The organism is Bacillus sp. z26, assembly GCF_058313635.1.
In genome coordinates, this window is record NZ_JBZFQM010000002.1 from 131137 (window position 1) to 246479 (window position 115343).

Sequence of the window (115343 nt, forward strand, 5' to 3'; positions counted from 1 at the left end):
TTCTCTTGCCCACTGAAGAGAACGAGTTGGACAATACCCTTTTATTCGTTCTGTTAATTCCTCTTCATCCGTCTTTAGAATCTTCTCCGACGTTGGATATTCTCTTAATATCGATAAAGATACTTTCGAAAATAGATCTCCAAATACCTTTCGGTAATCAGGAAAAACCTGATCCAAAATCGTATGAAACTGCAATTTTGCCTCTACATACATTTTCGTCACGATTTCCTGTTGTCTAGATAGATTACGAAGGTTCAACAGCTGAATTCCCCTCATTTTATAAGGTTCAAAGTCCTCTTTGTAATAAAGGGTACATAACTGATACGCATCAAAAGCATCTGTTTTTACTTTTCTTAAACTTGATTTCTTTGCTTGATGAGAAATGAGTGGATTTAACAGAATATAAGGCAACGCGTTTTCTTCTAAGCATTGAATAATAGGAGTATGATAATGTCCCGTTGATTCTAATATGACTACTGGTATCTTACCTGTCATTGTTTTAATTTCGCTCAAGAAACTTACAAGCCGATCCAATTCATCACGATTATGCTTAATTGAAAAGTTCTTTCCATATGGCTTTCCTTTATCTAAAAAAGCCTGAATTTCACTCTCTCCTTTAGCTACATCTATACCCACAACTGGGTTCATTCTTTTTCCTCCTCTTACGTATTCACCAGTAACCCCTATTTCCTCCAAAGTAGTATTATAGCTTCGCTTGTTATACGAGATCTCAGTCCCAACCAGCCGCAAACATATTTCTACTAGTAGGGGGTGAACAGTTTAGCCGACGGGATCAATGTCCCACGCCCCCGTACGTTCTACCCTGGCTACTGATAGAATAAACCATAAAATAAAAGTTCAACCAGAAAGTTCTGGCTGAACTCTATAATACGAAACGCCCCCGATAGTTTAAGTGAGTTGATTCACAAACTTAAATGTTTTATATACTAAAACCTAATTGTTTAAAGGAAGGTTACTCCGTTTTAAAAAAAGAAAAACTGCCATTATGACAGCTTTGAACAGATTTATTTAATATATCTTTGTTTCCTACCAACAAGATAATATAACAAATAGCCCACTACATTAAATAAAACAAAGCCTACGCCCCAACCAATGTTTAAACGTTTATGATGATAGGCATTAATGATTGCCCAAATAGAAAATAACGTCCAATAGATTGCTAAACCACCAAATAAGATAGCAATCATTAACGTGCCGAAACTTCTTTCTTCCATACCAACATACCATTGATCATCACCATTTCCGTAAGAAAGGAAATCTGGTTTTAACCATTCAGGAGCCCAAACTGTTTGCTTGTATTCAAAGTCTGGTTCAGTTTGTGCCACATAATCAAATACATTTCCGTAACCTTCATAATTTTCACTCTTCTGAATATCATTCACATAGAATATTCTTAGGGCTGAAATAAAACTTGTACTTTTAAATGATTCTTCTATATCTACTTTCATTTCAGGTGTAATGCTGCTTTTGTTTTCTAAAATATCTGCTATATCCGTAGCAACAAGAGATATTTGATGTGATTGTGATTCTTCACTTTGCCAAAGCCAACCAAAAATAGATAAGAATAAAGCTAGAAAGCCTAAAGCCAGATAAAGAACCCATTTCGCAAATGTTTGTTGGGTTTTAAACAGTTGTCCAATAATGGAACGCATTTCTTTTTCCCCACCAAATCGTTCAATTGCAATTTCTATCGCTTCTTGTTCAGACTTTCCTTCTGTTTTCAATTCGTGAACTGCCTCTAGTAAATGGCTTTTCATTTCTGCTTTTAATTCTTTTATTTCTTTTTTATTTCCACCTACATTTTGATAAACCGAATCAACAAATGCTTCAATTTGCTTCATATTTTTCTCCTCCCTCCAAAAAAGAATCAATGATTTTCTTTATAAATTCCCATTCCAGACGCTTCTTTTCAAAACCTTCTTTACCTAATGGCGTGAGTTTATAGTATTTTCTTCTTCCACCTGGACCTTTTTCATCTCCCCAGTAGGATTTAATCCATTTATTTTGTTCAAGTCGCTTTAAAGACAAATATAGCGTACCTTCTTTTAATTCAAATTGTTCATCGGTTCTTTCCCGTACCAATTTAGCTAACTCATAACCATACATATCTCTTTTATGTAAAAGCGACAGGATTATGGTATCAATATGGCCTTTCAAAACCTCTTTGTTTATTTCCATTTTTCACCATCCTTACAATTATTTATAAATGAGATTACCTAATAATGCAAGGTATTTATTTTTTATGTATCTAATATTTAACAAAAAATAACACAGCTAAAAACTGTGTTATTAAAGAGAGATTTTTATTATATTTTACTTTTGCATTAGCAATCCTGACAAATCTATATGGATCTCTTTTTAATTAACTTATTGAGCTAACCTGCCCCTTTACTTCCATTGATAAAAACAATGGAATATTTAAAAACGAATAATATAAAAAGGATTTTATCATCTTGAAAAATGTATAATAAAGGAAAGGAGTGGGATGAATAAACGAAAAAATTATTGTCACCTTTTATGTTTTTAGCCCTTATTTATTTATATACTTTTCATTCTAAAGATATTAGTTTATTGCATAAACCTCTTGTCTCTATCTTTTTATATGTTACAGCGATAATAGTCTGTGCTTTAATGTTAGTAAATGTAAAGAAAGAGAGTACGGATGAGCAACAGTAGTAATTAATTATTTGAATAAATAGTCTCCTCTTTTTTGCAGGAAACTAGAAAGTTTGTAAAAAAATGTACTTAAACTAACCCGCCCCGTTTATTCCATAAGAAATTCAACACAAAAAGGCATTAATCCTTCTTCCAGGATCAATGCCCCATTAGTTTAAGTCATTCTTTCACAGTTTTCTTATCTTTTTTGATAATAAGAAAGTTTTCTTAGAGTTATTTTTCCTTTTACTCATCAAAATATTTTCTAGTTCTTTTTTTGTATCAGGATGTAGTATTATCCTATCAGTAAGTTCTAAAGTCGCTGGTCTCACTCTCCTGCCCCATTTTCTCGAAAAAGAACGCCAATCACAAACCATTTCAAGTAAATATTTTTTGGGCATTGGTAAGGCTAGTTTCTTGTTCGGATCAACAACCCAATATTCCCAATGATGTTTATTTTTATGTTGATGATTCAGCCACGCAAATCTCCATCTTAATTCATCATCTTCACTTAATTGTTTACTCGAGAAAAATTTCTTAGCATATGGAGAAAACTCTTTTGGGGATAATTTTGATAAATCGTGGGTAATTCCTTGGAAGTATAAACCTTCTTTTCAGCATTCAACAAGTACATTAATTTTATGGTTAAGTATGTATAAAACATTCTTCCAATATGCCCTCAACATATAAATTCCCCCTTAAGGCATTGTTTTTAATCCATATGTGTATGAAATTCGGCTTTAAATGAGCTAAATCCTTCTTCAACTAACCTGCCACTTTACTTCCATAAGAGTTCAACATAAAGGGACATTAATCCTGCTTAGATCAACGTCCCTTACTTGAATTAGATATTATATTTTCAATTTTGCTTTGACCTAATATACTCTATTCTCACTATATTTTGAACAATAATACGTGCAATCTCAGGTTTAGATAATGTCCCATCTACAATGAGGTCAGAATTCGGTTTTGTCGTATTTAACATATTCAGATACCCCCGCCTTCCTCTAAGAATGTAGTTATCTAGATCCAGCATTATATCCTCGGTAGAACCATTTTTAAAGTCTCGAATTATTCTCCGTGCCATTGCAATATCCAATGGAGTATCAATAAACACTGCAAAATCAATAAATTCTCTTGTTTTAGTATGTAGGTAAGCAAATGGAAAATCTAAAATGATGTAATCCAATGGTTCATTACCTAACTTCTTTATATCTCTAATAAGTGGCGATAAGTCCCATTCATCAGGATTACAACCATTATCAATCCATTCTATAATGTTATCAGGGCCATCAAAATCGTAATCATCAAAAGATATTGTTTTACTATTTTGCAACTGCCCTTTTAGGTAAGAGGTTACTGTTGTTTTACCCCCACCCGAAACCGCAGCAATCGAAATCACAAATGGAGATTGCCTTTTCATAAAATCCTCCAACTTTTCGAATGTCTTCTTCCGCTAACCTGCCCCGTTAACCTAATTAGAACTGTTTTCTACCAAATTAATTATGGTGCTACCAGTTCTACCTTAATTCTATCTGGATCTTCAAAATAAACTGCGTAATGGTTATCACTACCTGCTAAGGGATGTCTATTTTTATAGAGGATTTTCACCCCTTTAGATACCAATGTCCTGGTTATTTCATCAACGTGATTCCGTGACTCTGCATAAAATGCCAAGTGGTTAAGCCCTACTCGGCAACGATGATATGGAATATCGAGGAACCGTTTCTCTGCTTGCACAAATACAATATACGTATCACCAAGAATCCAACTTTGCCCGTCGCCCCATTGTTGAAACCGGGTGTACCCAAATTCTTGTAAGAGCCACCCCCAAAATTCCGATGTCCTTTCTAAATCAGATACGTACAACTCAATATGATGCAACAGCCCTTTAGACAATATCATTCCTCCTAATGTTTAAACTTCAACTAAAACCAAAAGCCTTTTGTAAATTCTCCTTCTTTCACTAAACTGCCCCGATAGTTTAAGAACAATTTCCTACAAATTATTTGAGACTTATGTTAATTAAGTTTTTCTAATCAAAAAACTCCATATGCAGTTTGTCTTCTTTATAATAGTCTAGTCTATCTTGTAAAGTCCCTGAATGGAATTCAAACTTATGACCATCTGGGTCTATAAATAGATAGACATTTTGTCTTTTTCATCTCTTGGTCGCCCTGTTAGGATTTTTACATTTAAACTCACTAGTTTGTGATACATCGTATCTAATTCAGCTTCGTCTATCGAAAATGCTATATGTGTATATGATTGGCTAATTTCATTACGAGATATGTCTTTTTCTTCATTGAGTGCAAGCCATATGCCATTTAAATCAAAATACGCTGTGCATCTGCCTTTAACTAATAACTTCGCATCAAAGACATTTTGATAAAATTTTATCGAATCATTTAAGTTGGAAACTGAAAATAACAAATGATTTAGACCTTTAATTGACACCAAATTCCCCCTGAAAATAATTCTATATTAGGCCTGGGTCGTTATAAAGCTACCCTGCACCGTTTCTACAATAAGGATTTTAACAGAAAAGGGCCTTAATCCTTCCCTAGATCAATGCCCCTTTAGCTTTATAACACTCCATAATTCTGTCTTTGAATACCAAGTACCATCAAATTATTTTATTTTATACGATTTCCATAATGAACGTGCCAATGCAGATGTTTATTACTTTGATACTCACCTATATTAGTTGATACTGTACAGGCACCGTACTTGTCGTTCACCTGTTTTGATACTTGCTGTATCACTGAAAATAAATCGTTTAGTGCATCTTTATCTTCTGGTTTAACATCTATTAGTGAAGTAATGTGTTTCTTGGGGATAACCACAATATGTACTTCATAAAAAGGTCGAGTATGATAATAGGCAAGAGTATTTTCAGTTTCACAAACTTTTTCAACTCGTGTCTTACCATTTAATACTTCATCACAATAAAAATCTTCAATACCATTAGCTATAAGGAACCTCTCCCAAATCATTTGATATACAGATACTTATTCGAGAAATTTTACCTATTTCCTCTTATTCTTATTGAACTAACCTGCCCCGTTTCTACAATAAAGAATTCAATAGAAAAGGGCATTAATCTTTCTTGGATCACTGCCCCTAGTGCAATAAGGAAGACTATTTAATGATGGTAATATCCCTAAAAAACCTAGAGAGGTTTAAAATTTTCATCTTTCTTGTATCCTCTAAGGCTTGCTTCTACAACACAGTCCTTATACATTTCCTCACTTGCTCCGTAAATTTTAAAATTCCTTTGTGCTTGTCTCAAAGATAATACATTAGCTCCGCCTTCAAGGTCTGGGTCCTCATTCTGTACGGGATCATCTTCCCAATAACAAATCTTACATATATTATAACCGCCTGGCGATTCATCTAATGTTTTGTAGCCGCAACACGAACAGGTATATTTCATAAAATCGCCTACTTTCACAAGAATTTCAACATAAAAGGACATTAATCCTTCTTAGATCAATGACCCCGATAGTATAAGTGTATTTATTCGCATAGAACTATCAAAATAGTTCTCTATATGCAATTTCTAATAATCTAACTGCTTTAAACTCAATAATAAACCGTCATCTGTAATCTTTTTAATTTTGTATAAATTTAACTTTCTGTCAATTATTTTATCTGTTTTATCTTCTTTACTGAATGAAATCCTTACTGCATTTATTGCATAAATAAGAATTGATAACACACCTGCACTTCCTAAGGCCACTCCTATACTTTCGTTCTCTGGAGGATGAGTATCCATAATCTTTCTTATGTCTTTATAATAGTCTCCTATAATAAGGATATATTCAGATTTCACCTCTAAACCTGCTAATAACTCAGTTCGATTATGTGCTTCATAAGCTTCTATACCGTTCTCTATGTACATAAAAAACCCACCTTTCAAGTGTAATAATAATTATATGAATAAAAATAAACTAAAGGTTCGATTTTTTCTAATTTTATTTATTCGACTAAACTACACCTTTACTTCCATAAGGAATTCAACAGAAAGAGGCATTAATCCTTCTTAGATCAATGCCCCCGTTTGTTTAAGTATATTCATTCACAATATTTGTTATATTAATTGGTAATTACTTGAATATTTGTTAATATTATTTTAACTGCCAGATAATTTAAGTTGAATCAAAAGGGTTTTTTAATGGGAGCTAAAATTTTTAACGGCAGATATATAGCGAACAGCAATGATGAAGAATTTGTAAAAGGGATACGAGGTGTTTAACGATGTTGAAAAATCAATTAACAAAACTTTTGAAAATTAAATATCCGATTATACAAGCTCCTATGGCTGGAGGAATAACAACCTCAGGATTGGTCGCTGCTGTATCAAATTCTGGGGGCCTAGGAATGATTGGAGCAGGTTATATGAACCCTGTTCAAATTCGGAAACAAATTGAGGAAATAAAACAGTTAACTTCAAAACCGTTTGGTATCAATCTATTTGTTCCTAACGAATTTAAAGTTAGAGAGGATGAAATTAAATCGGCTAATCAGTTCATCATAAATTAAATTTACACCAAAAAGATGACCTTGAAATTCCTGATTTTAATAAGGTTGTCGAACATTTTATTGAACAAGTTAAAGTTATAATGGAAGAAAAGATCCCCATTTGTTCCTTTACGTTCGGTATTCCTCCTAAAGAAGTGATGGCTGAATTAAAACAATCGAATATTATTTTGATGGGGACCGCTACGACCGTAAGAGAAGCAGTTGAAAATGAAAAAGCTGGAATGGATATTGTTGTGGTTCAAGGTAGCGAAGCTGGTGGGCATCGGGGGGAGCTTTATCGATAGTAATCACGAGAGTTTAATTGGTTTAATGTCACTGACCCCGCAGGTTGTTGACACCGTTAGTATTCCTGTTATTGCTGCTGGCGGAATTATGGATGGTCGAGGGCTTTCTGCTTCTCTTTGCCTAGGTGCAAAGGGTGTACAAATGGGGACGGCTTTCTTGACTTGTGTTGAAAGCGGTGCACATCTAGTTCATAAAGAGGCAATCCTAAATGCTACCGAGGATAACACTGTATTAACTCGTTCATTTTCTGGTAAATGGGCTAGAGGAATAAAAAATAAATTTATAAAAGAAATGCAAAGGAACGAAAAGTTTTTACCTGATTTCCCAGTTCTAAACACACTAACCTAGGAGATAAGGAAGACTGCTAGTGCACAAAATAATCCAGACTTCTTATCGCTCTGGTCGGGTCAAAGCCCAAGATTAGCCAAAAATCAAACAGTTGAGTCATTAATAAATAATATTATTACAGAAGTAATTAAATTATATTCTGTGAAGCAAGGTAAATACTAATACATTAAAAACCTAGCATAAAAGCTAGATTTTCGTGTATATCTTATAGAGCTAACCTGCCCCTTTACTTCAATAAGGAGTTCAATAGAAAGGAGCATTAATCCTTCCTGGATCAACGCCCCCATTAGTTTAAGTACATTCTTTCACAAAGATAATTTTTCTTATAAAACGGCTATATTATCTTCCATTTTTAGAAGTTCCCTTTTTTTGATTCCATTGAAGCCCCCGTGTGTTGAAGGATTCGAAAGATTTATCGCTTTAAAAACTTACAGATACACACCTCAGTTTTATAATGGAAAGTTATTCTTTCATTTTGTTGATATTTTGAAAATAGGTGATGAAGTTCTGCTACAAATTCTTCATAACTACTATCTAATTTTGATGGAGTGTAGGATAACGATAGGGCACCTCCTACAAAACCTTCCTCCGTTAATGTGTGCCAATTATCATAATATAGCTTGGTATAATCTTGCCCAAAAAAATTAAGCTTTTCTTTGTCTGGGTCAAAGTCGGAAATTCCAGTATTTGTTTTAACTTTATAACGATGTAGAACACTCGTATATTCTTTCGCTAATTGACTATCTGGTTGCATTTCATTAAATAAAATAATTACATATCCATCTTCCTTTAAAATTCGTTGGAATTCTTTCTTACATAATTGCTTATCAAACCAGTGAAACGCCTGTGCAATTGTAATAAGATCAATACTATTTTCTTTCAATGTAGTTTCTTCAGCTGAGGTATTAATGAATTCGATATTTTTATTACTAGAGCAATACTTTTTACACTCTTGAAGCATATACTCGTTTGGTTCAATTGCTAGCACGTTGCAATCCAATTCGCCTAACAACTTTGTAAGGAGTCCAGTCCCTGCTCCAATATCTGCGATTGAGGATTGTTCATTAATTCCTAGCTCTCTGATTGTTTTCAATACTTCTGTTGGATAAGAAGGTCTTCCTATTGCATATTCTTTTGTTTTATTATTGAATTCATCTTTCATAGTAGGTCTCCAATTCTCCATAGATTTTGTACCTCAAAAGCATTATCAAGATAAGTTTCATTTTGTTCCATTAACCTGCCCCGTTACTTCCATAAGAAATTCAACATAAATGGACATTAATCCTTCTTAGATCAATGCCTTCGATAGTTCAATAGAAATTATAAAAGACTTTATTATAAGTTATACTACTTTGTTATCGCTGAATATTTATATTTGAGTTTTGCTTTCTTAACTGGCAAACAAACTCTATTTTGTTTTTTGGTGAAATCGAAATCGTATTAAATTTTGCATAATTAATTTCTATTTTATCCATAGACAAAGCAGGGGCTGTAAATGGGTTTCTGGTTTCTCTAATGCTGGCAATTTCATCAATCTTGATTTTCCATTTAAGAGGACCGTATTGTATTTTAAGAAAATTGTCTTTAATTGTATATCCAGTCTTAAACCAAATCCACATTAAGCAAAAACCGATGGGAGATAGAATAACAATTTTCATCCATTGTTTATCTAAGAAATTTGGTGTCATCCAAACTCCTAAGTCTGGGAAGAAAACAGGTAGAACAATAAAAAACAATGAGAACAACCAAAATATAATTGACATCCACAAGTCTTTTTTTGACGAAAAATACATTTCATCACCGTTCTTTCATTACCATTTATGTGTTCTTCGCTTCATATTAAGCATCGACTTCTTGTTCAAATAATTGGGTTATTATTGTAATTCTCTAATCAAATTATAAATTCCTTCTTATGCTAACCTGCCCGTTTCTACGATAAAGAATTCAACACAAAAAGGCATTAATCCTTCTTCTTGGATCAACGCCCTCGTTAGCACAATATGAAAGAAATCACTCAACCTCACTTAAGATTTTTTTCAATTCGGTCAAGACGTTGTTTAATCTCTTGTATATCTGTTTCTTCCATTTTTAATTTTTTTTCGGCTATTTTTGTGTTTGCCAGATGACATTTAACTATCTTAACGATATATACAATAGCGACAATAATTACACCGATTATTGTCAAAAGAACAATTGGTAAAACTGCTGTAATGACCTCTACCCAACCCGATGTCTCTACTTCTGGATGAATGATTTCCCCCACTTTTGCATCGCTCCTTTGAATAGTACCTTTTAATAAATCCTCTAAGTATCAATTAATAATTCTACATTGTTATAGAATTAACCTGCCCCGATAGCTGCATAACAAAAGAAAGCTTATCTCTGCTTTCTGATGATAGTAAAGCAACCTCCTTATTACATATGTGCAACGCCATAGAGTATCACGATTGTTATAAAGCCAGCAAATAATAAACCATATAGGCTTAAAACAATTGTTTTCACGCGTCCTTTTTCACTAAATATCACTAATAAAATAGATACTCCAACACCTATCAATAATAACCTTGTTCCTTGTGCACCAGAAACTTTTCCTATCAAAAAAACTTCTGTATAAAGAATAGTGACAATAAAAACAAAAATCGATACAACCCCTAAATATTTCCTTATTTTCATCCCACACCCCACTCTATAAAAACCAAAAAATACTAAACATACTTTATCTAACTATATGTAAACGCATTTCATATATTTTTTCTTTTTCTAATTAAACTAACCTGCCCCGTTTCTACCATAAGGAATTCAACACAAAAAGGCGTTATCCTCCTTTGGATCAACGCCACTGTTAGTATTATAAGGTTGACCAAGTTATTGGTTGACCTTTTTCCTGCCAATAATGAAACTATCGCTTTTTGGACACTATTTGCCAACGCAATCACCCACTTTACCATATTTAACATTTTTCTGTCTTTTGCCGTTTAAGGAATCCATTCGATTTTCGTCTCGCTGATCTGAAGTGGATAGGATTCTCGCACCGCTCCTCTGTATTCCACTCGCACCCGATCCCCTACCTGGAGTGTACGGTCTTCCCTCTTGGATAAGTGAACCCGTACGCGATTGCCTGAACGAAGGATCACTCCTTCTTCTATGTCAATCAGGGCACTCTCTCCATTGATTTGGAGTATGGTGCCAGAAAACGAACTGGGTTCTGGATCAGGATACAGGAAAGCATAAACGACCATAAACCCGACCAGGAATAAGGCAGCTAGGATCCACATTTTCCGTTTCATGTTCTTCTCCCTTCTCGCTCGTCAAATCGAATACACGCGTCCGAAAACGTCCGCTAGACAAAAGTTTATCCCCAAAAGGGTATTTTTCTTTTCAATCCTTCTTCTGCTAACCTGCCCCGTTTGTTCCATAAGAAATTCAACACAAAAAGGCATTAATCCTTCTAATATCAATGCCCCCGTTAGCTCTATAAAGGTCAATTTCAATAACCTATTATATTTAGCCATTGTCCATCAGGACCTATTGTTATGTGAGGAACATTGTTAGTTTCAAATATTTTATACATATCAATATTATTTTTGTTTATATTATTTAAATGTTGAGATACATCTAACTCAGAGAAAATTTAAAAGTCCATAGTTGTAGACCTTAAATAAAACTCGTAAATATATTGTTTTTTACTATCCTTCACAAATCCTACAAACTCTGTAGTTCTTGGGAAAATCCGCATTAAAGGAAATTTAACCTTATTTAATATAATGAAATCATTTGACAGTTGGTTTAACAAATCTTTTTCCCAGTCAGGAATAATTGCATATATATAACAGTCTTGCTTATAAACATCATTAATATATCAACAAATTCCTGTTCATCTATTTCCTCGTCAAGCAATATTTCAGTTACCTTTTGAATGCCGTCCACCCGAACCACCTCAGTTAAAATTATACAGTTAGACTAGAAAGTTTTCTCTCTTCCGCTAACCTGCCCCGTTACTTAAATAAGGACTTTATTTACATTCGTATTCCATTTCAAGAAATTCAAATGTGCTGCCATTTGTATTTTGCTTAAAAGTCTCCCTATCTAAAAATCCAACTTTTCTATATGCTTTAATTGCCCTTTGATTAAATGTTGCTACTGACAAGGTGATTTTTTCAGATTTAAATTCCGATTGAATAAATTTCATACCTTCCCTTAAAAATTCTATCCCCTTTCCTTTTCCAGTTAAATCAGGTCTCATCCCTAATCCAACATCAAAAGATCTATCTGTAATTTTGCTAACACTAAAGAAACCAACAAATTCATCTCCTTTTGTAACAGCATATATTGAATTTCCTCGTTTTTTTGGATTTAAGAATTCAGCCAAATCTTCTTCATCAGCGTCCATATCATAAAATGAATATTCACCATCATAATGCCAGTTATATGCAATATTTTCTGCTTGTTCTTGTGTCATAATATTAAATTCATAAGTCATTATATGTCCCCTAATTTCTTTGTTTTTTTTACTCCTTCTTCTGCTAACCTGCCCCTTTTCTACAATAAGAAACTCAATAAAGATACTCCCCAAGCTAAAATACGCCTTCTTTCTAACCTCTACTCTCCATACCGATAAAATAGTATATTTAAAAAGATGAAACTTTTTACCATATAGTCTCCTCTAATGAGTAAAAGGAGGTAAAAGAGTTGGATGAGCTAATATTAATCAGAAAAGCAATTCAGGGAGATTCCGAGGCATTTGGAGATTTACTAAGTATACATAGTGATCGTTTATATAGAACGGCATACCTGTATGTCGGTAATCGAGATGATGCTCTAGATGTCATACAAGAGAGCGCTTATAAGGCATTCTCCTCTATAAGGCAATTAAGGAATGAGGAATATTTCTTAACTTGGATAACAAAGATTCTCATTCACTGTGCGTATGATGTCCAAAGGAAAAGAAAAAATGTGGTTACTTTGGCAGAACAATTAACCTTACCGAGAGAAAGAAATGATGAAAAGATTGACCTTGCAGAAGCAATAGGTAAATTACCAGAGAAGCATCGGACGACTATTATCCTTTTCTATTATTACGATATGAGTTTAAAAGAAATATCCAAAATCTTAGGAATACCAGAAAACACCATAAAAACATATTTAAGCCGTGGAAAGAAACTGTTACGAAAGTTATTGGGAGGGAGTTACTTTGATGGACAAAAACACATTCTCTAATAAAGTTAACGATATTGATGTACCAAAAGAAGAGGTTTTACAATCAATAAAATTAGGGATTGGTCGTGCTGAAAAAGAACAACGACCTAAGAAAAGGAAACCTATTTTAAAGACTTGGATTATGACAGTAGCTGCTGCGGGAATCCTGATGTCTTCTAGCTTTATCGTCCCCTCTTTTTCAAGAGTTTTGGCGGATGCACCTATAATAGGAGGTTTGTATGCAAACTTTAACGATATGGTTGGAAGGAGCTTAGAAAAGCAAAATCTAGTTAAGGAGCTCAATCAGACCTATACAAGCAACGGTGTGGATATTGCGTTAACAAGTGCTTACTATGACGGATATCTAATTGGCATTACCTTTGACGTGAAAGGGAATCTCCAGGAGAAAGATGGATATTATTATGCATTATATGAATTGTTTAAAGGTGATCCGCTAGCTGATGAAACAAAGGAACTGACCACTCTGACGAAAACGAAAGATGGCTATACAGGACATATCCAACTTGTTTATCCATATAAAGATTTACCCAAGAATGATACCATTCCTGTTTCCTTTGAAAAAATAGGAACGAAAAAAGGCAATTGGCAATTTGATGTACCTGTGCAACAAAACCCAATCGAGAAATACTTGTTTAACAACAAGGAAAGCTCGAATCCTGAGGGCGATATAGTATTTAAAGTTAAATCTGTCATAACTGGTAAAGCTTCTACTGCTCTCATTTATAGTGTCACTTATCCAAAGGGAAAATTAGATTCCTCCTTTAGAATGCTGAATATAAACAATAATGGTCCATTAACAAGGGGGGGAATGAGTGATGGGAAAATCGATCAAATAAAAAATGGCGATAAGTCCACCATTATTAGAAGACTCGTTATTCCAGTCTTGTTAGAAAATACAACCTTGACGGTATGGCCGTCATATGATGAAACTCATTCACCTGTGGAACCAATAAAAATAGATCTTCCATAAATAAAAGGCGTGCATAGAATAATCTCGCACGCTTTTTGATTTTCATCTTCCGCTAACCTGCCTCTTTAGTGAAATAAGAATTAAAACTGTATTTCTCCTGTTATGATTCCTATAAAGATAAACGCAATAAAAAATGCTAATATAGAAAGTGAAACCTTGCTAAATACAGGAATAGCTTTTAGACATTTTTTTAATTTATCAAAAAGAGTTAAAGCAAGAATTAGTATAGTGAGTTCAATAAGCATTGCCATTAAGTCCGTGTATGTAAATGGCTTACCAATATACCTTCCTAGGTAGAAATTAGTTAGGATAATTACACCAATTAGTGTACATTGTATACTAAAATATTTAACAAGATTCATATCTCAAACTCTCTTTCCTTATTTTCCCTTTATACTTTATCTATATTATAACTATAAAAAACAATCTGGGAAATGATAAATATTGTGAAAAATTGTACTTAAGCTAAACTGCCCCGTTTCTACAATAAGGAATTCAGCAAAAAAGAGCATAAATCCTCCTTGGTCAACACCTCATTAATATTATAAGAAAACTGGATTTTTCCTAAGTTTCATTGAACGGGTACCCATATTTCCATCTCATATTCTTCGCTTTCCTCTCTTCCAACCATATCAACTTTCACAATTTCTATTTCAGGCATTCCTTCTGTTATCATATATCCTTCCTCATCGAAAATTCTCCATAACTTCCAATAAGTATTTGGAATTTTATTGGAGGGACCAATATGTTTAAATACGACATATTTTTGCTCAGGAAAGGTATGTAAGGTCATTCCTTTCTCAATTTTAAAATAATCAACAGATTCAATTTCAATCCCACAAGTATAAAAGTAATGATCACTTCTTGGAGGTAGACATACCCCAACTATTTCATTGATATTGTTGTCTAGAAATCTAGTAGCCTCATCCCATAATTGGGGAATTGGGTAGACAATATCACCATTCCACTTCCCTGCTGAACTATACCCTACTATTACAAATGAATCTTTTATAACTTCTCTAAATTTCATTTGAATCCCCCAATTATAATTTATAATGTACTGAACTAACCTGCCCTGTTTGTTGAATAGTGAAACCTAATAAGAGGATGTCATTATTCATTAAACCTTCCCATTATTACAGTGTTGTAATAATTTCCATCTGATAGCAACTTATCTTTCCTTAACAATCCTTCTTCTACAAAACCATATTTTTTATATAGCATTATGGCTTTTTCATTGGTTTCGAGCACATTTAAAGTTAGTTTCTTAATACGGTTTGTATCAGCCCATCTTATTGTTTCTTTTAACAAGTTAGTACCTATGCTGTATCCCCAGAAATCCTTTAGTACACAAATACCGAACTCAACTTTATGTGACATTCTTTTCAATGGATTCCCCTGACACCTTGAAAAGCCAACAACCCTGCCATTTGTTTCGCAAACTAAGAACAGATTATGGGCAGTTTCTGTATCTTCTTTGATTAGTTGTTTAAAACCTAATTCATCTATGTATGCTTCACCTTTTTCTCTATCCATATTTTCTGTTTCCCCATCTATTTGTACCCTTACTTCAGACAAAGTTTTCGCATCATTCTCGTTTGCTGACCTTATGATATAACGCAAATCACGAACATAAAATTCCTTCCCATTAGCCCTCAATAAAAATTCCTTCTTTCATTTATCTTCTTAAACAATGCTGCCCCTTTACTTCCATAAAAAATTCAACACAAAAAGGCATTAATCCTTCTTGGATCAATGTCCCCGTAAGTTGAAGAAGGATAATGTTTTGCAGTTCCAATGCTTTTACTATCTCCTTTACCTCGCCAGTCCTTTTTCTGCAATTCTTTAGCAATTAGCATATTAAAAAATCCGTGACCAACTAAAGCCACCGATTTATATTCATAAGCATAATCAATTAACCGTTGCGATGCTTTACTTGCTCTTATTTTTGCTTGAGCTAAAGACTCACATTCATCCGAATAACCACTAAGGGGTCACCTCAAATCCTTCTTGTATCAATGCCTTTTTAGTACAGATATTCATAATTATTAGCTGTTTATTTTAATAAGAAATTGAGTCGAATTAAAAAAGGTTTTTATTAATGTGTGTTGAATATTTATCATAACAATAAAAATAGGAGGAATAAAATGGTGAATCAGGTTTGTGTTATAAGCATTTACGTTCCAGATTTAAACACTGCAATTGACTTTTATACCAATACATTAGGTTTTGAATTAAATAAGCAGTATGGTCCTAATATTGCATCACTTGTACACGGAGAGTTACCAATTATTCTAGAGGAGAACGTTAATACACCATATAATCAAGATAATAAAATTACAGGAGTTGTATTAGGATTACGAACTGAAGATATTTATGAAACGGTTAAATTCTTAAAAGAAAAAGACGTAGATTTTATTGTAGATGAACCAACTAATTGTCCTCCAGGAAAATATATTAGTTTTAGAGACCCCTTCGGAAATATTTTAGAATATCTCCAACTTGAAAATAAGTAACAAACATTAAAAGTTCAATATATATTGTTGAATTTTTTTAACTTCTTATTGAACTAAACTACCTCATTAGTTGAACAAGGAATTATGTTGAAGCACTTTCTTTATGTAGTTAATAAGAAAATCTCTATCCTCGGGAAAGGTTAATTCTAAAGTCTGTATTTCGTCTAAGGTTTTCCAAGCAATATCATAAATAAGATTATCAGGATCTTGAAAATTTCTTTTCCCGCCTACAATCTTTGCTAAGAAATAATGGACTTCAGCAGTCATATTGAGATGTTCATAAGTCCTTTTCTTAACCTTAATTTCTTCAACAATTTCGACTGAATATCCCGTTTCTTCTTTCATTTCTCTAATACAACATTCTTCGAATGTTTCTTCCTGTTCTTTTCCTCCCGATGGAATAGACCACATTTTTTTCTCTTCAAGTTTTCCTTGCAAGACCATTAACAATTGACCATTTTCATTAATACATACACCTGAAGAACCAAGCCATCTTTGCACTTTAGATTACCCCCATTTTTTAACTGTATAATTAATAGGTTTCTACCCATTCATTGTAGAGCCTTCTTCCGCTAACAGCCTAAATAGATTTATAGGAGATAAAATTAATTCACCTTCTTAAATCGATGCCAAGTTAGTTGAATTAAGCAACGTTATTTACTGTGTGATTCTTTTCTTGCTTTTTCGATAACTGTTTTTATAAATGGTTCTTTTTTCTTTGTATAAGTAGGTCTATCGAAGCGATATTTAGAGGCAAGTTCTTTTTTTAATAAAGCGTATTCTTCTGCTGCTTCGGGATTTAACCTTAGATAATCACGAAATAATAACTTTTCTATCCATTCACTGTTATTAATTTCACAGATATGAAGATGGCAAGTGCCCTGTCCCGATAATCCTTTCCTAAAAAATAATCTATTTTTAAACTCAGGTTTAGGAACATATTCATATTCAATCTTACTTAAAGGACTAACGAAGTTAGATGCTTCATTTAAATCTTGTACACCTAAAATAATATCAATTATTGGCTTTGCTCCTAGCCCCTTTATTGAAGTGCTTCCAATATGTTCAATTCCAACAACCTTAGCACCTAAAACCTCAAGAATTCTATTTTTCTCATATTCAAATTGCCTTTCCCAATTCGGATTATACTCATTAAGATTAACAACTGATTTCTGCACATTTATCCCCCTATAAAACAGTGTTTCTTCATTTAGTTCTATAAAGTTAAATAAAAACCTTCTTCCGCTAACCTCCCCGTTTGTTCCATAAGAAATTCAACACAAAAAGGCATTAATCCTTCTTGATCAACGCCCTCGAAAGTTAAATACGTTTCTTCACAAAATTAGTTGCTCTTTACATAAAATCAGTTCATTCACTAAGGGAATGTTTCCCTGTCAGATACACTGCTTTTTAGCTATCCATAACATTCTTAATTAACGTTACAACATCTTTCAAGTATGAATCTGAGTGCGGTACAAAATCCTTTTTTGTAACTCTTTGGGTAATTTCCAATTTCTCACCATACGTGTTAATAATGTATCCATTTACAGTAATTTCATTTCTCTTATCAAAAACAAAATCATAAAAATTTTTGAAATTGGACCTTAGAATGCCAGATACTTCTTCTTCTTGAAGTTTGTATACAGGCTCTTCAATTACTCTATACATATATACATTGCCAAATTCTTTATCAATAAAATTTTCAGTAGTGATACAATCCTTTATATTCCCGATTAAAACTAAATCTTCCATTGATACATCAATACCTAATTCTTCTTTTATTTCTCTAATACCCTCTCCAACAGTTTCATCGGCCAAGATATGACCAGCAGCTGTAATATCTAATAAATTGGGAAAGTCATTTTTAACTTTACTACGTAATTGAAAATATATATAATCTGTATTACTTTCATTTTTTAAAAACCAACAATGGAAAGTATTGTGCCAGTAACCTTTTTGATGAACAATATCACGACTAGTTATGCCTAATGGATTTTTTTGTTCATCGTAAATTTTTATCATTTCAATACTCATAAACTATCCCCTTATAAACTCAATAATCTTTTTGTTTCACTTATAAATGCAGTATAAATTAATATTTGAAACTAAAAATTCTTTGTTGAACTAACCTGACCCGTTTCTACAATAAGGAGTTCAACATAAAAATGCGTTAATCTGTCCAGGGAATTATGCACTCTTAATCGAACAATTAATTAATATAGCTCCACCTTAAAAAACAATAGCTCCGTATTAACCCCACCACATAGCAGTAACAAATAAAGACCAACAAGAAACTGGGAACCCAATTATAAAAATCATATATGTATTATGTATTCTTTTTTTTATTTGTACGAAGTTCTATCCCAAAATAAACACAGGCAATTATAAACAGAACATTGGAAAGAAATAAGGCTATTCCATTCCACTCTCCTTCGAATAAAGCCAAATTTACTAGGGTTATTGAATGCATTATAGCAACAAGAATAAATAAGATAGAATAAGTTTGCAAGAAACACACCTCCATTAACATTTCAACATAAATATCCATATCCTTATTCAACTAACCTGCCCCGTTTCTACTATAAGGAGTTCCACAGAAAAGGACATTAATCCTTCTTCGGATTAATGCCCCTGTTTATATTAATTTATTTTTTGTTGGAAGCAATCTTCGCATATGAATTTACCTTCGTTTTTTAAATACGCTTTTATTTCAGTTATCCCTTTTCGCTTTGGATATCGTATTTTTATAAAAACAACCTCGTTACCCTCAATTTCTTTATCACATTTAGTACACTTAGGCTTTTCTCCAAACATTTCTATCCCCCTATAATCAATATAGCCATTAGATTAATTCCTTATTTCACTAACCTGCCCCGATAGTAAAAAAAGCGACTGCACTATTTCACAATCACTACATTTTTATCCAATAATTTGATTTACTGTTCCCTAACTTCAGGACAACACATTCCCAATTGATGTTCCCTAATTATGAAACGTCATACATATAAAATAGCACTCCATAAAGAGGCAGAATCAATTTATTTTTTGGGCAAAGAATTATAAATGTTAGTTATGCATTGATCGAATTTGTTTCCTTGCTCGTTCGATCGCCTTTAACCTTATCAGCCAGTTGGTTTTGTCGTTTGCATTTTTCATCAAGATAGCAATATTCTGAGGTCTCCTTTTTATAAAATCCATTATTTATTCCCCCTTCGTTCTATATTTTCGACGAAAAGGTATTATTTTCCTTTAATGAAATAATACCTCTTTGGCTAACCTGCCCCTTTACTTCCATATGCAATTCAACACAAAAAGGATTAACCCTACTTGGATCAACACCCCTATAGTTTAAGTGCATAATATTACAAATTTTATATATTTTCCGAATGAACGATGTATTTAGGTGTAAAATTACAAGCATTACACCGTTATCAGTTTTAATTAAATGTTGATTAAACTGATAACTTTTCAAGACCATCAACTTCTTTTTCAAGAGGTAATATATCTCCAATTTTTCCATAATGTAAAATCCGTAAATATTCACCAAAAACTCTAGCTCTTCCTATTCCGGTTTCCATCCAATCGTACCTTGATACCCTACATCCTTTAAAATTGGCATCAAATCCAAAGGGAACATACCTTGAAATATTTGGAATGTGTTGTGCCAATGTACGAAATTGTCTTCCTGCGGCGTGATTTTTGCAAACAAACAACAAACTTTCTATCGAAGAAAAATTAAAAACCTCTTTCGCAAAGAGTACGTTTTCCAAAGTATTTTGGGACCTATTTTCAAAAACAATGGCTTCTTGCTTTACACCTTTTTCTAACAGTTTAGAAATTATAAATTCAGCCTCTGGTTGATTTTCATCTTTCCAATCTGGATGTTTAACACCAGTTGGACTAACTCCCCCTGTGACAATTATCTTTTGAGAATAACCCTTTTTATACGCTTCTATCGTTTTTTCCCAATGACCTGGATGAGTGCCTGCAAACACAAAAATCGCATCACAAGATGGAACTTCAATTTCTGGTAGAAATACTATATTTGTTAATTCATCTATCTGACGAGAGTTTAAATCAGGGACTTGAACTTCTTTTGGAATTATTGGTTTCATTTTTTCTCCTCTTAAACTACATAGCATAAGCTATATATTAATGCCTGTGCATTTTTATATAAGTATAAGGTAGAACAAAGTTTAATTATTAAGCTAAATGCCCCTTTGTCCAATAAAAAATACAACAAAAAAGGGCGTTAATCCTTCTGAACTGCCCCCGTAAGTTCAATATGTTTCAATCTTTGAAGTAGCGGTTGTACAGTCTAAATAAAGAGTTTCTTTTTTTGTTATTTGGTTCTTTATAATGATCAATAAAACCATTATTAAAAGACATACTGCAAAATTCTTTTTTTACACCAAAAGTAAATCTTTCTGAAACAAATGGGTACTCTTCTACTTCCCATTCTGCTTCTTTATTATTTCGTAAAACTACTTCTCCAAAGTAAATTGCCATTATTTTTTCGAATTCGTTTCTATCTAATCCTAATTTACTGAATTCTTTCTTTTCATATAATTCAAAGTACCATTTTTCTAACCTTTTTAAGCTTTCCACCTTATAGTCAGCTGTGAAAATGTTAGATTCTTGGCTTACTACTTCTAATTGTATTAGTAACTCTTCTTTAAATTTCAAGAAAAACATCTCCGCTGCCCTTATATCTTCAAATTTAAGAAGTTGCTCACCATACTGGATTGCCATTTTTATACTCTCTTTTGACACCATAATTCAACTCCTTTTATTATAATAGGTTGAATTTTAAATTCGACAGGTAAAATAGATAATCCTTCCCCTTTACTTCCATAAGGAATTCAACACAAAAGGCATTAACCCTTCTTACACCATGCTCCCGTTAATTCAATAGCTATTAATGCCTATTCATTACTTGGTTTTGTGACATCACTTGTTAAATTAACGTCCCAAGAAACAATTGTTGTACTGTCTCTGACATTATTTTTTTTGATGGTTTGCAACAACTCCGTTATACCATCGTTAATTTGATGCTTTTTCATTACATTATAAATTTCTTTAGGGTTAGAGAAGGGGACATTCGGACATTCGACTAACCCATCAGTTGTTAAAAAAATACGATTTATTCCATTTCTTAATTCTCTTATTCCACTGCTATAACAAGGTACCGTTTGTTCAAAGGTGTTGACTTGACCAACCCATTCATAAAATTGTCGTTGGTTTATTTGATACTGGCCAAGTTTAGCAAATTCCGAGTGGAATATATAAGAGAGGCAATCCCCTATTGAAAACCACCGTATATACTTTTCTTTTCTCAGAACAATTAGACAAGCCGTTTCCCCCTTAACTTTTCGACAATCAGAAACAAACTGTTCTTCTTGAAACAAGTTTAGTATGGTTCTTTCAAATTTTTTAAAAGTATTCTTGATTGGTAAAGATAATAGTTTGAGAATATCTGTTTTTCTTTTTAAAAGCTGATTTATTACCAATTCAGCACTTTCTGCTGAATTGTGGGCGTCTAAAATAACAACAAACTCCCAATTTTCCTTTTCATTTACCCAAATCAGGCAGCCATCTTCATTTTTATACTGTCCTGCGACTGAATTCCCGCCGAACCGACCAATTGATAATTGGTTAATATTATTGATGTCGATTATATCTACAAAATTTGTTTGGCTGCCAATCCAGCTAAATTCACTAATAGAGTTTGTCATATTATTGATTATTCTCCAAATATGCTTTTATTCGATTACACAGTTTTACAACCTCATTGTTATCCCCCATAGGTGCCTCTTTCCAATCATATACATCGTTTGGTCCCCAGTATTCTCTTGGAGTATTCGGATATCTAGCAACCAAGTGCATATGAAGATGCGGAACGGAATTCCCAGAAACAAGGGCATAGATATGTTCCGCCTTTTCTGACTCCTTTAGAGCTTTACTGACCTTCGCCATAATGACTCCAAAGTCTTTCGCTTCTTCCACTGTCATATCCGCAAGTGTTGGAGCGTGTCTTTTAAGATCAATCATAATATGACCTAGATAGTTTGACTTACCGTTCCTATCAATGTGTCCTACATAAACATAATCATCTTCATAAATCATCACTCCTGAAGTTTCAATTTCCCCAGCGTGTTTACTACAAATAAAACAACTTTCACTCATTAGCAAACTCCCCCTTATAAATTCTTATATTTCAAAACAAAAAAATCCTACTGTCTCATAAAGAGACGATAGGATTTTTATCGTGGTACCACTCTTCTTGTTTCATTTACTCAAATGAAACTTCTCAGGACTTGTTTACGGAAGTTACCCGTATAGATTTACATATCAATCTATCCACTCCTAGGTGAGTTGGGGAGGTTACAGACTGTCTTGCACCTGCCGACAGCTCTCTATACAATAACTTTTCCTTAATACTCCTAATCAAAGCGTTTAATTTATATATTTTTAAATATTCTATATTTTACCATTTCGCTTGTCAATATTTATTTTTCATCCTTTCTTATTCAACTAACCTACCCCTTTAGCTGCATAAGGAAAACCATCAGATTGACAGCCTTGATTGTCTGCTATTGTCCCTGTTGAATAAGACAGGCTCTTTCTCAACTATTTTATATTTTTTGTCTTTTTAGCATTTCTAATTGTGAACTTGCAATCGGTAATTTATTATTCACTACAAAGTCACGGTATTTTATAAATCCTTTTCGAATAGCTTTTTCAAATATCTCTTTTTCAATTGGTTTACTTTCTATTGTGAATTTTGCACTATGTGTCAATCTATTCTCGTCATTAAATGTACAGTCAGCCTTTGTATATTTAAGTCGATATCCATCTGGTGTTTCCATAATAAAAAGATCTCGTACGCTGTCCAGAAAAATAATCTTTACAGTACCGTTATTCATTAACTTTCTGAAACATACGAGATCGAGCCATAAACCTGACAAGTCAGTTGTATCTCCTTCGAAGAATAGCTCCCCGTCTATAAAAAAGCTTACTAGACCATCAAAGTAATCATTATCTGCCTGATACAAGATATTTTGCATCGCAGAGTTTAACACGTTTTTGGCATCCAATGAAAGATAATCTCCAAAATGTGCTATTTCAGTTTCTTCATCATATTCTACATCTAAAATTTTTGTTTCAATTCGCATATATCCTCCTAAAATAATATAAATATAATGATAGGTGAAAATATTTCTTGATTAACCTGCCCCGTTTGCTCCATAAGAAATTCAACACAAAAAGGCATTAATCCTTCTTCTTGATCAACGCCCCGTTTGTTTAAGTATATTTTTCACAAATGTAAACCATATTTTTAATTAAGACAGAAATTCTGCCCCGTACTTTCTAAGAATCTATTCTCTTTTTCTCTTGTTCAAAAAGGTGGTTATACATATCTAATTTCTCTTCGTGTTTTAAAAATTCCGCGAAATATTTTGCTTTGTAATATTTGTCATACCCATTAATGTCATAACCTTCATTAAGTTGATTCTCGATATTAATAAAAGCTGTTTCTAAGTCAGTGTTATTTATATACCAGTTTAGTCCCTTTTCTACAAAAGATTTACCGATATCTTTTATCACCTCATCAATATTAGACCCATCTGGCTCAACCCACCAAATGTCAGTTCGAGTTCTATCAGCTGGGTTATCTAAATGACGAGTGTAATTGGAATGGTCAAGATTACAATTTAGTTCTTCTCTAAGATGACATTGGTAGTCTTTAGGAAGCAATTCACCGTTGGTACCTTTTTTTATTTCCTCTATACTTGGTATAAAGACATAATATATACCAAGTTCTACGTGAATAGACATAGGGGGCCAACCTGAAACCTCAGAAAAATAGTTTCCAACAGCACTGATTTTTAATACCCAAATGCACTGGCCAATCCAACGCCAGTTATTCCTTGTATTCACCTTATTGAAGCCATTTTCTTTTAATATAGGGGACAGTGATTTTCGAATTATTTTATTAATTTCAAGAGAACCAATCATACTTATCTACACCCCTTATTTCCACTATTTTATATCCATCTCTCTTGAGCTAACCTGCCCCCGTTTCTACAATAAGGAATTCAACAAAAAAGAGCATTAATCCTCCTTGGATCAACACCCCTGATGCCGAAGAAGATAATCATCATTCATCATTAAACCAATTGGGATAATTACTCTTGAATTTGGTTTAATATCAGTTTCAGTACATCATCTTGCGACATATCATTAGTCAATATCATTTCTCCATCCAAACCAAGATAATCTTTTGGATTCCACCAAGTACGTAGCGAGTCTTCATTGAATTCCATCTTTTTGGAACGGTTGTTGTGGCGTATTACCGTTTCCTCAAAAGATAAATCAAAATAACAAGTATATGCCTTTTGGTTATAGAAGTTGATTAAGTTACTTAGCATTTCACCATAACGATTTTTATACAAAATTCCTTCTACTATAACAAATTCGCATTTGTCTTTACCGTATTCTGCGATTTGGCGAATCAAATCAATTGAAAGGTTCCCTTCTCTATCGCGGACCTTCAACATATCACGACGAACCACATCCTGAGAAACCAAGAGTGTTCCGTCCCCTAATTGATTTTGAAGACTTTTCGCAGTTGTCGTTTTTCCACTCCCTGAGTTACCTCTTATGATAATTAACTTAGATTCCATATTCTCTCCTACTCTAATTGTCTTCTGCCTATATTATTAACTTTTTATATATTCAAGATAGAAATTAATTTTTCCTACTTCCGCTAAACTGCCCCGTTAGCAGCATAAGAACATCCTAACAAGGTATTGATACTTCTTGAATCAATACCCTGTTAGCGAACTTAACTCTACTTAGTTCTATACAATCAAAACATTTAAAATATAAATCTCAATAGCCGAAATCGCTCCGAAAACTACAAAGAAAATTGGTACACTCAAAACCTTATTTCCATACCCTCTAGTTAACCAAACCACCGATTTATACAGGAATGGCGTTGCAACCACAGATACAATTACACCAATGATTACTACCGTTAATGCAGCTTGAGAATCAGTTATTTTTGAATAAATATAATTAACAAACATACAAGCTAAATTGATTAATATTAAAGTAGCAACTGTATAACTTTGCTTAGGATCTCGCTTGGTCTTCATTTTCTTCACCTCAATCCAATTGTGGTATTTTGTAAAAACATATTGAATCCTATTGAGTTAACCCGCCCCGTTTGTTCCATAAGAAATTCAATACAAAAAGGCATAAATCCTGCTTCTTGGATTAACGCCCCCATAGTTAAGTACATCCTTTCACATATGTATCTAAATAGAGAAATTTAACTTTAAATTTATTTAAATAAATCTCTTTAAATATTCGCCAAATATTCTATTCATCACTTTTGGTGTATTTTCTAAATAAATATTAATTTGTTCTATGTTTGATTCGAATTTATCAGAATTTCTTTCATCTGATGGAAAATCAGATATTCCTTTAATGATAATACATTCAACATCATTCTTTTTACAGATATAAGCAATTGCACCCGCTTCTGTATCGGCTATTGTTATTTCGTTTTCTTTTAGTTCTAAATAGTCCTCCCACATAACGACTGCTTTATCAGCAGTGGCAATGGTTCCAGTATAAAAATCATCCCCATATTTTGATAGATCCATATCGACGATGAAGGATTGTTTAATAAGAGGCTCAATTTCTTTTACTGTACAATCATATTGAACGGCTTTATCGGGTATAAAAATATCCAAATTACTAAATTTATCATCTATTCCTGCACACGTTCCAGCAACGATTACTTTCGTTAAATTAAATTTAGAAATCATATACTGATTACCACCAACACCATTTACTTTTCTCACACCTGTACTATAAAAAATAAGTTCAGTATCATTAATTGTTCTTATGAAATACTCGCCATAAGGATAACCAAAACGTTCGTTATCTTTTATACCAAAGTGTTCCAGTGTTGCTTTATATTCCCACTTTGTTGCAATACTTATTCCTATCATCAACTTATCCACCCTACACCTATAATTTGTCACTATTGAACTTTATACACGATCTGAATCTTCTTTACTGTGTTCATCAGCAATTCGTTATCACTATGTAAATATCCTTTTTTACCCAACTATCCCTTTACTTCTAAAAGGGTTTCTTAGTGCTTGTAAAATCAACATTTCAGATATTGCAATGACAGCTTCAAAATCAACAAATGAATAAGATAGGTGAATTAGAATGACTTAACAAACATTTCAAATTTACAATATTCTTTAAATCCAATCCGACGTAGAATGGGTTCAGATGTACCAAGACGAGCTTGTATCGTTAGAAGTTGACACCCCTCTTCTTTAGACTTATTGATCCTATATTGCAACAAGGAATGATAAACCCCTCTATTCCGATATTCTGGTAAAACAGCAGAACCTATAAGATACATAGTTTGACCATCAGAGCTTATTCGATATGTGCCGTTTCCGATTGGCAATCCTTTATTATTATAGGCTACGATATACCCACCACGTCGCCCAGGCAAGGATACATAGGACATTTTTTCTCTTAGTGATGCTTCAACCGATGCTGAATCCATTCCCCATACCTCAGCATTAATAGATACGTGATTACGCAATTCAGGTTCTGTAAGAGCTTCCTTTACAGTCCAATCAGATTTTTTAAAAGTAGGTGCCTGTTGAACGGGGATAGCTAACCCTAAATATACATCGTCTAAAGTAAATCCTTTCGATTTTAAACGTAAGGATAAGTCTTCAGGTTGGGATTTGGGGCCAACCCACCAAGAAAAGTTTTTTCTATTTGTTCCATAAAAATCTATTATTTTACTAATTTTATCGTCTGCATCGGTCGTTAAAACTGAGCGTATAACCTTATTGGAAAAAACGCTAGAAGATTCCTCAGATAATCGTAAAATGATTTCTTCATTTTGAAACTCCTTTAATCCAGGAATACGAAGTGTAGGTTCATAATCGTATTGCTCGGCTTCAATTGCCAAAATAATCTGCTCTATATTCAATGCTTCACCAACTCTCAATACTTTACAGATTTAATATTTATGTTAATTCTCCTATCTTTTCAGATATTCCTTCTTGAACGAACCTGACCCTTTAGTAGTAAAAGTGAACAACGAAGAACAAGATGGAAACAATTATCATCGAGCTTATAAGCGTTGAAATATATTGTTTTGATGCCTTTAGATACTTCCATTCCAATATAACTTGTAAACACGTTGTTGCTGTTAAAAATAGGATCATATACCACTTTAAAAGGAAATCCGATTCCTTTTCAAGGGCAAACAAATAGATAAACACAAAAAGTATACTTATTATCACTCTTCCCCAATGTTCAATTGATTTGCCAGGAGTTTCAGAAATGTCTATTTTCTTTACGCCAAGAAATTTCCCCACTATTTTCTCCACTAAAAATGCTGCTAAAAGAAAAACAACAAGAATCATCAACAGCTTCATATTCACCCTTCTCTCTATTAGCCACGACTTCCAATATTACAATTAAATAATTCGATAAAAATGATAGCGAATCCTTCTTACGCTAACCTACCCCTTAGCTGCATAAGAAAAGACCCTCAATTTGAAGGCCCTGATCTTCACTAATTGCCCCCTTAGTTCAATAAGACTTTAAGAATAATATCAATCAATATCTTTACTAAGTATTAAGAAATTCGTTTATCTTGATTATAATAGCCTTTAAAATTTCAATGGATTGAAGGGGATTATCTTGGTGATCAAGGGAGTGTATTGCACCAGAAATTACTTTTGTAGCAAGATGAGGATTTGTTTTTAACATATCAATACTTTCTTTTTTATAAAGCCGATCCACATCTCCAATTAAGCATAAACCCTCATTTTTACTTTCTAACATTGTTTCATACACTACATCAAGATTTATTAAAGGTGTTAACCAAATGGCTTTAGTTTTCTTAAAGTTAAAACGCTTCATTTCTGTACTCATTGCAATTGTCCCTAATGACTTTCCTATAAATAAATAATTTTCGTAGGAATTTGTTTTCAATACGGCATCAATTATTTGTTTAGAATCCCATTTAACAGCTTCGTGTAATTCTGAGGTGGAAAAATCATTATAAGCTTCATTGGTATACTGATAATTCACCTCTAATATATGTTTTGATTTTTGAAAACATATATCCGCTGAATAGTGAAAAACTGGACTGTTTACGGTATATCCTGCTCCCGGAAGTAAAATGACCAAGCCATTTGATTCTTCCTCTTTCCCATATAAAGTAAATGGGACATTTATCCCTTTATATCCTTCAACACTACTACTTAGATATTTCACAATTGTCACCTCTATTAAGTTTAAGGATATATATTCTATTTATATATGATAGAATCCTCCTTCAGCTAACCTGCCCTTTTAGCTGCATAACAAAAAAAGAGCTGATCACACAGCCCTTGATATTGGAGTAATGCCCCTATTTAGTTGAATAAGAAAAGACGCCTGTTCATATACTTTTGAGCTAGAAATTCTTTTATTCATAATTAGATTAACAACTAAAAAGATTATACTGCCTTTAAATTTATAGGTGCCAACTGATATTAATGAATTCCCTGAAACGTACTGCTTAAAAGATTGGATAAAAAAAGTATATAGAATGGGCTCTATATACTAGCCTAAAATGATAGTTGTTAAACGGTTTACCGCCGTATGCAAAGTTTCTTTCCCCTCTACACATGCCATGGCAACCCCATAAATGCCCCAACTCCAAAATGTAGCAAGTAAATAATGTTCTTCCTTCACACCATGTTCTTTATCTAATAAGGCTTGCAGAGTCTCCGTCAATCGTTGTTTAATTTCATTGTCCATTTTCGTTTTAAATTCTTCAAGAGCATGTTGACATTGTAGGGATAAATTTATTTGAGAACTTATAATAGCTTGTAGAAACATAATAATCGTTTGTTCATTGATGACTTCTTGTAATGCTACTTCTTTAAAAATTTCTTTCGTAAGAACTTCTCTTTGAATCTCATCGATTAAATCGTATTTGTCCATAAAATGATAGTAAAACGTTGAACGGTTAATCTCTGCTTCTTGTGTAATATCAGTAATGGTAATATCACTAAATTCTTTTTGTTTAATCAGTTTCATAAACCCATTCATGATATTTTGTCTTGTCCGTTGGTTTCGTGGATCTTGTTTTTTCATTCGTACCCACATTCTCAAAACACTATTATTTCTAACACTTGTTGGATTAAATGTATGATCAATTATAACAAAAAAATGCTCAAAAAATAAAAATAAGCAATTCGTGGTCCATTTGGTATAGACCACGAAATGCCATATAAAGATAATAAACGATCAGAAGTTTAGTGCTAAATGCTTTGCACGCTCAATGCCTGATGCTTTAATTTCCTCAGCTTTATTTGGCGTTGCATCATGACCTTCAATAAATAAACATTCAAATTCTGAAATACCCATGATGGCCATCATTTGTTTTAAATAGCGATTGCCTAGCTCTAAATCGGCAAAAGGATGACCTTCTGAATAAAAATCACCACGAGCTTGAATGTGAAGCACTTTCTTACCTTGAAGTAAGCCAACAGAACCTTTTTCTGTATATTTAAACGTTTTACCAGGTACAGCTACGGCATCTATGTATGCTTTCAGAACTGCTGGGAATAAGTAGTTCCATAGCGGCGTTACGAATATCATTTTATCTGCTGTAATAAATTGATCGAGAATATCGTTTAGGCGACTAACTTTCGCAAATTCCTCCGTTGAAAGAGTGTCCATTTGCTGTCCTGAACGAAGTTTTCCCCAACCACTGAAAACATCTGCATCTAAATTTGGAATTTCTTCCTTAAATAAATCCACGGTCTCGATTTCATCCGTTGGGTTTGTTTCTTTATATGTTTCAATAAATGCTTTTCCTGCTGCCATACTAGCCGAACGATTTTCATCATTTGGATTTGCTGTAATAAATAACACCTTAGCCATAACAATTACCTCTAATTCTTTAAAATTTACAACAACTGTTGTTAAACTTAGTATAAAATGATTGATCAACTAAACAAACCATCAATTTTATCGAATTGTTGTAAATCCAACATTAAGCTGATTTTGACTAAAAAATGAATAATCAAAATAATGTTCAATTTGATGTCCTATCATAAAAATTCGGATAAGAGAAGAGCCCTGACACGCAGGCCTGTTTCATATATTCTAATTACTGCTGGTTCCGAATAGACAGCACATCTTTTTGTGATTTCATGTTTTCTCAAATTTTCTGTCTTCATTCAAATACAGGGTCTTGAAATCCTTGATGTACAAGTATTTGAATGTTCGATTCTAAAAATTTAATTAAGTAATAAAACATTCCGAAATTTCCAAAAGAAATCATATTTAGAGCCGATTACTGTTAATTGAATTCCTAAAGGAGGATTGGTCAAATCATTTTTGAAGGCTCTAAAACAATCCATCTCCTTGAGTTAAACTGCCCCTTTACTTCCATAAGGAGAATTATAAACTTCAATGTATAGTCCAGTATCTTGGATCTTTTTACGAGAGTTAGGACAATCCTTAAACGCTCCAATGTACATATAGTAATCATATCCAAAATGAACATAAAACTCTTTTTTGCAACTTAATTTACACCAAATAACGTTTCGTAACGTTAACTTTGCTAGCTCTCTAATTTCTTGTACAGTGAGAGCTTTCCCTACCCACATTTTCCTTAAAAAATTGGAAGCATCTACGCTTAGAGCTTCATCAGACCATAGCTCTAATTCTTTTAAATAAAGTCTATTTAAATCTATCTCATCCATAAAAGTAGTGACAGTATTTATATAATCAGATTCTGTTCTTAAATAATCTTCTTCACTTACGTTAGTTCCCACCTCAGAAAAACTAGTCCATTCTTTGTCATCAAGATAGCAACCTTTTTCATCTCTATTATTAGGGTTATATTTAGTTATCCTCCAAGAAAACAATGGTTAGACACCTACTTTTTTATCTATATTATAAGGATCTTGAATTTCTATTGTACAATTTCCACTTCCACTAACCTGCCCCGTTTCTACCATAGGGAGTTCAACATAAAAGTACGTTAATCTTTCCAAGGAATTATGCACTCTTAAGCGAACAATTAATTAATACAACTCCACCTACAAAGGATTAGCTCCGTATTAACCCCACCACATAGCAGTAACAAATAAAGACCAACAAGAAACTGGGAACCCAATTATGAAAATTATAGACGCAATTTCTAATCTGTATTTTATTTTTTTAATAAAAATGAAAAGCATCGAGCTTGTGTATAGAAACATACTTATTACTGTTAAAGCAGTTAAATAATAAATTGGATAGGATTTAATGAAATTCTCAGTTAAAAAGTACGCTATACCTTGCCCAAAAACTCCAAATAGGGTTGCTATTATTAGGCTTACATAAATAATCTTATCTATTATTTTCACTTATTTTGCACCTCATTTATATTTGAAATATCAATAATTACATTCTTATTCTCTTCTTGGTATTCATCACTATTTTAGCTTTAATGATTACCATTCCTTCTTCCGCTATACTGCCTCGTTTCTACAATAAGGAATTCAACAAAAAAGAGCATTAATCCTCCTTGGATCAACGCCCCCATTTGTTTTAAAGTATATTACTTCACAAATATTATAAATAGAACCTCATTTAACTATACCATCTAACAAAAAATAAGGTAACAGCTCAACATCGAGCCGTTACCTATTTTTCACTTCAAAGATCTATAAAACTTCATCTTCTTTTCTTTCTATTTTGTTCTTTAAATCTCCTGAAATTTTTCTTGCCGCCTATGCTACTAAACATTTCATTTGCCTTTTCTTTTTCAATCATTTTAGAATTCAAACCTTGATACTTAGTCTCTTTTTTTAGTTTCCAATAGCTTTCTAGCCTCTCAATTGGCAAAAATCCATCTTTCATTGCTTTTTGTACTGCACAGTTTGGCTCATTTTGGTGTGTACAATCATTAAATTTACAATCATTAGCAAGGTCTTCAGTATCAGAAAAAGACTTGGTTAAATCTGCGCTTATAATTCCAAGCTCTCTCATACCAGGAGTGTCTATCACAACACCTAAACTTTGCAACATAATTAATTCACGGCTTGTGGTAGTATGTTTGCCTTTATCATCATTTCTTATTTCATTTGTATCTAATAAGTTTTGACCGATAAGGCAATTAATTAAGGTTGATTTCCCAACTCCAGATGAACCTATAAACGCTACTGACTTCCCATTTGAAAGATACTTTTTTAAAGATTGGCATCCTTCATCAGAAGTATTTGTTGTAACAATCACATCTATACCAATTGCAATAGAATATATTTCATTAAGCCTTGATGCTATGTCATCACATAAATCTGACTTTGTAAGTACAACAACCGGGGTTGCACCACTGTCCCAGGCTATAGAAAGATAACGCTCTAGTCTACGCAGATTATAATCATTGTTCAGTGACATGCAAAGAAAAACCGTATCAATATTTGCAGCGACAATCTGAATATTTTTTTTGGTCCCTACCATTTTACGTCCAAATACGCTTTTTCGTGAAAGTATATGATGAATAATTCCGTTCCCCTTTGAATTATTCGTTCTGTCGATCATAACAAAATCTCCAACAGCAGGATATTCAGAAGTTCCTGTTACATTATAGTGATACTTACCAGATATCTCAGCAACAACTTCACCATTTTCTGTGATCACCTTATATAAATTTTTAGATTGTGATGAAACTCGACCAATAAAAAGATCTTTATATATTGTAGACTCCTGTATGAATTCTTCAGTAAGTCCTAAATTTTTCATATCAATATTATTCAATTTCATTTCCTCCTAAAGTTTAGATAATAACTTTTGGGAGGTTTTATGCATTAGATTATTTTGTGCATACCTCCCTATTTGTTACAATCTCCACATTTCGCTTGCTATACATAAACACAGCAGCTCCTTTCATTACTTATAAATTTTATATTAGTACAATCCAACTCTAATGTTCAACACAAATTAAACAATGTTCTTCCACTAAACTGCCCCTTTAGTTCTATAAGGATTTCATAGAAAGGACATTTATTCTTCTAGGATTAGTTATTCAACCAATTTAACGGAAAGGGTATCAATTTGAGAGGGAGACGATTCCTTAATTCCCCCGTAATAACCAACTTCTATTTCATCCCCAACTTGGAACGTTACTGCACGGTTTACTGAAAGGTCAACAAAGGTTCTACCCCTTTCCCAATCAACAATAGCCGTATCACCATTAATTTCAATAATGGTTCCTCTAAATGTAGATTTTCCGATAGTAAAGACGAAAAACAAACTGCTTATCAAAACTACTATTAATAATCCAATGATTTTCTTTTTCAATATTCATCCCCATTTCTTATTGTGCTAACCTGCCTACTTCCATAAGAAATTAAACACAAAAAGGCATTAATCCTTCTAAGATCAATGCCCCCGTTAGTTTAAGTGTAAAGGCACTTAAACTTGGATACTCATCACAGGAATACTGTCCCTATATTAAGCTAAGGGGTTCTTATTGTTGGCAATAGAATTTACTTGATATAATATTCTTTAATGGTCTTCATTTCGCTTCAATTTAAAGGTAGTTAAAATGAATTTATTGGAATTTCTAGAAGTATAAACTATAATTTATATTACAATATAAATATTTTAAAATGGAGATGATTAAATGCAATCAATAATTTTAAAAATAATAATTGGATCTATTCTTGGTCTAAGTAGCTCGGCATATGTGATGTTGGTTCCTTACCCTAACTATATAACAGTTGTCTTCCCTTGCTTGATTGGTGCTATTTTAGTTGGATGGGCAGTTGCTGATATTATCCAGAATAAAACTGTTTTGACAAAGAGTTAAATGGAACAATCTAAAATAAACGATTAAATAGTGAATTTCTATTCAATATCAGACAATATAGAAGGTTAATTAGTCATCTATTCGTATACATACTTACACATTTATCTTCGCTTTGCTTTGTTTGTTCTGTATTTATTGTTGTTACTCCGTCCACTAAATCATCCTTTTCACAAAATTGCTTTATCAATTTACCTTTTTTCTTAATACCATAATAATATGTCAAATTAGGCTCATCTTTAAAAGTCACCATATAACGGGCGTGATAAAAATCCTTGTTAATAATGTCCTTCGGTTCAACCGCAAGTTGCTCAATAATACCTTCATCACTGTGCCCTCTTTGTTCCAGATAAGGTGGCAAACTTTTATTCAGAATATAGTGTGTATAAGGATTGCCATTATTTATAATATAAATGACCCCGAAAGGAATAAGAAATACAGACACTACAAATAATGTAAAAAGAATTTTGGTTACCACTATTGAGCGATTTACATTCTTTTTCATATGTAAACTTCCTTATAATAAGATTACAATTCATTTAATTCTACTTATATTTAGTACAATGCCCCGTAGAATTGGCTCAGTTACTTTTTAGTTAATCTTACCAAAATTATAAAAGTTCGAGGGAGAAATTCACTCCATAATCACAACCAATGTTGAATAACCTCTAAAGATTAGGAAAGATAATATGTGATAATAACCTTTCTTTGCTTCTTCCGCTAAACTGCCCCTTTACTTCAATAAGAAATTCAACATAAATAGGCTTTAATCCTCCTCAGATCAAAGCCTTCATTGATACATAAAGTTATTTAACACTTTATTTAGGATATACTTTTTTAAACCGTTCACATACTACTAACATATTTGGCGTAAATTCTATATTAAATTCTTTTAATGCTTGGGTAAAAAATCTTTCGTGGGCGTCCCACCAAAAACAATAATCTCCTTCACCTTCAGCTAAAGCGAATTCCTCTGTAACCTCATTCATCGGTACTACTTCAACAGATTGAGTTTGAATGACTGCGACTGGCTTATCCTGCCCATCTAAAACAATAGAGTATTCACTAGCCTGCGGTATAGGTTCCTTTTCTAACTCATAAAATATAAAACCCGAAGTTGTCGCTGTCTTCTTTCCTTCAACAACTAAGTCAGCTAGCCAATCAGCGGAAACACCAAATTGAAAAGCATCTTTATATTCGATCCCTTCCATATGATTTGCTACACAAAAGTCCTTCCATAATTGCTGTATCTTGTTCATAAGTTATCGTCCTTAAATTTTGTATTTTTTTTATAACTATGAACCTTACTATAAGAAGTTCGGCAGAAAGGGACAAATTCCTTTTTGATATAAAACCCAATTCTTCAACTAAACTGCCCCTTGTTAAAAAGCGACTGCTCTTATTTTGCAATCGCACCCGTAGCTTTTATAATAACAAGCTAAATATTGAGCTTGTTATTAGTTAGCAGTTTATGTAATAGCAATGCCACATATCAACTACACAATTAATTTAGTAAACCAAGCAATATATTCTGCTCCAGGAATAAAGAATAATTGTGCTAAGATAGTTCCTAATAATCGAGAAGTAATCATCATAAGTGATACACTTTTTAATTTAAGATAACTCCCTTTTTGATTTATTACATCATCTGCGAGAATAGAAACCTTTGGATCAATAAAAATAATTAGTAAGATTGTAGCTATCCCATTAACTAGACCCGAAGCCATTACAGCAGTTGTTGCTCTTTCAGGTACAATTAAAGCAGCATATAAAGCAGATAATACGCCAATTGTATAGATTGCTGTTATTATCGTATTGATTAAGAATAACTTTATTGGAATGTCTCGCCAGTTAATTTCCTGCAAATAAGACCATCTTGGTAAATGAATGTGTTTTACTCCACGCTTTATATATTCGAAAGTTAATCCTTTTTTAATTAAAGAAGGTATAGAACCTCTTTCTTCAGATAAATGAATGATTGCCCTTGAAAATAAAGCAATAAAAGTTGGAAGCAAAACCATTCCTACTATTGTTCCAATAGTTGCAGAACCAATGATTACCCTGTATTGACTTTCTACAAACTCCAAAGTATTTTCATTAGGTGCATTGTCAATTAGACTCCCAGTAAAGGGTTGTTGCATCATATTTGCTAATCTGGAAACCATAACCATTATATTAAATAAGGATAAGGCTGAAGCTAATAACCTTACTCTGGCACCAGATAGCCTGACTGCATATGCAAGTGTTTCTATAGAATGAATGATAAGTATAAATAATGATATTAGTAGTAATTGTTCCGTGAAAAGATCCATAACTAACCTGCCCCTTTACTTCCATAAGAAGTCCAACATAAAAGTAGATTTCTTCAATAACTTGATTAATCTTCAAATTACTATTCTTTGTGGGACTACTGTTGTCTATCAGTATCAAATAATGAGGATTACTTGGAATATGACTCTTATCTATTCATTTTAATCGGCAATACTAAAGCCCATTATATGGTCCGTGTAAAGTGCATAGGATTCTAGTTCAATGACTTTATCTGGTGATGCAAATGGTATAATTTTAACATTTCTGAGTAAGATCATTCCATATAGATTTGTTGTATTGCCTTCATTAATGATGGTGAATAAACTATCTTCTGATTCTAGTATCGCTTGTTCCAATAAAGTCAACTCATCCTTAATAGGTTCTTTAGTATTGATCTTATCAGCAATAATTAAGCAATGAGAAGTGGTTATCTGGATTTTTTTATCCCTTTCTTTATTCAGCTCATCTAGGGTAGCCTGGGTTAATACTAAGGTTAATTTTTTTGCATCATAACCAGTATTCAACTCGTGACCTGAAACAGTATGCATTATATTTCCCCCTTAATTCGACTTAACGTTTTTCATTAATAATATCTTTCAATCAGATATTCTATACTAATTTCAAGAATTCCTTCTTTCGCTCCCCTGCCCCTTTAGCCGCATAAGTAAAGACCCTCAATTTGACAGCCGTGAACTTCCGCTTATGTCTTCGTTTGTTAAAAATCAAGATAATTCATTGCTGGCTCTACGTTATACATACCACTTTCTTCGAGAAATTGGGAAACTAAATGTATGTGGGCTGCTCCTATTATTAAAATGATTCTGTCTGAAGAAGAATGTGTTATCTTTGTCAAGTTAGAGTAAATTATTAAATTTCTTTGGTACCACCATCTTAGCCAGTCAATTCCTACATAGTCATCTCCTTTCCCGATACGTGCTACTGCCATATACATTTCGTGCTCTTTTTTTACTCCAACTTCTTCATTTAGTTCTCTCATCAACTCAACTAGGCTTTTATCGCCAATATTATAGTCTTTTTCTGAATGATACTTTTCGTGTATGTGGTTATATAGGTCTGGCTGTTCACTTTTTGCCCAATCATATACCTGACCAATTCCTCGGTTCCCGACGGTTTTCATCCAATCAACTGCATATACCTTTTTATGACCTGATTCAGAAGCAATTCTAAAACCATATTGATGAACTTCATCAATGGTTAACTCAAACTCATTTTTTAAATATAGACTATAATCTTGATTTAATTCTTCTTCCTTTTCTTTAACTACTTCAAATGCTAATTTGGTTGGATTAAACCTTTTTATTTTATCTACAACTTCTCTTATTTCCTTTTGCCTTCTATCATTTAGCAAATGATCAACTTCATATTTATATAAATCTGGTGTATACCGCATATGAAATGTGCCTACTACCATTATTTTAGGCTTTTGCTTTTCCAAAGTTGCTCCCTCCCAAAAATCATCTAACTTACTTTATTCGTCATAGTTTTCATATTATCCTTCTTCCGCTAACCTCTTAGCTGCATAAAAAAAGAGCTGATCGCAGCCCTTGATATTGGAGTAATGACCCGTTTGTTTAAGTGAAAAACGTCACAACCAGAGTATTATTTCGTTTAACCATACTCTCATTTTATTATTTGAAGCAAAGTCAATGAGTTTAAATCTATCCAATTTACAACAATTAATCCAATAACAATTATATTTTTAAGAATATTCACCAACAACCTGTTAAATTTGATATTTACATCTTTATCTTCACTTAAAAATATAAGTAAATTAATGTTTTCATCAAACTTTTCTATGAATGTAAATCCACCCCAAACTATGACTCCTATTAGAGGTAACGCCATAAATTTCTTTACGTCATCGCCTCCTAAAACACTCCATTTATAGAACACTTGTATGAAGCCCAGAGCAAGAATTAATAGTGATAAATTATTCATAATAATTTCTAAAGGCATTTTCTTTGAAGGTGACATTTTTATCCCCCTTACAATTCCCAGCATTTGCTGTTCTTTAATCCTTCTTAAAACTACAACAGATGATTAAAAGATATTAATGAATTCTTGAATTCGAAACTCATTTATTCCATTTTATGAAGTTGTCGGATAGATTAATCACATTAAGAATGGCAATAGGATAACCAAAAATCCAGCCACTAGTATGATAGTACCAAAAATCCGAGATAGTAATTTTTCGTCTCCTGAAACCCCATTCCACAAAACAATATTCACTAAGAAGAGAGCTTTTTCTTGAGTACCAAAAACCCTATAAATATTAAAAAAAGCCCATTTAAGATATGATTATGGTTTCTATTATCCATCACCTCCAAGATTGTGATCATCCTAAAAACCTTACTATAACTTTAACATAATTATCCAATTAATTTCGGAATTCACATAGAGTATATTGCTTAACCTTTCATTTTTCACCTGCTGTTCTTCTGCCGTTAACCTGCCCCTTTTCTTCAATAAGGAATTCAACACAAAAAGGCATTAAACCTTCTAAGGGTCAATGCCTCTGTTTGTTGAAGTGTAATCTTTTTCAATCTCTTCTACCTTAATATAGCTCCAATCCCTAGCTGATAATGACGATTGTGTTATCTTTGTAAAGTCATATCGACGTGAGGAATGTTATCTTCTAAATATGTTTCGGATATAGGTTGAAAACCAAAGGATGTATAGAAATTTCTTAAATAATCTTGGGCTTGAATTTTAACCTTTGTTTCTTTTAATTCATTTTGGATAAAATCTAGACCTTTCTTTAAAAGTTCCCCTGCTATTCCTTGTTCTCTGTATTCTTTCTTTACAAAGACTCTACCTATAGAAGTTTCTTGATAAGTAACACCTGCGGGTACAATTCTTAAATATGCAACGATTTCTCCATTGTCTTCTTTAAAAAGATGATATGAAAAAGGATCTTTACCATCAACTTCAAGATAAGGACAATTTTGTTCCACTACAAAAACTAAAGTTCTTTCTTTTAAAAGATTATATAGTTCAATATTTGTTAACTCATCAAATTTTTTGAGTTTCCAACTCATAAAATTTCACCTCTTATTTTTTGTTTCAAATGCATTGAAATACATATATTAAACTTAATGTAACTTTGCCGTAGTTGCAACAAAACACCTATCTCTCTATAAAATCATCTCAATCCATTTTAGATCCTTACTCCGGTAAATGTTCCCATTATAGAACACAAGTTAAATACCACTCTTCCGCCAACCTACCGCTTTACTTCATCTAAGAAGTTAAAAAAAAGGCTTTAATCATTCATGGATCAAAGTCCCTGCTAGATTTTTTTATTGTGGGACTGCTTCCTCATTAGCCTCTAATATTGTGGACTACTCGGACTAATACCTCACCTATACATTTTAATTATCGATACTAAAGCCCATTATATGGTCAGTATAAAGTCCATAGGATTCTAGTAAATGACTTTATCTCGTGATGCAAAGGGTATTATCTTTACATATCTCTTAACCGCCCATGGGAAAGAAGATTGGCCCACCAGACAAAAAACAAGAATCTATTCATATTCTTAAAAGACTAAAAGCCTCTAACCCTAATGGATAAAGAGGCTTTTATGATTAATAAATCGGAGTACTCCTTATTGAATACGATCCCAGTGGCGATGCTTGCCAACTGCTTCAATAAATTGTTCTACCCCCGTCTTGATTGGCTCATCTGATGCAGATGTGATGATGCCTGCAGCTCCATTGGATGTTCGAATAAATGGAGCAACTAAATCGGCCGCTTCTTTAGGAGCACCAATAGCTTTAAAATGGTTGAACGTATCCATGATAAATTCATTCACTTTGTTTACTTTTTTAAGTGCATCAACACTTTGTTGGCCTGATGCAAGATAAATAGCATCATATAGAACTGAATCTGTTGTTAAAAATGTCTGGTCTACCTTTAGCTCAGCTCCATTTGCACTTTTAATCTTCCCTTGGTGCTCAGAAACAATTTCTACTGTTAAGCCAGCTTCGTCCAAGGCTAATAATGCCTGTTTAAGATCTTGCCCATCAAATCCATTATGAACAAGTACAGCAATTTTTCTTGTCGCGACTCCCATTGTTGTGTTCAATTGACTGATTGCCGGTGATGAATCGGTTACTCTCGATTCTTCAACTTCACTTGAGGCCGGAACTTGAAGACCTAAGCCAATGGCAATTTGTTCAGCCAGATCATGATCCACATTGGCGAACATATTCACGACCTGTTGTTGAATATTCTCATTTAGGCATTTACCAAGCTCAAATCGGAATGCATCAATGATATGTTGTTTTTCTACAGTAGACATACTGTTCCAAAACAATTTAGCCTGGCTGTAGTGATCTTTGAAACTATCACTTCTCTTTCGGACCTTGTATCCATCTACTTTTTCCTGATAATGTTCAAATCCGCCTTCTTCAGGTGAGGCAGGTGATGGAGAATTATTGGCTAACCCATTTTTATGGTAGCTTACTTGTCCCTGATCAATTCGCATTTGATGGAATCCATCACGCTGGTGATTATTTACGGGTGAAATTGGACGATTAATCGGAATTTGCTGGAAGTTCGGGCCACCCAATCTAAGTAGTTGTGTATCTGTATAAGAGAATAAACGTCCCTGTAATAACGGATCATTGGTAAAATCAATTCCGGGAACAACATGGCCAATATGAAATGCTGCCTGTTCTGTCTCAGCAAATACATTATCCACATTTTTATTCAGCGTCATTTTACCTATTTTTTGGACTGGTATCAGTTCTTCTGGCCATAACTTAGTAGGATCCAGAATATCGAAATCAAACTCAAATTCATCTTCTTCCTTAATTACCTGAATACCGAATTCATATTCAGGATAATTCCCCATCTCAATTGCTTCATATAAATCACGGCGATGAAAATCAGGGTCTTTACCCGCAATTTTTTGAGCTTCATCCCAGACAAGAGAATGAACTCCAAGCACTGGTTTCCAGTGGAATTTAACAAAGTGCGACTCTCCTTGTTCATTTACAAGTCTAAAAGTATGCACACCAAATCCTTCCATCATTCGGTAACTTCGAGGTATTCCTCTATCAGAATTTGTCCACATCACCATATGTGCTGATTCGGGATTATTTACGACAAAATCATAAAACGTATCATGAGCTGTTGCTGCCTGTGGCATCTCATTATGCGGCTCAGGTTTAAATGAATGTACTAAATCCGGAAACTTAATCGCATCCTGGATGAAAAATACCGGTATATTATTCCCTACAAGATCAAAGTTCCCTTCATCTGTATAAAATTTTGTTGCAAACCCACGCGCATCCCTAACTGTATCAGCAGAACCCTTTGAGCCTGCTACAGTAGAAAAACGGACAAAAACAGGTGTCTTTTTAGTTGGATCCTGTAGAAAGCCTGCTTTAGTCAGCTTTGTCATTGGTTCATACACCTGGAAATAACCATGTACGCCAAATCCACGCGCATGAACAATTCTTTCTGGAATTCTCTCATGGTCAAAGTGGGTCATTTTTTCCCTAAAATGAAAATCTTCCATTAAAGTCGGACCGCGGTCACCCGCTTTTAAAGAATGCTCATCTTCTGATATACGCACCCCATGATTAGTCGTTAATTTTTTATTGCTATTATCCACTCTAAAATCATCTAATTGTTTATCTTTCTCATTTTGATTATTGGTATTAGCCACCTATTCTACCTCATCTCTTAATCATTTGATTTGATTATTAAATATTTATCAAAATCTACCTATCTATACTCTTATAAAAATTACCACTTACGTACTCTTTTCAAACCACAACTAATAGGCAATATTCTTTAAATGTTGATTTCACGTCAAACCATAGATAATCACTTTTATAAAAAAGCATTTGGGTTGAAAAGATTTTCGTCTATTTTTAAACAAATACTGCGAAGATTGTTAATGTATATAGTGGAAATCGATTTGATGAGAAAAAGGTAATTGATTCATTTGCATGGGCCGAAGCGGAGATAAAGCGTTATTATGAAAATTCGATGAGGATAGGAGAGCTATTATACCAATTAATAAGGCTTGTCATCTTATACAACGACAAGCCTTTAAAATTATTTTTTTATTAGTTCACTAAGCATAAATGGTAATGATTGGATAGAATTGTTCAGCATTTCGAGCTTGCCTTCTATTCGATATAAAAGATATACGGTAACCACAACTGGAAAACCTACATCTTTAATTAACAAAATTAAATCCTCCACGAAATAACCCCCTCACTCTATTCTTTTTAAAAAGGCTAATCCAACTTATTTGGATTAGCCCCCTGCTTATTATACAAATGTGTAGTCTGTTTTCGCTGTTTCCACTAACTGTGCTTCTTTTTTGCTATTGTAGAAACCAGTTTTAGTTAAAAATACTTTCGATTCAATGATACGATCCATAGCCTGACTAACCGCTTCTTGATCAACTGGCATAATTGGATTACTGATTGATAGTTTGGCTGTCTTACCTTCTTCTGTCAGAAAATAAAGTTCAAGTACGTTTTCCATCTGTAAATCCTCCCTTCTATTAAATTTTCCCTGTTATTGATACTAGATTTCCCACGTGTCCAAACGCTTAACTCCAGCTACATTATGTTTTTGAAGGGATATAATCGCATCTGCACATTTTTTTAGTGCTGCACCATCCACACCATTATTAATATTGGACAGTGTTCTTTTTTGGATAATGTCTTCTCCTTTTGCATCCGTTCCAACGATAAATTCTATTTGTAGCTTTGTTAACTCTAAAAATTGATTTTCCATGTTCTCACCTCCTTTTCACCTCTTATATATAAATCCAGAGGGCAAAAAGGAGCATCTAAAAATAACTTTTTCAATAATAGTTTTGATGATGTTAACACTCATGTTTACTAACTATCTTTTTCCATGGCTCCTTATCAATAATCCCGTAGCTGATACTACGTGACCAATTCTCTGTCATAATCTACTTTCCAAAGCGTTGTGTATGCATAACCTTCTTAATAATGAGAACAGGTGTTTTTACATGATTCTCTTACTATCGTAACTTCAAACTTTTTATTTATTCCATTAAATTGACATAAAAACATATATTACCAACCCTTTCGATAATTCTGAATAATGATAAAATTAAGGTATAAACATGTAATTTCCATACTAATTTGGAAGATAACAAAGAGTGTTATTTCGGAGGTTACATTGCACTATTCCCATCGATTTGTTTCCCATAACTGCAGGAGTTGCAGACGAATCGTACAGTCACGTCATCCGAAGAAACCTGAATAAGAATTCAATGAAGGAGGACAGAGAAGAGATGAACAATGTAATTGAAATAAATCAATTGTGTAAATACTTCGGTAAGGTTAAAGCAGTACAGAATTTGAGCTTTCGTGTAAAAGAAGGGGAATTGTTCGCCTTTTTAGGACTCAATGGCGCTGGCAAAAGTACAACCATTTCTATTATTTGCGGACAGCTTGAAAAAGACGCAGGCAAAGTGATAATCGATGGGGCTGATTTGGATCGAAATGTTGACAAAATTAAAAAAGATATAGGTGTAGTCTTCCAAAATTCCGTATTAGATAAGGACTTGTCGGTTAAAGATAACCTTGAAAGCCGTGCGGCACTATACGGTATTACCGGCAATACATTTAAAACTCGACTTTCTGAGCTGTCCAACCTTCTTGACTTTAGCGAACTTCTAAAACGTCCCGTCGGCAAACTCTCCGGCGGACAGCGGCGACGAATTGACATTGCTCGTGCACTGCTCCATAAACCTAAGATTCTCATTCTTGACGAACCAACCACTGGCCTTGATCCCCAGACGAGAAAGATCCTTTGGAATGTCATGACCAAACTGCGACAAGAACAGAATATGACGATTTTTCTTACTACACATTATATGGAAGAAGCAGCAGATGCCGATTATGTTATTATTCTCGACAATGGGGTGATTACCGCTGAAGGGACACCACATCAACTTAAAAATACATATACTCGAGATTATATTACCCTCTATGGGTTAAACGAGCAGCAGATAAAAATTTTAAATAAACCCTATGAGTCTATAAAAGATGCTTTTCGCATCGACATACCTAATACAACTGTCGCAACTGAACTTATCCTTAAACACCCTGAAATATTCACTGATTATGAGATTACCAAAGGCAAGATGGATGATGTTTTCCTTGCCGTAACAGGCAAAACATTACTTGGAGGTGGAGAAAAATGACTGCCTTGAACGCTCTTGTAAAACGTAATAGCAAAATATTTTTCAAGGATAAAGGGATGTTCTTTACGTCACTCATCACACCAATAATCCTGTTAGTGCTTTATATGACCTTCCTTGCAAATGTCTATCATGACAGTTTCCTATCGGCAATCCCTAAAGGTTTTAAAGTGTCTGATGATTTACTAAACGGATTGGTGGGCGGTCAGCTTTTTTCTTCCCTCTTAGCAGTATCCTGCGTAACCGTAGCCTTCTGTTCGAATATGTTGATGGTACAGGATAAGGTGACAGGGGCAAGAAATGATTTAACCATTACACCGGTAAAACCGTCCAAATTAGCAATAGGGTACTATATTTCCACCGCACTAACTACACTTTTAATATCTCTTGTTGCTATGTGTGCCTGCTTTCTCTATCTATCCTGGGTAGGATGGTATTTATCGGTATCAGATGTCCTATTTATTTTTCTGGATATCTTTCTGCTTGTGATATTTGGTACTGCCCTTTCTTCCATTATCAATTTCTTTTTGTCCTCTCAAGGACAAATGTCTGCGGTTGGAACCATCATTAGTGCAGGTTACGGCTTCATCTGTGGAGCATATATGCCTATTTCTCAGTTCAGCGACGGTCTGCAAAAGGTCATTTCCTTTTTGCCAGGCACATATGGCACCTCACTTCTACGTAACCATTCCCTCGATGGTGTGTTTCGGGAGATGGAATCTCAAGGCTTCCCTGCGGAAGTCGTGGAGGCATTCAAAGATACGGTTGACTGTAATTTATACTTCTTCGGAGATAAAGTGGAGCTTTTAACTATGTACTTCATTCTTAGCGGAAGTACTGCTGTGCTGATTGTCATTTATATCCTGATGAATATGCGAATAAGACGAAAAAGAAAATAGCTGACAAAAAAGGAGAGCAACAGCAATGAAATCCGTTGCTCTCCTTTTAAATTGTATTTAAGTCGTGAATTGGCTCTCATATAGCCCGTAATAAAAACCTTTATTACGAATAAGCTCTTGATGATTCCCGTGTTCAACTATTAATCCATCATTTATCACATATATACAATCAGCATTCTCTATTGTTTTCAATCGGTGGGCAATCACAAATGTAGTCCGGCCTTTAGTTAAGTTTTTCAACCCATTTTGGATGGCTATTTCTGTCCGTGTATCTATACTTGAAGTAGCTTCATCTAATATTAAAATATCTGAATCTGCTAAAACTACCCTCGCAATTGAGATTAGCTGTCTTTGTCCCTGACTTAAATTGATTCCACCCGAAGTAATAACTGTCTGGTATTGATTTGGTAAATGTTTAATAAACTGATGGGCAGCTGCGATCTTTGCAGCTCGAATAACTTCTTCATCCGTAGCATCCAGCTTCCCATAACGGATGTTCTCCATGATTGTCCCAGAAAACAAATACGTCTCCTGAAGGACAATTCCTATCCTTTTTCTTAAATCTTCTATTAAATAATCTTCTATTAGTCTCCCGTCAATTCGAATTTCACCGCTTAATCGATCATAGAACCTGGATAATAGATTAATAATAGTCGTTTTTCCTGAACCGGTTGGACCTACCAAAGCAATTGTTTGCCCCCTTTTTGCTTCCATCGATATGCCCTTAATGATTTCCTTCTCTTTTTCATATCCAAATCGAACATCTTTAAATTGGATGTATCCTTTAATAGAAGTGGCAGGCAAAGCCCCGTGATTATTCTGTAAATCAGGTATTTCATCCATAATTTCAAATACACGTTCTGCCCCAGCAATAGCAGATTGTATCGTATTCATTAAATTGGATAATTGATTAATCGGCCTGAAAAACAATCTTGAATATGTGACAAAAGCAGCGATTACACCGATTGTTGTTAGTTCATGAACTGATAATATGGCCCCGGTTCCAATAATCAAACTGAGACCCAGATTATTGATGAAATTATTGACCGGACCCAGGAATCCACCATATGTATCAGCAAGTATGGCTGATTCACGCAACTCTTCATTGATCTTTTTAAACTCTTTGATGGTCTCCTGTTCCTGTCCGAAGAGAGTAACGACTTCTTTACCACCAATTACTTCTTCCACATAACCATTCAGATTACCTAAGTTTCTCTGCCTCTTGGCGTAATTACTACTGCTTACCTGGATGATTTTTTTAGATGTCAGGATCATAATCGGAATCACAAGAAATGAGACAATTGCCAGCATCCAGTTTAAGGTAAACATAGCAATAGAAACCCCAATTATAGTCAGTAACGAAGATAAAATCTGGACTACACTTTGGCTTAATGCACTATTTAAATTGTCAATATCATTTGTTACCCTGCTCATTAAATCACCTGACGACCGTTTATCAAAGAATCGCAGGCTAAGTGTATGTAATGTAGAGAATAACTCCTCGCGAATGGTACGAATTGTTTTTAAGGAAATATGAATCATCAAGTTTTGCTGCAGCCAAGTGATGACAGCACCTGCTATATAGATACCCGCTAACAGCACAGCCATTCGAATGGAACCATCAACATCTTTAACAAGTACATATTCATCAATTGTGATACCGATATAATAGGGACCCAGTAAACTGAGTACTGTCGAAAAGAGTACGCAAACGATGGTTGCAAGCAGGCTGAATTTCCTCCTTTTTAGGTAGGACCATATTCTAAGGATCGTTTCTTTTTGATGTGTTGCTTTGCTTTTAGGTCCAAAAGAATGTATGTGACCTGGTCTCATATTCAGTTGTTTCTGATTTTTAGTATGCTGGCTCATCAATAGCTCACCTCCTGCTCACCCTGTATGCCACATAATTCACGATAAAGTTCGTTGGTATGGTACAGCTCATTATGGCTGCCAAGCCCCGTCACTTTTCCATCTTCCAAAACCAAAATTTGATCTGCGTATTTTATAGATGAAAGCTTAGAAGAAATAATGATTTTTGTTGAATCAGGATACTCATTCAGTAGTACTTTTCGTATACGACTTTCCGATATCGCATCCACCGCTGAAGTAGAATCATCCAATATCATGATTGAAGGCTTTCGAATGAATGCACGTGCCAGTGAAAGTCTTTGCCTTTGACCTCCCGATAAATTAGTTGCTCCTTGCATGAGCTCATATGCAAATTCTGGATCCAACTGATTTACAAACTGAAGAGCCTCAGCATTTCTTAAAGCTTCTATCATGTCTTCCATCGTTGCATCCGGTTTACCATGGCTTAAATTACGTTTAATCGTACCGGAAAATAACAATGCTTTTTGAGGAACAAATCCGATCGATTGACGTAACTTCTCTATATCGATCTGTTTTATATTTATTCCATTCATTAGGATTTCGCCTTCATCTACGTCATAAAGTCTTGGCAATAATTTAACTAACGTAGTCTTTCCGCTTCCCGTGCCTCCAATTATTCCAAGAGTTTGCCCGCTTGACACATGAAAGGATACATTAGAAAGTACCCTCTCCCCATTTTTACTGTAACTAAAGCTCACATTTTTAAACTCCAGAGTTCCTTTTTCCAGTATGGGAACAAGCGGATGTTCAGGTTGTTTAATGTCTTGTTCTGTATTTAATACATCTACAATTCGCCCAGCCGATGGAAATGCTCGTGTAATTTGCATGAGAACATTACTGCTGGTCATTAGGGAGTTCATAATGATCGTTAAATAATTAATAAACGCTACGATTACTCCCACATTCAAGCTCCCATTATCGACCTTAATGGCACCCATCCAGATGGCAGCTACAATTCCCATATTAACGATAAACAACAAAATCGGCATTAAACCCATAATGAGTTGGTCAGCGCGGATATTCACTGCCGTTAACTCTTTATTTACTTTTTGAAATTGCTTCATTTCATGATCCTGTGTTCCGAATGCTTTGATCACGCGAATTCCTGCTAGGTTTTCCTGCAATTTAGTATTGACTCGGTCTATTGCTTTCTGTACGAAATGGAAGAGTTTCCCTGCCTTTACTGTAAATAAAACGATCAAAATGGTCAGTAGAGGCACAACCAACAATAGAATGGGAAATAACTCTCTTGCTGTGAAAAATACAATAATAATACTGCCAAAAAACATGATAGGGCCACGTACAAAGATTCGTAATGTCATCATAACCGCTTGTTGTACAGCGGTAATATCGTTTGTCATAATCGTGATCAGTTTACCAGTACCGAATTTATCCGTGTTTTCACCGGAAAAGTAATTAATTTGTTCAAAGACATCCCTGCGGAGATCAGTTGAAAAATGAATAGCTGACCGTGTACTGAAAATCGTACTGCCCATTCCCCCAAACAGGCCTATAATCGCAGAAAGCAGCATAAGTATGCTCATGCTTACTACATATCGGCTATCACTGGTAGCTATTCCTTTATCAATAATGGTTTGCATGATGGTCGGCTGAAGCAAATCCATGGTTACTTCCACAACCATACATAGGGGGCCAAGCCATACAATTAATTTGTATGGTTTCAAGTAATTCACTAATGCTAAAAATGAATTCATTTAAATACCTACCTTCACTTTTGCTGTCAAACATTCGGTATCTTTCTATATCGTGCAATAGATAGAATGTTTAATAGGATATCTTTGGTTTATGCTTTCTTAATTCTTTCTAATTTTGCAAGATTCAATCTATTGATTTTGAAGTTTAACCTTATTTAAAAATCACCCTTCTTACCTCACGCTATTTAGCCATAAATAAACACCCCAAAAGTCAGAATTTAAATCCGACATTTGGAGTGCATAAACCGCAGATGGTGGCAGTCCTTTTAAAACATTAGTCTGAAAGCTGGCCACTTTTTACTTTAATATGAAACAGATGTCCATTTTATCATCTAACCAGCTAAAAACACTTGGGATCCTGCAAATGAAAATCCAAATGTACAAACGATAGCAGTTTTGAATTGCGATCCTTATTTTTTCAATTTCTTAATTTTCTTTTTTCTAACTCGAATCGTTCTTGTTTTTTTGATGCGAAATTTAGGTGTTTTCCCTTTAATATATCTCGCAACGATAAAGAAAATATAAATAGCAATAGCTACATAGAAAAATTCAGGAACACTCTTAAATCCTGATTTCGCAATAAGGTAAAACATATACAATAGGAATAAAGTTATAATGACCGTATAATAGTTAAGTTTCACTTTTTTGAAGCTCGGAATTTTAATCGTACTGACCATCAAGATCGCCAAACCAAAGAAAATAATAATAAAAATGCTGACATGAATCCAGTTCTCCAATAACACTAAAAATGCAACAAGTCCCCCGGCAAATGTAATAGGGATTCCTTTAAAATGCTTTAATGATTCCTCAGCAGGCGTAATATTAAATCTCGCAAGTCGATAGCATCCAAAAAGAGGGAATAATCCAGCAATCAATAGTCCATATGGATCAAAATCGATTAAATATGTATAAGAAGCCAAAAAGGCTGGAGCCACCCCAAAGGATACAATATCAGCCAATGAATCGAGCTGCTTGCCCATATCATCAGCTACCCCTAAAATTCTTGCCATTCTCCCATCCAGCGCATCAAGCATCAACGCAATAAAAATGAGTATCGTCGCATTTCGTACATCGCCGCTGATTATATAAGAAATGGAAAGATAACCACAATATAAGTTTCCTAAAGTCATGAGATTTGGTATTTGTTTCTTCATTCTTCACATCCTCAATTTGTATATGTACTTTATTTAAATCTTTTCCTTTTAGAACAATGGTTACTTTATCTTAAACTATTATTTAAATTTTATCAAAAGCATCCAGTAAATGTGAACTCTTCTTCTAAAATCCACAAAATTATTCTACCTATTCTTGTTCTTCATCTTATTTATGTGTAGGTGTAGTCTCACTTTAAAGAGTAAGGCAGGATTCACTCAACTTTTTCAGTATGCAGAATTACTTACACATATGGCGCAAAATCGGATTTTTCAACTATTTGTTTAATTATTAGGACTGGGTTACCACCTACCGCTACATGATCAGGGAAATCTTTCGTAACTACAGCCCCAGAAGCAAAATGTTATTACTAATTGTCACACCTGGATTAATAAAACCGCTCGTCCACCAATACATACAATGTCACCTATTGTAACCGGTTGCCCATATTCTATGCCAGGTATCCATTCACTGTGCATTGAATGGATGCGTGGCAGTATAAATATACACACCTGGCCAAGCATACAATTTTGACACCGGACTTTACAAATATTTGAAATAATACAATCAAAATGAGCATAATATTTTCACCCACATGAATATTGTAACCATAATCACATCGAATAGTCGGTTCTATCTACCATTTTCACCTGTGGAACCAAGCATTTTTTAATAAAGCGTTTCGCTCAGCATAATCCATTTCTATTGTCTGGCTATATAATCTTGTAAGCTTTCTTGCTCGAAGACGGTCATTTAGAAGCTCCTCGTCTTCCTAGTCTATATAATTCTCCATTAATCATTTTTTCTTTTCAGTTGCCATTATTCATTCCACTCATATGGAAATATTTGTTTTATATTTTCCTCAACTTTACCGAGGAAATAGAGTGATCAGAATCCTTCTCCAGAATAATATTCGCTCTGTTTTTTGTCGGAGCTATATTTAAATCTAGATTGATTTTATTTATTGTATTCCAAATATTTGTTGCAATATGGTCTGCTTCTTCATCCGTTAAATCAGTATAGCGGTGAAAATATGATTCTGGTTTGGCAAATGCTGTTTTACGCAACGTTTTAAAACGTTCAACATACCAATTAAAAATATCATTTTCCTTGGCATCGACATAAATCGAAATGTCAAAAAAATCAGATACGTAAACACTCGGATTGTGATCGTCTTGTTTAGGCGTCTGCAGGACGTTAATTCCTTCTACAATCACAATATCGGGCTGCTTAATAACTGTGTATTGGTTTGGCAAGATATCATAGTACAAATGAGAATAAATTGGTGCTTTCACTTTTGGATGGCCCGCTTTAATTCTGGATAAAACCTTAATGAGCTCCTTCGTATTATAACTTTCAGGAAATCCTTTTTTATCCATTATCCCTTTTTCCTCGAGCACAGCATTGGGATAAAGAAAGCCATCTGTTGTAATGAGCTCCACCTGTGGAGTATTAGGCCAACGGGACAGTAGAGCCTGAATAATTCGGGCAGTTGTACTTTTCCCTACAGCTACACTGCCTGCCACTCCGATTACATAAGGCACTTTTCTTGTCGTATTTCCAAAGAAAGTGTCTGTGACAGTGTGCAGCATTTGTGATGAATTAACATATAAATTCAATAAACGGGTTAACGGTAAATAAATCGTTGTAATTTCCTCGACAGAAAGTTTTTCATTAACACCCTGTAGTTCTTCTATTTCTGACTGAGTTAATGTCATTGGTGTATTAAATCGCAAGTTAGACCAGTCTTTTTTTGAAAAATATCTGTATGGCGAAAAATTTGGCATGTTATCTCCCTTTTAAATTCTTTCTCACTCAACAGTATAAACTTTGCCAAAACGTTTTTCCACTGCAACAATTATTTTTCTGAATTTCAAGAATTGACCATTTTCCAAGCGGAATGGTATGATTTACATAAAATAACGAAAATCAGAAGGTGATTCTATAATGGCGCACATACATATAATTCACGAAAATGATGATTGGACAAATCATTTAATCAACAGATTGGAAGAGTTAAATCTCCCATATAAAAATTGGCATTTAGCAGAAGGCATTGTCAATTTGACAGAAACACCTCCTGAAGGAATTTTTTACAATCGTATGAGCGCTTCTTCTCATACAAGAGGTCACCGTTACGCTCCAGAACTGGCAAGTGGCGTAATCAACTGGCTGGAACGTCATAATCGAAAAGTATTTAATGGCTCAAAAGCGTTAGGAATGGAAGTCAGCAAAATTAATCAATATACGTCCCTTCAAGCGGCCGGTATTAAAACACCTGCCACGATTGCAGCTGTCGGTCGGGAACATATCATTGAGGCCGCTAAAAAATTAGGAAAAACACCTTTTATTACTAAACATAACCGAGCTGGCAAAGGTCTTGGTGTACAGTTATTCCAATCTGTAGAGGCTCTCGAGGAATATGTAAACAGCCCTATTTTTGAAGAGCCTGTCGACGGGATTACCCTCATACAGGAATATATCCTATCCCCGGATTCTTCTATAACAAGATGCGAGTTTATCGGAGGGAAATTTCTATACGCTGTCCGTGTAGATACATCAAAAGGTTTCGAATTGTGTCCGGCCGATGCATGTCAAATAGAGGACTTATTTTGCCCAGTCGGAGAACAAGCAGAGACTAGGCCACAGTTTGAAATTATCAAAGATTTTAATGAACCGATCATTTCAGAATACGAAAAATTTCTCGCATCAGTAAGTATTGACATCGCCGGAATTGAATTTATCCGTGATCAAGATGGAACAATTTATACGTATGATATCAATACAAATACCAATTACAATTCCGATGCGGAAATAGAAGCTAACCAATATGGGATGCTGGAGCTGGCCAAATTTTTGGGGGCGGAATTAAAAAAAGAGTTCGGTTCTTAAAACTATTAATATAGGATAAATATAGGGATTCCCTAATGGTCTCCTGACAAAAAAGAGCTGCACCTGCAATTATTCACTATTTCAAGGTGCAGTCTCAGTTTATGGAATCTTCACATTTTCTTCCTCAATACGCATTAGGCTTTTATCATATTCCGCACAACCTGTTAAAATAAATTCTATGTATCCTATCTCATCTTCCTTCTCAATTATTTCCGTGCATACATCTTTCTCTATCCCTTTATTGTTATCTCCTGCGTAATCATCATGCGTATTATCATGCGTATATTGAATAACCTTTCCATCATATTCTAAATCTACGAATATAGGGTCACCTTCGTGAGTATAGCCGGTTATTCTTATTGTGTCCCCTTTATTTTTGGATAGATTCTGTAAAAAATCATCGAATCTTTCGAAATTCTCCACCTCTGATTGGATAACAATATCTCCTCTAGTCATTGCTTCATCAGATGAATAGCTTTCATTTGAACAACCAATAATCACCATAATAAATGAAACACTCATGACTGCCAAAAGATAGTTATTCACTCTTTTCCCTCCCAGCAAAATTAAAATATTTATGGTGAAATTTCATCATTACACTAGCCAAAACAGGAGCACCATTCCTCAGGGATCACAACTACCCGTAGAATTTGTTTATTCTTCGAACACCCCTTATAATAATTTGATAATCTAAGAAGGAGTCTGAATCATGATTGAATTTTACAGCTGGCCCTTATTAAGTAATCACTTAATACAGGAATACAATTTCCAGGAACACGGACTTGAAGAAGCATTCAGCACGTTTGAACGTAAAGTAATCCTAAAACACGGGTGACAAATAGGGCCAATCCTACTATCCATCCCTTTAATTGGTTAACAGAAGATGGAATCGATGTGACACTTAACTTTGCTTTTATATTTGATGAAGAAGAAGAGGAAAAAAAGTATGCCATTGTTATTTCTTAATAAAAAGAAAGATAGCAAGCTCATTAGTTAATGTTATTGAAATTGTATCCTCCCGATTTCAATACCGGCATTCGTCACCGGTTATGAAAAAGAATTCGACTCATTTGTTACCTGTTTCAATGGAATTCAGGGAAGATCTTGGTGATTCAGAAGACAATATAACGGTAGATGGACTATAAAAAGAACAAAAAGATAGGAGGTGTCAATAAAAAGAGCAGCATATCTGTTTTATGGTCTGATAGGAATGCTACTCTATTAAGATTCTCCTATTGTATGTGTATACATGAATATCTAATCCACTACCTCTTCAAACGAGGGTCTCTCCTCTTTTTCTGCTAATTGAATCATAAATACTTTGACCTTCATCATCCCCCGCTATCATATCTTTTCTATCACAGAAAACTGTTGCAATGATGAATGACGTCCTTTTGTGTATCATTTAGAAATAGAATACCTTACTCTTTATTTTTATCAATAGTCTCAAGCCTCTTTAACCAGTTTACAATAAAACCATCCTCAAAGAAGCGTAGCAATGTGCCTTCATAGAAACGATCTGCTCGTATGGTACCCATAATTAGTGCAAGGATACATTGGGAATCTAGAGAAGCCAGGTCAGCATTACGCATAGAATCACCATCCCATGCGAGACCATTTTTCTCCAAAATAGACCTGTACTCAGTTAATTCGTATTCAGGATGGCTTTCGGAGAACTGATAGAACTCCTGAATAAATGAATGTACGAGCTCATTGAACAGAACATATGGCATATAAAATGTGTTTTCCTGTGTGCCATCGTTCTCCTTATTAATAAACCATTCACCAAACGAATCAGCATCACATAATTTCCCGATGTATTTCGTCAGCACTTTAAACTTACCAGGAGCGTATGCACTTTTTATAAAAGTGGACCATTCATCATAAATGGCCAGCAGTTCACTATCTAAATAAGATAACGCCTTTTCTCTAAGAGCTTCAGGAACTCCATAATACGCTTCTGCAATAGAACCAGTAATGGCTGCAATTGTATCACTATCACCCCCGATTGAGATGGCGGTACGAATAGCATCTTCAAAAGAAGAAGATTCTAAAAAGGCTGCTATAGCTTGCGGTACAGTACCTTGGCATGTCTCATTAAAGTGGTATGTACCTTTAATTTCATCGATTGTGAAATCTATTGGATAGTAATATTCGTTAATCTTGTTTTGTATATCATTTTTGGTAAATCCACGTCTCGCCATAAATATAGCAACAGCGGTAGCCTCTGCCCCTTTTATTCCCTCTACATGATTATGTGTTGTCCCGGTAATAATTTCAGATAGCTCCCTAGCTTCGCTCTCCGTCCTTGCTAAAAAACCTACAGGACTTATTCGCATCGCTGCCCCGTTTCCAAAACTGTTATAAGGTTCGGGATTCTCCTTGAATATCCATTTAAAAAACATCCCGCCAAATCCACAATTTGGATATTTACGTCCCATGTCTTGCATATAGGTAGTGGACAATCTCTCCAGCAAATCTTTACAATCATACATACTTCCATGAACAGAAGGTTGAATGACCTTCTCTGTCTCCATAAGGGCCTTAGCAATCGCAAGGGTCATAATACTGTCGTCCGTAACTCGGCAATCTTCAGTAAAGAACTCAAATTCCTTACTATGATGATTATTAAATTCAAAACGAGATCCAACAATGTCACCTATAACGGCACCAATCATTAGTCATCCCTCTTTCTGCATTATTCGATACATCCACTATTTCAAGGTAAAATAGGAAAGGAAATTAGGTCAAATAAACAGAATATCTACTCTATTATAAAATTACTCTTGTTCATCCAAATAAGGTCTTATACTCGTGAGTATAGTTAATTTCTTTGTAAGTATCGACCCAGCAGTACCTACTCACCTTTTAGAGAATTGATTATACTTACTTCTTTATCACCATTTTAATACAATACCTAACGAATTATATAACCCAAAAAAATTAGTTTATTCTTTCACTTTGTTTGTCACCCAGATTTTTTATCGGTATACAAAAATGCCCAAATCTCTGTTCTAGATTAGGGCACTTTTATTCAAACTATACCTTTTTAAAACTGTACCACGCACTACACATGTGTGGAGTGGATATAATAACGCACGTAATGCTGGCGGGTTTAATTATCTTAGATTGTTTTATCTTAATGAAACAGATTCCGTTTTTTTAGTCTTTAACTAAACTTGGACTACTATCTAAGTACGCATTATTGCGCCATTAGGCTTTGGTAACTCTTGTTCTGTTATCTTATTCATTTTACAAAAATATTCAAAAAATTGTTGTGCCAGCTCTCGTTCATTTGGGTCTGTTTTTAAAGAAATGATATCAAGCAAAATTTGAGCCATCCATGCATTGTCAAAATAACGGTATTTACCTGTATTCCATGTCACTTTTTCCGGGGATTTTTCATTCACATAATATTCCCAGAAAAGCAATTGATCTGATTCCTGTTCTGTTAGTTGAAGTCGGTATTTTGAATGAGCAGGAATATATCCATCTTCACAAAGCTTACCGATAAATTTTTCATGTACCATATAGACACCTATGATACGTCTGTCTTTTTCAGACATGCTGGAATCTCTTGCTGTTAAAAGGACAGCACTATTTCGTTGCAAGCGAATCGGCTTGTTTGGCTTCCCCTTGTTTGTACCACTTTTTATAACGCCTGAAAACACCTTCCACTCTGATAAGGCACTGCTCTGTTCTTCTGTATCACACCAAAATACCATTTGTGATTCAGGATGTAGTTTATGATGTTTCATAAGTTTTTCATGTTCTAAGTTAAGTTCCTGTTTTTTACGTTGCAGTTTTTTTTCTTCTTCTTTTGTCGATTCTTCCTCTAATCGTTCATTTTCCTTAATTTGCAATATTTCTTCAAGTGAATTAGCATCACTCTCATCATGTAGTTTTAAGTGCTTTCCAAAACCATCAGGGAAAACAAACATTTTGTTTTCTGATTCGAAATGTATTTCAACAGTAGATTCATTATGCTTAACTATCGTACCTTCACCAAAACGTTCGTGTGTAACTTTCTTATTGATTAAATCCATTATTCAAGTCCTCCTTGTAATAAAAACTCGGTTACTAATAAATAGGATACTGATCATTTTATTCAACTAACTTACTTTAAAGCTTACAAAACTGTTTGAGTCAAAAAAGGATAAAAAATGTATCTAACTTCCATTTCCCATAAAGTCCGGTATAAATTTAAATACGAATTAAAAAAGCAATTAATAATATAATTATAACATTTTTCTCATAAATTCACAAATTTATTATTGACAAAATATTTTACACTGATGTAGAATGAAGTTTTATTCTTCCACCCTACTCATCATAACTATGAAATAAAGACATCCCAGAAGTAACGAAACTTTTGGAATGCTTCTAAAAATAATCACTTGACTCCCGGTTACAGACATAGGATTGCTTCCAATATCACTTATAAATCAAACATGAAAATTGATAAATTCATAGAACAGATTAAATGATAGTATCTTAAATATAATAACCTTCTGATCAGCTTCTTTTGAGTAAAGAAAGCTGTTTTGTTTATCCTTTTCTAAAACGAATAGTTTTTGCTACACATTCAACTATTTCCGGGAATATAGGACGATTTAAATTTTATTAATCGTGTCCCTAAATCAGAATATTCCCACTATAATTAAGCTTAAACCCCTCAATCTCCACTTAATCTGTCCTTTCATTAAGAAAAACAGGACTTAATTCATGTACAGTGATTGTCTCGCTTTCTATTATATTAGGGATCCTACCAAGACTAGTGAGTTGATTATATGAAATAATATGTAGACCAAGCTCCTCTTTAAATTCCCTGACTCCATCAGGAACCGACTCATAAGAAATAAATATGCCCTGCGGCTGTGACGCCGTACAAATAAACAATGTGATTTTCAAATGACTTCTGAGCTGGATATAGATATATTTATGGTTCTCTACCCACCTTCATAACATTGAAATAGTAATGAGTACCCCTTTTTATGAACTGCCTCGAGCGTAGCTACCTCAACCGATTAACCTGACTCATCTTAAAATAGTTAGTATTTATGTCTCCATGTCCACACTCACTGTTCCCCATATAATCCACACTTATTTTTATTTCTATAATAGAGATAATAGGGAATGCCTATATATTTTTTAATCATGTTTTCTTTCACCGCTGTTTAATAAAACAGAAACAGGGAAAAGTGCTATATATCATTTAATAAGGAGTGGATAGGATGGAACCATTATATACAGCAGCAGTCACAGCTACCGGCGGCCGCGAAGGACATGTAAAATCCGAAGAAGGAATTATTAATTTAGATGTGAGACAACCAAAAGCAATGGGAGGAAGCGGAGAACAGGCTGCAAACCCGGAATTACTATTTGCAGCAGGCTATGCAGCTTGCTTTGACGGTGCATTAAACCTTGTATTGCGTAAAGATCGAAAAAAAGTGGACACAACCGTGACATCAAATGTAACGATTGGCAAGGATGAAGAAGACGGCGGATTTAAACTGGCTGTTCGTTTAGATGTCTCTATCCCTGAATTAGATAAGGAAGAGGCTAAACAATATGCAGAAAAGGCGCACCAAGTTTGCCCTTACTCAAAGGCAACACGTGGGAATATAGATGTAACGATTATTATCGTCTGATCTGACTGTACCTGATTACTTTTAAAGCATATTGCTACTGAGTACAGTTTTAAAAATAATAACGCTCTAAATGAGGAGCAAAATAATATAGACAAAAAAAGAAACTCGTCCATGCTGACGAGTTTCTTTTTTGGTTACAAACATAATTATTCAGGTACTGCTGACAAAGTTAATTGGATTTAGAGAGAAATGATTTAGTCCTGATCAGCAGGATTATTGCACCTATACCAAATTATGCAAGGACAGGTTAATTTAAATGACCTATCAGAAATTCAAACTGATCATTCTCTAAAGAAAAGCTAACCGTTAGTTAAATGACTCCATAAAAATCAGATACTACTCTGACTTTCACGGGGCTTTTTGACCAGAAAAAGTCAAAGAAACAGTGTGGTTACCATCCTAACCACACTGCCCAAACTCAAAGTCTATTACACTCACTCATCCTTAGTCCATATTAATCCAGACACTCTTCACTTCTGTGTAATTTTCTAAAGCATAGCTCCCCATTTCACGACCGATACCGGATTGTTTATATCCTCCGAATGGGGAAGCCGCATCGAATGTGTTATACGTATTCACCCATACAGTCCCTGCTTGTAATTTATGAGCAATCTCGTGGGCTTTTTTCAAATCCTGCGTCCAAACTCCGGCAGCCAATCCATAGTGGCTGTCATTTGCTTTTTGGACGAGATCATTGATATCATCAAATGGCATGGCCGCTACAACAGGCCCAAATATTTCTTCCTTCGCGATGGTCATACTATGATTTACATCAGCAAATATAGTCGGCGATATAAAATATCCTTTATCGAAAGGAATATCGCCCCCAAATAATACTTCTGCCCCCTCTTCAACACCTTTGTCGATATATCCTTTAACTCGGGATTGCTGTTGAGAGGAAATAAGCGGTCCCATCGTTGTATCTTCTTCTAAGCCATTCCCCTGTTTAATATCCTTGGCACAGGATATTAAATCAGCGACGACATTATCATACATTTTCTTTTGAACATATAAACGGCTTCCTGCACAACAAACTTGTCCTTGATTGAACATGATTCCCATTAGCGCACCTGGAACTGCCTTCGATAAATCTGCATCTGGAAGGATGATATTCGGTGATTTGCCACCAAGTTCCAATGTTACGCGTTTTAGTGTGTCAGCAGCTGATTTCATAATTTGCTTCCCTACTTTTGTAGATCCTGTAAAAGCGATTTTATCGACCATTGGATGATCAACCAATGGTTGTCCGGCCGTTTGACCATAGCCTGGTACAATATTGACAACTCCATCCGGAAATCCGGCTTCACTAATGAGTTCTGCCAAATATAAGGCAGAAAGTGGCGTATTTTCTGCTGGTTTTAATACAACTGTACATCCGGTAGCCAGTGCTGCTCCAAGTTTCCAGGCAGCCATTAATAATGGGAAATTCCATGGGATAATCTGCCCTACCACTCCCACTGGTTCATGTTTAGTATAGTTAAAAAAGTTACCGGCAACAGGAATGGTTTGTCCTGTAATTTTAGTCGACCAACCTGCAAAATAACGGAAATGTTCAATAGCTAACGGAATATCTGCATTGGATGTTTCACGGAATGGCTTCCCGTTATCCAATGTTTCCAGCTGAGCCAATTCCAGCTTGTTTTCCTCCATTAAGTCTGCCAATTTATATATTAAACGACTGCGTTCTGCAGCATTCATCGTTCTCCATGGGCCAAGATCAAATGCTTTTCGTGCCCCTTTGACTGCTAAATCAATGTCTTCAGTCTGAGCTTCTGAAATCACAGCCAAAACTTCGCCTGTAGCTGGATTCATCGTTTCAAACGTTTTGCCGGAAACTGAATCTACAAATTGACCATTTACATATAACTGTTTTGTGCCTTTTAAAAAATTTGCTAGTTTCGGACTAACATTGGGACTTAAGGTAGTAGTCATTAAATTTCCTCCATTTATATTTTCATTTTGTGAACGCTTTCAGTATATTCCATTTATTTACCATTTTCAATTAATTGTCAGTGATAGTACGAATGAATCGTTCGTTCCTTTTTGACATTAATTAAATCTACACACCACTATTTGTTGAATAATAGCAAAGCTTGTCCTATATTATTTTTAAACTACTTTGCCTTCTAAATGGTCTTATTTCTATCCATCGTTTTCCGGTTTCCTTTTATTTGGATATTTGTTACTATTTTTATGAAAAAGTACTGTTATGCCTATTAATTAAAAAGCAATATTTGTTTTTCAGTAGACTAGCTCAGAGAATATTTTTATATTTTTTTCAAATATTTATATACTCGTATATTTTTTGACATGTTTACTCCTTTTTAGGGGAATACAACTTTAGAGGAATGAGGAGTGTGGCGATGTTATTCTATAGAGAGTATAAAAATGAATCCTCCACTAAGTGGGTAGTATGTATTCACGGCATAGGAGGAAGTTCTACTATATTTGCGAACCAGATTAAAGTATTAAAAAAGCACTTTAATCTGCTGTTAATTGATTTAAGAGGACATGGGAAGACAAGAATAAGTAAAACAGATAAGAAATATAACTTTGAATTACTTTGCGATGATATTATCAAGGTTCTTGACTATAATAATATAAAAAAGGCAACGTTTATAGGCGTATCAATGGGTACTTTATTGATTAAAAAAATGTATAAAATAGCACCGGAGAGGATAGAAAAAGCAATCCTGGCCGGAGCTATAACCACATACAACAAACGAATAAAGTTCTGGTTAAAAATTGGTTTACTCATTAAAAATTTCGTTCCATATATGTGGTTATATTCTTTTTTCGCTTGGGTGCTAATGCCGAATAAAAATCATAAGTATTCCAGAAGCATGTTTATCAGGGAAGCAAAGAAAATGAATCAAAAGGAATTCCTCAGATGGTTTGACTTAGTCGATCAGATAGAAGAAATACATGTTGATATAGTAAAAGAACCTGTAAATATACCAACTCTATATGTAATGGGTAAAGAAGATTATATGTTTCTAGATACAGTCAAAAATGACATTAAAAATGAAAATCATTCGAAATTAAAGGTAATCGAAAATTGCGGCCATGTATGTAATGTGGATCAGCACGCAAAATTCAATCAAATAGCATTAGATTTTCTAAGATGAATGAAAAGAACTATTCGACATAAAGAATAGTTCTTTTTTATTCACTAGGTTAGTTATGAGGTTAGCAACAAATACTTTATCTGGTACCATATTTGGTTTAATACCAATTAAGACAACGGCCGTAACTGAAACGAATGATTAATGCATAATCATATTACAAAATAGTTTCTTCATCAATAAAAAGGGAAATATATCCAATGTATAGAATAACTTTATCAAGGAATATATACTTACCTTAATCAAAGGAGGAAGCAAATTGAATCAATTATTAATGGAAGATTTTAACTCATTCTTTCGTGAATTTCAGTCAATATGGAATAGCTGTAACACTGAATTGATGATTTCAAAGCTTTCACCTGACCTAGCTGTTCGATGGGCAAATGCAGATGGTATCGTTTCAGATTGGGGATATAAAGAAGCTTGCATAGGGTGGGGAGAGGCTTTCGATCAATATTGCGGACATAATCCTCAATGGAATTTCACTACCATGCACATTACACCCGCTTCCAAAGATGAAATGATTATTATATTTTCGGTTACGTTTGAAATGGATGGAGAAAAGAAAGATGTTGCTAAGCTATTTGTGCAACGCTTTAAAAAATATGAGGATGGGTGGAAATTGCTGCATGAGTATTGTGAAAGTTTACGACCGGAGGCGCTAGTGTCTATAAACTGACCCCAATAAAAATGGACTGTTCATGTAAAAACAGCCCGTTATCTTTGTTATTGATCTTTCACTATCGTTCAATTTCGATAAATTGCTCAATTTTATTAATCAAAATTAATAATGCTGCACGCGTTTCAAACTCTTCCCTTGTTTTCGGTAAGTCCATTTGTTCGAACTCACCTCTTAGTTCCTGTAATTTTAATAACAGACGATTTCGATCTTCCATATTTGTTCCTAAATCATCGACAAATTCAGCAACCATTTCATTTTGTTCAAATGTTGTCGGCAATTGAATGATTAAGGGGACCATTCGCTCTACGATTTGAAATTGCTGATGGACTTTTGTGAAATATTGTAAATAATAGGAGTCTCTTTTGAAAAAATTATTCTCCTCACTTCTCTTGGCTAAACCCATTCCTTCATCGATTAACTTCTTTGTTTTAATGATATACTCATCATTCCATACACGTTCTTTTTTTCGAATGAACCGACCGAACTGGAGAAAAATCACTTTAAAATTCCCCTCAAGTTCTTTTGAAATTTTCTTAATTTCGCCTTCTACACTTGGCATATATAAATTGAATAAAAGAGCTACCAGAATACCAATCGCAACGATACAGATTTGGTTTAAAATAAGCTCATACGTAATATTCTGTGATATGTACAATTGCATAATGATGACAAAACCAGGTACAATACCGTCCTGGAGACCGAGCTTGGCCATAACCGGTATGTAAATAAACAACAGCACTCCAACCCCTACAGCTGTATAAGCACACCCTTCAAATATTAAGACAGCCAATAAAATCCCAAGGATACAAGCAGCAAATCGCTGCCAAGCAATTTGTATACTTCTGCGCTGTGTACTTTGAACACTTAATAAGGTGATAACTGCAGCAGTGGCCGTGTTTTCCAATGATAGAACTTGAGCAATAACCAAGGCTATCATAGCACCTATCGCTGTTTTAACTGTGCGGCTTCCTATCGTAAACATGGTTAATATCTTCCCTTCTTTCTTACCATCCCATTATATAAGAATGCGCAAAATAAATAAATCCACTCCAAAATGAAATTAGTAACCGAGAGAAAATTTGAATAACTTTTTGTTGATTAATCGAACTTTCGCTATAATAAGAAGACAGAAGGAGATGAATTTGATGAAAAAAGAATTAGTTGAACGATTTCTTACATATGTTAAAATTGATACCCAATCCGATGAAAACAGTCCAACATGCCCCTCTACTGAAAAGCAATTTGACCTCTTAAATCTTTTAAAAGATGAATTGCAGGAAATTGGGATGGAAGATATAACCCTTGACGAAAATGGTTATTTATTCGCCACCCTTCCTGCAAATACAGATAAAGAGGTCCCAACTATTGGTTTCCTTGCCCATGTGGATACGGCTACTGATTTTACCGGGAAAAATGTAAAGCCTCAAATCGTCGAGAATTATGATGGCGGTGATATCACACTTAATAAAAATCAAAATATTGTTCTATCACCGAAAGACTTCCCTGAGCTAAAAGAGTATATAGGTAAAACGCTTATCACTACGGATGGGACAACACTCCTTGGTGCTGATGATAAAGCTGGGATTGCGGAAATCGTTACCGCGATGAATTACCTAATCAAGCATCCGGAAATTAAGCACGGCAAACTTCGTGTCGCTTTTACACCGGATGAAGAAATTGGCAGAGGCCCTCATAAATTTGATGTGGAGCGCTTTAATGCGGATTTCGCTTATACATTGGATGGCGGCCCCCTCGGTGAACTTGAATTCGAAAGCTTTAACGCGGCCAGTGCCAAATTAACATTTAAAGGCAGCAATGTCCACCCTGGTTCCGCCAAAAATAAAATGGTTAACTCCTTAAAGATTGCCATGAATTTCAATGCGGAGCTTCCAAAAGAAGAAGCACCCGAATTTACAGAGGGTTACGAGGGCTTCTATCATCTCTTATCATTAACCGGTGATGTAGAACGTACTCATGCAGCTTATATTATCCGTGATCATGACCGTGAAAAATTTGAAGCAAAAAAAGCAACTATGAAAGAACTTGTTGCAAAATACAAAGCCAAATATGGCGAAGAAAATATAATATTGGATATGAATGATCAATATTATAATATGGGAGAAAAGATTGAGCCTGTAAAGGAAATTGTAGATGTAGCACATCAAGCCATGGAAAACTTGGGTGTGCAACCAATCGTGAAACCAATTCGCGGCGGTACAGATGGTTCCCAGCTTTCTTATATGGGTTTACCGACTCCGAACATCTTTGCCGGAGGAGAAAACTTCCACGGCAAATTCGAGTATATAGCTGTAGAAAGCATGGAAAAAGCTACCGAAGTCATCGTAGAACTCGTGCAATTATTTGAAAAAAAAGCATAACCCCCAAAAAGGTGCCAATCAAAATCGGCACCTTTTTATCCTTATTCTACTTGGAGTTTAATTTTTTCCCTATAGTCATTATCCATTCCCTTGGCAGTTAACCATGCTTCTAAAGTATATTCACCTGGATTAAGATTTTTCAAATGGATATCATGAGTTAATTGAGCACCTTTAACTAATTCTTTTTCAATAATTGCCTGTGTAAAGGATTTTCCTTTAGAATAATGGATGACTGTTTTTCCAGAATGATCCTTTAAAATGTAATCGAATGTTTGTCCGCTGTTAAAGGTTAACTGAATGGGTTGGTCTGCTTCGTTTTCAACCGTATAGACAAACAAAAAATCATGGCCATCATTATTCTTTTGAACTAAGCTCGAAGTTAATATTCCATCATTGATTCGATTTGAGTTTTTATCTGTATTCACTGGTTTGTCATCACTTCCTTTATTTTCATTAGCTTCTTGCCCACATGCTGCTAAGAGGAGGATACATATAATAAAGCATAACCATCTTTTCAACCTCCTACCTCCTTTACTATTTTGTTTATTTGTTAGTTTCTACAATAACCTGCTATTCCCCTGCTCAATCACCTCTTGATTTTATCTTTTCCTTTAACCATTTATACACGGTTACAAACCCCAGTACTCCTCCAAACGTAATGCCCGTTAATGCCACAAATAAAGCAATATATTCAAAGATGGAATAGGAACTGGCCGCTGACCAATTAATACTGCCTTTCCAATCCTGTTCTATAACCAGATTCATTCCATAGATTCCCGATATGACTGTATATATCGTTAAAAATGTAAGCAAATATTCATGTCGTTTTCTCGTTAACTTTTCATGATTCTTATAAAGATTTCCAAGCGTTTGATTAACGTGGTTGTATAGCTCATCCATATGAAAAATTTCTTTCATTTTTAAATAAATTTCTTTTCCAAATATCCTGCTATGTACTTCCGGTTGATAAAATTGTGCAGAAAAGTTCGTTATTCGAATGATGAGTTTTTCTATTGATCCTTTCTTATCATCCACTCTTAGCCGGGAATTTTCATAGGATAATTGCAATAACAGGAGCCTGTTAAAGAAGAATAAAATATTCGTATAAAAATTTTCACCATACATACGCTCAGCAATCATTCTGCTTCTTTCTCCAGATTCATTAGATAGACAAACGAATGCATAATTGCTAATGATATAATAGGATTCATCACCCCATCGATCGTATACATGTTGTTTGCAGAAACGATTGATATATGCCTCTGATATGGCGCCGGCATAAGCCTTTCCTTCCATATCATATCCTTTGATTGAAGCCGCTCGGAATAAGGAAATTTCATCAAGACTTGTATTCTCTTCAAAAGCTAAATAATAATAAACTTGCATACGTTCTTCTATGAAAAATGGTAAACTCCCAAAATAAGTTGTATGTTCTTTTTTCGAAAGATGGTCCTCAAGCCACGGACAATATTCATGAAAAATAATACCTTTTGTTTCGGAATATTCCTTTTCGTTTATCGTGATTGCTATGTCATCAGGTTTATCCAATTTTCTGAACAGGTCGATAAAGTGAAGAACATGATTATAGTCCATATAATCAGGTAAGTTTACTCGCATATTCATAATACCAATATTATATGGACACACAAAGATATCAAAAGATGTGAGAAAGAAATCTGTATCCAAATATTTTGAATACAAGTGACCCTTTTGATTAATAATCTTGCTAAAGCGACGAAAGGCATTTTTATCAGTTGTTTTAGCGGGAAATAAAATTGGCTCCATATTAGGCAGAAAAAATTGCTCCATACGCTCGTGAGATATACGTATATCTCCATAAAATTTATATTCTTGTTGTGTATCTTTTAAGTTAAAAAACTCCCATTGTTCTTTCTCTAATTTTTTGATTAATTCTTCGCTTCGTGATTCCTTTATTTGAAACGGAAAAATAAATTGAAGGTACGATCTCTCTACTTGAAGTTCTGGTATTTTGAGTTTTGACATTTTTCATGACCCCCACATCTCTATCTACTCTTTAATTCCCTCATTTAAGGTAAAAAAACTTACCCATATACCCAAAAATAGTAAAAGTCTCATAGAGGAATCTATGAGACTAAGAATTAGTATTTATTGTTATTTTTAAATATCCAACGTTCCATTTTTAGGGCTTCGCCATTTTTCCAATGCAGTCTGTAATACAGAAGCTAAAAACAGCGTTTCTCCGATACTGATTAAGATTCGATTCATTGGATTATGCATATTAATAGAATCTCGATCCAGCTGTCCATTCTGTTCCCTTTTTAGTTGAATAATGGCTTCCTCAGCTTGCCCTTTCGAGAATATCAAAAGCTTATTTCCCCACTCTTGATCATCCTTCGTAAATAATACAGAGTCTTCTTCAATGATTGCAGCAAACCTTACACCGTTGTTATTTTTGTACAGATATGGAGCTTTTTCAAAGAAATCCACAGGCGTATCCTCTAACATTTCATGTTCAGCTTGTATAGCCTTAATCTCTTCTTCCACTTCTATTCTAGTGCTTGTAACCATCGATACCAACTCCTTTGCTAAGTAATTAAAAGTATAAACTGTTTACCAAATGTTGTCTCCAAATATATAGAAGAAGACAAAAAGTAAATCAATTTAGAATTTTCTTATAAAATAAACAAAAATATCGAGATAATTATTACATTTCGTAAATTATAAGCCTAACTCATACAGAATATCATTAAACAAACAATTTAATCATCATTTAATACCGAATCCTATTATGTTATTACCTAAACTGTTGGCTTCTCAATTCAAATAAGCAAGCTTTTATCACAAGGTTATCATTGTACTAGAATAATATGTATCCAATATCTAAAGAATAGCCATTTATCATTTATTTACATTTGTTTCCACCCTTGATATCATCTAAATATGATAATAAGAAGAGGTGATTTTATTGAAATACCGAACAAATCCACCTTTCTCACCTGCCTACGAAGCACTCTTGCAAGATACTGTCCAATTACTGTTAGGTTTATTTTATAAGAATCCTTCTGCATCACTAATAAAAGAAACTCTTAATTTATGCTATGAATCTTTTATTCTTGAATCTCCCTTAACTGATAACCGTCATTTTCAGGATCACTCATCGCAAAGTATAGAGTTTCAGAAAAAAACAGCCATGATGGAAGAAGTTTATTATGATGAAAAAGAGGATCAAAGCCTAATCGATTTGTATTATAAAAATTTACCATTTAATCAATTTCCTGCTAATGAATTGTTTCCATGGCTAAATGAGTTGCTGACACGCACTCATACGAATCAGCTCTCTTATTCATATAGCCGAAAAGTGCTCCATTCCTGGGTCGATTTACGTGAAAACGGCCAAATACAAAGCATTTATTCAGGTCAAATCCTAAATTCAAATGATTTATTAGAAGAGGATACCCTGTTAGAAAACGAGGCAATTCAACAAATGACACAAATATTAAATCTAAATCAGGATTCTGGAATACTTAATGAACACAAACATTTCTTGATTGAATCCGTGCTGCGCTCTCTTCAATTTAATATCGAGCATGTGATCCCACAATCCTGGTTCGAGAAAAGGCATCCAATGGTTGGGGATCTTCATCATTTATTTACATGTGAGGCAAACTGTAATTCATTCAGAAGTAACATCCCCTATTATGATTTTGAAGACTACAAGCCCGAAGCTTATAAAGAGGTCATTAAAAACTCTTGTGGAAAAAAAGATGGCAATGAGAGATTTGAACCTGAAAACGGTAAGGGCAAAATAGCTCGAGCTTCTTTGTATTTCTTAATGAGATACCCGAATGAAATGATTCAAGAAAAAAAGATATTGCTTGATATCAACCTATTAAAAAAATGGCATCATGACCACCCTGTCACACTGCATGAGAAACATCGGAACTGGACGATTTACAAACTTCAGGGTAATCGGAATCCCTATATCGATTTTCCTGATTTGGAATTTACGTAAGATTCCGCATACTCTATAGGTTTATACGTTGACCTGTAGCTGGATCTTTCTGCATTCTCCACAAAAGAATTCTCAGTCTATATCTATACAGGTTCCCCTAAAGTTTCGAGGGTTGGGGTACTAATAAAAAGAAGGGTTACTAGGGAAGTTAGAACCAGTGTTCACCTTTCTGTTTCATTGTTATTCTTATTTATGTCAACGTTGGCCGATGTGATACGTACTTATTATTTTTCAAGCTTATCCTGTGTGACGGCTGCCGAATGTTTGATGATCTATCTGATCATGTTGAGGGTGTCAGCTAATTCTTCTAATGTAAAAAGACATCCTCTGCAGTAGCAGCAGGTATATAGCTACTTATGGTAGCGTCAGACTGGAGAAGACAAATAGAATCCAATAATGATTGCTAACCTGGCATTCTAACCATCCCGTACTTCCATTTGATCTATAAACATCGAAACAAAAATTGCCACTAGATGAATGACTGCCAACAATGTGTAATGATAACCATCTACAAATTTAATAAAATGAAAAAACAGAGGGAACATGATGGTTTCAATACCAAATAATATGACAATCCAACTTATCCTCTCAGCTAATTTTTCTTCATTCTTCGGGATAAAAATTTCATTATTCCCAGCTAAAAAAGAAGTATTTCCATCCTTTCGAATGGAATGCCCCACCATTATGATTAAAATACCAATCACTGCTAGTACAATAGAAGCGATTAACATAACTGCCCTCCTTTAAACTTATGAAGCTGTTAATTAATCTTTTCAATTAGTTCCTTTAGAAAGACGATCACATAAATTTAATGAAATGCATGTATTACTGTGTGATTAGGTTTCGATATTGGCAAAAAATCCAGTTCATATTGCTATGATAAATATAATTTAAGGTAATTTAGGTATACCTTCGCCCTCCACCCTATAGTATAAGTTAGTCTAGAAATCCCTTCTTTATGTAAAAAGCATCTTCATCCATGAGTTTCTTAACCTCTATATCCAAACCCTATTATTTCAATGGAGTATTTAAATAACAGATTAATGCATCAGGACATTCTATAATAATATCTTGCAGGAAGTGTTCCCATTCCTAATGTTTGAATAGACTATAAGGGAAAGGAGCGGGTTTTATTGAACAGAGATAAATATGACGGACTCCATTTCTTAGCGATTATATGCCTTGCTTTATTGCAATTAAACTTTGGTTTTACTGATTGGATTTTTGGCATACTCATTATCTTATATGCATTATTTGCCATTTTAGTTATAGAAGGATTTTCAAAATACTCTGTCATCAAATTTATTATATTATTGCCGATGGTTTTCTTATTAAGAGTATTTATCACTTTATATTCCTAATTTATTGATATTCGAGTAAATGAACCAAACAAATACTTAATTTTAGTTCTTCCTGCACCCCTCATTCGGCTTAACTTTTCAAATGGTGTGCAGGTGAATTTCATTTCTTCCTAATTGCTTGCCAGGATTACAGCCAAGTGATCTTCAATATCCTTTAGCTTACTCTCACTCTTTGAATTATTTATAATAATGGAGAATATGTATTTATTCCCTTTTTCACCTTGTACATAACCTGCTAAACTACTGCACGTTGAAATAGTTCCTGTTTTAGCTATCACTTTCCCTTGCGCTTTTGTACCTTTCATTCTATTTTGCAGTGTACCCCCTATCATTCGATCACTCATTCCGGCTACGGGCAATGCATTCTTATACGTTTCATACCATGATTTTGATTGAGCTTTATAAAGTAAATTTGTTAAAGCATTAGTTGAAATCATACTAACATGTGATATACCTGAACCATCTCTCATAAGAATGGCATTATGTCCAATCCCCAAATCGGCAAACTGCCCCTCTATAACAGATAAACCCTTATCCCAACTTCCCACTTCTCCTTTTACCTTGCCTATTTCTTTAACTAAAACTTCAGATATTGTATTATTGCTTAGTTTCATATAAGGTACCAGAATTGTACGCAATTTAGGTGAATAGTCAGTGAAAAGTTTGGTTTGATTGGCAGAAATTTTTCCATATGTAGCTTTTCCAGAGATTTTTATTCTTTGCTTTTCCAGAGATTTTTTAAATAAATCAAGAGTATAAAAAGTTGGTTCCCATACAGAAATACAAGTGTTTGTTATGTCAGATTTTAAAGGAATATTTCCGGCGAGATTTATGACATTACTGCCATGACGTTTAGTTATCTTTAACGTATTTTCACTATTAACCTTTCCAACTTTGGTTTTGTTGGCTATTTTCACATAACCAGTAGGTGGGGTAAGAATAACAGAGGCTGCTTTACCTATTTTATTGCCGGGGCTTACTTGAACAATTACAGTACCTGCATCATAATCCGAATTCGGAGAAACTGTTAATCCGGAAATTTGAGCACCATAATACTCTTGCTCATCACTCCAAGGCAGGTCCAATGATAAACGGACATGATCATACCAAGTATCATCCGCAATAAGGTTTCCTTTAATCTTTTTAATCCCTCTCTTTTTTAATGCAGAAGCAATAGTTATAAGATCTATCTCTCCCAGAGTGGGATCACCTTTCCCCCTAATATACAGATTTCCCTTTAATGTGCTTCCTTTTTGTTTACCATCCGTATAGACTTCTGTGGAAAATCGGTAGTTCTCACCAAGTATCTGAAGAGCAGCTGCACTGGTAACTAATTTCATACTCGAGGCAGGCCGTAATCTGGTATCCCCGTTATGCATGTAAATCACTTTACCGGTTGATGCATTTCTCACGCTGACCCCAATACTGGCACCTTTTAAGTCAGGATGGCTTAAAACTTTTGAAATCTGGGAACCTAATTCGCTGCCTCCAATCGCATAAGCCGGTTGTTCTTTTTTAAAGGTACTAAAAGAACTGACACTGAGAGCTATAATGATTATGGAAAGAATTGAGCTTATTACCGATCCTTTCATTCCTCTCCCCCTTATTATTTTCACGATAATGACTGTATGATCAAAGCCATTAAACAATGTAATAATTGCTTATGGATAAACATTATAATTATTCAGTAATATGACATACTAATTTGTACTTAACGTACTCTTTGAAAGGAGAACATTTTTATGAAAAAATACATCTTCCTGCTCTGTTGTATTATCTTATCCTTAAGTTTCAATATTAGTAATTCATTAGCTATAATAAAACCAAGGGAAGAGTATGAAAAAACCGGTCATGTTATTTGGGAAGTTAATACAGATAAACGCTTAGTTGCAATCACGTTCGACGATGGGCCACACCCGATTTTCACGTCACAGATTCTTGATTTATTAAAGAAATATAATGCGAAAGCGACATTTTTTGTTAGTGGAAATAAAGCCGAAGTGTATCCTGAATTAATTAGGAGGCAATTACAAGAAGGTCATGAAGTAGGCAATCATACGTACCATCATTTTCCTAATAGAATAAACTCTGCTCAGCTAACCTTAGAACTGGAGAAAACCAATAAAGTATTTGAAGAAATCACGGGGCGTAAAATGAGTTTATACCGACCTGTACAGGGTGTTTACAATGATGAAATTATTAATACCGCAATAAAAAATGGTTATGATGTCATTATGTGGTCCTGGCATCAAGATCCACAGGATTGGAGAAATCCAGGTACTGCCCGGATTGTAACTCATGTTACAAAAAGAGTTACACCAGGTGATATTATCTTATTACATGATTGGGGAAACCTTAGTAAATCTCAAACCGTACAAGCATTAGAACCTGTATTAAAATGTTTAAAGGAAAATAATTACCGGAGTGTGACGATTTCGGAGTTAATGTATCAATCTGTACATCCATTGCCAGAACCAATTAATCCCGTGCCATAATTAAACGGACTATTAAAATTAAGACCTGGAGTCAAATTTAGAGCTCCATTATCGTTTTTTGCACTTTACGGAGGAGAGATGATATGACACTATATTGGGCCCTTTACCATCTCATTTACTTAAGACCCATTTAACTTTATTCTCCCCCCTGCTAATAGATACTTAAAATTAACAGATTATCCCATTTAAAGCGGGGTATTATAGAATCCACTGATTTAGTATAGAGTCAATCTATATGTATACATTCATGCATACTAGTAAAAAATCAGAAAATCCAAGCAATCAATTCTTCCAATAACATAAATACATAAATCACTAACGCTACGCCCGCTGTAGCAATGAACCCAACAAATAATACAGAACATAGCGTCTTTACAAATGAAATCATAGTATTTATTAAATTTTTATTAAATAAAACAATGTTAACCATCTATTCTCAGCCTTTCCAAAAGTATACTATTTCAAATATACCGCATTCTATTTCCAAATGTTAACCCGCAATATCTGATATTTTATAAAAATATTTTATTAGTCAATATAATGGTTACTACCACTAAGTTGGAATGATATATATTTTATAGTCCATTTTAGTATCATGTGAAAATAACCATTCAAACTGAACTGATTTAATTATGGTTCAGCTTCATATATTTCATGACGTTTGATGAAATCAAAATATTTTGTTTTTCTCTCAAATTGCTCTATCATAAATTATTAAAAAGGGAAAGTTAGGGCGCATATGAAAAAAACAACATACCATGCAATTATATTCGAACTTAATCAAACAGGCCAAGTTTCTCAGAAATTATTGCATTCTCTATCCACACCTATTGTTATCAAAATGTTTTATAATTTATTCGGCCCCTCTGGAACTCATAAGCTAAGCGAAAAGACTTATTATAAATTTTTAACTGAATTAAAAGATTACGAAGAATGGCTGCCAGACACACCGGTACCATATGCAAGTTCGACTCTGATACATTTATTTTATGAAAAGATTGGCCGGCATTTAACTTCGGAAACCGTTTTTGAGGATGATACCGAAAATATTGAAGAGGAAACGAATTATTTAACAGTAGATGACTTACTTGATTTGCTGAATTTTGCAAAGGAAGATCATGATGAAGGGTATGCCGAGCACATAAAAAAGCGCCTTTCAGAAATCTGTTCAGTATCGCGATAAAAATGAACGGGATACCCATGATAAAGTTCCCTTTTATTACTCTTAAGAACGAAAATACTTGAAATTATTTGTTTATATTTTGTTTCATATAGTGTTTTTATTTAGATGATTTTTGAAGAATATCAAGCAAAATATGCTGCTAATTATAAGATATTCCTTCTATTTAAGGATACTTTCTTCCTATATTGTGACAATTGCAATTTTTCAGTCCTTTACAGTGTAATTCTTATTATAGTCATGTTATCATTAGTTTGAAAAGAGAGAGCAGTGTGATTATTCTATCCTAGGAGGGTTTTAATGAAATCAAAAACAAAAAAAGCCATGATCTCTGAAATCAGACAGACCAAAACTGTATACGATAAGTTATTGGTATCATTAACAACACCGACCTTACTTACTATTTTCAACCAATTATTTGGTAATGACGGTGAATTCTCCTTATCCGATAAAGGTTTCGATATGGTTGTTGAAGAGCTTGAGTTTCATGATCAATTACCTGAATCGACAGACAAAAAGATTACAGATGCTTCTCTTGTTGAAATGTTTACAGATTTTTATGCCACCCAGGTAACTGAAGACACTGACGTAAGAATAATACCTGCTGAGGATGAACAATCAACATCCCATTTAATACTTGATGATTTATTAGATTTATTGAATATAGCAATGAAACACAATGACATACAGTACGCTAACGAATTAAAAAGACGCTTATTGATCCTTAACAGGGATAGCAAAAATAGCATAGAAGCCTCTTAAGTTCCCTACTGACCAAGCGGATGAAGCAATCTTTTCATTCGCTTTTTATTTTCTTCTAATACATGATTCACCTTATCATCTCTATGATGAAAGTTTCTCTGCCTAGATCCACTTATTTTTCACCCTCAACTAGATCTCCATTGACGAAAGACATGGCTTTTGGGATACTGAAGTGGCTGACTCTATAGAAAAAAGGTGTATAACATGGAATTTGAAATCAAGTTTTTATCTTTCTTTGTTGTGGAAACTGAAGATAAGGAACTACCTACAGCCAAGCATTATCAAACACTTGATACAGCTGAATATGAAGAAAGTGCTCTAATGGATTTTCTGGATGGAGAGTTCAAAAAGATCGTTAAACGTAAAGTGGAACGCCATCCAAATTCAGAACAAGTCCCTACAAAGCTGGGGCATTTTATTATCGAACCAGGTCATGAATTAGATTCAAATCCAAACTATAATGCATTTAACCGTACTCGCTTTGCTGATAATAAAGAAGATTTTAAAGCCTTCAGTGAGGAATTTGTTCATGCATATCTTGATACAAGCGCAGTGCGGGGCGGTGTATTTTTATTAGCTTCGGCCGTTCCTCGTAAATTTTTCGAGCATCGATTTTTATTTTTAATGAAATGTGATTTTGAACCAAAAGTTGCTTCCATTTCTGATGAAAATACATTGATCCGCAATGTCGAAATGGCGATCACCACCAAAAATATGAAATCCATCCAATATCCTCATATGCCTGAAGAAGGCATGATTGAAGAGAGTGAATTAAAAATCCATCAATCCTCCCATGCCCGCTATTTTGAAGACTTTCTAAAATTTGTTGAGTATGGCGAGTCTAAACAGGAACTGATGAAAAATCATGTCATAGACATGGTACAGGAGCATATTGGTGAAGTGTATGAGCCTGAAAGTGAGGAACGACGCCAGTTTGAAGAAGCTATTGAAATATGGGCTGACAGTCCTAAGCGAGAGCTTCAGGAACGCCTGACAACTGAACAAGTCGTAGAAGCTGCTGCTCAACTTGTTGAACAAGAACCGGATGTGGAATTAAAAATGAAGCTGGATAACACCAGCATTAAAGGGTTGCTTGCTGATTTTGGTGAAACCCTTCATTTAGCCAAAATTAATAATCGATATGTTTTAGTGATAGAGGCAGACCAAATTTTATTTGAAAAGGGCTTCTCCCCTATTGAATTTCACAAGCCGGATGACTTGCATCAGGTAATCGATAAAATTAGTAAGAAGACCTATGAAAATAACACTTATTAAATAATGTTTGTCGATTCTATCTTTAATGTAGAGATTTATAATAAAGGTCACTGATACCTGACAAAAATCACCATTCTTTGGTGGTTTTTGTTGTTTTAAAAGGTCGTTCTTAATTCTGTGTATCCTGCGAAGCTACCTGAGTTATTGCCTTTTTCTCTTCCTCATATATATTTGTTTACAAATGGATAGGGAACTTCTCCTTTGTTTTTTACTTCTTCAAGGGACTTCTCTGCCCAAGGTGGAACTTTGCAATCAATAGGTATTTAAGTATCTTATTGTTCAGTTCTAACTCTGAAATACGCGTTTCCAATTGATTAATTTTCTTATTAATAAATTAAACCAAGTAACAGATAAATGTGTTAGCTGTAATCCATTAACTAGACAATCAAAGATAAATTAAAAACATAACATGCGAGTATAGCTTTATTTTCCTTTAGATGAATTTCAGCTACACTTAGAGGATATTGTACATCAGTTTAACGCCGGATTCTATTTTCTGCAGAATGGGAGAGACTCCTGCGGGAAGAACAAGCGTATCCGAAATCCAGCAGCGCAGAGCGTGAGGAGGCTTGGTGCTTGCCCGCGGAAAGCGAGTCTACTCTGCAGAAAATAGCGCGTGAACCGATAGGTGAGAACACCGAAAACGAAAAGACTGCAGACAAGCTCCCCTAAGATCAGGACTTTGTCTACAGTCAGCTTTTGTTTTTATCAGACCATTTCTTTATTCACATACCCACGAGATCCCAATAGTTCCCACTCCTGTATGAACTCCGGCAACAGGAACCAATATCATTCGTTCTGTAGGTATAGATTTAATTTCTTCATTTATTCTATTTTCTAGTTTACGGGCATTATCTTCATCGTCAGCATGGATAACTACTATTTTACTAACTTTGGATGTTTCCATATCTTCTCTTAATATATCAAGAATATATTGAATAGCTCTTTTTTCCGTTCTTACCTTATCTCTAATTTTAGCACCTTCTGTTTCTATGGAAAGGATCGGCTTTATATTCAATAAGTTAGCAATAAGCCGCTGGCTCCCTGAAACTCGGCCACTTTTATGGAGTTGGTTAAGATTGGACGGGATAAGGAACAGTCTTGAATTCGATTTCATTTCTTCGATTCGCTTAACAATTTCTTCAGCATCATAGCCCTGATTGAATAACTCCAGCCCTTTATTTAACAAGTAAGAAAGTGGATAAGATCCGGTACGTGAATCAATTGCATACAATTTAAAACCAACTTGTTCTGCAGCCATTACTGAAGTAGAATATGTACCCGATAGTTTACCGGAGCAATGAAATGCTATACCGCAATCATACTTTTCTTTCAATTTTTCATATAATTCGATGAACTCACCTATTGAAGGTTGTGAAGATTGGAAAGTGGCATTTTCATTTGCCATTCTTTCATAAAATTGTTTATCTGTAATATCGATGGCTTCTTTGTATGATACTCCATCAATAACAACTTGTAACGGGATAATATTCAATTCATTTTTTTCGATAAAATCCTTACTTAATGTACATGTTGTGTCTGTAATCCAGGCTATTCTTGGTGGTTCTTGATTCATTTCTTACTCCCCTTTTTAATGTAAAAATTATTCTGTATCCCAGTAAACTGGTATGACCAATTTCATATTAAAAATAGTATGTAGTAATCATTACTACATACTTAAATATAATTTAACTAATTTATATAGTCAAACTTTTTCCTCGTAAATTCCTCTTTAATCTGTAAGATTCGACAATGTATAAGATTAAAGCTTAAATGACTTTAGCTGTTTCTTCCTCTTTTAACAGATATGTTATTGTTTCCCTGTCGGAATTAGTCGGTAAAAGATACGTATCTTTATACACTTCATCGCCTTTTCCCGTAATAAAGATCCAGTCACCTTCTTTTGCAATTTTCCAGGCATATTCGATAGCAGATGTACGATCCGGTATGACCTTCCCTTTGGCTGACGGTTTTAAATCATGTAGTGTGTCTATCATTCCTTCAAAAGATTCCGTCCCTAAATCATCCAGCGTTAAAATACATAGGTCACTATGCTGTTCCGATATTTCGACCATACCGCGTCGCTTTGTCACATCGCGATTTCCCCTAAACCCAAATATATGAATGATGCGCTTTGCCCCCATTTCTCTTCCTGATTTGAGACATTGTGCAAAAGCGTCACTCGTATGTGCATAATCTAGAATTAATTGTGCACCGGTCGGATGATTCAATACTTCAAATCTCCCTGGCACGCCAGGGAATGTATGTAGTGCGTCAATTATGACTTCACCCGGTATATCCATATTTCTTGCTGTCAAAAAAGCAAGAGCCGCATTTTGGATATTATGTTTTCCCTTAATAGAAAGCCTTATAGGATAGATTTCTTTATTTTTATATACAAAGTGTATATCCCCCGTTTTATTTTGTTGGATATATAAATCAGATTCTTTATTCCCTACACAAGAAATTTGGTCATTAGTACCGCATAACCGCTTTTCAAGTTTATTGCCCCATTTATTATTTGAATTAATAACGGCTGTTCCATCGGGTTTTATTTGATAAAAAAGTTGTGCTTTTACGGAGAAATAATCATCCATATCTTTATGATAATCTAAATGATCATGGTCTAAATTCGTAAATAGAGCATAATCATAGCTAATCCCTTTCACCCTGTATTGTGACAGGGCGTGTGAAGACACTTCCATAATGACAACTTCATCTTGACTTCTTGATAATTCTTTTTGTAATTGCAATGCATCCATGGTTGTATTTACAGATGGTGTGGATTTTTCACCATTTATATAGTTATAAACTGATCCAAACAAAGAACATGATTTACCATAGACCTCCATAATATGTTTCAACATAAAGGAAGTTGTGGTTTTTCCGTTTGTTCCTGTCACCCCAATCAAGGTTTTATTTCCTTGTACAGGGTAAAAATGTTTAGCCACATCAGCCAATATAGCCCTGCTATTATCCACCCTGAAATATGGGACTGAAATATCATGGATTTCTTGTTCACCGATTATTGCTCTTGCACCCGCCTTAATGGCTTGGTCAATATATGCATGTCCATCCGCTTGATATCCTTTTATAGCTACAAATAGGTATCCATCTTTAACTTCCATTGAATTATTGGCAATCCCAGTTATATTTATTTCTCTATCCTGAATGGATACATTAGTAATAATATCACGCAGTAAATATTCTAGCTTCAAATCCTAGCAACCCCTTTTGTTCTTCTGTCTCTTTTCAATTACTATTCCATTGTGCCATCCAGTTTACATATACCTTTTCATGACATAAAAGGTACTTAATTATATGATTTGTATAGGCTTAAAAAATATACAAGCGGTCTCTCAACTATATCTATTTTCCTCTTTTTATATGCTCATAAACCAATTTACACTATTTGAGTATTTTTTCATAATTATATACAAGACTCACATATCTATAAAGAAAACTCCTGCTATATAGAAGGAGTTTTCTTTAAACTTTAACCCTTTTCAAAAATAATGAAGCGATTAAACCAATAACTGAAGCTGCCATTATGAGAATATATCCTTTTTTTACACCATAAACAAGAGCAGCAGTAAGGATTTCAGAATCAGGGTTTTTTCCCGCACCACTTAAAAAAGAAGTTTGTCCCATAGTCATCAAGCTAACTGCCAAGGCTGTTCCAATTGCTCCGGAAATTTGCTGAAGCGTGCTCATTATCGCTGTTCCGTCTGGATATAACTTCCGAGGTAATTGATTCAATCCATTGGTTTGTGTTGGCATCATGATAAATGAGATGCCAACAGATAAGCAAATATGCATCATGATAATAGTCGCTAACGGGGTGTCTAATGTAATTCTTAAAAAAAGAAAACCGGCAATGGTTGTCAATATAAATCCAATCAAAACCAACCACCTCGGCCCATATTTATCCATTAGTTTTCCGTTAATCGGGGACATAATTCCATTCATCACTCCCCCAGGCAAAAGAGCTAAGCCCGCTGTAAAGGCTGAGAATAACAATCCTCTCTTTAAATACATGGGCAATAAGATGGCATTTGATAAAATCATTAACATAGCTAAAAAAACCACAAATACGCCGAGGGAAAACATAGGGTAGGTAAAAACACGTAAATTAATCATCGGATTTTCTGTGTAAATTTGACGGAACGAGAACAATGTTAAGAAAAAGATTCCAATCCCTAATGGCAGCAATACTTGGGCTTCACCCCAGCCGCCGCCACCTTCCCCTGCCGCACTAAACCCATATACAATGCCACCGAATCCTATAGTAGATAGGATTATTGATCTAACATCTATCTTTGGCTTCGTTATCTTTGTTACATTTTTAATAAAAAATATACCTATAATCATTGAGAGTAACAATATTGGCAGACAAATCCAAAAAATCCAATGCCAACTTAATTTATCTACAATTATTCCTGAAAAAGTTGGACCAAATGCAGGTGCTGACATAATAACGAGACCCATTAAACCCATTACCAGCCCACGTTTATGTGGAGGGAAAATGACGAGAAGACAATTATTCATCAAAGGTAATAAAATGGCCGTTCCAATTGCCTGAATGACTCGGGCTATCACTAAAATGGCAAATGAAGGCGCAAGACCGCCAATCAAGGTACCGAGAATACTAAAGGACAAAGATACGAAAAACAGCCGCCTGGTTGAAAATGACTGAATCAAGATTGCCGATACAGGCACCAAAATACCAAGTGTTAATAAATATCCGGTTGTCAGCCATTGTGCTGTTGAAGCTTCTATATGAAAGTCATTCATTATATTGCTTAGTGCTAAATTTAATGCCGTTTCACTGAATAAACCGATGAATGCTGCTACTGCCAGGACGGCCATCATCGGCACAGCTTTTAACTCATTGTTCTCTTTTAACCTTATTTTGCTATCTTCCAATGATATCTCTCCTGTCAGCTATAAGCCCTCTGTAAAAATTCTTCGAAAACAATTAGTAAATTTATATAGATAGCTAATTGTTTAATTTAATCCCTTAATTTCTATACTTATATAATTTGTACTTCTTATCACAGCTTATGAATGGTATATTTTTCTTTTACACGTCAGGATTAAAAAATGGACTATTTCACAAAAAAAAGATAACCAGACACACCGGTTATCTAAAATGGATATCGAATTTATTTTCTAATTTTCACTGAGATATACCTATACAGCCAGATTTTCCCCGTCATTCCAAATGCTCTTACAATAATTGTACCTACTTCAGGTTCCACTTAAGTACCCATTCAATCACCTATCGCCAGTCCTCTTCATAGGTATGAATACTATAGACCATCCATAAAATTACTTCATTTATAATCCTATTGATAAAAGGAGACAGGGACATGAATAATCCATATGATATGAATAGTAATAATATCCCCCCCGGCTATCCGAATACCTTCCAAAATTATGAGCGTCAGCTACCACCAGTGCAACCATTAATATTTATTAATTCAGCTGGCGTTGCCAAAGAGTTGATCAATGATGCCTACACGATAACCAACCATATCCAGAACAATCCTCAGTTTTCAAGACAATTAATGACATATGCTCAGCTTGGTCAAAAGAATGAAGTCTTGAGGATGGTGAACAGTTTACCATTGAAACATCGTCCCGAGGTTGTTTTCACACCAGGGGCTTTATTAATCAGATTATTTCCAGGTAACCCGAATGACAGCAGCAGCGCCTTAACGATAACCATGCTTTGGAAAGAAGCATTTTAAGTTTAAGAATAAAAAACATCCCAAACGAACCACATAAAAATAAACATAGGAGAAATGATGAGTTCAACACATTTCCCTATGTTTTTCGCATTTTTCAAAGTAGACAGCCCTTTTAAATTACCACCATTTAACATATATGATAAAATCAGTTAATACGACTGGTAAAGGAGAGGACTGATTATGTTTGCATTCTTTAATAAGTGTGCATTTTGCAAAAAGAAAGAACGAGATTTGCGAAAATACCGAGATGATAAAGGCAAAAAAATTCATATATGTATAGCCTGTACTATTTACGCTGAAAGAAGAGCGTTTCGCAAGTTATCTTGATTTTTTCATTTACAATTTTTTACGGAATGAGTAACACCATTTATCATAATCTAACTTTTCTTCATAAAATCGATGAGCATCCGTCCGCTTAACAGCAGATTCCAACGCAACATATTGTGCGCCGTTTTGCTTTGCCCATTCATGAATAAACACTAGCAGCTTTTCTCCATAACCCATCGAACGTTTATTTTCAGTCGTTACCAAATCATGAACGATTATGTGACGTTTATTATAGAAGTTTACACGAGAGCTAACTCCGATTACAGCTACTATTTCTTCACCTGAAAACATCGCAAAAAGTCTGTATCCTTCTTTTCGCATTTGATCCATTAACTCTAAATACGTATGCTTATCCAAATCAGTACGTAATTGTTTCATAATGGAATAGGCATCATCCCACTGGTCCACCGTAATCAATTCCATAATATTTTCTGTGATTATCGTCATGTTTATCCTCCTGAGGTTATGAAAGAAACCCATCATAACCATTAAAAATTTTTAGAAGTCAGCTCCGCTTCCATTATACACCAATCATTCTATTTCGCTATATTTTTTACGACATTTTTACCGATTTCCTTATGGTTAATTAGTTCTTGTTTGCGTTTTTAAAAATAGGTCAAAATCACGATAACCTATGTCGGTTACTCTTCATTAACAATTTTAAAATAAGCAATACAAACAATCCAACAAGTATATACTAGTTTAACTTTTGAGATATACCAGAATCATTTGTTAATACATATCCCCCTAAAAAATACCCATATATCAGTTTGTTTGCCTGATATATGGGTGACCGATACAACAACACTCTTCTACCATCCACGGGTTAGATAGTTAACGGTATATTAAATTATTGCCTTAGAGCGATGACCTCTTCGATAGCAAATGCAACACCATGCTCGAGATTCGTTTTCGTATGATAGTGACAAAGTGCCTTTACCTCATTTGATGCATTGCCCATAGCTACTCCACGACCCGCCATCTGCAGCATGGATAAATCATTTAAGTGATCACCAAGTGCCATTACATCCTTCATCTCTACACTGAATTGATCAGCCATCTTTTTTAGTGACTTTCCTTTCTGCGCATCAGGATGATTAAATTCTATATTTCCGTGTTCAGATGAGGTGATGGTAAATTCTGATTGGCTACCTAATTGGCTTTCTATTCGTGTCAACTTATCTATATCTGCTGATAATACTAAAATTTTATAGATAATTAATTGTTCATCCAGATATACTTCTTCAAAATCATCTACAAAATGGCAGTGTTCGAATTTAAATCGTTCCTCTGCTCTTTTCCGAACATCCTCCAACATAAGAGCCTTATCTACATTCGGGAATCGTTCCATCTTTAATTGCATTCTAATATCAATATAGTGTTCCATGCTTTTTGAAAATACACCGATATTCGTAAAGAACTCAATATATACATTTTCCTTTTCCAATACTTTTTGAATAGAACGACACCATTCTTTTTGTAGCGGAAGTTTATTTAGAATCCTTCCCTGCTCGTCTCTTATTTCAGCTCCATTAAGCGCAATAATAGGACAGCATAATCCGGCTTCTTCTAACGGCATTAAAGCATAACTATACGGTCTGCCTGTAACGACAACTACCTGAATCCCATCTGCTTGCGCCTCTTTAATAGCATTTTTGTTTTCCATACTGATTCGGCCTTTTTCATTCAATAAAGTACCGTCCATATCTGTAGCAATCAGTTTCAATATCTATCATTCCTTTTACGATAACTTATATCATTTCTGCATATACTAGTATACTATCAAATCTATTGATTTAGATAGGTGATATATGATTTAAAAATATAGAAAAAGTAATTAAGTTTCTTATAAATATTTTATAAACCTTGAAATTATCATCGATTAGCGCTCTGGTTCAATTTAATTCCTTATTAGCGGGATAAAATGCTGCTAGGCTCGAAAAAATTAATCCATAGTTATCTATACTTGGTGATAATGACGTAAATATCATTTCATGTACGAAGGATTTTCTTATATTTATAAAATCTATATTCTATCTTGTTTACTGATTGTGAAGTCTCTGCACAGCGGATCTATCATCCTAAATATACCGTGATACAAAAAACAAAGTAACCTTTTGATATGTAGTTTTAAATACTATATATCAAAAGGTTAACAACGCAACACAGAGCTATTGTATTTACAACTTGATAATAGTACAGTACAATAAAGTTAATGATTCATATTGTACTAGATAAAATGGGGTTTTAGAAAGAAGGAGAAATAATGAAAGACCATGTTCATGTTTATAGTAAAGGTGAAGAAATCGCAAACGCAATAACTCATGGTTTAGGCGTTTTATTAAGTATAGCTGCCCTGGTTCTGCTAATTGTCTACTCTTCTGCATATGGTACGGAGTGGCACATCATTAGTTTTACTATTTTTGGTGTAACCATGCTTCTTATGTATCTCTGTTCTACACTTTTACACAGCTTACCTCAGGGCAAAGCTAAAGATTTATTTGAAATATTCGATCATTCAGCAATCTATTTTTTCATAGCAGGTACATATACACCATTTTGTTTTATTGTATTAGACGGTTCGATGCGCTGGGCTCTATTCGGTATTGTCTGGGGTCTGGCAATCGGAGGGACGGTCTTCAAATCTTTCTTTGTCAAAAAATACATGCTTGTATCCACCCTTCTTTATATTGTAATGGGATGGATGATTGTATTCGCTTGGAATCCCCTAAAGAACTTTTTGGAACCGAATGGAATGATCCTTCTTGTTGTTGGAGGTGTTCTATATACGATCGGATCTATTTTTTATGTTTGGAGAGGATTTAAATTTCACCATGCGATATGGCATCTGTTCGTTATGGCCGGAAGCATTATGCTCTTCTTTTGTATCCTTTTCTACTTATTACCACAGGGATGAGCAAGGATATATTTCAATTAAAGGTTTTATACGCATTAGAATGATGGATATAAATTGAGGCTTGCAAACATAAAAAACCCTACATACTCCAGAGTAATCTAAGCTATAAGCCATCCAAGACACTTCCATATATGGAGCTGTCTTTTTTTGTACATTTTTCTCACTTATTATAAATCCAAATATGGAAAGAAGGCACACATTCCCTGCCACTCACTAGCACTTCCATTACCCCAATTTTCCTCGAAGCCTCCTTAGGAACCTGATTGCTTTTTGATTCCTTTTACTAACCCTCGATTCTTGATTGCCTAAAATCGTGAACTTTGATTTTACTCCTGATTGTTGTGTTTCCTTCTTAGATGTCATTTCTTATACTCCCATCATGCAATTTGTTATAGGTTATGTTACAAACTGCAAAACCAATACAAAAAAAATAACAAAGTTCTATTGACTTTGTTATTTTACTGAATGGATATAAGCTAATGCTTTTTTATTCATTTCTTTTACTTTTTTAGTCTGCTTGCTGACTGATTTATCAGAGAGATGGGTGATTTTTGGACCTGTTTGAGAGCTTTTTGCCATTGTATCACAGGTTTCATCGGGATGAATTCTGTTTCTCCTTCGCCATATAGCCATCTTAATCCCCTCTTTCTTATTCTTTATATCCTTATTATACCAAACATTCACATAAACGAATCATAAATATGAACTAAATTGGCAATATGAACCCCATCCACTTCTATCGGAATGCCTTTGTCTTTCTTGACAACAATGATAAAGTTATACATTCGTAAATGGACAGGTATGAACAAAGCATCGTAATTTTCAAGTGTGATTACCTCTGAATTAAAAATGGATTCTGTAAACGCGAGTAAATTACTCTGATTAAAACCGAAATTATGTATATGATCAATTCTTATAAGCTTTTGTTTTATTGTTTCTTTTATGGATATCTCCAAATCACTTAAATCGTCTGCTTCGTATTCATTGATATCCACCGACAAACCAAATTCATCGGAATACAGAGCAAGATATATCTTTAATTCCCTCACATATTCCTCCCTGCTCTCAGGAACAGCCTTTTGTTCAAAATAATATATGGCATCCTGAACTAAGATGGACATATGCTCCACCTTCGTTACCATCGCTCTTTGAATTTTTTCATTTTCCTTGATGGTAGCTTCCAAAAATTCCGAGCCTGTCAAAAACTCTGCTTGCCATATTTTTAAAATGCTGGGTGTTAAAAGGATGGATATATCAATAAATACCACAATTGCGGTTAAACTCAATATATATGTCCAGTTTGATATATTTATACCGTCTGCAATAACCCCGATACCAAGAGCCATCACAAATAGCATGTAGAGACTTCGGCGGAAATTTTTTAAATGCAAATCAAAAATCGCTGGTTTGGCGATAGCCATGATACAAGAAAAAAGAGAAAAACAAACTAAAATGGCAATATAAATTTTTCCGAACATATCATCCTCCATCAATCTTACTGGCGTTTTAATCCATTATACCATTTAATCCCATATTTTATATTCCCGAATTAAAGCGACTGACGAATAATTGTTCAGTAAATTATTTCACCTTCAGTTTATATCGAAAAGCTACTTCTTTCCCCTGATAAAATAGAACCTTATGATTATGTGTATTTAGGGTAACCATCACATCATATATGCCTGGTTCCAGTGTACCCAAATCATGATAATGACCATAGATTCTGTTCTTTTTATCTCCATTTATATACAAATGAGCGTGCCCTTCATTGATTTGTTGTTCCTCTAAACCCAGCTTCTCCGGTTTGAAGGCGAAATTTTATGTTATAATCTTCAACATCCAACTCCCTGTTTGATCCTGTTTAATCCACCCATCAATCTCTGGAATTTTGGCATCTTTCATCTTACTAATTTCCAATCCCTCGTGATGCTCCATATGACCTGCTTGAGTTTTATTCTCAAAATGACTGTTTTGTTGATGAAAATAAAGCATGATGGATACAAAACTTGCGATGACAATAAAGCTAAGGATTCTATACATATACACTCTCTCCATCTGTATCTTTATCCGCTCTTTTTTTTAAATATAACCCAATCATAAATAATATAGCTCCCAGTACTAAAAAGGCGATATCATAAAATAAAGCATTGGGATCGCCTGGTTTTACCCGGTGAATCTGTAGGATATGGTGGTTAATAATTCCTTCCATTATGTTAAATAATCCAGCACCCATTAAGAACCAACCAATTACCTGTTTAATACCTTGTTTTTGATTTAATGGGTTACCAGCTAGCCATAAAATAAATCCCCCTGTCACCAGAGCAATGGTCACCGCAAAATGGAAGAGGCCATCACTTATAATTTGACCTGAGCGAGTAGTGTCCATCACGACACTATGCCATTGCAAAAGTTGATGAAAAATAATCCCATCCATTGAACCCATAAATCCAAATCCCAATAAGAAGCTCCCTGATATTAACAATTTCTTCTTGGTATAATCTCTCAATTAAACCCTCTCCTTTTATCCCATTTTTTTACTTAATATCCAATTGGTCTTTGCAATAAACAATAAGATTATCATGCTAGCCTGATTTTTTTAACAAAACATGGGTATCTATATACTATATTGGTAAAACGGAGGAGTTAAAATGAGTCAATTACCTAATCAATCGAGTTCTTATTGGACACAATTCAGAAAGAATCAAGATGCACTTAAATTTGATGAATTGCAAAATGATTTGAATACAGATGTTGTTATTGTTGGAGCCGGTATAGTCGGTATCTTAACAGCTTATGAATTGGTCAATAGAGGAGTTAAAGTTGCATTAGTAGAGGCAAGCGAAGTTATAAATGGGACAACTGGACATACAACAGCTAAAATAACCGCTCAACACGGACTTATCTACGACAAACTGATTAAAACGGTTGGAGAAGAAAAAGCAAAATTATATTATCAGGCAAATACAGAGGGGCTCGAATATATACAATCTCTGTATAAAGAAAAAGGAATTAATTGTGATTTTGAAGAGCAGGATGCCATTCTTTACGCCGAAACCGATGCATTTGAAAAGAAAATCATGTCCGAGTTTGAGGCTTATCAAAAACTTGGTATACCAGGCAAACTTGTTGCAGAACTTCCCTTGCCTTTCCCAATCAAAAAGGCAATTATCATGCCTAACCAAGCACAATTCCATCCAGTTAAATTTTTAGGCCATATTTTAAACCTGATTGTAAAAAAAGGCGGACAAGTATTTGAACAAACGCCAGTAGAAACTATTGAAGATAACGATAAAGGACCTGTTCAGGTTAAAGTGAAGAATGGACATACCATTTATTGCAATAAAGTTGTTATTGCTTCCCACTATCCATTCTATGATATGCAGGGGCTGTACTTCTCTCGCCTGAGCCCAAAACGTTCTTACATTGTTGCAGCTGAAATCAAGGAAGACTTACCCGATGGAATGTACATTAGCGCGGACCAGCCTACCCGTTCCATCCGCCATACAAAAGATGGGGATAAAACCCTCGTGTTATTTGGCGGTGAAAGCCATAAAACTGGCCAAAGCGAAAATCCACTCGACCATTATGAAGCATTAAAAGATTTTGCCGAACGATATTACACAGTTGATGATCTGCCTTATAGATGGTCGGCCCAGGATTTAGAAACATTGGATCATGTTCCTTATATAGGTCCTTATTCCTCGATGAAGAATCAAATCTATGTGGCAACCGGTTTTGCTAAATGGGGGATGTCAAATGGTGCAATCGCTGCTTTAATCTTAAGTGATTTAGTACGCGGTAAAGAAAATCCGTATTTCGATTTATTTACCCCTACTCGCTCAGAGACTCATATTCAAACAGCAGGTAAGTTCATTAAGGAAAATGTAAATGTTGCGAAAGAGTTAATTAAAGGAAAAATCACCGATACAGACATCAGTCTTGATGAACTTAAACCAGATGAAGGCAGTATGGTTACCTTTAACGGAAAACGAGCAGGTGCCTATCGAGATCCCAATGGGAATATTTGTGTAGTTGATACTACCTGTACTCATATGGGATGTGAAGTAAAATGGAATAATGGTGAACGCTCCTGGGATTGTCCATGTCACGGATCCCGCTTTGCAGCTGACGGAGAAGTCATAGAAGGCCCAGCCGTGAAACCTTTGGAACGATTGAACTAATAAGCTTTCATCAACCCATTAATTGGTCTGTACTCCCCTGGACCTGTTAAAATGAAATGACACTTTTTATGCCATGTAAGTTAATCTAAATGACATAAGGAGTGTCTTTTTTATATTTTGGTAAGTCCACACTTTCAGAGCAGACAGGAATTTAGAATGTTTGTTTATGAATGAACCCGGGATTTTATTTCAGACCTCTTTTCTTTATGAGAGACCATTTTCAGCTTTCAACCAATTCAGTAAATTTCTCTTGCAGCTTATGATTGAATAAGCATAACTTTTAAAAGAAGATTGAGGTATATTTATATATGAAACCATCGGGTACATATATAAGTTAAAGACATGAATAAGCGAGGATTAAGATGAGTATACTGTTAGCTTTATTTTCTGCCTTATTTGCGGCATTAACATCCATACTAGCGAAAATCGGTATTAATAATGTGAATTCCAATTTAGCCACTGCGGTGCGAACATTCGTTGTCCTTATTATGGCCTATGCCGTTGTCAGAATGACTGGTCAATGGGATGAATTATATATGATTCCAATAAAGGCATGGATTTTTATTGTTTTATCAGGACTAACAACTGGTCTATCCTGGCTATGCTTTTTTAAAGCAATCCAAATTGGGGATGTTTCCAAAGTAGTGCCTATTGATAAATCAAGCGTGGTGATTACAATTCTATTGTCATTTATCATTCTTCAGGAGCCGATGACTCCTTTAGTGATCACTGGCGGAACGATTATTACGATTGGTACCTTTATCCTTATAGGGAAAAGGGAGAAAAAGAGCCAAGAAAATTATTTTCAATCTTATATTTTTCTGGCTATCCTATCAGCCATTTTTGCAGCACTAACCAGTATCTTGGCCAAAATTGGGATTGAGGATGTTGATTCAAACGTCGTCACCTTCATTCGAACTGTAGTCATCTTAATTTTTGCCTGGAGTATCGTATTCTTCCAAAAGACACAAAAAGAACTTAAAACGATTACTAATAAGTCGTATCTCTTCTTAATCTTATCCGGTATTGCAACAGGTCTATCCTGGTTATGTTACTTTGCCGCCATTCAAATCGGACAGGTTTCCATCGTCGCTCCTATTGATAAATTCAGCGTAGTCATCACCATGATATTAAGCTTTATCATTTTAAAAGAAAGACCTGATAAAAATACAATTTTGGGTGGGATTGCGATTACGATTGGTACCATTCTGCTGATTTTATAAAAGGAGATAAAAACGTCGCTTGAGTTTAATGGATAAGTTCGATATATAGTCCGCCACTTTACTATTTATGTGAGTGTGCTAAGCAACTAGTAGTTACTAAATCCGAATAACCGTAAACATCCCATTCATTCACAAAGGTCTTATTCCATAGGATACAAAAAATCCTTAAAGAACCCTAGTCCTAAATGACGACCGCTTCATACCATTTTAGTTACAAATAATTTCACATAAATTCCTATATATACAAATAAAAAACTCCAAACCTTTTGGTATTGGAGTTTTTACTGTATTAGAAACGACTCGCAAGTTTCGCTGTTTCTTCAAGACCATTTGCAACAATTTCAATTGTACGGTCTGGGTATTGATTATGACCTTCAATAACCTCAACTTCTGGATTTGTAATTCCCCATAGGCTGATAGCCGCTTTAACTAAATTGACTGCCATTTCAGCGCCTGGAATAGCTGAGTAATCAGATCCTCTTGCAGAAAGAAGTGCCACTTTTTTGTCAGCTGCATATCCCACTGGACCTTCAGCTGTATATTTAAACATTTTTCCTGCTTGAGCCAAATACGAAATATACGTAATCAATGGTGCAGGCACAGTTGAATTCCAAAGAGGGAATGCAATTACGATTTTATCCATGGATAGGAATTGATCAATATATTGATTCGCTAAGTTAACATATTTAACTTCTTCCTCTGTTAATTCCATTCCTTGATTGTTTTTGTAGATGGCTGTAATGGCCGCATTTCCATAGTAAGGAAGTTCTGCTTGGAATAGATCCAATTCTGTAATTTCATCCGTAGGATTTGCTTCCTTATACGTATTTAAAAACGTATTATACATTTGTACTGAAACAGCTTGGTCAGCTGGACGGTCATTTACTTTAATAAATAAAATTCTAGACATATGTAAACCTCCCTGTTTGTATTATTGTCATCTTTATCTTAATATAGTTTGAATTCAAAGGAAAATAATATGCTTAATCACATTACAACTTTTCAATTAATAGAAGAAAAAATACTGGACATATTCGATTGCTCTCTGGCATACTAGAATAATTGAAAATAGTTACCTAAAGTAACTATTAGAGTTGGGAGGTCGCAATGGAAAGACATCAACAGCTATTTCACCAGTTGTCTATGTTACATAAGCCTTATATTGATCGGTTAAACGAGATACTTGGAAGATACAATCTGAACAGCCCTCAATGGACTATTTTATATATCCTTTTTAATTACGGGCCTCATACCCTTGTTGAGATTTCTAAATATCAAAGTATAGAAAAACCGTCCATTACTCGAACCGTCAGTAGTCTGGAGAAGCAGGGATATTTAATAGCTTTCCCAAGTTTGGATAAACGAAAGAAAAATATTCAACTGACTGATAAGGGTTCAAGTCTATACAAAGTAGTCCGTAAAGAAATAGACGATTTTCAGCTTGGAAAATTGACAGGTATAACGGCAGATGAACAAGAACAATGCTTAAACATCTTAGAAAGGATTAAACAAAATTTTCATGAGTAAGGAGTCTAGTATGCAAATAGAGCAAACAAAACTGTGGACAAAGAATTTTGTTATAGTATCCACAATAAATTTTTTATTAACGCTAGTTTTTTATTTATTAATGGTGAGCATTTCAGTATATGCCGTGGAACAATTCAATGCTTCGCCCAGTGAAGCAGGGCTGGTTACTGGAATATTTATTATTGGAGCATTAATTGGAAGGCTGCTTACAGGCAGAATTATCGATAAGTATGGTAGAAAGAAAATACTATTTATTGGTCTTATCTTATTTACGTTAACAACTATTTTATATTTCGAGATTAATAGTTTACCCTTTTTACTGGTTAACCGCTTATTACATGGGATTGGATTAGGGATTGCTAGTACGGCTACCGGTACCATTGTAGCGCAAATCATACCGCCTGAACGCCGTGGCGAGGGGGTTGGTTATTTCAGCTTAAGCGCTACATTGGCTACAGCAATTGGGCCTTTTTTCGGTATTTATTTGAAACAACATACATCCTTTGAAGTGATATTCAGTTTTTGTTTGGCACTTAGTTTCGTGAGCTTTTTAACTGCTTTTCTATTAAAAATACAATTAGACCAACAACCTGCAGCAGTCGAATCAGAAAGTAAAGGTTTTAAAATCTCTAGCTTCATTGAACCAAAAGCATTACCTATTGCCATTGTTACGATGCTAGCAGCATTATGCTACTCGAGCGTTTTATCTTTTATTACCTTCTATTCTGAAGAGATTCATTTAGTCGAAGCAGCAAGCTTCTTTTTTGTCGTTTACGCAGCAGCCATCTTAATCTCAAGACCTTTTACCGGCCGCTTGCTTGACTTAAAAGGTTCCAATATCATTATGTACCCTTGCTTACTTCTCTTTGCCCTTGGTATGCTTTTATTAAGCATTGCAGAGAATGGATTTACTTTACTTTTAGCTGGCGCTATTATCGGATTCGGTTTTGGAAATATCCAATCGACAACACAGGCCATTGCTGTAAAAGTGACTCCTCCCCACCGAATTGGTTTAGCTACGGCAACCTTTTTTATCTTTTTAGATGCAGGTTTTGGTATTGGACCTTATGTCCTCGGGATAATCATTCCATTAACAGGCTATCGATTCCTATACTTAATGATATCAATCCTGGTATTTGCATTAATCATTCTTTATTATTTTATGCACGGGAAGAATGAATCCTTAAGTAAAAAGCAAGGATTATTGAAGCTAAAAGAAACAAAATTAAATTAAAAATCATAAAAAGACAAAGTGGAATATCCAAAAGGACATTCCGCTTTGTCTTTTTATTCGATTTCTTATCCAGGATAATCATCTCCTTTAAATCTTTTTATCCTATATCAAGCCACAAAAAACAATATGATAATTGATCCCATTGCCATTAAATCAACAAGACATATACATCATTCAGTAAAATAAAAAAAGAGTGAGGCATGCAACTGTTCCCCCACTCTTTATTCTTCTGTATCTTCCTGTTTAATATGCTTGAACTTCAGCGAAAAGGTTGCTGATTGGTCTGTACTACTTACATCAATACTCATATCATAAATTTCAGCGACCCTTTTAACAATCCATAATCCAATACCTGAACCCGACGTGATCTGCTTCGCTTTGCTTAGACGCACATACTTATCAAAAATCTTATTAATATTAGAATAATGTATATTTGATCCGGTGTTGGTTACATCAATATTTAGGGTATTATCAAGCTTATTCTCTCTAATCCCCACAAAAATGGTTGAACCTTTTGTAGAATATTTAACTGCATTACTTAATAAATTCTGCATGACTAATTCAAATGAATACTCATCAATCCAGATTTTAGTGGTTTGGCTCACATTATCATTTAAGATAAATGTATAGGAGGGGTAGTTCCTCATATAGGCAGCCATTAATGGTTCAATGAAATCTTTTGGTTCTATCCAGCTATCAGGAGGATTTCCCCCCAAATAATAAAGTTCATGAGATAGTTTAATACCCTCTAATAAGGAATCTATATTACTGGATTCATTTTTAATATGAAATAATCCCTCTTTTATTTCCGGGTGAACATCCGTTTCAATCAGATCTTCCAAATATTCAATGGTATTCTTAATGTTATGCGCGGGATTACGAACTTCGTGGACAATTTCCTCCAGGAAAGCATGTGTTTCATTTGTTACCGCCAGCATTTTTTCTACACTTTTATTGGTAACATCGTTTAACTCTTCCATCTCTCTTAACATAAATTCATTTATAAGATGAGGTGTCATATTAAACTTATTTTTCAACTTATAATGATTGGTCATTCTCGATAAAGGTTTAAATATAAATTCATATAACACCACTTGAAATAGTAGAAAGAAGATGAACATAATTGCATATAAATAACTATTTTTTACAAGAATCTCTTTAAAATCTTCAATAAGTACTGCCGAGAGATTGATTTTTGAATATAAATGCCCATTGAATGCTTCCGTATGTATGGCATGGCCAAATTCAGCCATTACGCAACTATTATTCTGGTAAATATCTACTTTTATTTTATCATTACTCAATCCATCTTTTACAAAAATATCTTCACGATTTTGATTCAAAAACCAAGAAATAACCGGAATATAGTGTTTATCCTCTCCATCATAATGGATATTCTTAGTTGATTTGTTATAAGCAATATTTTGATAACTTGAGTCCTTATCCATGATAACTATATACTCATAAGGCTCAGGCAGCTTACCAAATTTATCGTTTAGAAATTCTTCTTGTATACCATTTTCAGCTAAATAAGTCTCTGTAAGATAGAAATCCGGCAATAATTCATTAATCCGCAGCCTTGCACTCTCCGTAACCCGATTAATATTTTGCAGTACTACGATGCTAGTAAATATTGAGAATAATAGAATATTTGATACTATGGTAAAACGTTTTATGGTCAGCCAATTATTAGTCATTGATTTCATATCCAACATTTTTAATCGTATTAATACTATTCTTACCTATCTTTCGTCTAATACGATTTATCGTCGTATTAATAATGTCGTCACTCATCTCGCCATGCTCAGTCCATATTTTTTCCCACAATTCCTGTTTGCTGACAACCTGATTTTTATGCTCCAGTAAATATGTATATACCTGCATGGGAATTTTCGACAATGTTTCTACACTTCCATCTTCCTTCGTAATGGTTCCGCGAAGTGGTTCGACTTTTAATCCCCTGTGGATATAGAACGAATTATTTTTTACAGCGGCATTTTCCATTATATTTTTAATGTTAAGCACTAGCTCTTTATAGCTAAAAGGCTTTGTAAAATACAATAGGGCCCCTTCCTGGAGCCCACGTAATCTTGCATCGGATGAATCTGCCCCGGTCACTAAAACAAACGGAATATTATGTTTTTTTCGTATAATGGAAGCAGCTTCTAATCCATCAATAATCGCTCCATGAATCGTTATATCAAATATTAATAAATCGTACTTCGTCTTGTTACAAGCCTGAATTGCCTCTTCAGGGTCATCAAAATCATCAACCATATATCCCTGTAATTCCAGTCTTTTCTTTAATACATTTCTTGCCACAGGCTCATCTTCTAAAATTAACATTCTAATAGGAATCACCCTCTAAAAAAACAATATATGAAATTATATCACCATTATAATTACAGGTAAATACCCTCTTGTTTCTTATGCATTTCTAAATCTATCCATACATAAAACAAAGAGTGATTTCAGTGTATATGAAATCACTCTTTCATTATTTCCATATAAAAGTATTTAACAAGAAACGGATTTTTTTACCACCCGCATTTGTTTTCTGCCACAGTTTATTCATCATCCGTTTTCTACTACTTTAATAAATGATAAGGAACAGTTGTAATCACTACATTTCGTTTATAAAGTAAAAAGGAACGGATCAATAAACTAGACTGGTTATGGAGGATATTATGCCATCCTTTTTTCGGTATAAATTGCGGAATCATCACAGTAACCTGATAATTTGATTCACTCGCTTTATGCTCTACGATATCCACAAATTTGGTAAGCGGCTGGATAAGGCTTCGATATTGTGAATGTAAACTAACCAATCGAATATCTGGCTGCCACTCTTTCCACTTTTGTACAAATTTCTTTTCTTCATCTCGATCAAATGATACATAGACAGCAATGACTTGTTGTGCTGATAGGGTTTTTGCATAATTAATTGTATTTTCAACTACTCTCGTAACTCCCGCTACGGGAACAATAATCACATTTCCTTCTATTGGAATACTCTTAACATCCGAAGTAATACGCAATTGCTCTCCTACGCCTTCATAATGTTTATGAATTTTATGAAATACGATAATAATGACAGGTAAAAATATTAATATGGACCATATTTGTGTAAATTTTGTGAAAAAGAATATCATGGTCACAGTGAAGCTTATGATAGCCCCACTAGCATTAATAGCAAGTTTTTGCATCCATCCTACCGGTCTTTCACGAAACCACTTAAGCGTCATTCCTGTTTGTGAGAGCGTAAACGGGATAAAGACACCTACTGCATACAAGGGGATGAGTTGCTCCGTTTGCCCTTTAAATACAAGAATCAATATAACTGATAATAATCCTAAAATCATAATGCCATTTGAATAACCCAAACGGTCCCCACGAACCGTAAACATTCTCGGAATATATTTATCTTTAGCCAGATTAACTGCCAGTAAAGGAAAAGCTGTATAGCCTGTATTAGCAGCCAAAACCAAAATAAGCGCCGTGGCTCCCTGTAAGAAATAATAGAAAATGTTCCTTCCAAACACAGCTTCGCCAATTTGAGAAACGACAGTCACTTCACTCATTGGTGATATTCCATAATAGAAGGCAAGGAATACAATGCCAGAAAATAATATACCCAGCAAGCAGCCCATTATAACCAATGTTTTTGAAGCATTCAGTGGTGCCGGTTCTTTAAAATTCGGAATAGCATTTGATATAGCTTCCACACCAGTCAGCGCCGAACTACCGGATGTGAATGCTTTTAATAATAGAAACAAACTTATCCCAGCAACTGGTGTCCCAATTGATGTATGTAAATCAGCAGGTACTTGTCCTGTCATGATTTTAAAGATTCCAGTTCCGATTAAAAGAAATAAGGCAAATACAAAAAAATAAACTGGATAAGCTAAGATACTGGCAGATTCAGTAATTCCCCTTAAATTTAAAATCGTTATTAATACAACAAATATCACGGCAATTTCAACTTTATAAGAATGTAAAACAGGTATAGCAGATGTAATCGCATCTGAACCAGCAGAGACACTTACTGCTACTGTTAAAATATAGTCCACAAGCAGGGACCCTCCGGCTACTAAACCAAAATTAATCCCTAGATTATTCTTAGAGACAAGATAAGCTCCTCCTCCATTGGGATAAGCAAAAATAATTTGCTTATAGGAAGAGATCAAGATGGTTAAAAGAATCAATACTCCAATTGCGATCGGTACAGAATACCAAAATGCTGCTGCTCCAACAGAAAGTAATACAATCAAGATTTGTTCTGGACCGTACGCTACTGAAGATAAAGCGTCCGATGACAAGATAGCCAATGCTTTTCTTTTAAGCAGTTTCTGCTCTCCAGCTTCTGTTGACTTTAATGGACGACCAATTAATAAACGTTTTAATGACGAAACCACTCTTGCTCACCTGCTCTGATAAGATTTGGATAGATTATTTATAGCTTAATAGTCTTAATCAACAAAAAAACGCCTGCATGTCGTCAGTAAATAGACCTGCAGACGTTATAGTAGTTTCGTCTCACAAGTTTCACCTTCCTTCTCAAATAAAACGCTGACGAGGTTAGCTGTCGGATTCGGGCCTTCTGAGTAGCCCTACCATAAATGGATTCACCCCATACGATGGGTCCCCCGCGCTTTGATAGCTTAAGCGATTTAGAAATATGAAACTGTGATAATCGTACTCCTGAAATCAGGAAAAGTAAATCTATTTATTTCCAATTCTAAAGATACTTCAAGTTTTGTTATCTTTCGATGAAGAATTGATTGTTCTCTTAAAGTCCGGATAGTTTTTTTATAAATCGATGCTCTATTGGACGAATGCTAAAAACTAATCCCCTTCATTTCCCCATCTATCCAAACAACTTCAATCTAATAATCCTCATATTATGGAGGTTAATGGCAAATAATTAATATAAATATTATTTTATGGTTGAAAAATACTCGGAAAACGAATATTATAATAAATGTTGTTAAAAACGTTCGTCTTTTTCAGACGAATAGATGGAGGTATTATTTTGTTAGACAAATTTTTTTCAATAAACCAAAGTGGCTCTACTGTTAAAACTGAAGTTTTAGCTGGTATAACTACTTTCTTTACGATGGTTTACATTGTAATTGTTAACCCGGCTATCCTTTCCGCTTCAGGAATCCCCTTTAATCAAGTATTTATTGCAACTATTATCTCGGCAGTCGTTGGTACGTTAATAATGGGTTTATATGCCAAATATCCAATCGCTGTCGCACCAGGCATGGGAATTAATGCTTATTTTACAACTGTTGTCACTACACAGGGGCTTAGCTATCAAGTAGTACTAGGCGCAGTTTTTGTCGCTGGACTCTTATTCATGTTATTAAGTTTTAGTAATTTACGGGAAAAGATTATTAACTCAATCCCTCTTTCTATTAAGTATGGAATTACTTCAGGTATTGGTCTATTCATTGCTTTTCTTGGATTTAAGCAAGCACAAATCTTTGTAGCTAACGAAAGCAATCTAGTTGGTTTGGGAGATTTAACAGCCCCTATTCCACTATTAACTATTGCAGGACTGTTCATCACTCTTATTCTTATGGTTAGAAAAGTTCCAGGTGCTTTATTTATTGGAATGATTATTACAGCGATTATTGGCTATTTTACCGGTATGCTGGACCTTACAGCCAAGCAATTACTCCCTTCACTTCCAGAGGGAATAGCATTTTTTGATTTAGATCTCAGTGGTGTATTCACTAATGGATTATACGCCGTTGTATTTTCTTTCCTACTTGTAACTATTTTTGATACAACAGGTACTATGGTGGCTGTATCAGAACAGGCCGGATTATTAAAAGACGGTAAGTTCCCTAGAGCAAAGCAAGCTTTTCTTGGTGATTCCATCGCCACTACTGTTGGTGCTGCTTTTGGTACAAGTCCTTCAACTGCTTATGTAGAATCAAGCACAGGTGTTGCCGCTGGTGGCCGTACAGGTTTAACAGCAGTTGTTGTCGCAATATTGTTCAGTTTAGCGTTGTTCTTCTCACCGTTTATTGCAGCTATCTCAAACTTAGCTTCTATTACAGCCCCGGTTTTAATCATTGTTGGGTGCTTTATGATGGAAGGTATATCAAAGATTAGATGGGCTGAATTTGATGAAGCATTTACTGCATTTGCTATTATTCTTGCGATGCCTTTAACTTCAAGTATCTCTACTGGAATTGCATTTGGATTTATTATCTATCCAATCTTGAAATTAGTTGGTGGCAAAGCGAAAGAAGTTCCACCACTCGTTTACATCTTTGGAATACTATTCCTTATTCAATTAGTCTTCCTGGGAGGACATTAATGTAGAGAACATATAGAGCTGGATTGCTTGTAAATCCAGCTCTATATTTATACCCTTTTTAATATTTAGTATTTTCTGATATTCACATGATATACTTTTATAGTATTTATCATTTATGGGAGGGTCTATTCATGAATACCTTTGAAGAAAAATTAGATCGTTATGCTGAATTGACTGTTAAGAAAGCGGCCAATGTGCAAAAAGATCAAATTGTGTTCATCATATCAACTATTGAAACTGCACCGTTTACACGTAAACTTGTCAGAAAAGCCTATGAAGCAGGGGCAAAGCATGTTTATGTGGAATGGAGTGACGAAGAAGTAAACCGTACTAAATATTTGCTGGCACCTGAAGAAGCATTTACGGAATTCCCATCCTGGATATCTGCCTGCAGAGATGAAATGGTTGAGAAAGGTGCAACCTTTATAACAATCGTTTCCCAAAATCCAGATTTACTGCATGGAATCGATTCAAAACGGATCGCCAATTTTCAAAAGGTAGCCGGTAAGGCTCTGAATAATTTACGTGAGGCTATGCAATCCAATAAAATCAGCTGGACAGTTGTCGCTGCTGCAGGTACAGGATGGGCAGACAAAATATTTCCAGGACAAGAAAACAGTATAGACTTATTATGGGAAGCCATCTTCTCTTCTGTCCGTGTTGATCAAGCAAATGTCCTTCAAGCATGGGAAGAGCACCTTGAAACATTAATAAGTAAAGCTGATTATTTAAATAACAAAAAATATAAATACATACACTATCAAGCACCTGGTACAGATTTAAAAATTGAACTTTCCACAAAACATAAATGGTGTGCGGCAGGAGCGAAAGACTCTACCGGCAAGGAATTCATTGCGAACATGCCTACAGAAGAAGTATTTACGATTCCTTTAAAAACGGGTGTGAATGGCACTGTATCGAGCACAAAGCCATTAGCTTATGGCGGCAATGTTATTGATGAATTCACCTTGACATTTGAAAATGGAAAAATCGTGCATGCGGAGGCGAAAAAAGGTGGGGAATTTTTAAATCATCTTATTAATGTTGATGAAGGCGCCAGATACCTGGGTGAAATCGCACTGGTCCCTCATCATTCACCAATATCTGAATCAAATATCTTATTTTATAATACGTTATATGATGAAAATGCATCAAACCACCTCGCTATTGGCGCTGGATATCCATTTTGCCTTGAAGGTGGAGAGGCAATGAATGCTGAACAATTGCATGAATATGGTGTTAATATCAGCCAAGTACATGAAGACTTCATGATTGGTTCTGCTGAAATGGATATTGACGGAGAATTGCCGGACGGAACCCGTGAACCAATCTTCCGTAATGGGAATTGGGCGTTCTGATTATTGTAAAGTACTTCTAAATCACCCCCACTTCTTTACATAAACAAAATAAAACGCTTAGAGAACCATCCTCTAAGCGTTTTTTTGCTCTTCTGTTACTATTATATTGTATTCATTAAGATTTAAACAAAATCAATATAACCACATACTCTTATTACGCCTTCTCTTTTAAATCCTCATTTATTTTTAATTGCTGTGTCGCAAATTTTTGATAGAGCTTGTGAGTTTGCATTAATTCTTCATGTGTACCCCTACCTGTAATTGCACCTTTTTCTATAAATAGCAATTGATCAGCATCGACAACGGTTGATAAACGATGGGCAATAACGATTGTCGTCCTTCCCACCATTAGTTTATTTAAGGCAGCCTGCACAGTTTGTTCGGACTCGCTGTCTAAACTTGATGTAGCTTCATCCAGCATTAAAATACTCGGATTCCTCAATAACGCTCTTGCAATCGCAATTCGTTGGCGCTGTCCTCCTGACAGCTTTAACCCGCGCTCACCTACTTCTGTTTGAAATCCTTCTGGCAATTGGTGTATAAATTCAAGTGCATGAGCCATTTTTGCTGCATTTTCCAGTTCAAGATCGGTCACTTCCCGTTCCAATCCGTAGCATATATTATCCCGTATAGTACCGGCCAATAGTGGACTCTCCTGAGAGACATACCCGATATGGTTTCTCCAAGATTGCAAAGTGTAATGATTGATTGGTATTCCACCAATCAGGATGATCCCCTCGCTTGGTTCATAGAAGCGTTCCAATAATTTGAATAAAGTGGTTTTGCCTCCGCCACTTGGCCCAACAATTGCTGTTACCTTTCCCGCTTCGATTGTTGCATTTAAATGATGAAGGATTAAAGAATCTCCCGAATATCCAAATGATAAATCTTTCAAAATAATGTCATCATTTGCTTTTACTAATTCTTTTCCACTAAATAATTCTTCTTCTTTTTCACTTAAAATTTCAATTATCCTCATGGTTGCTCCCATCGAACGCTGCAGCTGAGTAAAAAAAGTAGTAATTTGCCCCATTGGCATAATTATTTGAAAAATATACAGAATAAAAGCCACAAGTGAACCAGCGGTTATTATCCCGCTCGCCACCTGCATTCCTCCATATCCAATAATCCCGACTAGAGCAGCCATTAGAACCAATGTAATAACCGGAGAAACAAGAGATTGAGTTTTTGCTTCTTTTAACCCCAATTGGAATAGCCTATTCACACCTGCCAATCCTCTATTGTATTCAATTTCTTCTGCATTAGAAGCCTTTACCAGACGAATTTCAGGTAATACCTGATTTAATATGCCGGTAAATTTCCCAGTCTCCGCTTGTGTCTCCCTCGATATATTGAGCATAATTCGGCCAATTGGAATCAAGATCATAGCCGCAATAGGGAATACAATAAAAATTAACAGGGTTAATTTCCAGTTCATGATAAACAATATGGTTATGGATCCAATGACTGAAATCATTCCAGTAATTGCCCCTACTAAATGAGTGGTGATTAATTCCTTCACAACCATTGTGTCATTCGTCAATCTGCTGATCATTTCCCCTGAACCATACCTATCTGAATAAGATACAGGGAGCTTAATCAGCTTTTTCCATAATAAATCACGAAGACCTGCAATGATTTTCTGGCCATTATAACCAAGGGCATAAGTAGCGTAAGCACTTAATGCTGCCTGAGTGATAAAAACGAATACAATGATAAATATTTGATTTTTGGATAGTGAGGACATGCTGAAACCATCTACTATTTCCTTTGTTAACAAAGGAATTAACAATCCTATCAGGGTAGTCACTATACTAAGACCTAGCGCAAAACCCAGTCTTCCATACGAAGGGTTAGTAGCATGCAATAACCGAAAAAAACGTTTATAACTCCCCTTCTGTTTTCTTTCTTTCATAAGCTTGCTTCCTCCTAAGCTTGACTTTCATATTTAACGTTACCGAAGAATCTCTATAAAGACAAATTATTCTTAGGTGGAAATTTCAAATTTATAATAAGTCCAAAATCGCTTCTGATTCATTATACATTTACAGATACATAAATTTCCATTGTTGTTCCGATTTTCTTCCTAGTCAAGCTAATATAGGCAGTACCCTTCTATCGTTGTCATATTTTACACATTTTGAATCTGAATAGGTATATTGACTTGCATATATTATATAAATATAATTTATTTGCTTTTATTGGGTTTCTTAACTAGTAGGCACACTTTCGTTTTAGAGGTAAGGGTAAGACATCAAACAAAGATCACCCGCAGAATCGATGTGCATGGTCATCGCGATAAAAAAAGGAAGGCGAATCTATAGCGAGTTCAACACTTGTTCCTCTATATCAAACTTTTACTCAGCTCGAGGGATACATAGGATTGGTTGATAGCCAGAAACTTACTTTCATGAAAATCAGAATTAAGGAGATGTAAAATCTTTGAGGAAATTACTTCGCTATTTAGCACCGTATAAAATACTGATTATTTTTATATTCGCATTAGTATTTATACAGGCATTATCAGAATTATTTTTACCAACATTGATGTCTGACATCATCGATAAAGGTGTTATTAATCAGAACATACCATACATATGGAAAATTGGCGGATTTATGCTTTTGGTTGCCGCTATAGGTACTCTTTGCTCTGTGACAGCAAGTTACTTCAGTGCAAAAGTATCCATGTCTTTCGGCAAAAATCTCCGTTCCAAAGTATTCTCCCATGTAGAGAATTTTTCATTACATGAATTTGGACAAGTCGGTACTGCTTCGTTAATTACAAGAACAACCAATGATATAACACAGGTTCAGGTAGTACTGAATATGATTCTGAGAATGATGATTATGGCCCCCTTAATGGCTATCGGTGGCATTATAATGGCCTTTTCGAAGGATCCCGAACTATCCTGGGTTATCATTCTTGCGATTCCCATTCTTGTCGGAGTTATTCTATTTGTCATCTGGAAAGGGGTTCCTCTTTTTAAGCAGGTTCAGATCCGATTGGATGGAGTAAATCGTGTTCTTCGTGAGAATCTAACAGGTGTCCGAGTTATTCGTTCATTTAATCGCATAAATTTTGAAAAGAACCGATTTAAAAAGGCTAATTCCTCATTAAGAGATACTACTATAAAGGTTAATAAATTAATGGCTACTCTTATGCCGTTTATGATGCTGATTATGAACTATACGACTATTGCGATTGTTTGGTTCGGTGCAATCCGTATCGATCATGGAGATATGCAAGTTGGAGACTTAATGGCTTTTATGCAATATGCCATGCAGATTATGTTTTCAATGGTTATGCTTTCCATGATGTTTGTTATGATTCCTCGTGCTTCCGCTTCTGCCGCACGTATTAATGAGGTTTTGTCTATAAAGCCAACAATTAAGGATCGACCAACTAAAGATACAGTAAACCTAAACAAAACAGGTTATCTTGAATTTAAAGATGTTACATTCAGCTATCCCGGTGCAGAAGAACCTGCTCTTAAAGATCTTTCATTCAGCGCAGGTCCAGGAGAAGTCACAGCTATTATTGGTGGAACAGGTTCCGGTAAATCCTCATTACTAAAACTAATTCCGCGTTTTTATGAGCCGACTGAAGGAAGTATATCCCTGAATGGAGTCAATGTTAAAGAGTACAAATTAGATGAGCTTCGTAACCGAATTGGACTTGTGCCTCAAAAAGCCGTTTTATTCACCGGTACTGTAAAAGAAAACATTCTTTATGGGAATGAAAATGCCAATGATGAAGAAATTATCCATGCTGCAAAAATCGCCCAGGCCTATGATTTTGTATCCAATATGAAGGAAGGATTTGACTCTCCTATCGCCCAGGGCGGTACCAATATTTCAGGAGGACAAAAACAACGCCTATCGATTGCAAGAGCTTTGGTTCGAAAACCAGAAATCTATATGTTTGATGACAGTTTTTCTGCACTTGATTTCAAAACGGACGCTAAGCTGCGTAAAGCGCTGAAAAGCGAAACTGCAGAAGGGACAGTTTTATTGGTTGCCCAGCGCGTATCAACGGTTATGGATGCCGATCGCATTATTGTTTTAGATGAAGGGCAAGTTATGGGAATTGGAACACATGAAGATTTATTAAAAACGTGTGAAACCTATCAAGAAATAGTTAAGTCACAGCTTTCTGAGGAGGAGATTGCATGAGCAAAATGACAAGAAGACAATCGAATCCAGGATTTGGTCCTCCTGGCGGCCCTGGAGCACCAATCCAAAAAGCAAAAGACTTTAAGGGAACGTTAAAACGTTTAATTCGTTATTTAGCACCTTATAAATATCGACTTTTAACTGTCTTACTGGCCGCTATACTCAGTACAGTTTTCACTATTTTCGGTCCAAAAGTACTAGGAAAAGCAACTACCAAAATATTCGAAGGTATTATGGCAAAGATGTCAGGTATTCCAGGTGCCGGGATAGACTTTGAATATATTGTACGGATTCTTTTTATACTTGGAGGCCTATATTTATTCAGCTCACTCTTTGCCTTTATTCAGCAATTCATTATGGCAAGCGTTGCTCAGAATACAGTATTTACATTAAGGGAAGAAGCGGAAACAAAGGTATCCAGGCTCCCTTTAAAGTATTTTGATGGTACAACAACAGGAGAAACATTAAGTCGAATTGTAAATGATATTGACAATATAAGTACTACCTTACAGCAAAGCTTAACACAGATTATTACAAGTGTAGTGACAATTATTGGTGTCATCATTATGATGCTTTCAATCAGTCCAATTATGACGGGTATTCTCTTATTAACATTACCTTTAAGTGGATTCATCGCTGTATTTGTAGCCAAAAAATCTCAAACCTATTTTGCAGGGCAACAAAAATCACTTGGACATTTAAGCGGGCATGTAGAAGAAATTTATACTGGTCATGAAGTGGTAAAAGCCTTTGGTCAAGAGGAAAAGGCTAAAGAGGAATTTGAAGCAATTAATGAAACGCTGTACGAATCTTCCTGGAAAGCACAGTTCATATCAGGTGTTATCATGCCTCTTATGCAGTTTGTCGGCAATATTGGCTATGTGCTCATATGCGTAGTTGGCGGTATTTTCGTTGCAAATGGCAGAATAACAGTTGGTGATATACAAGCATTTATACAATATGCACGCCAATTTACACAACCGATTACACAAACAGCGAATATAGCAAACATCATTCAATCCACCATTGCTTCGGCAGAACGTGTTTTTGAATTGCTCGATGAAGAAGAAGAAGTAGCAGAAATTGAGAATCCAAAAGTGATTTCCTCCCCAGAAGGTCATGTCGTTTTCGATCATGTTGCATTTGGGTATAAGCAGGATCAGCTATTGATCAAAGACATGAATCTTGATGTCAAACCAGGTCAAAAAGTAGCCATTGTTGGGCCAACCGGTGCTGGGAAAACGACATTAATAAACCTATTGATGCGTTTTTATGAATTGAATGGCGGGAGCATCTTAATTGATGGCATCGATATTAAAGAAATGAAACGAGGAGATTTGCACAGTTTATTCGGTATGGTTCTTCAGGATACATGGCTCTTTAATGGTACGATAGCCGATAATATTGGCTATGGACGAGAAAATGCCTCCCGTGAAGAAATAATTGAAGCAGCCATAGCAGCTCATGCCGATCATTTTATCCGAACATTACCTGAAGGATATGAAACTGAGTTAAACGAAGAGGCTTCCAATATTTCACAAGGTCAAAAGCAATTACTAACGATTGCCCGTGCCATTTTAGCAAACCCATCTATTTTAATATTGGATGAAGCAACAAGCAGTGTCGATACGCGTACCGAAATCTATATTCAGAAAGCGATGAATCGTTTAATGGAAAACCGTACGAGCTTCGTAATTGCACATCGCCTTTCCACTATTAAAGATGCAGATTTAATTTTGGTTATGAATAAAGGTACCGTTATTGAACAAGGTACCCATGACGAGTTACTGAAACAAAATGGTTTCTACGCGGACCTTTATAACAGCCAATTTTCAGATCAAGAAGCTGTATAAACAGAAGCTGCCGAGAAGATTAGATATTTCCTCGGCAGCTTTGTTAAAAAATTCCCAATAACTAGGAGTTTTCGTATCTGTGGAATCTATTGAAGTCAAATATGTCTGCATAGCTTTTAACAGCATAAAGGCGATGAAGAAATATGTGAACTCTAGTAGCCTGACCATTTAAGACTCCCTTCTCTGATAATTAGATCCAGATATTCTCTTATAGTTACTATACTAATTCCGTATAAAATCCTCGTCTATGTATGACCTCTAGAAATGTTATAATGTATAATTTGGTTCAAAATAATCAGTCCGTAGTTCATTTTAGTGTAAGTAATAAAGTGATAAACAAAAAATTCCTTTATACCCATAATCCATCCCTATTGCTTCCATCTCTATCTCAAGTATACTAAATCTTTGTAATAAAGGTGTTCTTAGTTACATAAGCATATTTACACATGAGTTTAGTCTATATCTGATGTTTTAAAAGGACAACTTAAGGATAAATGATAAGAAAGTCGTAAATTCCGAGGTGTATGATTTGGAGAAAACAATTACCGAGAAAGATATTAGCAGTTATATAGGACGTGTACTAAGAGAAACCTTCGGACGAGGTCCCAGCCACGTCATTTGTACGATTTCCTCGCCTTATCTGGCCGTGCATCTTTCCAATTTCCTTTCCCCAATGGAGAAATCCTTATTAGCCAATCAGGATGGTGCAGTTTACGTTCAGAAGAACCGAGATCTTCTAATGGAAACCATAATCAAAGACATTACCTCCTACATCGAAGCAACATTAGGAACTGAAGTAGATGAATTCTTTTATGATTGGAATTTGCCTTCTTCGACAGGCATGTTTATTATTACCCTGTCAAGAACAGCAACCAGTTTCAGTGACTATGGAAATAGAGAGATAGTCGAGCAGGAATTAGCCAAAGTAAGCAAGCTCGCTCAAAAGGTACCAGAAGAAACCTATTCAACAATGTTGAATAAGCGGCAGCTGATGCTTGTTCGAGAAGGTATATTGGTACCAATTGAAAAGGAACTCATTAAGTTGGGTTTTAAAGAGCAGTTGATGATTGCTAAGCGAGACTTGGAGAAAAGCCTAATAAAAGAGCATAAAAGCACATTCGAGAAATATTTAAACTGTAAAATAATCGAAGAATTCACCTTTTGGAATTTCGAAAAAGATAAGAGCTATATTATTTTTATCTTGCTAAATTAATTGGTTGATTGACAATACATAATATCTGTGATAAAATATTATTCAAATTTAAAATTAATTTTAACCTGATAGCAATGAGTGGGCATGGTACCATACATAAGTCAGAAAAGGAATGATACACTTGTCCTTTTCTGACTTTTTTTATGGGGAAAATCATCAAAGGGAGATGGATACTTATAGATATGGAAGATTACATACAAATAAAAAATAAACTGCTAGACAAGATTGATTCATTTAAGAAACAAAACTTAGCGAGCAACAAGATCCTAATTAAACGGATGGAAATTGAGCCTTATATCGAAAATGTTGCAAACTCTTTGTCAATTGATTATAAAAAAGATTTTTATCCAACAAATACGATTTATCATTTTAGTTTTAATGAGCAACAATTACAAATGAAAATTTTGTTTCGCTACGGGACATATTATACACGGCACCAAATTATAGACCGATATGAATAGCTGATTGGCTGCTATTTGCATTGAGACAAATTCTTTTAATTTATAGATTGTCTATCTAACCATATAAGCAGCCGCCTCTTGAAATTCTTTAGCTATACCCTTCCTCTCTTTGTAAAACCCTACCCTACACCCCTCTCATATTCCTTTGCAACAATCATTCCAGGCTAAATAGGTCCGCTGTCGTCTTTAAACATTAAAAATGACTTGTCTGAAAAAAGTTAAGTCGACTCTTACAGGAATTGAAACACAGTCAATTTAAGGAGTATATGTCGGGAAACACCATCCAGCATATACTCCCTCCCTATTCATTTGATCCTTAACTCTGTCTGTCCTATAAATAAATACGGGAATGCCACAATCAAACAGAAGATTAAAGGGCAGCGCGTGACTTCATGCCGCCCCTCTTCATAATTATTAGGCAACTATTCTTAATGTCCATAACGCTATTATCTATATATTATGCTTATATCCCCAAGTTCAATGATAACTCTTATCAAATTCCGTTTATAGTCGCTCTTTTTAAATTAACAAACTATTTTGAATATGGAAAAATTTAAGGAATGAATTTACTGAATCTTTTTGCTATTATAGGAATATAACATCACGAGTGAAGAAGGTGCTATAGTGTGTGCTCAGGAAAAATATAATGACTTATTGAATGAGTTAAGAAAAAATTACCAAATGTACTATGATAATAAGACCATATCACACAAAGATTTTTATAGACGCCGCGTAAATTTAATTATGAAACTTCGGACATTGGATATCAATCAAGAAAAACCCTCAATAAAAAACCTATCGACTTATTCATATCCTTATGATAATTAAAATTAATTTCAATCAAACCTGACCTAATAAGAGATTGGACAGTTGGTTACTTTATCAATCTCTTATTTTTTATTCCTTATTTATACCTAAAAACCTCATTTTTTGAATTTTTAAGTCTTCAACTCTTACTACCAAACTACAGCTCGGTATTTTTTTAAATACTTAATATTGAGATGATGATTTCATTTCTGATTTCCTGGTTATGAGGAACCTGCAATTAGTAAAAAGATACTAAAGCGAAAACAATCAATAAGCATAATAATCAATGAATTTTTTTCAAATCAATGACTTCCTGTGCTAAAGCTAGAATTCTATTGCTCTCCTCTTTATTTACAATTTTATTGCCGGGGCCAAAGCAACTCGTATGTAGAAATACATTATTAAATGGGATTATCGCTTTGAAGTAGGATAAGATGGGCTTTAATTGATATTCTGTTACCAAAAAGTGTTTATCTGAGCCTCCATTAGTCACGACTCCAACCACTTTTCCTTTAAAATAATCAGGAGCTAAATGATCAAATAGATTTTTTAATACACCTGGTATCGAAGCCTGATATATAGGTGTACCAATGATAATAATATCCGCATATTTCAGTTTATTCACTACAGTTTGCGTATCTTGATTATAGGATGTTAAAGGAATCCCTCTTACGAACTCTACATTATATTTTCTTAAATCTATTAATTCTATATTTAATTGTTTATCGATATTCTTAATGGCAGTCAAAACCTCTTCCACAGATTTCGGTGTTTTTTCACCAATTATGGAACCAGAAAGTCCAATTATTTTCATTATCTATTCACCCCCCACTATTTGTATAACCATTTTCTGCTCACCATACTTTTAAAATTCTTTTTCTTAAATTGACTATCGATTGTTTCTTTTTTCTTAGGAGGATTTCTACATGAAGATAGTTGCTAACAATAAAATGATGGAAAAAGGTAAAATAGCTTTATCTGGGAAAATTTCATCCAATACTATTATTAAGTCCATTTATTAACGCTATGGCAAATGGAATATATTCTAGGAAATGATGATTGGTGACATAGATCCTTTTGTTTTTATTATTCTATATCAAAACTAACTCGTTTTATCCGTTAGAATGGCCAGTTCATCAATTATCCAGTAAACAAAAAAAGACCTTACTATTTCAAATAAGGCGAAAAAAAGATTCTCGAAAGTGTATGAAACTATTTTAAAACATCCTGGTATTCCTCCCCATTTTCAAGAATCTTTTTAGCAAAGGGGCATATAGGCCTTATATATTTATTTTCTTTTCTCGCATGCCCAACAACCCGGTTTACTAACGCCTTTCCATATCCTTTGCCCCGACAGCAATCTGCAACTAATGTATGGTTAATGATAATGACATCTTGTGCAGTTTCCTCTTTTTCCTTGGCAACAAATTCAATTTGAGCAACAATATTTCCGCCAACTGCAATATAAAAATCATCTATAAAGTTGGACATGCTACAATCGCCCTCCCATCTATCATTATTTCAAATCCGGAAAAAACAATAAATATAGCTGTTTGAATGTTGATAAATAACCATATTCAGGAAGGAGCCAAAATAGTGTTAACAGAAGTTCAGTAAAAGATTACATAAGAGATTTTTAATCACCAATCATAACCAATCAATTATCGCCTTGTATTCATTCATCGACAATCACCCTGATTTCTGATTAAGTTTTCTGACTCACTATTAGTATATGAACATTACTAATCTTTTATTTCTAAAGAAATTATTATTTTAATATATTTATTTTTTATAAGTGACAATGGATAGTCGGTATAACCAGGTCATTGACATACTAATTAGTACAATAATAAATAGTATAATCAGTCATTTGAATAGTGGGTCCTATCTCTTTTAATCACTTCCCCTATTCTGCTAACCTGCTAGATTATGTGCATTAATCTACCCAATAAGAAACAGTCCAATTCTAAGCGAATTGGACTGACACGTACTGTACGATTTCAATTTCTGGACCTTTGATGGTTGAATTCAAAAAAATCGATCTAAAATCAAGAATAAAAAACCTTCTTCAATTCATCACTTATTAATTGCCACGCCTCTTCAGCTTGTTCCAAATCACCTGAATGTGTAAAGGCATGAGCTGCTTCTAAAAATTTCTTTTTTACAACCGGAACCCCTGCTTCTTCTAGCTGACTTGCATAATAATCTGCTTCATCTGCAAGTGAATCGAATTCAGCCGTAATAATCAAGGCAGGTGGCAAATCTTCCATATCCTCCGCATAGATAGGAGAGACTAATGGATTCTCGGCTTCCTTCATTGATTTTAAATAGGATTCATTAAATAACTTAGCCAATCTTGGTGGTATAGCCTTTTGGTGCTTTAATTTCAAATCTGGGTCAGTGGCAAGGTCAAGCGGGGGATAATCCAGAATTTGTTTTACCAGAGGAATTTGCTCCCGCTCTTTATTCAACAAACATAGAGCAGCAGCCAAATTACCACCTGCACTATGACCACCAACTGCAATTCGCTTATTATCTATCTGAAGCACATTAGGATTTTCATAAAGCCATTTCACAATATCATAGCATTCATATAAAGCAGTCGGAAATTTGTGTTCTGGTGCCAGACGATAATCGATATTTACGACGATACATCTAGCTCGCTCTGCAAGCACAGGACACCAAGCATCATCCAATTCAGCACTTCCCATAACAAAACCACCTCCGTGCATATTCACAAAGACTGGTAATGGCTCCCACCCCTGATTTTTTGGCCGATACGTAAGGACGCGAGTATTGCCAAAACTCGTTTCAATTAACCGCTCCTCCCTTTCAACTTCAGGTTTGATCCTAGGTTTCAAAGAGGAGGCCTGTATCATTTTACGTTCCATCATACGGATGGTTTTTACGAGGATTTTTTGATTAAAAACAAGCAATGTACACACCCCTTTATTCAAAAGACTGCAAACCAATTATAAAATAATTAAACTGTTCCTGATTGTACATAAAGTTTTTGTACAATAAAGTATATATATATTAAAATAATTATGACAATAACATATTAGGACAGGAGAATAGTTATGGAAAAGACGGCGATTCTTTTAGTTAACTTAGGTACACCAGATCAACCAACAACGACTTCTGTACGCTCCTATTTAAAAGAATTCTTGAGCGACAAAAGGGTAATTGATATACCTAAATGGAAATGGATGCCCGTCCTGCATGGAATCATCCTTAGAACTCGTCCACCAAAAACTGCAACACTCTATCAATCCATATGGACAGAAGAGGGTTCACCTTTATTAACGATTTCAATTAAACAAAAAAAAGAATTGGAAAAATATTTTTCTCATTCTAATATTAGAGTGTCACTCGCTATGAATTATGGGCAACCATCTTTAGACGATGAATTAGAAAAGCTGCATAATTGGGGTATGCGACGATTAATAGTATTACCTTTATTTCCGCAATACTCATCCACTACTACAGCTTCTATTTGGGATCATTTGAACCATATATTATCCACTTGGAGAGATATCCCGGAAGTTATTTTCGTACGTGACTTTCCAGATCATCCATTATGGATCCAATTATTAAAAAGACGAATTGAGCAATGCACAAATGAGCATGGACATCCTGATGCAGTCGTTCTTTCCTACCACGGAATACCTAAAAGGTATGTATCAGAAGGTGACGATTATCCGTATCAGTGTTTAAAAACAACTCATGCATTAAAAACCGCACTACCAAATTATAACTTTATCACGAGCTATCAGTCCAAATTTGGCAAGGAACCTTGGTTAGAACCATCAACCAGTGATACATTGCGCCATCTTGCAGAAAGTGGTTACAGAAATATACAGATCCTAGCTCCAAGTTTCATAGCTGATTGTCTAGAAACATTGGAAGAACTTCAAGTTGAGAACCGTACCATTTTTATGGAAAATGGCGGTGAAAAATATCATTACATAGAAGCAGCAAATGACGACCCCTTGTTTATTAAATGCCTACTCGATATCATTAAGCCTTATCTTGATGATTATATAGATAATCAACAATCTCTAAATCTTTGAAATAAGTACCATTTATATCATATTATAAACCAATACAAATAGAATAAAACAGATTATTGCTAAAAATAACGAACCATCCTTTAACACGGTTGGTTCGTATATTTGTAAATTTGCTTAAATCAGAGAATTTTCACTCCACTTCCATATCCAGGCATAGACCATTTCCAATCTTCGCCACGGTCCGATGCCGTTTCATCTAATAAACTCTATTACCAACAACATCTTCACTTCTGCAAAAGTTTGAATCATAACCGCTTCAAGTCATTTCCACTGAATCCATCTCTATTTAAATCGCATGACACCTTATTTCAATAAAATAAATAAGTTACCCTATAAAAAACAGCGCGATCATAATCGCGCTGCTACACTGTAGTTATTTAGATACTACTTTTATACTTTTTATAACATACAAACTGCTCTTAAAGAGAATATCAGATATGACAAGTCCAATCGCAATGCCGACAGCACTATAGCCAACATTCAAAAATCCGATTAATGCACCATCATAGTCCTGTAAAATTAACAGGCGAAACGACTGGAAAGCTGTAATACCCGGAACAATGGGTACCAAGCCAGGAACATAAAAGACTGTTAACGGCATTTTAAAGATTCGTGCTGAAATCTGCCCTGCAAAGGCCAGTAACAATGAGCAAACCACACTGGATAGAAAAATCCCATAACCTTCCGTACTTAAAACCCAATATCCCATCCAACCGCACATTCCTACAAGCCCACCAACAGGAATAGATTTACGTGGGACATTGCAAATGACAGCGAAGGATATCGATGATAAAAAACTAAAAACCATATGAAAAAGGATTTGATTCAATTTACCCTACTCCTAATTGATAAATAAATAATAGACAGTAGCAACTCCCGTGCCAATCGCCCCGGCAATGAATACTGCCTCCACTAAACGGATCGTACCGGAAAGATAGTGTTTCGCCATCATATCACGAATGGCATTAGTCATAGCAATCCCGGGTACTAACGGCGCAACGGTACCAATCATTACTGAATTTAAATGGCTCCCCACTATACTATTAATATAATAGGCAACGATACCTCCTAATAATGCTGCAAGATATTCTACTATGAATGGTGTTTTCATTAATTTAAAGCAAAATAAATACGTAATATAGCATAAAAGACCACCAATCATACTTGCAGGTAAATCAATAAATTCCCCGTTCATAATCAACATAACGCTTCCGCTCAGTACAGCTGTGCAAATAAGCTTAATCCATAAAGGGTAATCAAGTGGATCTTGATCAATAGCTTTTAGTTCCGAAAGTACTTCTTCGGTTGTCAAACGTCCCTCAGAATACATCCTGGAAATTTGATTGACCATCGTTACTTTTTTAAGATTATGATCCCGGTTATCAACTCTTACAAAGTTTGTATTATCTAATCCAATATTCACAAAAATTCCATTAACCGTTACATA

114 protein-coding genes, 3 pseudogenes, 1 riboswitch and 1 other annotated feature (1 of these 119 running past the window's edge) are annotated in these 115343 nt (G+C 34.7%); of the genes and pseudogenes, 31 read left to right on the top strand and 86 right to left on the bottom strand.

All coding sequences use genetic code 11. The features are described 5' to 3' along the window. The 10 genes and pseudogenes from AC4G3K_RS05830 to AC4G3K_RS05875 form a co-directional block, all read right to left on the bottom strand. A partial coding sequence (locus tag AC4G3K_RS05830) for an IS110 family transposase (protein WP_491132769.1) occupies positions 1–648 on the bottom strand: 648 nt, incomplete at its 3' end. A gap of 377 nt (positions 649–1025) precedes the next feature. Further along, positions 1026–1862 carry a permease prefix domain 1-containing protein gene (locus tag AC4G3K_RS05835; protein ID WP_491132770.1) on the bottom strand — a complete coding sequence of 279 codons (837 nt, stop codon included), beginning with the start codon at positions 1860–1862 and terminating at the stop codon, positions 1026–1028. Further along, positions 1849–2199 (bottom strand): PadR family transcriptional regulator, encoded by a 351-nt coding sequence (locus AC4G3K_RS05840; RefSeq protein WP_491132771.1) that lies wholly within the window; start codon positions 2197–2199, stop codon positions 1849–1851. The genes AC4G3K_RS05835 and AC4G3K_RS05840 overlap by 14 nt, the downstream gene beginning before the upstream one ends. Positions 2200–2864: 665 nt before the next feature. Continuing rightward, entirely contained in the window at positions 2865–3266 is a 402-nt protein-coding gene (locus AC4G3K_RS05845) for a DUF5662 family protein (RefSeq protein ID WP_491133237.1), read from the bottom strand. Between the two features lie 269 nt (positions 3267–3535). Then, positions 3536–4099 carry a nucleoside/nucleotide kinase family protein gene (locus tag AC4G3K_RS05850; RefSeq protein ID WP_491132772.1) on the bottom strand — a complete coding sequence of 188 codons (564 nt, stop codon included), beginning with the start codon at positions 4097–4099 and terminating at the stop codon, positions 3536–3538. An 80-nt stretch (positions 4100–4179) separates the two neighbouring features. Beyond that, positions 4180–4575 (bottom strand): VOC family protein, encoded by a 396-nt coding sequence (locus AC4G3K_RS05855; RefSeq protein ID WP_491132773.1) that lies wholly within the window; start codon positions 4573–4575, stop codon positions 4180–4182. 136 nt (positions 4576–4711) lie between these two features. After that, positions 4712–5133 (bottom strand): annotated as a pseudogene (gene fosM, locus AC4G3K_RS05860) (FosM family fosfomycin resistance protein). Between the two features lie 179 nt (positions 5134–5312). Beyond that, entirely contained in the window at positions 5313–5672 is a 360-nt protein-coding gene (locus tag AC4G3K_RS05865) for an HIT family protein (RefSeq protein WP_491132774.1), read from the bottom strand. Between the two features lie 176 nt (positions 5673–5848). Next, positions 5849–6112 carry a CPCC family cysteine-rich protein gene (locus AC4G3K_RS05870; protein ID WP_491133238.1) on the bottom strand — a complete coding sequence of 88 codons (264 nt, stop codon included), beginning with the start codon at positions 6110–6112 and terminating at the stop codon, positions 5849–5851. Between the two features lie 126 nt (positions 6113–6238). Next, positions 6239–6580: a hypothetical protein gene (locus AC4G3K_RS05875; RefSeq protein ID WP_491132775.1), complete on the bottom strand. Its 342-nt coding sequence runs from the start codon at positions 6578–6580 to the stop codon at positions 6239–6241. 356 nt (positions 6581–6936) lie between these two features. Between AC4G3K_RS05875 and AC4G3K_RS05880 the strand changes: the two are divergent. Beyond that, positions 6937–8016: pseudogene (locus AC4G3K_RS05880) on the top strand (NAD(P)H-dependent flavin oxidoreductase). A 250-nt stretch (positions 8017–8266) separates the two neighbouring features. Here the strand turns inward: AC4G3K_RS05880 and AC4G3K_RS05885 are convergent. From AC4G3K_RS05885 to AC4G3K_RS05915, 7 genes are all read right to left on the bottom strand, one after another. Further along, positions 8267–9016 carry a class I SAM-dependent methyltransferase gene (locus tag AC4G3K_RS05885; RefSeq protein WP_491132776.1) on the bottom strand — a complete coding sequence of 250 codons (750 nt, stop codon included), beginning with the start codon at positions 9014–9016 and terminating at the stop codon, positions 8267–8269. 193 nt (positions 9017–9209) lie between these two features. Next, positions 9210–9542, bottom strand: a complete 333-nt coding sequence (locus AC4G3K_RS05890) for a PH domain-containing protein (RefSeq protein ID WP_491132777.1) — start codon at positions 9540–9542, stop codon at positions 9210–9212. Between the two features lie 332 nt (positions 9543–9874). Continuing rightward, on the bottom strand, positions 9875–10117 hold the full coding sequence (locus AC4G3K_RS05895; RefSeq protein WP_491132778.1) for a hypothetical protein: 243 nt from the start codon (positions 10115–10117) through the stop codon (positions 9875–9877). A 152-nt stretch (positions 10118–10269) separates the two neighbouring features. After that, positions 10270–10527, bottom strand: a complete 258-nt coding sequence (locus AC4G3K_RS05900; protein WP_491132779.1) for a hypothetical protein — start codon at positions 10525–10527, stop codon at positions 10270–10272. 302 nt (positions 10528–10829) lie between these two features. Continuing rightward, positions 10830–11141: a DUF3221 domain-containing protein gene (locus AC4G3K_RS05905; protein WP_491132780.1), complete on the bottom strand. Its 312-nt coding sequence runs from the start codon at positions 11139–11141 to the stop codon at positions 10830–10832. Positions 11142–11640: 499 nt separating this feature from the next. Next, positions 11641–11781, bottom strand: coding sequence for a hypothetical protein (locus AC4G3K_RS05910; protein WP_491132781.1), 141 nt, complete (start codon positions 11779–11781; stop codon positions 11641–11643). A gap of 85 nt (positions 11782–11866) precedes the next feature. Further along, on the bottom strand, positions 11867–12334 hold the full coding sequence (locus AC4G3K_RS05915) for a GNAT family N-acetyltransferase (RefSeq protein ID WP_491132782.1): 468 nt from the start codon (positions 12332–12334) through the stop codon (positions 11867–11869). A gap of 209 nt (positions 12335–12543) precedes the next feature. On the opposite strand from AC4G3K_RS05915, the gene AC4G3K_RS05920 reads away from it, so the two are divergent. After that, positions 12544–13071, top strand: a complete 528-nt coding sequence (locus AC4G3K_RS05920) for a sigma-70 family RNA polymerase sigma factor (RefSeq protein WP_491132783.1) — start codon at positions 12544–12546, stop codon at positions 13069–13071. After that, positions 13049–14041 carry a DUF4179 domain-containing protein gene (locus AC4G3K_RS05925; RefSeq protein ID WP_491133239.1) on the top strand — a complete coding sequence of 331 codons (993 nt, stop codon included), beginning with the start codon at positions 13049–13051 and terminating at the stop codon, positions 14039–14041. Before AC4G3K_RS05920 ends, AC4G3K_RS05925 begins: the two co-directional genes overlap by 23 nt. 571 nt (positions 14042–14612) lie before the next feature. On the opposite strand, the gene AC4G3K_RS05930 is transcribed toward AC4G3K_RS05925, so the two are convergent. Beyond that, entirely contained in the window at positions 14613–15071 is a 459-nt protein-coding gene (locus AC4G3K_RS05930; protein WP_491132784.1) for a GyrI-like domain-containing protein, read from the bottom strand. A gap of 83 nt (positions 15072–15154) precedes the next feature. After that, entirely contained in the window at positions 15155–15700 is a 546-nt protein-coding gene (locus tag AC4G3K_RS05935; protein ID WP_491132785.1) for a GNAT family N-acetyltransferase, read from the bottom strand. A 488-nt stretch (positions 15701–16188) separates the two neighbouring features. On the opposite strand from AC4G3K_RS05935, the gene AC4G3K_RS05940 reads away from it, so the two are divergent. Next, positions 16189–16557, top strand: coding sequence for a VOC family protein (locus AC4G3K_RS05940; protein WP_491132786.1), 369 nt, complete (start codon positions 16189–16191; stop codon positions 16555–16557). Between the two features lie 66 nt (positions 16558–16623). On the opposite strand, the gene AC4G3K_RS05945 is transcribed toward AC4G3K_RS05940, so the two are convergent. The 21 genes from AC4G3K_RS05945 to AC4G3K_RS06045 all read right to left on the bottom strand — a co-directional run bounded on the left by AC4G3K_RS05945 (position 16624) and on the right by AC4G3K_RS06045 (position 33966). Next, the gene (locus AC4G3K_RS05945) at positions 16624–17058 is read right to left on the bottom strand and encodes an NUDIX hydrolase (RefSeq protein ID WP_491132787.1); all 435 of its coding nucleotides are present in this window, start codon (positions 17056–17058) and stop codon (positions 16624–16626) included. 152 nt (positions 17059–17210) lie between these two features. Then, entirely contained in the window at positions 17211–17735 is a 525-nt protein-coding gene (locus tag AC4G3K_RS05950) for a GrpB family protein (RefSeq protein WP_491132788.1), read from the bottom strand. Positions 17736–17967: 232 nt separating this feature from the next. Further along, positions 17968–18591 (bottom strand): NUDIX hydrolase, encoded by a 624-nt coding sequence (locus AC4G3K_RS05955; protein ID WP_491132789.1) that lies wholly within the window; start codon positions 18589–18591, stop codon positions 17968–17970. A 606-nt stretch (positions 18592–19197) separates the two neighbouring features. Next, on the bottom strand, positions 19198–19371 hold the full coding sequence (locus AC4G3K_RS05960) for a Fe3+ hydroxamate ABC transporter substrate-binding protein (RefSeq protein ID WP_491132790.1): 174 nt from the start codon (positions 19369–19371) through the stop codon (positions 19198–19200). 638 nt (positions 19372–20009) lie between these two features. After that, positions 20010–20672 (bottom strand): YdcF family protein, encoded by a 663-nt coding sequence (locus tag AC4G3K_RS05965; protein ID WP_491132791.1) that lies wholly within the window; start codon positions 20670–20672, stop codon positions 20010–20012. A gap of 175 nt (positions 20673–20847) precedes the next feature. Beyond that, positions 20848–21333 carry a hypothetical protein gene (locus tag AC4G3K_RS05970; RefSeq protein WP_491132792.1) on the bottom strand — a complete coding sequence of 162 codons (486 nt, stop codon included), beginning with the start codon at positions 21331–21333 and terminating at the stop codon, positions 20848–20850. 149 nt (positions 21334–21482) lie between these two features. After that, on the bottom strand, positions 21483–22292 hold the full coding sequence (locus tag AC4G3K_RS05975; RefSeq protein WP_491132793.1) for a protein phosphatase 2C domain-containing protein: 810 nt from the start codon (positions 22290–22292) through the stop codon (positions 21483–21485). A 1-nt stretch (position 22293) separates the two neighbouring features. Then, positions 22294–22743, bottom strand: a complete 450-nt coding sequence (locus AC4G3K_RS05980; RefSeq protein ID WP_491132794.1) for an HIT family protein — start codon at positions 22741–22743, stop codon at positions 22294–22296. Positions 22744–22801: 58 nt separating this feature from the next. Next, positions 22802–23017: a binding site (T-box leader), on the bottom strand. A gap of 175 nt (positions 23018–23192) precedes the next feature. Then, a complete protein-coding gene (locus AC4G3K_RS05985; RefSeq protein ID WP_491132795.1) occupies positions 23193–23732 on the bottom strand; it encodes a hypothetical protein in 540 nt (179 codons plus the stop codon). A 196-nt stretch (positions 23733–23928) separates the two neighbouring features. Next, positions 23929–24576 carry a DUF4304 domain-containing protein gene (locus AC4G3K_RS05990; RefSeq protein WP_491132796.1) on the bottom strand — a complete coding sequence of 216 codons (648 nt, stop codon included), beginning with the start codon at positions 24574–24576 and terminating at the stop codon, positions 23929–23931. Between the two features lie 170 nt (positions 24577–24746). Continuing rightward, positions 24747–25244 (bottom strand): kinase, encoded by a 498-nt coding sequence (locus AC4G3K_RS05995; RefSeq protein WP_491132797.1) that lies wholly within the window; start codon positions 25242–25244, stop codon positions 24747–24749. A gap of 177 nt (positions 25245–25421) precedes the next feature. Further along, positions 25422–25718, bottom strand: coding sequence for a hypothetical protein (locus AC4G3K_RS06000; protein WP_491132798.1), 297 nt, complete (start codon positions 25716–25718; stop codon positions 25422–25424). Positions 25719–25910: 192 nt separating this feature from the next. After that, complete coding sequence (locus tag AC4G3K_RS06005) at positions 25911–26582, bottom strand: 5'-methylthioadenosine/S-adenosylhomocysteine nucleosidase family protein (RefSeq protein WP_491132799.1); 672 nt, start codon at positions 26580–26582, stop codon at positions 25911–25913. 221 nt (positions 26583–26803) lie between these two features. Then, positions 26804–27598, bottom strand: coding sequence for a GNAT family N-acetyltransferase (locus AC4G3K_RS06010; protein ID WP_491132800.1), 795 nt, complete (start codon positions 27596–27598; stop codon positions 26804–26806). Positions 27599–27689: 91 nt separating this feature from the next. Next, positions 27690–28049 (bottom strand): DUF4181 domain-containing protein, encoded by a 360-nt coding sequence (locus AC4G3K_RS06015; RefSeq protein WP_491132801.1) that lies wholly within the window; start codon positions 28047–28049, stop codon positions 27690–27692. A gap of 196 nt (positions 28050–28245) precedes the next feature. Further along, positions 28246–28896 (bottom strand): alpha/beta hydrolase, encoded by a 651-nt coding sequence (locus AC4G3K_RS06020; RefSeq protein ID WP_491132802.1) that lies wholly within the window; start codon positions 28894–28896, stop codon positions 28246–28248. Between the two features lie 330 nt (positions 28897–29226). Further along, complete coding sequence (locus AC4G3K_RS06025) at positions 29227–29763, bottom strand: TetR/AcrR family transcriptional regulator (protein ID WP_491132803.1); 537 nt, start codon at positions 29761–29763, stop codon at positions 29227–29229. Between the two features lie 153 nt (positions 29764–29916). Further along, a complete protein-coding gene (locus tag AC4G3K_RS06030) occupies positions 29917–30555 on the bottom strand; it encodes an FMN-dependent NADH-azoreductase (RefSeq protein ID WP_491132804.1) in 639 nt (212 codons plus the stop codon). A gap of 491 nt (positions 30556–31046) precedes the next feature. Continuing rightward, positions 31047–31547: a hypothetical protein gene (locus tag AC4G3K_RS06035; protein WP_491132805.1), complete on the bottom strand. Its 501-nt coding sequence runs from the start codon at positions 31545–31547 to the stop codon at positions 31047–31049. A gap of 793 nt (positions 31548–32340) precedes the next feature. Beyond that, on the bottom strand, positions 32341–33423 hold the full coding sequence (gene rsgA, locus AC4G3K_RS06040) for a ribosome small subunit-dependent GTPase A (RefSeq protein WP_491132806.1): 1083 nt from the start codon (positions 33421–33423) through the stop codon (positions 32341–32343). A gap of 264 nt (positions 33424–33687) precedes the next feature. After that, positions 33688–33966: a hypothetical protein gene (locus AC4G3K_RS06045; protein ID WP_491132807.1), complete on the bottom strand. Its 279-nt coding sequence runs from the start codon at positions 33964–33966 to the stop codon at positions 33688–33690. Positions 33967–34291: 325 nt separating this feature from the next. Between AC4G3K_RS06045 and AC4G3K_RS06050 the strand changes: the two genes are divergently transcribed. Further along, positions 34292–34477: a hypothetical protein gene (locus tag AC4G3K_RS06050; RefSeq protein ID WP_491077072.1), complete on the top strand. Its 186-nt coding sequence runs from the start codon at positions 34292–34294 to the stop codon at positions 34475–34477. Positions 34478–34550: 73 nt separating this feature from the next. On the opposite strand, the gene AC4G3K_RS06055 is transcribed toward AC4G3K_RS06050, so the two are convergent. The 11 genes from AC4G3K_RS06055 to AC4G3K_RS06105 all read right to left on the bottom strand — a co-directional run bounded on the left by AC4G3K_RS06055 (position 34551) and on the right by AC4G3K_RS06105 (position 43570). After that, on the bottom strand, positions 34551–34979 hold the full coding sequence (locus AC4G3K_RS06055; RefSeq protein ID WP_491132808.1) for a DUF3139 domain-containing protein: 429 nt from the start codon (positions 34977–34979) through the stop codon (positions 34551–34553). A gap of 313 nt (positions 34980–35292) precedes the next feature. Then, positions 35293–35733, bottom strand: coding sequence for an ASCH domain-containing protein (locus AC4G3K_RS06060; RefSeq protein WP_491132809.1), 441 nt, complete (start codon positions 35731–35733; stop codon positions 35293–35295). A 237-nt stretch (positions 35734–35970) separates the two neighbouring features. Continuing rightward, the gene (locus tag AC4G3K_RS06065; protein WP_491132810.1) at positions 35971–36786 is read right to left on the bottom strand and encodes a lipid II flippase Amj family protein; all 816 of its coding nucleotides are present in this window, start codon (positions 36784–36786) and stop codon (positions 35971–35973) included. Positions 36787–36945: 159 nt separating this feature from the next. Then, positions 36946–37332, bottom strand: a complete 387-nt coding sequence (locus AC4G3K_RS06070; protein WP_491132811.1) for a hypothetical protein — start codon at positions 37330–37332, stop codon at positions 36946–36948. A 167-nt stretch (positions 37333–37499) separates the two neighbouring features. Beyond that, complete coding sequence (locus AC4G3K_RS06075; RefSeq protein ID WP_491132812.1) at positions 37500–38240, bottom strand: DUF5694 domain-containing protein; 741 nt, start codon at positions 38238–38240, stop codon at positions 37500–37502. A 185-nt stretch (positions 38241–38425) separates the two neighbouring features. Continuing rightward, complete coding sequence (locus AC4G3K_RS06080) at positions 38426–38779, bottom strand: hypothetical protein (RefSeq protein WP_491132813.1); 354 nt, start codon at positions 38777–38779, stop codon at positions 38426–38428. Between the two features lie 620 nt (positions 38780–39399). Beyond that, on the bottom strand, positions 39400–39843 hold the full coding sequence (locus AC4G3K_RS06085; protein ID WP_491132814.1) for a GNAT family N-acetyltransferase: 444 nt from the start codon (positions 39841–39843) through the stop codon (positions 39400–39402). Between the two features lie 569 nt (positions 39844–40412). Beyond that, positions 40413–42482 carry a catalase gene (locus AC4G3K_RS06090; protein ID WP_491132815.1) on the bottom strand — a complete coding sequence of 690 codons (2070 nt, stop codon included), beginning with the start codon at positions 42480–42482 and terminating at the stop codon, positions 40413–40415. A 395-nt stretch (positions 42483–42877) separates the two neighbouring features. Continuing rightward, complete coding sequence (locus tag AC4G3K_RS06095) at positions 42878–43027, bottom strand: YvrJ family protein (RefSeq protein WP_491077063.1); 150 nt, start codon at positions 43025–43027, stop codon at positions 42878–42880. Between the two features lie 69 nt (positions 43028–43096). After that, positions 43097–43315: a DUF2922 domain-containing protein gene (locus AC4G3K_RS06100; protein ID WP_491077062.1), complete on the bottom strand. Its 219-nt coding sequence runs from the start codon at positions 43313–43315 to the stop codon at positions 43097–43099. 42 nt (positions 43316–43357) lie between these two features. Continuing rightward, entirely contained in the window at positions 43358–43570 is a 213-nt protein-coding gene (locus AC4G3K_RS06105) for a DUF1659 domain-containing protein (protein ID WP_491077061.1), read from the bottom strand. A 529-nt stretch (positions 43571–44099) separates the two neighbouring features. Between AC4G3K_RS06105 and AC4G3K_RS06110 the strand changes: the two genes are divergently transcribed. Both AC4G3K_RS06110 and AC4G3K_RS06115 read left to right on the top strand, forming a co-directional pair. Further along, entirely contained in the window at positions 44100–45014 is a 915-nt protein-coding gene (locus tag AC4G3K_RS06110; RefSeq protein ID WP_491132816.1) for an ABC transporter ATP-binding protein, read from the top strand. Continuing rightward, on the top strand, positions 45011–45910 hold the full coding sequence (locus AC4G3K_RS06115) for an ABC transporter permease (protein ID WP_491132817.1): 900 nt from the start codon (positions 45011–45013) through the stop codon (positions 45908–45910). Before AC4G3K_RS06110 ends, AC4G3K_RS06115 begins: the two co-directional genes overlap by 4 nt. Positions 45911–45967: 57 nt before the next feature. Here AC4G3K_RS06115 and AC4G3K_RS06120 read toward each other — a convergent pair whose 3' ends face one another. The 5 genes and pseudogenes from AC4G3K_RS06120 to coaA form a co-directional block, all read right to left on the bottom strand. Then, the gene (locus AC4G3K_RS06120) at positions 45968–47743 is read right to left on the bottom strand and encodes an ABC transporter ATP-binding protein (RefSeq protein ID WP_491133240.1); all 1776 of its coding nucleotides are present in this window, start codon (positions 47741–47743) and stop codon (positions 45968–45970) included. Positions 47744–47778: 35 nt separating this feature from the next. After that, complete coding sequence (locus tag AC4G3K_RS06125; RefSeq protein ID WP_491132818.1) at positions 47779–49515, bottom strand: ABC transporter ATP-binding protein; 1737 nt, start codon at positions 49513–49515, stop codon at positions 47779–47781. A 410-nt stretch (positions 49516–49925) separates the two neighbouring features. Further along, complete coding sequence (gene pssA / locus AC4G3K_RS06130; RefSeq protein WP_491077057.1) at positions 49926–50669, bottom strand: CDP-diacylglycerol--serine O-phosphatidyltransferase; 744 nt, start codon at positions 50667–50669, stop codon at positions 49926–49928. A 242-nt stretch (positions 50670–50911) separates the two neighbouring features. Then, positions 50912–51467: pseudogene (locus AC4G3K_RS06135) on the bottom strand (maltose acetyltransferase domain-containing protein). Between the two features lie 51 nt (positions 51468–51518). Next, positions 51519–52454, bottom strand: coding sequence for a type I pantothenate kinase (gene coaA, locus AC4G3K_RS06140; RefSeq protein ID WP_491077056.1), 936 nt, complete (start codon positions 52452–52454; stop codon positions 51519–51521). Positions 52455–52614: 160 nt separating this feature from the next. Here coaA and AC4G3K_RS06145 point away from each other — a divergent pair, with 160 nt between their 5' ends. Next, on the top strand, positions 52615–53559 hold the full coding sequence (locus AC4G3K_RS06145; protein ID WP_491132819.1) for an ATP-grasp domain-containing protein: 945 nt from the start codon (positions 52615–52617) through the stop codon (positions 53557–53559). Positions 53560–53658: 99 nt separating this feature from the next. On the opposite strand, the gene AC4G3K_RS06150 is transcribed toward AC4G3K_RS06145, so the two are convergent. Next, positions 53659–54105 (bottom strand): DUF4362 domain-containing protein, encoded by a 447-nt coding sequence (locus AC4G3K_RS06150; RefSeq protein WP_491132820.1) that lies wholly within the window; start codon positions 54103–54105, stop codon positions 53659–53661. 163 nt (positions 54106–54268) lie between these two features. On the opposite strand from AC4G3K_RS06150, the gene AC4G3K_RS06155 reads away from it, so the two are divergent. After that, positions 54269–54394: a hypothetical protein gene (locus AC4G3K_RS06155; protein WP_491132821.1), complete on the top strand. Its 126-nt coding sequence runs from the start codon at positions 54269–54271 to the stop codon at positions 54392–54394. 586 nt (positions 54395–54980) lie between these two features. Here AC4G3K_RS06155 and AC4G3K_RS06160 read toward each other — a convergent pair. Continuing rightward, complete coding sequence (locus tag AC4G3K_RS06160; protein WP_491077052.1) at positions 54981–56237, bottom strand: ADP-ribosylglycohydrolase family protein; 1257 nt, start codon at positions 56235–56237, stop codon at positions 54981–54983. Positions 56238–56750: 513 nt separating this feature from the next. Then, positions 56751–57605, bottom strand: coding sequence for a malate synthase (locus AC4G3K_RS06165; RefSeq protein WP_491077051.1), 855 nt, complete (start codon positions 57603–57605; stop codon positions 56751–56753). A gap of 1188 nt (positions 57606–58793) precedes the next feature. Here AC4G3K_RS06165 and AC4G3K_RS06170 point away from each other — a divergent pair. Next, a complete protein-coding gene (locus AC4G3K_RS06170) occupies positions 58794–59210 on the top strand; it encodes an organic hydroperoxide resistance protein (RefSeq protein ID WP_491077050.1) in 417 nt (138 codons plus the stop codon). A gap of 444 nt (positions 59211–59654) precedes the next feature. Here AC4G3K_RS06170 and AC4G3K_RS06175 read toward each other — a convergent pair whose 3' ends face one another. Next, entirely contained in the window at positions 59655–61142 is a 1488-nt protein-coding gene (locus tag AC4G3K_RS06175; RefSeq protein ID WP_491132822.1) for an aldehyde dehydrogenase family protein, read from the bottom strand. Between the two features lie 431 nt (positions 61143–61573). On the opposite strand from AC4G3K_RS06175, the gene AC4G3K_RS06180 reads away from it, so the two are divergent. Beyond that, positions 61574–62338: an alpha/beta fold hydrolase gene (locus AC4G3K_RS06180; protein WP_491077048.1), complete on the top strand. Its 765-nt coding sequence runs from the start codon at positions 61574–61576 to the stop codon at positions 62336–62338. Positions 62339–62594: 256 nt separating this feature from the next. Next, positions 62595–63014 (top strand): hypothetical protein, encoded by a 420-nt coding sequence (locus AC4G3K_RS06185; RefSeq protein ID WP_491077047.1) that lies wholly within the window; start codon positions 62595–62597, stop codon positions 63012–63014. Positions 63015–63075: 61 nt separating this feature from the next. Here the strand turns inward: AC4G3K_RS06185 and AC4G3K_RS06190 are convergent, their stop codons facing one another. Further along, complete coding sequence (locus AC4G3K_RS06190; protein WP_491077046.1) at positions 63076–63999, bottom strand: aromatic acid exporter family protein; 924 nt, start codon at positions 63997–63999, stop codon at positions 63076–63078. A gap of 163 nt (positions 64000–64162) precedes the next feature. Between AC4G3K_RS06190 and pepT the strand changes: the two genes are divergently transcribed. Then, the gene (pepT, locus tag AC4G3K_RS06195; protein WP_491077045.1) at positions 64163–65395 is read left to right on the top strand and encodes a peptidase T; all 1233 of its coding nucleotides are present in this window, start codon (positions 64163–64165) and stop codon (positions 65393–65395) included. 41 nt (positions 65396–65436) lie between these two features. Here the strand turns inward: pepT and AC4G3K_RS06200 are convergent, their stop codons facing one another. The 3 genes from AC4G3K_RS06200 to AC4G3K_RS06210 all read right to left on the bottom strand — a co-directional run bounded on the left by AC4G3K_RS06200 (position 65437) and on the right by AC4G3K_RS06210 (position 67945). Then, positions 65437–65913 carry a BsuPI-related putative proteinase inhibitor gene (locus AC4G3K_RS06200; RefSeq protein WP_491077044.1) on the bottom strand — a complete coding sequence of 159 codons (477 nt, stop codon included), beginning with the start codon at positions 65911–65913 and terminating at the stop codon, positions 65437–65439. Positions 65914–65977: 64 nt separating this feature from the next. Next, entirely contained in the window at positions 65978–67399 is a 1422-nt protein-coding gene (locus AC4G3K_RS06205) for a hypothetical protein (RefSeq protein ID WP_491077043.1), read from the bottom strand. 135 nt (positions 67400–67534) lie between these two features. Next, positions 67535–67945 (bottom strand): hypothetical protein, encoded by a 411-nt coding sequence (locus AC4G3K_RS06210; RefSeq protein ID WP_491077042.1) that lies wholly within the window; start codon positions 67943–67945, stop codon positions 67535–67537. 397 nt (positions 67946–68342) lie between these two features. Here AC4G3K_RS06210 and AC4G3K_RS06215 point away from each other — a divergent pair, with 397 nt between their 5' ends. Continuing rightward, entirely contained in the window at positions 68343–69389 is a 1047-nt protein-coding gene (locus AC4G3K_RS06215; RefSeq protein WP_491132823.1) for an endonuclease I family protein, read from the top strand. A 416-nt stretch (positions 69390–69805) separates the two neighbouring features. Here the strand turns inward: AC4G3K_RS06215 and AC4G3K_RS06220 are convergent, their stop codons facing one another. Further along, positions 69806–70120 (bottom strand): hypothetical protein, encoded by a 315-nt coding sequence (locus AC4G3K_RS06220; protein ID WP_491132824.1) that lies wholly within the window; start codon positions 70118–70120, stop codon positions 69806–69808. A gap of 402 nt (positions 70121–70522) precedes the next feature. Between AC4G3K_RS06220 and AC4G3K_RS06225 the strand changes: the two genes are divergently transcribed. After that, on the top strand, positions 70523–70750 hold the full coding sequence (locus tag AC4G3K_RS06225) for a hypothetical protein (protein ID WP_491132825.1): 228 nt from the start codon (positions 70523–70525) through the stop codon (positions 70748–70750). Between the two features lie 110 nt (positions 70751–70860). On the opposite strand, the gene dacB is transcribed toward AC4G3K_RS06225, so the two are convergent. Next, the gene (gene dacB, locus AC4G3K_RS06230; protein ID WP_491132826.1) at positions 70861–72342 is read right to left on the bottom strand and encodes a D-alanyl-D-alanine carboxypeptidase/D-alanyl-D-alanine endopeptidase; all 1482 of its coding nucleotides are present in this window, start codon (positions 72340–72342) and stop codon (positions 70861–70863) included. Between the two features lie 150 nt (positions 72343–72492). Here dacB and AC4G3K_RS06235 point away from each other — a divergent pair, with 150 nt between their 5' ends. The 4 genes from AC4G3K_RS06235 (at position 72493) to AC4G3K_RS06250 (ending at position 76462) form a co-directional block, all read left to right on the top strand. Then, entirely contained in the window at positions 72493–73245 is a 753-nt protein-coding gene (locus AC4G3K_RS06235; protein WP_491132827.1) for a polysaccharide deacetylase family protein, read from the top strand. A gap of 739 nt (positions 73246–73984) precedes the next feature. After that, positions 73985–74428, top strand: coding sequence for a hypothetical protein (locus tag AC4G3K_RS06240; RefSeq protein WP_491077036.1), 444 nt, complete (start codon positions 73985–73987; stop codon positions 74426–74428). 297 nt (positions 74429–74725) lie between these two features. After that, positions 74726–75187, top strand: a complete 462-nt coding sequence (locus AC4G3K_RS06245; protein WP_491077035.1) for a hypothetical protein — start codon at positions 74726–74728, stop codon at positions 75185–75187. Between the two features lie 204 nt (positions 75188–75391). Continuing rightward, positions 75392–76462: a DUF3900 domain-containing protein gene (locus tag AC4G3K_RS06250; protein WP_491132828.1), complete on the top strand. Its 1071-nt coding sequence runs from the start codon at positions 75392–75394 to the stop codon at positions 76460–76462. 721 nt (positions 76463–77183) lie between these two features. Here the strand turns inward: AC4G3K_RS06250 and AC4G3K_RS06255 are convergent. The 3 genes from AC4G3K_RS06255 to AC4G3K_RS06265 form a co-directional block, all read right to left on the bottom strand. Further along, positions 77184–78038: a DegV family protein gene (locus AC4G3K_RS06255; protein ID WP_491132829.1), complete on the bottom strand. Its 855-nt coding sequence runs from the start codon at positions 78036–78038 to the stop codon at positions 77184–77186. A 193-nt stretch (positions 78039–78231) separates the two neighbouring features. Continuing rightward, complete coding sequence (locus tag AC4G3K_RS06260; protein ID WP_491132830.1) at positions 78232–79680, bottom strand: UDP-N-acetylmuramoyl-L-alanyl-D-glutamate--2,6-diaminopimelate ligase; 1449 nt, start codon at positions 79678–79680, stop codon at positions 78232–78234. 271 nt (positions 79681–79951) lie between these two features. Continuing rightward, positions 79952–81334: a DHA2 family efflux MFS transporter permease subunit gene (locus AC4G3K_RS06265; protein ID WP_491133241.1), complete on the bottom strand. Its 1383-nt coding sequence runs from the start codon at positions 81332–81334 to the stop codon at positions 79952–79954. Between the two features lie 500 nt (positions 81335–81834). On the opposite strand from AC4G3K_RS06265, the gene AC4G3K_RS06270 reads away from it, so the two are divergent. Beyond that, entirely contained in the window at positions 81835–82215 is a 381-nt protein-coding gene (locus AC4G3K_RS06270; RefSeq protein WP_491077031.1) for a YuzC family spore coat inner layer protein, read from the top strand. Positions 82216–82551: 336 nt separating this feature from the next. Here the strand turns inward: AC4G3K_RS06270 and AC4G3K_RS06275 are convergent, their stop codons facing one another. Together AC4G3K_RS06275 and AC4G3K_RS06280 are read right to left on the bottom strand one after the other, a co-directional pair. Then, positions 82552–82989 carry a GNAT family N-acetyltransferase gene (locus AC4G3K_RS06275; RefSeq protein ID WP_491077030.1) on the bottom strand — a complete coding sequence of 146 codons (438 nt, stop codon included), beginning with the start codon at positions 82987–82989 and terminating at the stop codon, positions 82552–82554. Between the two features lie 403 nt (positions 82990–83392). Beyond that, positions 83393–84268 carry a Cof-type HAD-IIB family hydrolase gene (locus AC4G3K_RS06280; protein WP_491132831.1) on the bottom strand — a complete coding sequence of 292 codons (876 nt, stop codon included), beginning with the start codon at positions 84266–84268 and terminating at the stop codon, positions 83393–83395. A gap of 540 nt (positions 84269–84808) precedes the next feature. Between AC4G3K_RS06280 and trhA the strand changes: the two genes are divergently transcribed. After that, positions 84809–85459: a PAQR family membrane homeostasis protein TrhA gene (gene trhA, locus AC4G3K_RS06285; RefSeq protein ID WP_491077028.1), complete on the top strand. Its 651-nt coding sequence runs from the start codon at positions 84809–84811 to the stop codon at positions 85457–85459. 453 nt (positions 85460–85912) lie between these two features. Here trhA and AC4G3K_RS06290 read toward each other — a convergent pair whose 3' ends face one another. From AC4G3K_RS06290 to AC4G3K_RS06310, 5 genes are all read right to left on the bottom strand, one after another. After that, positions 85913–86092 (bottom strand): hypothetical protein, encoded by a 180-nt coding sequence (locus AC4G3K_RS06290; RefSeq protein ID WP_491077027.1) that lies wholly within the window; start codon positions 86090–86092, stop codon positions 85913–85915. Between the two features lie 47 nt (positions 86093–86139). After that, positions 86140–86937, bottom strand: coding sequence for a type II toxin-antitoxin system SpoIISA family toxin (locus tag AC4G3K_RS06295; RefSeq protein ID WP_491132832.1), 798 nt, complete (start codon positions 86935–86937; stop codon positions 86140–86142). A 103-nt stretch (positions 86938–87040) separates the two neighbouring features. Then, positions 87041–87211: a hypothetical protein gene (locus AC4G3K_RS06300; RefSeq protein ID WP_491132833.1), complete on the bottom strand. Its 171-nt coding sequence runs from the start codon at positions 87209–87211 to the stop codon at positions 87041–87043. Positions 87212–87277: 66 nt separating this feature from the next. Then, entirely contained in the window at positions 87278–87499 is a 222-nt protein-coding gene (locus AC4G3K_RS06305; RefSeq protein WP_491132834.1) for a hypothetical protein, read from the bottom strand. Continuing rightward, positions 87492–87965, bottom strand: a complete 474-nt coding sequence (locus tag AC4G3K_RS06310; RefSeq protein WP_491132835.1) for a DUF2243 domain-containing protein — start codon at positions 87963–87965, stop codon at positions 87492–87494. The genes AC4G3K_RS06305 and AC4G3K_RS06310 overlap by 8 nt, the downstream gene beginning before the upstream one ends. Before the next feature lie 142 nt (positions 87966–88107). Here AC4G3K_RS06310 and AC4G3K_RS06315 point away from each other — a divergent pair, with 142 nt between their 5' ends. Both AC4G3K_RS06315 and AC4G3K_RS06320 read left to right on the top strand, forming a co-directional pair. Further along, positions 88108–89640 carry an FAD-dependent oxidoreductase gene (locus tag AC4G3K_RS06315; RefSeq protein WP_491132836.1) on the top strand — a complete coding sequence of 511 codons (1533 nt, stop codon included), beginning with the start codon at positions 88108–88110 and terminating at the stop codon, positions 89638–89640. A gap of 362 nt (positions 89641–90002) precedes the next feature. Beyond that, complete coding sequence (locus AC4G3K_RS06320; RefSeq protein WP_491132837.1) at positions 90003–90863, top strand: EamA family transporter; 861 nt, start codon at positions 90003–90005, stop codon at positions 90861–90863. Positions 90864–91152: 289 nt separating this feature from the next. Here the strand turns inward: AC4G3K_RS06320 and AC4G3K_RS06325 are convergent, their stop codons facing one another. Continuing rightward, positions 91153–91773, bottom strand: a complete 621-nt coding sequence (locus tag AC4G3K_RS06325) for an FMN-dependent NADH-azoreductase (protein ID WP_491077021.1) — start codon at positions 91771–91773, stop codon at positions 91153–91155. Between the two features lie 197 nt (positions 91774–91970). Between AC4G3K_RS06325 and AC4G3K_RS06330 the strand changes: the two genes are divergently transcribed. Next, positions 91971–92390, top strand: coding sequence for a MarR family winged helix-turn-helix transcriptional regulator (locus AC4G3K_RS06330; protein ID WP_491132838.1), 420 nt, complete (start codon positions 91971–91973; stop codon positions 92388–92390). Positions 92391–92400: 10 nt separating this feature from the next. After that, complete coding sequence (locus AC4G3K_RS06335) at positions 92401–93624, top strand: MFS transporter (protein ID WP_491132839.1); 1224 nt, start codon at positions 92401–92403, stop codon at positions 93622–93624. A gap of 221 nt (positions 93625–93845) precedes the next feature. On the opposite strand, the gene AC4G3K_RS06340 is transcribed toward AC4G3K_RS06335, so the two are convergent. The 3 genes from AC4G3K_RS06340 to AC4G3K_RS06350 all read right to left on the bottom strand — a co-directional run bounded on the left by AC4G3K_RS06340 (position 93846) and on the right by AC4G3K_RS06350 (position 98039). Further along, complete coding sequence (locus AC4G3K_RS06340; protein ID WP_491077018.1) at positions 93846–95321, bottom strand: sensor histidine kinase; 1476 nt, start codon at positions 95319–95321, stop codon at positions 93846–93848. Beyond that, entirely contained in the window at positions 95314–95970 is a 657-nt protein-coding gene (locus AC4G3K_RS06345; RefSeq protein ID WP_491077017.1) for a response regulator transcription factor, read from the bottom strand. The genes AC4G3K_RS06340 and AC4G3K_RS06345 overlap by 8 nt, the downstream gene beginning before the upstream one ends. Positions 95971–96212: 242 nt before the next feature. Further along, the gene (locus tag AC4G3K_RS06350; RefSeq protein WP_491077016.1) at positions 96213–98039 is read right to left on the bottom strand and encodes an APC family permease; all 1827 of its coding nucleotides are present in this window, start codon (positions 98037–98039) and stop codon (positions 96213–96215) included. A gap of 136 nt (positions 98040–98175) precedes the next feature. Further along, positions 98176–98302: riboswitch (cyclic di-AMP (ydaO/yuaA leader) on the bottom strand. A gap of 354 nt (positions 98303–98656) precedes the next feature. Between AC4G3K_RS06350 and AC4G3K_RS06355 the strand changes: the two genes are divergently transcribed. Then, on the top strand, positions 98657–99958 hold the full coding sequence (locus AC4G3K_RS06355) for an NCS2 family permease (protein ID WP_491077015.1): 1302 nt from the start codon (positions 98657–98659) through the stop codon (positions 99956–99958). Between the two features lie 131 nt (positions 99959–100089). Beyond that, positions 100090–101316 (top strand): aminopeptidase, encoded by a 1227-nt coding sequence (locus tag AC4G3K_RS06360; protein ID WP_491132840.1) that lies wholly within the window; start codon positions 100090–100092, stop codon positions 101314–101316. A gap of 154 nt (positions 101317–101470) precedes the next feature. Here AC4G3K_RS06360 and AC4G3K_RS06365 read toward each other — a convergent pair whose 3' ends face one another. Beyond that, positions 101471–103231 carry an ABC transporter ATP-binding protein gene (locus AC4G3K_RS06365; protein WP_491132841.1) on the bottom strand — a complete coding sequence of 587 codons (1761 nt, stop codon included), beginning with the start codon at positions 103229–103231 and terminating at the stop codon, positions 101471–101473. Positions 103232–103758: 527 nt separating this feature from the next. Here AC4G3K_RS06365 and AC4G3K_RS06370 point away from each other — a divergent pair. The 3 genes from AC4G3K_RS06370 (at position 103759) to AC4G3K_RS06380 (ending at position 108555) form a co-directional block, all read left to right on the top strand. Beyond that, complete coding sequence (locus AC4G3K_RS06370; RefSeq protein ID WP_491077012.1) at positions 103759–105489, top strand: ABC transporter ATP-binding protein; 1731 nt, start codon at positions 103759–103761, stop codon at positions 105487–105489. Beyond that, a complete protein-coding gene (locus AC4G3K_RS06375; protein WP_491132842.1) occupies positions 105486–107342 on the top strand; it encodes an ABC transporter ATP-binding protein in 1857 nt (618 codons plus the stop codon). The genes AC4G3K_RS06370 and AC4G3K_RS06375 overlap by 4 nt, the downstream gene beginning before the upstream one ends. A 529-nt stretch (positions 107343–107871) precedes the next feature. Next, positions 107872–108555, top strand: a complete 684-nt coding sequence (locus tag AC4G3K_RS06380) for a Na-translocating system protein MpsC family protein (RefSeq protein WP_491132843.1) — start codon at positions 107872–107874, stop codon at positions 108553–108555. A gap of 1551 nt (positions 108556–110106) precedes the next feature. Here AC4G3K_RS06380 and AC4G3K_RS06385 read toward each other — a convergent pair. From AC4G3K_RS06385 to AC4G3K_RS06395, 3 genes are all read right to left on the bottom strand, one after another. Next, a complete protein-coding gene (locus tag AC4G3K_RS06385; RefSeq protein ID WP_491132844.1) occupies positions 110107–110637 on the bottom strand; it encodes an NADPH-dependent FMN reductase in 531 nt (176 codons plus the stop codon). A gap of 398 nt (positions 110638–111035) precedes the next feature. Further along, positions 111036–111314, bottom strand: a complete 279-nt coding sequence (locus AC4G3K_RS06390) for a GNAT family N-acetyltransferase (protein ID WP_491132845.1) — start codon at positions 111312–111314, stop codon at positions 111036–111038. Between the two features lie 557 nt (positions 111315–111871). After that, positions 111872–112759, bottom strand: a complete 888-nt coding sequence (locus tag AC4G3K_RS06395) for an alpha/beta hydrolase (protein ID WP_491132846.1) — start codon at positions 112757–112759, stop codon at positions 111872–111874. A 144-nt stretch (positions 112760–112903) separates the two neighbouring features. On the opposite strand from AC4G3K_RS06395, the gene hemH reads away from it, so the two are divergent. Further along, complete coding sequence (gene hemH, locus AC4G3K_RS06400; RefSeq protein WP_491132847.1) at positions 112904–113896, top strand: ferrochelatase; 993 nt, start codon at positions 112904–112906, stop codon at positions 113894–113896. Between the two features lie 373 nt (positions 113897–114269). Here the strand turns inward: hemH and AC4G3K_RS06405 are convergent, their stop codons facing one another. Continuing rightward, positions 114270–114725 (bottom strand): threonine/serine exporter family protein, encoded by a 456-nt coding sequence (locus AC4G3K_RS06405; protein ID WP_491077005.1) that lies wholly within the window; start codon positions 114723–114725, stop codon positions 114270–114272. Between the two features lie 12 nt (positions 114726–114737). After that, a protein-coding gene (locus tag AC4G3K_RS06410) for a threonine/serine exporter family protein (protein ID WP_491077004.1) crosses the window boundary here: on the bottom strand, positions 114738–115343 show its 3' portion. The gene runs 156 nt beyond the window's last position; 606 of the gene's 762 nt are visible here — the last part of the coding sequence; its start codon lies off the right edge, out of view; the stop codon is at positions 114738–114740.

Bases quoted from the DNA above. Each gene is read 5' to 3' on its own strand.
- AC4G3K_RS05835 (WP_491132770.1), bottom strand. From the start codon at position 1,862: ATGAAGCAAATTGAAGCATTTGTTGATTCGGTTTATCAAAATGTAGGT.
- AC4G3K_RS05840 (WP_491132771.1), bottom strand. From the start codon at position 2,199: ATGGAAATAAACAAAGAGGTTTTGAAAGGCCATATTGATACCATAATC.
- AC4G3K_RS05850 (WP_491132772.1), bottom strand. From the start codon at position 4,099: ATGAAAAGGCAATCTCCATTTGTGATTTCGATTGCTGCGGTTTCGGGT.
- AC4G3K_RS05865 (WP_491132774.1), bottom strand. From the start codon at position 5,672: ATGATTTGGGAGAGGTTCCTTATAGCTAATGGTATTGAAGATTTTTAT.
- AC4G3K_RS05870 (WP_491133238.1), bottom strand. From the start codon at position 6,112: ATGAAATATACCTGTTCGTGTTGCGGCTACAAAACATTAGATGAATCG.
- AC4G3K_RS05875 (WP_491132775.1), bottom strand. From the start codon at position 6,580: ATGTACATAGAGAACGGTATAGAAGCTTATGAAGCACATAATCGAACT.
- AC4G3K_RS05885 (WP_491132776.1), bottom strand. From the start codon at position 9,016: ATGAAAGATGAATTCAATAATAAAACAAAAGAATATGCAATAGGAAGA.
- AC4G3K_RS05890 (WP_491132777.1), bottom strand. From the start codon at position 9,542: ATGACACCAAATTTCTTAGATAAACAATGGATGAAAATTGTTATTCTA.
- AC4G3K_RS05900 (WP_491132779.1), bottom strand. From the start codon at position 10,527: ATGAAAATAAGGAAATATTTAGGGGTTGTATCGATTTTTGTTTTTATT.
- AC4G3K_RS05905 (WP_491132780.1), bottom strand. From the start codon at position 11,141: ATGAAACGGAAAATGTGGATCCTAGCTGCCTTATTCCTGGTCGGGTTT.
- AC4G3K_RS05915 (WP_491132782.1), bottom strand. From the start codon at position 12,334: ATGACTTATGAATTTAATATTATGACACAAGAACAAGCAGAAAATATT.
- AC4G3K_RS05925 (WP_491133239.1), top strand. From the start codon at position 13,049: ATGGACAAAAACACATTCTCTAATAAAGTTAACGATATTGATGTACCA.
- AC4G3K_RS05930 (WP_491132784.1), bottom strand. From the start codon at position 15,071: ATGAAATTTAGAGAAGTTATAAAAGATTCATTTGTAATAGTAGGGTAT.
- AC4G3K_RS05940 (WP_491132786.1), top strand. From the start codon at position 16,189: ATGGTGAATCAGGTTTGTGTTATAAGCATTTACGTTCCAGATTTAAAC.
- AC4G3K_RS05955 (WP_491132789.1), bottom strand. From the start codon at position 18,591: ATGAGTATTGAAATGATAAAAATTTACGATGAACAAAAAAATCCATTA.
- AC4G3K_RS05960 (WP_491132790.1), bottom strand. From the start codon at position 19,371: ATGTTTGGAGAAAAGCCTAAGTGTACTAAATGTGATAAAGAAATTGAG.
- AC4G3K_RS05965 (WP_491132791.1), bottom strand. From the start codon at position 20,672: ATGAAACCAATAATTCCAAAAGAAGTTCAAGTCCCTGATTTAAACTCT.
- AC4G3K_RS05970 (WP_491132792.1), bottom strand. From the start codon at position 21,333: ATGGTGTCAAAAGAGAGTATAAAAATGGCAATCCAGTATGGTGAGCAA.
- AC4G3K_RS05975 (WP_491132793.1), bottom strand. From the start codon at position 22,292: ATGACAAACTCTATTAGTGAATTTAGCTGGATTGGCAGCCAAACAAAT.
- AC4G3K_RS05980 (WP_491132794.1), bottom strand. From the start codon at position 22,743: ATGAGTGAAAGTTGTTTTATTTGTAGTAAACACGCTGGGGAAATTGAA.
- AC4G3K_RS05985 (WP_491132795.1), bottom strand. From the start codon at position 23,732: ATGCGAATTGAAACAAAAATTTTAGATGTAGAATATGATGAAGAAACT.
- AC4G3K_RS05990 (WP_491132796.1), bottom strand. From the start codon at position 24,576: ATGATTGGTTCTCTTGAAATTAATAAAATAATTCGAAAATCACTGTCC.
- AC4G3K_RS05995 (WP_491132797.1), bottom strand. From the start codon at position 25,244: ATGGAATCTAAGTTAATTATCATAAGAGGTAACTCAGGGAGTGGAAAA.
- AC4G3K_RS06000 (WP_491132798.1), bottom strand. From the start codon at position 25,718: ATGAAGACCAAGCGAGATCCTAAGCAAAGTTATACAGTTGCTACTTTA.
- AC4G3K_RS06005 (WP_491132799.1), bottom strand. From the start codon at position 26,582: ATGATAGGAATAAGTATTGCAACAAAGTGGGAATATAAAGCAACACTG.
- AC4G3K_RS06015 (WP_491132801.1), bottom strand. From the start codon at position 28,049: ATGAAGCTGTTGATGATTCTTGTTGTTTTTCTTTTAGCAGCATTTTTA.
- AC4G3K_RS06025 (WP_491132803.1), bottom strand. From the start codon at position 29,763: ATGAAAAAACAAGATCCACGAAACCAACGGACAAGACAAAATATCATG.
- AC4G3K_RS06030 (WP_491132804.1), bottom strand. From the start codon at position 30,555: ATGGCTAAGGTGTTATTTATTACAGCAAATCCAAATGATGAAAATCGT.
- AC4G3K_RS06050 (WP_491077072.1), top strand. From the start codon at position 34,292: ATGCAATCAATAATTTTAAAAATAATAATTGGATCTATTCTTGGTCTA.
- AC4G3K_RS06055 (WP_491132808.1), bottom strand. From the start codon at position 34,979: ATGAAAAAGAATGTAAATCGCTCAATAGTGGTAACCAAAATTCTTTTT.
- AC4G3K_RS06060 (WP_491132809.1), bottom strand. From the start codon at position 35,733: ATGAACAAGATACAGCAATTATGGAAGGACTTTTGTGTAGCAAATCAT.
- AC4G3K_RS06065 (WP_491132810.1), bottom strand. From the start codon at position 36,786: ATGGATCTTTTCACGGAACAATTACTACTAATATCATTATTTATACTT.
- AC4G3K_RS06070 (WP_491132811.1), bottom strand. From the start codon at position 37,332: ATGCATACTGTTTCAGGTCACGAGTTGAATACTGGTTATGATGCAAAA.
- AC4G3K_RS06080 (WP_491132813.1), bottom strand. From the start codon at position 38,779: ATGTCACCTTCAAAGAAAATGCCTTTAGAAATTATTATGAATAATTTA.
- AC4G3K_RS06085 (WP_491132814.1), bottom strand. From the start codon at position 39,843: ATGAGTTGGAAACTCAAAAAATTTGATGAGTTAACAAATATTGAACTA.
- AC4G3K_RS06100 (WP_491077062.1), bottom strand. From the start codon at position 43,315: ATGGAAAACGTACTTGAACTTTATTTTCTGACAGAAGAAGGTAAGACA.
- AC4G3K_RS06105 (WP_491077061.1), bottom strand. From the start codon at position 43,570: ATGGAAAATCAATTTTTAGAGTTAACAAAGCTACAAATAGAATTTATC.
- AC4G3K_RS06110 (WP_491132816.1), top strand. From the start codon at position 44,100: ATGAACAATGTAATTGAAATAAATCAATTGTGTAAATACTTCGGTAAG.
- AC4G3K_RS06115 (WP_491132817.1), top strand. From the start codon at position 45,011: ATGACTGCCTTGAACGCTCTTGTAAAACGTAATAGCAAAATATTTTTC.
- AC4G3K_RS06120 (WP_491133240.1), bottom strand. From the start codon at position 47,743: ATGAGACCAGGTCACATACATTCTTTTGGACCTAAAAGCAAAGCAACA.
- AC4G3K_RS06125 (WP_491132818.1), bottom strand. From the start codon at position 49,515: ATGAATTCATTTTTAGCATTAGTGAATTACTTGAAACCATACAAATTA.
- pssA (WP_491077057.1), bottom strand. From the start codon at position 50,669: ATGAAGAAACAAATACCAAATCTCATGACTTTAGGAAACTTATATTGT.
- coaA (WP_491077056.1), bottom strand. From the start codon at position 52,454: ATGCCAAATTTTTCGCCATACAGATATTTTTCAAAAAAAGACTGGTCT.
- AC4G3K_RS06145 (WP_491132819.1), top strand. From the start codon at position 52,615: ATGGCGCACATACATATAATTCACGAAAATGATGATTGGACAAATCAT.
- AC4G3K_RS06155 (WP_491132821.1), top strand. From the start codon at position 54,269: ATGATTGAATTTTACAGCTGGCCCTTATTAAGTAATCACTTAATACAG.
- AC4G3K_RS06160 (WP_491077052.1), bottom strand. From the start codon at position 56,237: ATGATTGGTGCCGTTATAGGTGACATTGTTGGATCTCGTTTTGAATTT.
- AC4G3K_RS06165 (WP_491077051.1), bottom strand. From the start codon at position 57,605: ATGGATTTAATCAATAAGAAAGTTACACACGAACGTTTTGGTGAAGGT.
- AC4G3K_RS06170 (WP_491077050.1), top strand. From the start codon at position 58,794: ATGGAACCATTATATACAGCAGCAGTCACAGCTACCGGCGGCCGCGAA.
- AC4G3K_RS06175 (WP_491132822.1), bottom strand. From the start codon at position 61,142: ATGACTACTACCTTAAGTCCCAATGTTAGTCCGAAACTAGCAAATTTT.
- AC4G3K_RS06180 (WP_491077048.1), top strand. From the start codon at position 61,574: ATGTTATTCTATAGAGAGTATAAAAATGAATCCTCCACTAAGTGGGTA.
- AC4G3K_RS06190 (WP_491077046.1), bottom strand. From the start codon at position 63,999: ATGTTTACGATAGGAAGCCGCACAGTTAAAACAGCGATAGGTGCTATG.
- pepT (WP_491077045.1), top strand. From the start codon at position 64,163: ATGAAAAAAGAATTAGTTGAACGATTTCTTACATATGTTAAAATTGAT.
- AC4G3K_RS06205 (WP_491077043.1), bottom strand. From the start codon at position 67,399: ATGTCAAAACTCAAAATACCAGAACTTCAAGTAGAGAGATCGTACCTT.
- AC4G3K_RS06210 (WP_491077042.1), bottom strand. From the start codon at position 67,945: ATGGTTACAAGCACTAGAATAGAAGTGGAAGAAGAGATTAAGGCTATA.
- AC4G3K_RS06220 (WP_491132824.1), bottom strand. From the start codon at position 70,120: ATGTTAATCGCTTCTATTGTACTAGCAGTGATTGGTATTTTAATCATA.
- dacB (WP_491132826.1), bottom strand. From the start codon at position 72,342: ATGAAAGGATCGGTAATAAGCTCAATTCTTTCCATAATCATTATAGCT.
- AC4G3K_RS06235 (WP_491132827.1), top strand. From the start codon at position 72,493: ATGAAAAAATACATCTTCCTGCTCTGTTGTATTATCTTATCCTTAAGT.
- AC4G3K_RS06240 (WP_491077036.1), top strand. From the start codon at position 73,985: ATGAAAAAAACAACATACCATGCAATTATATTCGAACTTAATCAAACA.
- AC4G3K_RS06245 (WP_491077035.1), top strand. From the start codon at position 74,726: ATGAAATCAAAAACAAAAAAAGCCATGATCTCTGAAATCAGACAGACC.
- AC4G3K_RS06250 (WP_491132828.1), top strand. From the start codon at position 75,392: ATGGAATTTGAAATCAAGTTTTTATCTTTCTTTGTTGTGGAAACTGAA.
- AC4G3K_RS06255 (WP_491132829.1), bottom strand. From the start codon at position 78,038: ATGAATCAAGAACCACCAAGAATAGCCTGGATTACAGACACAACATGT.
- AC4G3K_RS06265 (WP_491133241.1), bottom strand. From the start codon at position 81,334: ATGATGGCCGTCCTGGCAGTAGCAGCATTCATCGGTTTATTCAGTGAA.
- AC4G3K_RS06270 (WP_491077031.1), top strand. From the start codon at position 81,835: ATGAATAATCCATATGATATGAATAGTAATAATATCCCCCCCGGCTAT.
- AC4G3K_RS06275 (WP_491077030.1), bottom strand. From the start codon at position 82,989: ATGACGATAATCACAGAAAATATTATGGAATTGATTACGGTGGACCAG.
- trhA (WP_491077028.1), top strand. From the start codon at position 84,809: ATGAAAGACCATGTTCATGTTTATAGTAAAGGTGAAGAAATCGCAAAC.
- AC4G3K_RS06290 (WP_491077027.1), bottom strand. From the start codon at position 86,092: ATGGCTATATGGCGAAGGAGAAACAGAATTCATCCCGATGAAACCTGT.
- AC4G3K_RS06295 (WP_491132832.1), bottom strand. From the start codon at position 86,937: ATGTTCGGAAAAATTTATATTGCCATTTTAGTTTGTTTTTCTCTTTTT.
- AC4G3K_RS06305 (WP_491132834.1), bottom strand. From the start codon at position 87,499: ATGTATAGAATCCTTAGCTTTATTGTCATCGCAAGTTTTGTATCCATC.
- AC4G3K_RS06315 (WP_491132836.1), top strand. From the start codon at position 88,108: ATGAGTCAATTACCTAATCAATCGAGTTCTTATTGGACACAATTCAGA.
- AC4G3K_RS06320 (WP_491132837.1), top strand. From the start codon at position 90,003: ATGAGTATACTGTTAGCTTTATTTTCTGCCTTATTTGCGGCATTAACA.
- AC4G3K_RS06325 (WP_491077021.1), bottom strand. From the start codon at position 91,773: ATGTCTAGAATTTTATTTATTAAAGTAAATGACCGTCCAGCTGACCAA.
- AC4G3K_RS06330 (WP_491132838.1), top strand. From the start codon at position 91,971: ATGGAAAGACATCAACAGCTATTTCACCAGTTGTCTATGTTACATAAG.
- AC4G3K_RS06335 (WP_491132839.1), top strand. From the start codon at position 92,401: ATGCAAATAGAGCAAACAAAACTGTGGACAAAGAATTTTGTTATAGTA.
- AC4G3K_RS06340 (WP_491077018.1), bottom strand. From the start codon at position 95,321: ATGACTAATAATTGGCTGACCATAAAACGTTTTACCATAGTATCAAAT.
- AC4G3K_RS06345 (WP_491077017.1), bottom strand. From the start codon at position 95,970: ATGTTAATTTTAGAAGATGAGCCTGTGGCAAGAAATGTATTAAAGAAA.
- AC4G3K_RS06360 (WP_491132840.1), top strand. From the start codon at position 100,090: ATGAATACCTTTGAAGAAAAATTAGATCGTTATGCTGAATTGACTGTT.
- AC4G3K_RS06365 (WP_491132841.1), bottom strand. From the start codon at position 103,231: ATGAAAGAAAGAAAACAGAAGGGGAGTTATAAACGTTTTTTTCGGTTA.
- AC4G3K_RS06375 (WP_491132842.1), top strand. From the start codon at position 105,486: ATGAGCAAAATGACAAGAAGACAATCGAATCCAGGATTTGGTCCTCCT.
- AC4G3K_RS06385 (WP_491132844.1), bottom strand. From the start codon at position 110,637: ATGAAAATAATTGGACTTTCTGGTTCCATAATTGGTGAAAAAACACCG.
- AC4G3K_RS06390 (WP_491132845.1), bottom strand. From the start codon at position 111,314: ATGTCCAACTTTATAGATGATTTTTATATTGCAGTTGGCGGAAATATT.
- hemH (WP_491132847.1), top strand. From the start codon at position 112,904: ATGGAAAAGACGGCGATTCTTTTAGTTAACTTAGGTACACCAGATCAA.